Raw genomic sequence first — 115,343 nt, 5'->3', positions numbered from 1 at the left:
TCGCCGCCTTCGTCGTCGTCGGCCTGCTCGCCGTCTTCGGCGTGCTGCCCGGCTCGGACAACCCGGGCGCCGGGTTCGCGCACCTCACCGACACCGGGGGCTTCTTCCCGATGGGCGCGGGCGCGGTCCTCACCGGTGTGCTGATGGTCGTCTTCTCCTTCATGGGCAGCGAGATCGTCACCCTCGCCGCCGGCGAGTCCGAGGACCCGCAGCGGGCCGTCACCAAGGCCACCAACAGCGTGATCTGGCGCATCGGCGTCTTCTACCTGGGTTCGATCTTCGTCGTCCTGACGCTGCTGCCGTGGAACGACCCGTCGATCGTCGAGAAGGGCTCGTACGTCGCCGCCCTCGACTCCATCGGCATCCCGCACGCCGGCCAGGTCATGAACGTGATCGTCCTGACCGCCGTCCTGTCCTGCCTGAACTCGGGTCTCTACACCGCCTCCCGCATGGCCTTCTCGCTCGGTCAGCGCGGCGACGCGCCGAAGGCGTTCGCCAAGGTCAACAAGCGGGGCGTGCCGACGGCCGCGATCCTCGGCTCGGTCGTCTTCGGCTTCGTCGCGGTCTTCTTCAACTACAAGTGGCCGGACACCGTCTTCGCCTTCCTCCTGAACTCGTCCGGCGCGGTCGCGCTCTTCGTCTGGCTGGTCATCTGCGTGACCCAGCTGAAGATGCGCGGGATCATCCTGCGCGAGTCGCCCGAGAAGCTCGTCGTGAGGATGTGGCTCTTCCCGTACCTGACCTGGGCGACGATCGCCATGATCACCTTCGTCCTCGGCTACATGCTGTACGAGGGCGGGAGCGCCCGTGAGCAGGTCGTGCTCTCGCTGCTCGTGGCCGCGCTGGTCATCGCGATCGCACTGGTCCGGCAGAAGACGTCGAAGGCGGCCGACCGCCCGTAGGCGTCCGTGGGTGTACGCGAGAGGGCCCGCCGCTCCGGAAGGAGCGGCGGGCCCTCTCGCGTACGGGCGGGGGCTCAGCCCTTGCGGCCGACGAGCTTCCAGGCGGCCGGGAGGAGACCCATGGCGAGCGCGGCCTTGAGGGCGTCGCCGACGAGGAACGGGGTGAGGCCGGCGGCGACGGCCTGGCCGAAGCTCATGCCGGTGGCGAGCGCCAGGTAGGGCACGCCGACGGCGTAGATGATCGCGGAGCCGAGCGCCATCGCGCCGGCCGTGCGGAGCACCGAGCGGTCGGCGCCGCGGCGGGCGAGGGCGCCGACGACGGTCGAGGCGAGGAGCATGCCGAGGATGTAGCCGAAGGAGGGCATCCCGTACCCGGAGGTGCCCTGGGCGAACCACGGCATGCCGGCCATGCCGGCGACCGCGTAGAGCGCGAAGGAGAGGAAGCCGCGGCGGGCGCCGAGGGCCGTGCCGACGAGCAGGGCGGCGAAGGTCTGGCCGGAGACGGGGACCGGGGAGCCGGGGACCGGGACGGAGATCTGCGCGGCGAGGCCGGTGAGGGCGGCGCCGCCGACGACCAGGGCGATGTCGCGGGCGCGGCTCGCCGGGATCAGGTCGGCGAGGACGGTGCCGGCACGGAGGGTGCGGGCGGGGGCGACTGCGGTGCTCATCGGTACTCCGCGAGGGTGAGGGTGGGTGGGACAGGTTGACGGTATGCCAGGGGTGAACGACCGATCACCGTCTGCCGCCGACAAAGCCGGAGCCGAGGGGTTCATGGACTTCCGACAAAGGACGGAATTCATGCCGCGCGCCACGTGACCCTTGTCACTGGGAACTCGCCACGAGACGTCCTTTTTGCGCCGGAAGCGGGCCACCAGAGAGACTGTGGAGTCTCCATAAACCGCCAGAGAGCACGAGCCCCCCACATGCACGACTCCCCCTCCGAACCGGAGCCCCTCTCCGGACCGGAGCCCCTTTCCCACGGACTGAAGCAGCGTCACCTGACGATGCTGGGGCTCGGCGGGGTGATCGGTGCCGGGCTCTTCGTCGGCTCGGGCGCCGGCATCGCCGTCGCCGGACCCGGCATCGTCGTCTCCTATCTGATCGCCGGCGCGCTCGCGATGCTGGTCATGCGGATGCTGGGCGAGATGTCGGCGGCGATGCCCGCCTCCGGCGCGTTCTCGGTCCACGCCGAGCGCGCGCTCGGCCGCTGGGCGGGGTTCTCGGTCGGCTGGCTCTACTGGTTCCTTCTCGTCGTCGTCCTCGCCGTGGAGGCGACGGGCGCGGCCCGGATCGCGAACGGCTGGGCGCCGGGGGTTCCGCAGTGGGGCTGGGTGCTGATCTTCATGGTGGTCTTCACCCTCGCCAACCTGGCGGCGGTGAAGAACTTCGGCGAGTTCGAGTTCTGGTTCGCCGCGCTGAAGGTCGGGGCGATCGTCCTCTTCCTGGTGCTCGGCACCCTCGCCGTCGTCGGCTGGCTGCCCGACACCGACCCGGTGGGGCTGGCCAACCTGACCGGCCGGGGCGGCTTCCTGCCGAACGGCTGGGAGGGGGTCGTGTCCGGCGTCCTCGCCGTCGTCTTCGCCTTCGGCGGCCTGGAGGTCGTCACCATCGCGGCGGCCGAGTCCGCCGACCCGGCGCGGAACGTGGCACGCGCGGTGCGCAGCGCGGTCTGGCGGATCCTCCTCTTCTACGTGGGCTCGATGCTGGTCATCGTGACGCTGCTGCCGTGGACGTCGATCGAGCCGGGCGAGTCCCCGTACGTCGCCGTGCTCGACGCGATCGGGGTGCCGGCGGCCGGCCAGATCATGAACGTGGTCGTCTTCGTGGCGCTGCTCTCGGCGCTCAACGCGAACCTGTACGGCTCGTCCCGCATGGTCTTCTCGCTCGCCGAGCGCGGGGAGGCGCCGAAGGGGCTGCTCAGGGTCTCCGGCGGCGGCGTGCCGCGCCGGGCCGTGCTCGCCTCGGTGGCCTTCGGCTTCGTCTCCGTCCTCCTCAACCTGAAGTGGCCGGAGTCCGTCTTCCTCTACATGCTCAACGCGGTCGGCGCGGTGCTGCTCTTCGTCTGGGCCCTGATCGCGGTCTCGGAGCTGCGGCTGCGGCGGCGGATCGAGCGGGAGGCGCCCGAGACGCTGACGCTGCGGATGTGGGGCTTCCCGTGGCTGACCTGGGTGGCGCTCGCCGCGATGGCGGCGGTGTTCCTGCTGATGCTGTTCGACGACGGGGCGCGGCCGCAGCTGCTGTGGTCGTCGGCGGCGACCGGGGCCGTCCTCCTGGTGGCGTGGGTGCGGGAGCTGCGCGCGAAGAGCACGAAGCGGTCATGACTCTTCACATTGTGTGAAGGTCGTGACCGTATAGCGGACGCGTGTTCCCTCTGAGCGGTGCGTCCGCTCAGACTGTGGGCTCTCCCCGTCTCACCTAGTGAACAGAGCCCGCCCATGTCCCGGACCACCGCGCCCGCGTCGGCCGACCGCGAGGACGGCGCGAACGCACCCGCGGAAGGCCTCTCGCACGGCCTCAAGCAGCGTCACCTCTCGATGATCGCCCTCGGCGGCGTCATCGGCGCCGGACTCTTCGTCGGCTCCGGCGCCGGCATCGCCGCCGCCGGACCCTCGATCGTGATCGCCTACGCCCTCTCCGGCGTCCTCGTCATGCTCGTGATGCGCATGCTCGGCGAGATGTCGGCGGCGAACCCCGCCTCCGGCTCCTTCTCGGTCCACGCCGAGCGCGCCTTCGGCTCCTGGGCCGGGTTCACCTCGGGCTGGGCCTTCTGGTTCCTGCTCTGCGTCGCCGTCGGCCTGGAGGGCATCGGCGCGGCGAACATCATGACCGGCTGGTTCCCCGGCAGCCCCGAATGGGCCTGGGTCGCGCTCTTCATGGTGCTCTTCACCGTCACCAACCTGGCGGCCGTGAAGAACTTCGGCGAGTTCGAGTTCTGGTTCGCCGCGCTCAAGGTCGGCGCGATCGTCCTCTTCCTCGGCATCGGCGTGCTCGCCATCGCCGGTGTCCTGCCCGGCACGGACGCCCCCGGCACCGCCAACCTCACCGGTGACGGCGGCTTCTTCCCGCACGGCTCCGAGGGGCTGATCGTCGGCCTGCTCGCCTCCGTCTTCGCGTACGGCGGCCTGGAGACGGTCACCATCGCGGCGGCCGAGTCGGAGCACCCGGTCCAGGGCGTCGCCAAGGCCGTCCGCACGGCGATGTGGCGCATCGCCCTCTTCTACGTCGGCTCGATGGCGGTCGTCGTCACCCTCGTCCCGTGGGACGACGAGGCGATCGTCGAGAAGGGCCCGTACGTCGCCACCCTGGACCACCTCGGCATCCCGGCCGCCGGGCAGATCATGAACGTGGTCGTGCTCGCCGCCCTGCTCTCGGCGATGAACGCCAACATCTACGGCGCCTCCCGCATGGCCGGTTCGCTCGTCTCCCGCGGCCAGGGGCCGAAGGCGCTCGGCCGGCTCTCCGGCGGGGTCCCGCGTCCGGCCGTCCTCGTCTCCTCCGTCTTCGGCTTCGGCTGCGTGCTGCTGAGCTACTGGTCTCCCGAGAAGGCCTTCGTCTGGCTGCTCAACACCATCGGCGCGATCATCCTGGTCGTCTGGTTCTTCATCGCCGCCTCCCAGCTGGTGCTGCGCCGTCGCACCGAGCGCGAGGCGCCCGGGACGCTGGTCGTGCGGATGTGGGCCTTCCCGGTCCTGACCTGGGTGGCGCTCGCGGGCATGGCCGCGATCTTCGTCCTGATGGCCCGCGAGGAGGGCACGCGGGTGCAGCTGTACTTCACGGGCGGCCTGACGCTGCTGCTCGCGGCGGTCGGCTACTACCGGCAGAAGGCGACGGCGGGCGGCCGTACCAACGGCTGATCCCCTCCACCCCGCCCCGAACCCCCGGACCGTTCTCGGTCCGGGGGTTTCTTGATCACATATTCACGCAACTACTGCTAGCCTGCACTTGCGAACTACTTGCAATAAGACGTCGAAGGGGTGGGCAGGGCAATGGCGGTCTACACACTTCCGGAGCTGCCGTACGACTACGCGGCACTGGAACCGGTGATCAACCCGGAGATCATCGAGCTGCACCACGACAAGCACCACGCCGCGTACGTGAAGGGCGCGAACGACACCCTGGAGCAGCTGGAGGAGGCGCGCGACAAGGACCAGTGGGGGGCGATCAACGGCCTGGAGAAGAACCTCGCGTTCCACCTCTCCGGCCACATCCTGCACTCCATCTACTGGAACAACATGAACAGCCCGAAGGACGGCGGCGGCGGCGAGCCGCTGGCCGCCGACGGCGTCGGCGAGCTGGCCGACGCGATCGCCGAGTCCTTCGGCTCCTTCGCGAAGTTCAAGGCCCAGCTGACCAAGGCCTCCGCGACCACCCAGGGCTCCGGCTGGGGCGTCCTCGCGTACGAGCCGGTCAGCGGCCGGCTCGTCGTCGAGCAGGTCTACGACCACCAGGGCAACGTCGGCGTGGGCTCCGTGCCGGTCCTGGTCTTCGACGCCTGGGAGCACGCCTTCTACCTCCAGTACAAGAACCAGAAGGTCGACTTCATCGAGGCGATGTGGGCGGTCGTCAACTGGCAGGACGTGAGCAAGCGGTACGCGGCGGCCAAGGCGTCCGTACCGCTGATCTCCTTCTGAGGCACCCCCTCCCGCACTCCTGCTCGTGATCGTCTTCTCACCCTTCACGCGCGGGCGGAAAAGAGGACGGCCCCCGCGATGACGTGAATCGCGGGGGCCGTCTGCCGTGCGGCCTACTCGAAGCTCGGGGCCGCCGTGCGGGTGCGCTTGATCTCGTAGAAGCCGGGCGTCGACGCCACGAGCAGCGTGCCGTCCCACAGCCGGGCCGCCGCGTCGCCGCGCGGGGTCGGGGTGACGACCGGGCCGAAGAAGGCGACCTCGTCGCCGTCCGGGCCGGGCACCGCGATGACCGGCGTGCCGACGTCCTGGCCGACCTTGTCGATGCCCTCCGCGTGGGAGGCGCGCAGCTCGGTGTCGTAGGTGTCCTTGTCGGCGTAGTCGATCAGGTCCTCGGGCAGGCCGGCGTCCTTGAGGGCGCCGATGATCGCCTCGCGGCCGACCTCCTCGCCGTTGTTGTGGAAGCGGTTGCCAAGCGCCGTGTAGAGCTTGCCGACGACCTCGTCGCCGTGCAGCTGCTGGGCGGCCGTGACGACGCGGACCGGGCCCCAGGCCTTGGTCTCCAGGAGCTCGCGGTACTGCTCGGGGAGCTCGTCGATCTTGTTCTCGTTGAGCACGGCCAGGCTCATGACCTTCCACCGGACGTCGACCGGGCGCACCTGCTCGACCTCCAGCATCCAGCGGGAGGTCATCCAGGCCCACGGGCACAGCGGGTCGAAGTAGAAGTCTGCGGTGGTCCTGGTCTCGGACATGTCACTCCTCGGAAGGGGGCGGGTGTGCGCTTCGCACACCAACACCACCCCCGGTCGGCGGCATTCCCGTGTGCCGGGTTGTCAGCAACACATGGGAGGATCGGTGCTGTTTCGAACGTGCCACGAAGGAGTGACCGTGCCTGGTGAGAATCTGTCCCGCGACGAGGCCCGGGAGCGGGCCGAGCTGCTGTCCGTCGACGGGTACGAGGTCGAGCTCGACCTCCGCTCGGCCGTCGGCGACTCGACGGAGGCGGTGCGCACCTTCCGTTCGGTGACGACGATCCGCTTCCGCCGTACCGGCTCGGGCGACGCGACCTTCGTCGACCTGATCGCGCCCTCGGTGAGCGCGGTGACGCTCAACGGCCGCGCGCTCGACCCGGCGGTCGTCTTCGACGGGGCGCGGATCGCGATCGACGGCCTCGCCGACGAGAACGTCCTCGTGGTGGACGCGCAGTGCGCCTACAGCCGTACCGGCGAGGGCATGCACCGCTTCGTGGACCCGGAGGACGGCGAGGTCTACCTCTACACGCAGTACGAGCCGGCCGACGCCCGCCGGGTCTACGCCAACTTCGAGCAGCCCGACCTCAAGGCCCCGTACCGCTTCGCGGTGACCGCGCCCGAGGCGTGGACGGTCTGGTCGAACGGCGAGGGCGAGCGCGGCGCGGACGGCGTCTGGCGGTTCGCGGAGACGGCGCCGATCTCCACGTACATCACGTGCGTGGTCGCGGGCCCGTACCACTACGTGACCGACAGCTACCGTCGCGGCGAGCTGACCATCCCGCTCGGCGCGATGTGCCGCAAGTCGCTGGCGAAGTACTTCGACGCGGACGACATCTTCCTGATCACCAAGCAGGGCTTCGACTTCTTCCACGACAACTTCGACTACCCGTACCCCTTCGGGAAGTACGACCAGGCCTTCGTCCCCGAGTACAACCTCGGCGCGATGGAGAACCCGGGCATGGTGACCTTCCGCGAGGAGTACATCTACCGGGGCAAGGTCACCCAGGCGGCGTACGAGAGCCGGGCCAACGTCATCTTCCACGAGATGGCGCACATGTGGTTCGGCGACCTGGTCACCATGGTGTGGTGGGACGACCTGTGGCTGAAGGAGTCCTTCGCGGACTTCATGGGCTCCTTCGGCATCGCGGAGGCGACCCGCTTCACCAACAGCTGGGTCACCTTCGCCAACAACCGCAAGGCCTGGGCGTACCGCGCCGACCAGCTGCCGTCCACGCACCCGATCACGGCCGACATCCGTGACCTGGAGGACGCCAAGCTCAACTTCGACGGCATCACGTACGCCAAGGGCGCCTCGGTGCTGAAGCAGCTCGTGGCGTACGCGGGGCGGGACGCGTTCCTGGAGGGCGCGCGCCGCTACTTCAAGCGCCACGCGTACGGGAACACGCGCCTGAACGACCTCCTCACGATCCTGGAGGAGACGTCGAACCGCGACATGAAGGCCTGGGCGAAGTCCTGGCTCCAGACCTCAGGCGTCAACACGCTGGCCCCGGCCGTCACCTACGACGCGGAGGGCCGGATCACCGAGCTCGCCGTCGTCCAGGAGGGCGCCGAGCTGCGTCCGCACCGGGCGGCCGTCGGCCTCTACCGGCTCTCGACGGACGGCGAGCTCGTCCGGTACGCGCGCGTGGAGACCGACATCGTCGGCGCCCGGACGGTCGTCGAGGGGCTCGCCGGCGAGGAGAAGCCCGACCTGGTCCTCGTCAACGACGACGACCTCACGTACTGCAAGGTCCGCTTCGACGAGAACTCCCTCGCGACCCTGCGCGGGCACCTCGGCGACATCACGGACCCGCTGGCCCGCGCCCTGTGCTGGTCGGCGCTGTGGAACCTGACCCGCGACGGGCTCATGCCCGCCCGGGACTTCGTGGCCGTCGCGCTCGCCTTCGCGGGCCGCGAGACCGACATCGGCGTCCTCCAGATGGTGCACGCCTGGACGAAGTCCGCCGTCACGCTCTACGCGGCCCCCGAGTGGCGCGAGGAGGGCGGGCGGCTGCTCGCCGAGGGCGGCCTGCGCGAGCTGCGGCTCGCGGAGCCGGGCAGCGAGCACCAGCTGACCTGGGCGCGGTTCTTCGCCGCCGCGGCCTCCTCCGACGCGGACTTCCAGCTGCTCGAAGGACTCCTCGACGGTACGGCGAAGGTCGACGGCCTCGACGTCGACCAGGAGCTGCGCTGGGCGCTGCTCTCCCCGCTGGCCTCGCACGGCCGGGCGGACGAGGGCCGGATCGGCGAGGAGCTCGCCCGCGACGACACCGCGACGGGCAAGCGCCACCAGGTGCGGCTGCTCGCCTCGCGGCCCTCGGCCGAGGTCAAGGCGCAGGCCTGGGCGCAGGTCGTCGAGTCGGACGCGCTGTCGAACGCGCTGGTGGAGGCCGTCATCGCCGGCTTCGTGCAGCCCTCGCAGCGCGAGCTGATCGCGCCGTACACGGAGCGGTACTTCGCGGCGATCGAGCGGCTGTGGGACGAGCGGTCGATCCAGATCGGCATCGACGTCGTGCGGGGCCTGTACCCGGGCCTCCAGGACAACGAGGAGACGCTCGCGGCGACGGACGCCTGGCTGGCGGAGCACGCGGACGCGGCTCCGGCGCTGCGGCGCCTGGTCCTGGAGTCGCGGGACGACCTGGCGCGGGTGCTGCGCGGGCAGGCGTGTGACCGCCTGGCGGGCTGATCTCCCGGTCACCGGCGGGGGTCGTGCGCTGCGGCGCGCGGCCCCCGCCGGGCTTTGCGGAGAGCTTCACGGAAGTGCGGGCCGCCGGACCACCCTCATCGGCACTCGAACGCGCGTACTTTAGGACGGGGTTGTCCCGGAATGTCGACGGGCGTGTAACAGGGGTTAGGGCCGCCTCCGGCTGCGGAAGACCCCCGGCATGAACCACAACACCCCCATCACCCCCCGCCCCCTCCCCCTCGCCTCCCGCACCGGGCGACCCCAACGGATCGCTTCCACCGACCAGTTGAGGGCGCAGGGCATCCCCGCCGGCGAGGTCGCCGCGCGCTGCCGCCCCGGCGGCTGGCAGCAGCTCCTGCCCGGCGTCTTCCTCCTCCAGCCCGGCCCGCCCACCAGCGAGGACCGGCTCGGCGCCGCCCTCCTGTACGCCCGCAGGTCCGGCAGCCTCCCCGTCCAGGGCCCCGACGCGATGATCACCGGACTCGCCGCCCTGACCCTGCACCGCTTCGCCTCCGCGCCGCCGCTGACCGCCCTCGACCGGATCGACGTCCTCGTCCCGCGCACCCGGCGGCTCCGTTCGACGGGCTGGGTGCGGGTGGTGCGCGCGCCCGAGAGCCCGGAGCCCGTGGAGCTCACGGGACTGCCGGTCGCCCCCGTCGCCCGCGCCGTCGCCGACGCCGTCTCGGGCCTCACGGACGCGGAGACCGTACGCCGCCTGCTCACCGAGGCGGTCCGCGGCGGGCACTGCGAACCGGCGGCGGTCGTCCGGGAGTTGAGCCGGGCACGGCTGCTCACCCGGCCCCACGTGGTGGACGCGGTGGACACGCTGCTCGTGGAGGGCCGCGCACTCTCCGAGGAGCGGCTGTACGAGATGGTGCGCGAGTTCGGGCTTCCGGACCCGCTGTGGAACGTGGACCTGCGCCTGCCGGGCGGCCCGCACCTGGGCGGCGTGGACGCCTACTGGCCGGACCAGGCGGTCGCCGTCGAACTGGACACCCGGGCGCCCCGGGAGGACGACGACGCGCTGTGGTCGGAGTACACCCGCAAGCGGGAGCACCTGGAGCGGCTCGGCATCACGGTCGTCCACCTGACCCCGCGCAAGCTGCGCGAGGCCCTCGACCAGCAGGCCACGGTGGTCCGTACGGCCCTGATGGCGGCGCCGGACCGGATGCCGTCGGCGTACGTCGTCGTCCTGCCGCGGTGATCCGGGCGGATCGGGACGGAGGTCAGCCGCAGAACTCGGCCTCCAGGACGGCCTGGCTGTCGCCCGTCCAGTCCGCGTTGAGGTTCAGGGCGAGGGAGTGGCGGCCGTCCTTGGTGGTCACGGCCTCGGAGACGGAGCCGTGAATGCCGCCGCCGTGACCCCAGACCTCCGTGCCGCAGCTCAGCTCCTGCTTCATGAGCCCGAGCCCGTACCCCAGGCCGGGGCGTTCGTCGGAGAGCGGGATCGTGTCGGTCATCTCCTTCAGCTCGGCCCCGGGGAGGAGCCGGCCCGAGAGCAGGGCGCGGTAGAAGGTCTGGAGGTCGCGGGAGTCCGAGATCATCTCGCCGGCCGCGTCGGCGATGGTCGGGCTCAGCCGGCTGACGTCGTGGACGGGGGCGGCCGGGTCGTCGGCGGTGAGCTTGGAGTAGGCCGGGGAGCTCGGCTTCGGCATGGAGACGTCGGTGCCGGGGACGCTGGTGGCGCGGAGCTTCAACGGCTTGATGACGCGGTTCTCGACCGCCTTGCCGTACGGGCGGCCGGTCACCGCCTCGATCACCATGCCGGCCAGCACGTAGTTGGTGTTGGAGTAGTTCCAGCCCGCGCCGGGGGCGAAGTCGGGGGCGTGGGTCATCGCGATGCCGACGAGCTGCCGGGGGGTCCAGCGGTCGTAGCGGTGCTCCAGGAAGCCCGGACCGAACACCTTCTCCTGGAAGGCGGGGTCGGAGGTGACGCTGTAGACGCCGCTGGTGTGGTTGAGCAGCTGGCGGACGGTGATCTTCCGGCCGTCGTGGCCGTTGCCCCGGACGACGCCGGGGAGCCACTTCTCGACCGGGTCGTCGAGGTCGAGGCGGCCCTCGGCCTGGAGCTGGAGGAGGACGGTCGCGACGAAGGTCTTGGTGATGGAACCGACGCGGTAGCGGTCGTTCCCCTTGCGCGCGCCCGCCGTGCCGGTCCAGCGGTCGTTCCCCTCACGGGCCTGGGCGACGACACCGGGGACTCCGGCGTCGACCGCCGCCTGGAGGGCGCGCTGGGTGGCGGCGTGGTCCCGCCCGGTCGCGTCGACGGGCGCGGCGACGGCGGGTGCGGCGAGCGCGGTGGCGGTGAGGCCGGCCACGATCGCGGCGGCGACGAGCGTGCGGGTGGTGCGTGCGGCTGACATGCGGACTCCCCTGAAACGCCGCCGTGCGGTGTGCGCGGCGGTCGCAGGGGAGGACCACGGGGCCGGCGGGACGGTTGAGCCGGGTTACGGGGGTTGGGCGTCTTTCAGCCGTTTGGCGGAACCGTCAGCTGCCGGACGGTTCGGTGAGCGCGGAGCGGCCCACCGCGGGCCGGTTGCGCCAGAGGTCGAGGCCGATGTCGACGAGCGAGACGCGGGGCAGGTCGGGGACGCTGTCGAGGGGGTGCCAGGCGGCGAGGTCGGTGGAGCCGCCGGTCTCGGGGCGGAGGGTGCCGCCGGTGACACGGGCCTCGTAGATGATCCGCAGGCCCTGCCAGTCGCCGGGCGCGCGGAGCCCGCGCAACCAGCCCCGCCGGATGGAGTCGATGCCGAGGAGGGCGGTGGGCTCGGTGACGTACCCGGTCTCCTCCTCGACCTCGCGGACGACGGTGTCGACGGGCTCCTCGCCGTGGTCCATGCCGCCCCCGGGCAGCGTCCACCGCTTGTTGCCGTCGCTCGGTACCCAACGGGCGAGGAGGATCTCGCCCTCACGGACGCACACGGCGTAGGACGCCACCCGCAACTCCGTTCTCATGCGTCGAGGTTAGGTCCGGACGGCGGGTAACTCACCCCCCTTGGAGAGGTTTCGTCCCCTGTGGCGCATCGAGAACACTGGCGGGTTTACGCCGCGACGCCAAACCGATACGGGGTAACTCTCCACAAAGACGTGTCACTTACGAAAGGCTGAGCGGTCATCCGGCACCTATTACCGGACTCTTTCCTTTCACCCACAGGGATATAAATGACCGCCCCCGAAACTCGGAGCTCCATACCCGGAGGCTCGACGGCAGGGCACAGGCGCGCGGCGCGCATCGCCGCCGCCGCCGGGCTCGTCGCCGCGCTCGTCGCCACCGGTGCCGCTCCCGTGCTCGCCACCGAGGCCCCGGCCACCACTCCTCCGGTCAAGACCGCGGACCCGGCCGACAAGCTCGGTCCGACCGACGCCCAGCGGCTGACCGAGGCCGAGACGAGCGGCGCGCCGACCGTCACCGTCCTCGTCGCCACCGCCCCCGGCGCGACCGAGCAGGTCGCCGGTCAGCTCGACGCGGTTCCCGGCGCCTCCGTCGGCAAGCAGCAGGACGCGCTCGGCTACGTCCGCGCGACCCTGCCGACCGCCAAGGCCGAGGCCGCCATCGCGGCCGCCGTGAAGCTCTCCTCCGTCCAGGCGATCGACCTCCAGGCCGAGATCGCCCTGGACGACCCGACCCCGGCCGCCGACACGGCGACCGGTGCCGTCGAGGGCACGACCGTCACCTCGACGTACCCGGCCCCGAGCGCGAAGACCCCGGCGAAGAACCCGTACAACCCGTCGCACGAGACGGGCGCGGTCGAGTTCGTCGAGGACCACCCGAAGGCCGACGGCCGCGGCGTGACCATCGGCATCCTGGACTCCGGCGTCGACCTGGGACACCCGGCCCTGCAGAAGACGACGACGGGCGAGCGGAAGATCGTCGACTGGGTGACGGCAACGGACCCGATCACCGAGAGCGACGCCACCTGGCGCCTGCAGAACGCCCCGGTCGCGGGCCCGGTCTTCACCGGCGCCTCGCAGAGCTGGAAGGCCCCCGAGGGCTCCTACCAGTTCAGCCGCTTCGACGAGTCCATCACCAAGGGCGGCGACCCGGCCGGTGACGTCAACCGCGACGGCGACACGGCCGACATCTTCGGCCTGCTGTACGACCCGGCCGCCGGGACCGTCCGCGTGGACATCGACCAGGACAACGACTTCACGGACAACGAGCCGATGAAGCCGTACAAGGACGGGTTCCAGATCGGCTACTTCGGTACCGACAACCCGGCCACCGAGGTCGTCGAGAAGACCCCGTTCGTCGTGGAGATCCGCAAGAACGTCCCCATGGACCCGTACGGCGGTCCCTGGATCGGCCAGAAGCGCGACTTCGTCAACGTCGGCCTGGTCGAGTCCTCGCACGGCACCCACGTCGCCGGCATCACCGCCGCCAACAGCCTCTTCGGCGGCCGGATGAACGGCGCGGCCCCCGGCGCGAAGATCGTCTCCTCGCGCGCGTGCACCTGGACCGGCGGCTGCACCAACACCGCCCTCACCGAGGGCATGACGGACCTCGTCGTCAACCGCGGCGTCGACATCGTCAACATGTCGATCGGCGGCCTGCCGCAGCAGAACGACGGCGACAACGTCCGCGCCCGCCTCTACACCCGCCTGATCGACACCTACGGCGTCCAGCTGGTCATCTCGGCCGGCAACTCGGGCCCCGGCATCAACACGATCGGCGACCCCGGTCTGGCCGACAAGGTCCTCTCGGTCGGCGCCGCCGTCTCCAAGTCGACCTGGGCAGCCAACTACGGCTCGGCCGTCGAGAAGCCGTACGCGATGTTCCCGTTCTCCTCGCGCGGCCCGCGTGAGGACGGCGGCCTCACGCCGACGATCACCGCCCCCGGCTCGTCCGTGAACACCATCCCGACCTGGCAGGCCGGCGCGGGCGTCGCCGAGTCCGGCTACGCGCTGCCCGCCGGTTACGGCATGCTCAACGGCACCTCGATGTCCTCGCCGCAGGCGGCGGGCGCGAGCGCGCTGCTGCTGTCGGCCGCGAAGCAGAAGGGCATCGCCCTCTCCCCGCTGACCCTGCGGACCGCGCTGACCTCCACCGCGAAGCGCATCCCCGGCGTCGCCGCCCACGAGCAGGGCGCGGGCCGCATCGACATCGTCGAGGCCTGGGAGTCGATCAAGGACGGCGCGACCGCCCACGACTACAAGGTCCAGGCGCCGGTCGACACCGCGATCTTCCCGGCCCCGCACACCGGCACCGGTGTGTACGACCGCGAGGGCGGCCTCAAGGTCGGCCAGAAGAAGGTCTACGACGTCACCATCACGCGCACGAGCGGCCCCGCGGGCCCGGTCGAGCACGAGCTGGAGCTGAAGAACAACGACGGCACGTTCCGTCTCCTCGGCGACGACGAGATCGACCTGCCGCTGAACACGCCGGTCACGGTCAAGCTCCAGGCCCGTCCCACCACGGCCGGCGCCCACAGCGTCATCCTGGAGGCCGACGACGAGGAGACCGAGGGCGTCGACAAGCAGGTCCTCAACACCGTCGTCGTCGCGAGCGACCTGGTCGCCCCCGGCTACGGCTTCTCCGCCTCCGGCTCGGTGCAGCGCAACAGCACCAAGTCGTACTTCGTCACCGTCCCCGAGGGCGCCAAGACCCTGGAGGTCGCCATCGGCGGCCTGAAGGCGAAGAGCCAGACCCGCTTCATCGCGATCCACCCGTACGGCGTGCCGGTCGACCCGACCGCCACCACGGGCTGCTACCCGCACTACAACCCGGCGAACACCTGCCGCCCGGACCTGCGGTCCTACGCGAACCCGACGCCCGGCGTCTGGGAGATCGAGGTCGAGGCCCGCCGTACGTCGCCCGACCTGGACAACCCGTACACCCTGGGTGTCACCGCGCTCGGCGCCGACTTCGACCCGGCCGTGCAGAACCTCGCCGAGGCGAAGATCGGCACCCCCGCCCCGGTCCAGTGGACGGTCACCAACCGCTTCGCCGGCATCGAGGGCAAGCTGAAGGGCGGCCCGCTCGGCTCGCAGAAGACCGAGACGCCGACCATCCAGCACCACGAGACGCAGACGAAGACCGTCACCATCGGTGAGGGCGTCGACCGCCTCGACATCGCCATCGGCAACACCTCCGACAAGGCCGCCGACCTCGACCTCACGGTCTCGCTGAACGGCAAGCAGGTCGGCCAGTCGGCGGACGGCGACTCGGAGGAGTCCGTCACCCTCGTGAAGCCGGCGGCCGGTACGTACACGGTCACCATCGACGGCTACGCGGTCCACGCCGAGGGCGGCACCACGTACGACTACAAGGACCGGTACGTCTCCGCCTCGCTCGGCACCGTCCAGGTCGCCGACACGGCGGCGGTCCCGCTGGCCCACGGCGCCACGGCCCCGTTCTCGGCCCAGGTCGTCGTCGCCGGCGCGGCCCCCGAGGGACGCCAGTTCTTCGGTGAGGTCCAGCTGGTCAACGCGCGCGGCACCGTCGCGGGCACCGGCAGCGTCCTGATCGGCGCGGTCACCCCGTAACACCGTACGAACGAGGGGGCGGGCACCGGAACCGGTGCCCGCCCTTCGGCGTCCCCGGCGGTCGGGCGCCTCCCGGTTCCCCGGTGTGACGTGTCCGGCACCCGTCCCGAACCCTGGACAATGGATTGGACAAGGCGCCCGGGCACGCACGCATCATGGCGGCAGCACCCTGCACACACGTACGGAGGAGTCCCCGTGAAGGTCGGAATCGTCGGAGCCACCGGTCAGGTCGGCACAGTCATGCGGAAGATCCTGGCCGAGCGCAACTTCCCCGTGGACGAGCTGCGGCTCTTCGCGTCCGCCCGCTCCGCCGGCACCGTCGTCGACGGGGTCACGGTCGAGGACGCCTCCACCGCCGACTACACCGGCCTCGACATCGTGCTCTTCTCCGCCGGTGGCGCCACCTCCAAGGCCCTCGCCGAGAAGGTCGCCTCCCAGGGCGCCGTCGTGATCGACAACTCCTCCGCCTGGCGCCGCGACCCCGAGGTCCCGCTCGTCGTGTCCGAGGTCAACCCGCACGCGATCAAGGACCGCCCCAAGGGCATCATCGCCAACCCGAACTGCACCACCATGGCCGCCATGCCGGTCCTGAAGCCGCTCCACCAGGAGGCCGGCCTGACCGCGCTGGTCGCCACCACCTACCAGGCGGTCTCCGGCTCGGGCGTGGCCGGTGTCGCCGAGCTGCGCACCCAGGCCTGTGCCGTCGCCGAGAACGCCGACCAGCTCGCCTTCGACGGCGAGGCCGTCGAGTTCCCCGAGCCCGCCGTCTACAAGCGCCCGATCGCGTTCAACGTGGTCCCGCTGGCCGGCTCGATCGTCGAGGACGGCTCCTTCGAGACCGACGAGGAGCAGAAGCTCCGCAACGAGTCCCGCAAGATCCTGGAGATCCCCGAGCTCAAGGTCTCCGGCACCTGCGTGCGCGTCCCGGTCTTCTCCGGCCACTCGCTCCAGGTCAACGCCCGCTTCGACCGCCCGATCAGCGTCGAGCGCGCCTACGAGCTCCTCAAGGACGCCGAGGGCGTGGTCCTCTCCGAGATCCCGACGCCGCTCCAGGCCGCCGGCAAGGACGCCTCGTACGTGGGCCGCATCCGCGTCGACGAGACCGTCGAGAACGGCCTCGCGCTGTTCCTCTCCAACGACAACCTGCGCAAGGGCGCGGCGCTGAACGCCGTGCAGATCGCGGAGCTGGTCGCGGCCGAGCTCGAGGGCTGATCCACCGGAGTTCTCCGAAGGGGCGGCACCCGCACGGGTGCCGCCCCTTCGCCGTGGAAATGTACGGTGCGCCTCCGCCTCACCCCGTGGAAAGATGGGCCAAACGTCACGAAACCTAGGAGTTGACCGGGTGCCTGGTACGAACCTGACCCGTGAAGAGGCCCAGCAGAGGGCGGCCCTGCTGAGCGTGGACGCGTACGAGGTCGAACTGGACCTCACCGGTGCGCAGGAGGGCGGCACCTACCGGTCCGTCACCACCGTCCGCTTCGATTCCGCCGAGGAGGGCGCCGAGACCTTCATCGACCTCGTCGCCCCCGCCGTCCACGAGGCCGTCCTCAACGGCAAGTCGCTGGACGTCGCGGCCGTCTTCCGGGACTCCCGGATCGCCCTTCCCCGCCTGAGGGCCGGGCGCAACGAGCTCCGTGTCGTCGCCGACTGCGCGTACACGAACACCGGTGAGGGCCTGCACCGCTTCGTCGACCCGGTCGACGACCAGGCCTACCTGTACACCCAGTTCGAGGTGCCGGACGCGCGGCGGGTCTTTGCCTCGTTCGAGCAGCCCGACCTGAAGGCGACCTTCCAGTTCACCGTGAAGGCGCCGACGGGCTGGACGGTGATCTCCAACTCGCCGACCCCGGAGACGCCCAAGGACGACGTGTGGGTCTTCGAGCCGACCCCGCGCATCTCCACGTACATCACGGCGCTCATCGTCGGCCCGTACCACGCGGTCCACTCCTCGTACGAGAAGGACGGCAGGACCGTTCCGCTCGGCATCTACTGCCGTCCGTCGCTGGCCGAGTTCCTCGACGCGGACCACATCTTCGACGTGACCCGCCAGGGCTTCGACTGGTTCCAGGAGAAGTTCGCGTACGACTACCCGTTCGCCAAGTACGACCAGCTCTTCGTGCCGGAGTTCAACGCGGGCGCGATGGAGAACGCGGGCGCGGTCACCATCCGCGACCAGTACGTCTTCCGCTCGAAGGTGACGGACGCGGCGTACGAGATGCGTGCCGAGACGATCCTGCACGAGCTCGCCCACATGTGGTTCGGCGACCTCGTCACCATGGAGTGGTGGAACGACCTCTGGCTGAACGAGTCGTTCGCGACCTTCACCTCGGTCGCCTGCCAGGCCTCGGTGCCGGGCACCCGCTGGCCGAACGCCTGGACGACCTTCGCCAACCGCGAGAAGACCTGGGCCTACCGCCAGGACCAGCTTCCGTCGACGCACCCGATCATGGCGGACATCACCGACCTGGAGGACGTGCTCGTCAACTTCGACGGGATCACGTACGCCAAGGGCGCCTCCGTCCTCAAGCAGCTCGTCGCCTACGTCGGCGAGGACGAGTTCTTCAAGGGCGTGCAGGCGTACTTCCAGGCGCACGCCTTCGGGAACACACGCCTGTCCGACCTGCTCGGCGCGCTGGAGGAGACCTCCGGGCGCGACCTGAAGACCTGGTCGAAAGCGTGGCTGGAGACGGCCGGCATCAACATCCTCCGCCCGGAGATCGAGACCGACGAGAACGGCTCCATCACCTCCTTCGCCGTCCGCCAGGAGGCCCCCGCGCTGCCCGCCGGCGCCAAGGGCGAGGCCGTCCTGCGTCCGCACCGGATCGCGATCGGCTTCTACGACCTCGACGCGGCCGGCAAGCTGGTCCGCACCGAGCGCCTGGAGCTCGACATCGAGGCGGCCGAGCTGACCGCCGTGCCGCAGCTGGCCGGCAAGGCCCGCCCGGCGGTCGTCCTGCTCAACGACGACGACCTGTCGTACGCCAAGGTCCGCCTCGACGAGGTGTCCCTGACCAACGTCACCGCGCACCTCGGCGACTTCGCCGAGTCCCTGCCGCGCGCGCTGTGCTGGGCCTCCGCCTGGGACATGACCCGTGACGGCGAGCTGGCCACCCGCGACTACCTGGAGCTCGTGATCTCCGGTGTCGCCAAGGAGTCCGACATCGGCGTCGTCCAGTCGCTCCAGGGCCAGGTCAAGGCCGCCCTGGAGCAGTACGCGGCGCCGGAGTGGCGGGCCGAGGGCCTGGCGCGCTGGGGCACCTTCGCGCAGGAGCAGCTGCGGGCCGCCGAGGCCGGCAGCGACCACCAGCTCGCGTGGGCGCGCGCCTTCGCGGCGACCGCCCGCACGGAGGCGGAGCTCGACGTCCTCGCGGGGCTGCTCGACGGCTCCGAGGTCATCGAGGGCCTGGCCGTCGACGCCGAGCTGCGCTGGGCGTTCGTCCAGCGGCTCGCGACCACCGGCCGCTTCGACGAGGCGGAGATCGCCGCCGAGCTGGAGCGCGACCGCACGGCGGCGGGCGAGCGCCACGCGGCGACCGCCCGCGCGGCCCGTCCGACGGAGGCCGCGAAGGCCGAGGCGTGGGCTTCGGTCGTCGAGGACGACTCACTGGCCAACGCGGTGACCGAGGCCGTCATCGGCGGCTTCGTCCAGTACGACCAGCGCGAGCTGCTCGCCCCGTACGCGGCGAAGTACTTCGCGGCGATCAAGGGCGTCTCGGAGACCCGCAGCCACGAGATCGTCCAGCAGATCGTGGTCGGGCTCTACCCGTCGCTCCAGATCTCGCAGGAGACCCTCGACGCGACCGACGCGTGGATCGCCGAGCACCAGCCGGTCCCGGCGCTGCGCCGTCTGGTCACGGAGTGCCGTGCGGGCGTCGAGCGCGCCCTGAAGGCGCGCGCGGCCGACGCGGCGGCCGCCGCGTAGCGGTCGGCTGTACGAGGACGGGGCGCCCTCCCCCCGGAGGGCGCCCCGTCGTCGTACCCCAGGAGGGCGCCCCGTCCTCGTCCCCCAGGAGGGCGCCCCCGTCCTCGTACCCCCGCTCGCGCCGAGCCGGTCGGCGCGGTGCGTCAGCCGGTCAGCGCCGCGTACCGGGCGCGCAGGCCGGCCGCGCCCTCCTTGGTGAACGAGCCGTGGAGCCGCATGCGGGCCACGCCGCCGTCGGGGAAGGCGTCGAGGCGGACGTGGGTGACGACGGCCTGGGCGTCGAGGCGGAAGCGGTGGAGGGTGTCGGGCTGGAGGCGGGTGCGCGGGATGATCTCGAACCACTCGCCCGTGTCGCCGTTGCGGCCCTGGAGGGCGATCCACCCCGCCGAGTTCCCCTTGAGGTAGGCGGTGTCGATCTCGACCGCGCGGACCGCGCCCTGGGCGGGGAGCCGGAAGCGGACCCAGTCGTTCGTGTCGCGTACCCGGCGGCGGCGGTTCTCCCAGCCGTCGTCCATCTTGCGGGAGGTGCCGGGCAGGATGATCTGCGTCGGCGAGGAGTAGAAGCGGTCCGAGGCGTCCTCGTACGACCCGCCGTTGAGTACGGAGATCAGGTCGACGGTTCCGAGGAGCTCCAGCCACTCGGGGTCGGGCACGACCTCGCCGTGGACGCGGAGGCGGGCGACGCCGCCGTCCGGGTGCTGGCAGAGGCGCAGATGGGTGAAGCGCCGCTCGACGTCGATCGCGAAGCCGTTGGCGGCGTGGCCGCGCACGGGGGTGGGCGGGACGAGCTCCTCCCACTTCGCGTCGAGGAGTTCGGCGGGGCTGGGCGAGCCCTCGACGGCGGTGGCCTGGACGCTGATCTTCTGCGGGTAGTTGCCGCGGAAGTGGGCGGTGTCGACGACGATGCCGCGGATGACGCCGGGGGCGCCGAGGCGGACGATCGCCCAGTCGTGGTCGTCGGGGGCGGGGAAGACGTGGTCGGCGTCGGCGCCTCGGCGGCGGCGGGTCTCCCAGCCGTCCATGATCTTGCCCTTGTGGCCGAAGCGCTCGGGGTCGAAGACGGCGCGCTCGCGGACGAGGAGGTTCTCGCGCTCGGCGAAGAACTCGTCGTTGGCGGCGATGACTCCGGCGCCGAGGCGGCGGTCGGCGAGGTCGACGAGCTCGGTGAAGGGGAAGTCGCCGGCGCGGTAGTCGGCGTACGGGTCCCCGCCGGAGTAGGGGGCGGCGTCGTTGGCGTGCGGGTCCTGGTCTTCGAAGGTCGTCGTCATGTCCTCCACTCTGCGGGGGACGGACCCATGCGGTCCATCGAATGTTTTCGACGATGTCGTTCAGTTTTGCTGAACAGTTTCACGCGCTGCGGCGGCCTGCCGGAGCGCGGCGAGCACCCGGGCCACGGCGGGCCCCTCCTCCGCCCCGCTCCGGACGGCCGCGACGACGTGGCGGCGCGGCTGGTCGGCGGAGAGGACGCGCATGACGACGCCGGACCCGGCACCGGTCCCGCGGTCGGCGGAGGCCATCCGCGGGACGAGCGCGATGCCCATCCCGGCCTCGACCATGGCGAGGATCGCGGACCAGCCCGAGGCGCTGTGGGCCTGCTCGGGGACGAACCCGGCGGCCTCGCAGGCGGCGGTGGTGATCTCGGACCAGGGGCCGGAGCCGCCGAAGATCCAGGGTTCGGCGGCGAGGTCGGCGAGCCGCAGGCCCGGCGCGTCGGCGAGGGGGTGGCCGACCGGCAGGGCGACGTCGAGCGGGTCGGCGAGCAGGGGCGTGCGGCTGAACTTGGGGTCGCGCGCGGAGGGCGCGTGGGCGGCGAGCGAGAGGGCGAGGTCGACCTCGCCGGCGGCCAGGAGCTCGTACGCCTCCGCCGCCTCGGCCTCGCGGACCCGCAGGTCGAGCCCCGGGTGGGCGGTGCGCAGCCGGCGCACGGCGGGGACGACGAGGGCGGGCACGGCGGTCGGGAAGGCGGCGAGGCGGATCCGGCCCGCCTCGCCGCGGAGGTAGCCGTCGAGTTCGGCGTCGGCGCGCTCCAGCTGGGCGAAGACCGCCTCGGCGTGCCGCAGCACGAGGTGGGCGGCGTCGGTGAGCCGGACGCGGCGGCCCTGGGCCTCCAGAAGCCGCACCCCCAGTTGCCTAGAGAGGTTGGTGAGCTGCTGGGAGACGGCCGAGGGGGTCATGCACAGGGCCTCCGCGGTCGCGGTGACGGTGCCGCGATCACGGAGGCTGCGGAGGATCTGGAGCTTCTTGATGTCCCACTCGGTCATGGGGCGCAATCTACCGGCGGGCGGTGGCGAGGTGCTTCGGGCCGGACGACGGTTCCGTGGAGGTCCTTTCAGTGGTGCTGAACGGTTCGGCCTTCACGGGGGCGGAGTTCGCGGTGGCGGAGCCCGCGAGGGCGGGCGTCGCGAGGGCCGGCTTGCGCGGTCCCAGCTGGCCGACGAGCGTCGCGCCGAAGGCGATCGCCATGCCGGTGACCTGCACCGGGCCGAGCGCCTGCCCGAGGACCGCCCAGCCGACGACGGCGGCGGTGATCGGCGAGAGCGGGCCGAGGAGGGTGACCGAGGAGGCGCTGAGGCGCTCGATGCCGCGGAACCAGAGGAAGTACGAGACCGCGGTGTTGCCGAAGGCGAGGTACGCGTAACCGGCCAGGTGGGTGCCGGTGAGGGCGGGCGGGGCGCCCTCGACGAGGAAGGCGATCGGGAGGATGACAAGACCGCCGGCGGTGAGCTGCCAGCCGGTGAGCGCGAGGGCGCCGACGCCCTCGGGGCGGCCCCAGCGCTTGGTGAGGACGACGCCGGCCGACATGGAGAGCGCGGAGAGCAGTCCGGCGACGACCCCGACGAGGTCGAGCGCGGCTCCGGCCCTGAGGACGACGAGGCTGACGCCGAAGGCGGCGGCGACGGCGGTGAGCAGGGACTTCACGGTGGGCCTCTCGCCGAGGAAGAGGGCGGCGAGGCCGACGACGAAGAGCGGGCCGACGGAGCCGACGACGGCGGCGACGCCGCCGGGGAGCCGGTAGGCGGCGAGGAAGAGCAGCGGGAAGAAGGCGCCGATGTTGAGCGCGCCGAGCACGACCGACTTCCACCACCAGGCCCCTCGCGGGAGCTTGCGGGTGAGTGCGAGGAGCAGGAGTCCGGCGGGCAGGGCCCGCATGAGGCCGGTGAAGAGGGGCCGGTCGGGCGGCAGGAACTCGGTGGTGACGAAGTAGGTGGTGCCCCAGGAGACGGGGGCGAGGGCGGTGAGGGCGACGACGGCGGCCTTGCGGGACATGGTGGTTCCCCCTGACGCGGAGTTCCGGTTCCGGTGGCTGCGGGTCACCGGATCGGCTTGGCGGTAATTAACTTAGCACTAAGCTACTTACTTGCAAGTGGCTTTCTTGCCATCGAGGCGCGGGGAGGGGAACACTGCCCCCATGACCACGCAGAACCCGAACCCCGGTCCCGCGCACGACGCCGTCGACGCCATCGCGGACCAGTGGGCGGCCGTCCGCCCCGACCTGGACACCGTCCCGATGGCCGTCTTCGGGCGGATCTACCGGCTCGCCAACGCCATGCGCGGCAAGGTGGACAAGGCGTACGCGCCCTACGGCATGGCGCTCGGGGAGTTCGACGTGCTAGCGACGCTGCGCCGGTCCGGAGAGCCGTACACGCTCTCGCCGCGCGAGCTGACCGCCACGCTGATGATCACCACCGGCGGCATGACCGGCCGGCTGGACAAGCTGGAGAAGGCCGGGCTGCTCACCCGCAGCCCCGACCCGAACGACCGGCGCGGGCTGCGCGTGACCCTCAGCGAGCACGGCAGGGAGCTGGTGGACCGGGCCGTCGAGGCCGGGCTGGCGCAGCAGCGGGCGGCCCTGGAGGCGGCCCTCACGGAGGCGGAGGCGGAGCAGCTGACGGGACTGCTCCGGAAGCTGCTCGCGACGACGGCCTGAGCCGCGTCGGGCCCGGAGGCGCGGGCGAGCGCCTCCGCGCGCACGGCCGTACGCACGCGAGGGCGCCGCGCGGTACCTCGTACCGTGCGGCGCCCTCGACGGGAATCGTCAGAAGAGGCGGTTACGCCTTCTTGGACTTGTCGAGCACCATCACCAGGCCCGCGATGACCAGGAACAGCACCAGCGGGGCGACCACGAACAGGCCGAGGGTCTCGACGACCTCCAGCTTGGGGGCCGGGTCGTCACCGTCGTCGCGGGTGAGCGCGAGCGCGGGGGACGACATGAGCAGCATCATCAGCGTCGTACCGGCCGCGAGAGCACCGGCGCGCAGGGCGTTCTTCTTGTCCACCGCTCCAAAGTAGCGAACACCTAAACGAGCCGCGCGCCCGGGGGTGCCGTACGGGCGTGCAGCTCCCGCAGGAGCGCGTGGGCGCGGGGCGAGGCGGCGATCCGCTCCAGGGTGAGCGGCTGCCCGTCGGGGCCCGCGATCGGCAGCCGCCAGTTGGGGTACTGGTCCCAGGTGCCCGGCAGGTTCTGCGGTCTGCGGTCCCCCACCGTGTCCGGCAGCCACACCCCCACCATGCGCGCGGGGGTGGCGAGCAGGAACCGGTGGACGGCCTTGATCTCGGCCTCCTCGGCCCCCGGCGACCCCGGCACGCCCGGGGCTCCCGGCGTCCCCGGGCCCTCCGGGAGCAGCCCCAGCCGCTCGAAGAGGCCCAGCCACTCGGCGGTGTCGGCCGCGTCCGCCGCGCGCTCGCGCTCCAGGTCGCCGTCGAGCAGTCCGAGCCGGTGCCGCAGGACGACGTGCTCGCCGGAGAGCCGGGCTGCCGTGGACGGCAGGTCGTGGGTGGTGGCGGTGGCCAGGCACTCCGCACGCCAGGCGTCCGCCGGCACCGGGCGCCCGCCGCCCGCCCAGTCCCGCTCGAACCAGAGCACGGAGGTCCCGAACACCCCCCGGGAGGCGAGCTCCTCCCGCACGCCGGGCTCGACCGTGCCGAGGTCCTCGCCGATGACGAGGGCCCCCGCGCGGTGCGCCTCCAGGGCGAGGACGGCGAGCATCGCCTCGGCGTCGTACCGGACGTAGGTCCCCTCGGTCGGCTCCTGGCCCTCCGGCACCCACCAGAGCCGGAACAACCCCATCACGTGGTCGATGCGCAACGCGCCCGCGTGGCGCAGGATCTCGCGCAGGAGACCGCGGTACGGGGCGTAGCCCGAGGCGGCCAGGGCGTCGGGCCGCCAGGGCGGAAGGCCCCAGTCCTGGCCGCGGGCGTTGAACGCGTCGGGCGGGGCGCCGACCGACATGCCCGCCGCGAGGGCGTCCTGCTGGGCCCAGGCGTCCGAACCCTCCGGGTGGACGCCGACCGCCAGGTCGTGGACGATCCCGACCGCCATCCCGGCCTCCCGGGCCGCCTCGGCGGCCTCGGCGAGCTGGCGGTCGGTCAGCCAGGCCAGCCGGCAGTGGAAGTCGACGCGGGCGGCGAGCTCTGCGTCGGAGCGCACGACCGCCTCCGCCGAGCGCGGCGCGCGCAGCTTCTCGGGCCAGCTCCGCCAGTGGGGCCCGTGGCGCTCGGCGAGGGCCTGGTAGGTGGCGTGGTCCTCCAGGGCGCGGCCCCGCTCGGCGAGGAAGGCGTGGTAGTCGGCGCGGCGCCCGGGGCCGAGCTCCACTCCCCCGACGACGAGTTCGAGGGCGCGCCGCTTGAGCTCCCAGACGGCGTCCCGGTCGATCAGGACGCCCTTCGCGAGGACCTGTTCGCGCAGTTCGGCGGCGTCGGCGAGGATCCGGTCGAGCTCCTCGCGCGGGCCGGAACCCGCGCCCCCGCCCTCGCGCACGTACGCGTACTCGGGGATGGCCTCGATCCGCAGGTGGACCGGGTCGGGGAAGCGGCGCGAGGAGGGGCGGTACGGGGACGGGTCGCTCGGGGCGCCCGGCACGCCCGCGTGGAGCGGGTTCACCTGGACGAACCCGGCGCCGTGCGTGCGCCCCGCCCAGGCGGCGAGCTCGCGCAGGTCGCCGAGGTCGCCCATGCCCCAGGAACGGGTGGAGAGCAGCGAGTAGAGCTGGACGAGCAGGCCGTACGTGCGGCGGTCGGGGCCCGGCACGCGCGCGGGGCTCACGACGAGGGCTGCGGTGGCGGAGCGCCCGTCGGGGGCCTGCGCCTCGACCGTGTGGACGCCGAGGGGCAGCCGCCCCCAGTCACTCCCGGCCTCGCCGGTGAGGGTCTCGCCCTCCTCGGTGGTGACGCGGAGCCGGGTGCCGGGCGGGAGGCCGGCCGGGGGCCGCGCCGGGCCCTCCCCGGCCCGTACGACGAGGGTGGGCGGCAACAGGCGCTCGCGCTCGGCCCGTTCCGCCGCGTCGAGGGCGGCGGCGACCGCCTCGGGGGTCGTCGCGTCGACGCCCAGGGCGCCGAGGACGGCCACCACGGCGGTCTCCGGCACGACGACGGTGACGCCCGCGCTGGGGCTGTACTCGGTGGCGACGCCGTGACGGGCGGCGAGACGGGCCAGGGTCACTTCACACTCCGGTGGGTCTTCGTCCGGTCATGCTCCGGTGGGTTCGCTGGTCAGCGGGGCCGCCTCGGTCAGGGGCGGTTCGCTGATGAGCGGGGCCGCGTCGGGCAGCGGCGGCTCGCTGGTCAGGGGCGCGTCGGCACGGGCCGGCTGACGGGGTATCGGTATCCGTCCGGGGTGCGGGGCGGGGGTCGCGGTCACGGGGGTCTCCCGGTTTCCTGGAGCGAGAACTGACGGCGCCTTAGCCCTACCCACCGCACCTCGCTTTCCTACCGGCGGAGCGTGGCGAAGTGACGTCATCTCCGCGACGGCGCGCCGGGCAAAGGCGACAGATCGACCACCCGCATTGACACCTCCACGGGACGGGTGGTGGGGTCGTGACCCACTCGTGACCAACCCGCCGAAGGGAGTCCCCGTGCACCTCGGGCGCAGGAAGCGGACGGCGACGGCGGTCGCCGCGGCCGTGATCGGCGGGCTCCTCGGCGGCGCGGCCCCGGGCGCGGTGCACGCGTCGCCGGTCCCGCCCTCGGCCGACGCGCCGACGGCGGCCGCCGGCCCGAAGGCCGGCCCGGAGGCCACTGCGGGGACCGCCACGGGGACGGCTGCGGCAGCCGATCCGAGCGCCTCGACTTCCCCGGCCGGCGCTTCAGGGGCCGGTGCTTCAGGGGCCGGTGCTTCCGCGGCCGGTGCTTCCGCGGCCGCTGCTTCTCCGGCCGGTGCTTCTCCGGCCGCCACGCGCGCGGTGGCCGACGGATCGCGACGGGCCGCGTCCGCTCCCCCGCCGGCCGTCCGGCCGCTCCCGCAGTCACTGGCCGGACGCGGCCCCTCCGTACTCCTCGGGGACGAGGTCACGCTGGTCACGGACGAGGACACCGACCCGTACGCCCTCGACGCGCTCCGCGCGCTGCTCACGGCCGCCGGGGTGCGGACCGTCCACGAGGGGCTTCCCGGCGCGGGTCCCGTGATCCGGGCGGCCGGGCCGCGCGGCGAGGCCGCCGAGGAGGCGCTGACGGCCCTCGCGGTGCCCGAGCGGACCGATCTCCCCCGCGGCGGCTACCGGCTCGCGACAGGCCGCTTCCAGGGCCGTGACACGGTCGCCCTGGACGGCGTCGGCGAGGACGGCCTCTTCCACGCGGTCCAGACCCTGCGTCAGCTCGTCGGCGACGGCCGCGAGGTCCCCGGGGTCGTCGTCCGCGACTGGCCCGGCACGGCCGAGCGCGGCCTCGTGGAGGGCTTCTACGGCAGCCCCTGGACCGGCGAGCAGCGCCTCGCGCAGATCGACTTCCTGGGCCGCACCAAGCAGAACCGCTACCTGTACGCGCCCGGCGACGACCCGTACCGGCAGGCGCAGTGGCGCGACCCGTACCCGGCCGCGCAGCGGGCGGAGTTCCGGGCGCTCGCCGAGCGGGCCGCGGCCAACCACGTGACGCTCGGCTGGGCCGTGGCGCCCGCCCAGTCCATGTGCCTGGCCTCGGGCAAGGACGTGACCGCGCTGACCCGGAAGCTGGACGCGATGTGGGAGCTCGGCGTGCGCGCCTTCCAGCTCCAGTTCCAGGACGCCTCGTACGACGAGTGGCACTGCGACAAGGACGCCGACGCCTTCGGGAGCGGCCCCGAGGCCGCGGCCACCGCCCACGCGCGCGTGACGAACGCCGTCTCCCGGTGGCTGGCCGCGGCGCACCCGGACGCCGAGCCGCTGACGGTGCTGCCGACGGAGTACTACCAGGACGGCGCGACCGACTACCGCGCGAAGCTCGCCGAGGCGCTCGACTCGGACGTGCGGGTGGCCTGGACGGGCGTCGGGGCCGTCCCCCGCACGATCACCGGCGGCGAACTGGCCGGGGCGCGCGAGGCCCTGGGCCACCGCCCGCTGGTCACCATGGACAACTACCCCGTCAACGACTACGCGCAGGACCGGCTCTTCCTCGGCCCGTCCACCGGCCGGGACCCCGCGGTGGCCGCCGGGTCCGCCGCCTTCCTCGCCCACGCCATGGAGCAGCCGGCCGCCTCCCGCGTGCCGCTCTTCACCGCGGCCGACTACGCCTGGAACCCCAAGGGCTACCGCCCCCAGGAGTCCTGGCGGGCGGCCGTCGACGACCTCGCGGGTCCCGACCCCGCCGCCCGCGAGGCGCTGTGGGCGCTCGCGGCGAACGACGCCTCCTCGATCCTCGACCCGAAGGGCGAGTCGGCCTACCTGAAGCCGCTCATGGCCGCCTTCTGGTCCTCCCGCACGACCGCCGGCGAGGCGGTACGGGAGAAGGACGCGCGGAAGGAGCCGGTACGGGAGAAGGCGGCGCGCGAGCTGCGTGCGGCGTTCACGGCGATGCGCGAGGCCCCCGGGCGGCTCGCGGGGACCGCGGGCGGCACGCTCGACGACGAGACGGGTCCCTGGCTCGACCAGCTCTCCCGGTACGGGCTCGCGGGCGAGACGGCGGTCGACATGCTGCTCGCCCAGGCGCGCGGCGACGGCGCGGCGGCCTGGCAGGCGCAACTGCGCCTGGAAGACCTCAGGGAGGCCCTGGCGGCGAGTCCGGTGACGGTCGGCGCGGGGGTCCTGGACCCGTTCCTCACGCGCGCGGTGACCGAGTCGGCGGCCTGGACCGGCGCCGACAGGACCCCGCCGGGCCGCGCGGACCGCGCCCCCGACGCGTACACCGTCCGCCTCGACCGGCCACGGTCGGTGGAGGCCCTGACGGTGATGGCCGAGCCGGACGGCGACCCGGCGGGCGGGAACACGGGGGACGCGCGCGTGGAGGCGTACGTCCCCGGGGAGGGGTGGCGGTCGCTCGGCCCCCTGTCGGCCTCCGGCTGGACGCAGAAGACCGCCCCGAAGGGCCTGCGCGCGGACGCGCTGCGGGTCGTGTGGAGCGGCGACGGGCCCGCCCCCGAGGTGCGCTCGCTGGTGCCGTGGTTCGCGGACGGGCCGCGGGCCGGGGTCGGCCTGTCCCGGTCGGAGACGGACGCCGAGATCGGCGGCGCCGCCCAGCGGGTGGACGTCGAGCTGACGGGTCTGCGGGCGGGCGAGGTGCGCGGGCCGCTGACGGCGAAGCCCCCGAAGGGGATCGCGGTCCGGCTTCCCGGGCAGGCCGTCGTCGAGCGCGGCGCGCGGACGACGGTCCCCCTGGAGGTGTCGGTGGGCACGGCCGTGCCCGCGGGCTCGTACCGCGTTCCGGTCTCCTTCGCGGGCGAGGAGCGGGTCCTGACCGTGCGGGCGTTCCCCCGGACCTCGGGCCCCGACCTCGCGCGCGGGGCGACGGCCTCCTCCTCGGGCGACGAGACGCCGGACTTCCCCGCCGCTTCGGCCGTGGACGGGGACGCGACGACCCGGTGGTCCTCGCCCGCGGAGGACGGGGCGTGGTGGCAGGTGGAGCTGGCCGAGCCCGCGCGGATAGGCCGGGTGGTGCTGCACTGGCAGGACGCGTACGCCTCCCGCTACCGCATCCAGGTCTCGGCCGACGGCCGCGTCTGGCGCACGGCGGCGACCGTCGCGGACGGGCGGGGCGGGCGCGAGACGGTCCGCATGGACGCGGCGGACACGCGCTTCCTGCGGGTGCAGGGCGAGGCGCGGGCGACGCGGTACGGCTACTCCCTCTGGTCGGTGGAGACCTACGCGGTGGCGCCGGTGGAGCCCCCGCCGGGGAAGAGCACGCCCGGGAAGGGCACACCGAAGAACGACGCGAAGGACACACCGGAGTCGCGCGTGCCGGAGGAGAACGCGCCGGAGCGGGACGGGGCGGAGCGGGACGGGGCGGAGACGCCGGGCACCCCGTGAGAGACGGGTGCCCGGCTACGCGAAAGGCCCGGCTCAACCCGTCGTCAGCGCCCCCACAGGGGCGTCCGCGACGGAGTCGATCCGGGCCATCACGTCCTCGGCACCGTACGGCTGGAGGTAGGGCAGCCAGCGGGGGTCCCGGTGTCCGGTCCCGATGATCCGCCAGGCCAGGCCGGTCGGCGGGGCCGGTTGGTGGCGCAGCCGCCAGCCGATCTCGCGCAGGTGCCGGTCCGCCTTGACGTGGTTGCAGCGGCGGCAGGCCGCCACCACGTTGTCCCAGGCGTGCGTGCCCCCGCGGCTGCGCGGCACGACGTGGTCGACGCTGGTGGCGACGGCCCCGCAGTAGGCGCAGCGCCCGCCGTCACGGGCGAAGAGGGCTCTGCGGGTCAAGGGAACGGGCCCCCGGTAGGGGACCCGCACGAAGCGCTTCAGTCGCACCACGCTGGGCGCGGGGACGACTTGGGTCTCGCTGTGCAGGAAGGCGCCGGATTCCTCGATGCAGAGAGCCTTGTTCTCCAGGACGAGGACGAGTGCGCGGCGGAGCGGTACGACGCCGAGCGGCTCGTACGACGCGTTGAGGACCAGGACATGCGGCACGGATGCCTCCAATGGCGCCGGCGGCGCGTGGCTCGCGCCGGGACGAACTGCTCTCAGTTTCTCCTCATGCCCGGTCGACGCGCCACCACGTTCCGCGATCGGAGTGAGGGGTCACGGGGTGTTCTCGACCACATCGGCATCTCCATCTCTCCCTCTACTTGCCCAGGTGGGACCGGTCTCTCCCTCGAACACCGCAACGGAAGCGCGGCCGACGGACATCCGACGCCCCGTTAGTGTGGATGGCCTGCGTACGCGATGCCTGGAGGTTTCCCCGTGTCCTGGACCGCCCTGGCGGCTGCCACCGATCCCGAACAAATCCCGGTGACCCTGGACGAGGCCGCGGAGCAGGCCGGCAACGCGGCGAGCTGGGTGGAGCAGAACTGGTCCACCTGGCTGAACACCGGCCTGCGCATTCTGCTGATCATCGTCGTGGCGCTCGTGCTGCGCTGGGCCGTGCGCCGGGCCCTGACCAAGCTGATCGACCGGATGAACCGCTCGGCGCAGGCGGTGGAGGGGACGGCCCTCGGCGGTCTCCTGGTCAACGCCGAGCGGCGGCGGCAGCGCTCCGAGGCCATCGGCTCGGTGCTCAGGTCGGTGACGTCCTTCCTGATCCTGGGCACGGCCGGGCTGATGATCCTCGGCGCGTTCAAGATCGACCTGGCGCCGCTGCTCGCCTCGGCCGGTGTGGCCGGTGTCGCGATCGGCTTCGGCGCCCGGAACCTCGTCACGGACTTCCTGTCCGGCGTCTTCATGATCCTGGAGGACCAGTACGGCGTCGGAGACTCGGTCGACGCGGGGGTGGCCTCCGGCGAGGTCGTCGAGGTGGGGCTGCGCGTGACGAAGCTCCGGGGCGTCGACGGCGAGATCTGGTACGTCCGCAACGGCGAGATCAAGCGCATAGGGAACCTGAGCCAGGGCTGGGCGACGGCCGCCGTCGACGTGACCGTCCGTCCGACGGAGGACCTGGAGCGGGTGCGGTCGGTGATCGCCGAGGTGGCCGAGGCCATGGCGAAGGAAGAGCCGTGGAACGAGCGCCTGTGGGGCCCGGTCGAGATCCTCGGCCTGAACGAGGTGCTGCTCGACTCGATGACCGTCCGGGTCTCCGCGAAGACCATGCCGGGCAAGGCGCTGGGAGTGGAGCGCGAACTGCGCTGGCGGATCAAGCTCGGCCTGGACGCGGCCGGCATCCGGATCGTGGGCGGGCTCCCGGCGCAGGCCGAGGAGCCCCCGGCGGACCCGACGGCGGGCATGGCGGCGCCGTCGGCCTTCGCCTCGGCGACCTCGCCGCAGTCCGCGGCGGCGACGCCGCTGCCGAGGACGGACATGTCGAAGTAGCGGCCGGCCGGTCGGCCGTCCCGACGCCCCCGACGCCCCCGACGTTCCTCGTCGGGGGCGTCCGGCGTTCCCGGGGTCCTGACCCTGCCCGGGGCTTGACCCTGCGCGCAAACTGATAGGAAACTTTCCTTACAGTCTTGGAAGGCAGGTGCGCCCCATGTCCGTCCCCGGCACCCCGCGCGTGCTGCGGGCGATGAACGACCGCGCGGCCCTCGATCTCCTCCTCGCCCACGGTCCGCTCTCACGGACCAGCGTCGGCGAGCTCACCGGCCTCTCCAAGCCGACCGCCTCCCAGCTCCTCGCCCGACTCGAAGCCGCCGGGCTCGTCGTCGCGAGCGGCACCTCGACGGGCGGGCCGGGGCCCGGCGCCCGGTTGTACGAGGTGAACGGACGGGCCGCGTACGCCGCCGGGCTCGACGTGAACCAGCACCGCGTCCTCGCCGCCGTCGCCGACGTCACGGGCACGGTCGTCGGCGAGTACGAGCTCCGCGGCTCACCGCCCGGTGCCGACCCGGTCCGGCAGGTGACCGAGGCCCTCGACGGCGCCGCGCGGACCGCCGGGATCGCCCTCGGGGACGTACGCCACCTGGTGATCGCCACCCCCGGCGCCTTCGACCCGGCGACCGGCCTGCTGCGGTACGCCGCCCACCTGCCCGGCTGGCACTCCCCCACCCTCCGGGAGGAGCTCGCCGCCGCGCTGCCGATGCCCTTCGCGTACGAGAACGACGTCAACCTCGCCGCCGTCGCGGAGCAGCGCGCGGGGGCCGCGCGGGGTCACGAGGACTTCGCACTGCTGTGGAACGAGGAGGGCATCGGCGCCGCGCTCGTCCTCGGCGGCCGGCTGCACAGGGGATTCACCGGCGGCGCCGGCGAGGTCGGCTTCCTGCCCGTCCCCGGCACTCCCCTGACCCGCCGGGTCACCGAGGCCAACTCCGGCGGCTACCAGGAACTGGCGGGCGCCCACGCGGTACCGGCGCTCGCGCGGGCGGCGGGCGTCGCCGTTCCCTCCGTGACCGGGACGCCTGCGGTGCCTGCCGACACGAGCGGCGTGGTCCGGGTGCCCGCCGTGGACGTGGCGACCGGGCTGCTGAGCGCGGCGGCCGAGCACCACGAGGGCGACGCCCGGTACGCCGAGCTGCTCGACCGGTACGCCGAGCGGGTCGCGACCGGGCTCGCCTCGCTCGTCGCCGTGCTCGACCCCGAGCTGATCGTCCTCGCCGGGGACGTCCTCCTCGCCGGCGGCGAGCCGCTCCGCACGCGCGTGCGTGCCGAACTCGCCGACCTCGCGGCCTCCACGCCGGAGCTCGTGCTCTCCGCCGTACCCCGGCGGCCCGTCCTGCGGGGCGCTCTCGAAAGCGCCCTCACCCGTACTCGCGACGAGGTCTTCGACACCTCGCGCCGAACCTGAGAGAAGGGCTGGCACTCGTCATGAAGCTCGCTGTCGTCGGGGGCGGATCCACCTACACCCCCGAGCTGATCGACGGGTTCGCGCGGCTGCGCGACACCCTCCCCGTCACCGAACTCGTCCTCGTCGACCCGGCCGCCGAGCGGCTCGACCTCGTCGGCGGGCTCGCCCGGCGGATCTTCGCCAAGCAGGGCCACGACGGGCGGATCGTCACCACGAGCGACCTGGACGCCGGGGTGGAGGGCGCCGACGCCGTGCTCCTCCAGCTCCGCGTCGGCGGGCAGGCGGCCAGGAACCAGGACGAGACCTGGCCCCTGGAGTGCGGCTGCGTCGGCCAGGAGACCACCGGCGCGGGCGGTCTCGCCAAGGCGCTCCGCACGGTCCCCGTCGTCCTGGACATCGCCGAGCGGGTCCGCCGTGCCAACCCGGACGCCTGGATCATCGACTTCACCAACCCCGTCGGCATCGTCACGCGCGCGCTGCTGCGGGCCGGGCACAAGGCCGTCGGCCTGTGCAACGTGGCCATCGGCTTCCAGCGGAAGTTCGCGAGGCTCCTCGACGTGGCCCCCGCCGAGGTCCACCTCGACCACGTCGGGCTCAACCACCTGACCTGGGAGACGGGCGTACGGCTCGGCGGGCCCGGGGGCGAGGACGTGCTGCCGCGCCTGCTCGCGGAGCACGGCGACACCATCGCCACCGACCTCCACCTGCCGCGCCTGGTCATGGACCGCTTCGGCGTCGTCCCCTCGTACTACCTGCGGTACTTCTACGCGCACGACGAGGTGGTGCGCGAGCTCGGCAGCAAGCCCTCGCGGGCCGCCGAGGTCGCGGCGATGGAGCGGGAGCTCCTGGAGATGTACGGGGACCCGGCGCTCGACGAGAAGCCCGCGCTGCTCGGCAGGCGGGGCGGCGCCTTCTACTCGGAGGCGGCGGTGGACCTGGCGGCCTCGCTCCTCGGCGGCGGGGGTTCTCCGTACCAGGTGGTGAACACGTACAACAACGGCACGCTGCCGTTCCTGCCGGACGACGCCGTCATCGAGACGCAGGCGGAGGTGGGCCCCGACGGCGCGGTGCCGCTGCCGGTGGCGCCGGTCGACCCGCTGTACGCGGGGCTGATCGCGAACGTCACGGCGTACGAGATCCTGGCGCTCGACGCGGCGCTGCGCGGGGGCCGGGACCGGGTGTTCAAGGCGCTCCTCGCGCACCCGCTGGTCGGACAGTACGCGTACGCCGAGGGGCTCACGGACCGGCTGATCGCGCACAACCGGGAGCACCTGGCGTGGGCGTGAACGCCGGCCCGGCCGGGGCGCTGCTCGCGATCGACGCGGGGAACAGCAAGACCGATGTCGTGGTGCTGTCCCCGGACGGGGCCGTCCTCGGGTCGGCGCGGGGCGGCGGGTTCCAGCCGCAGGTGGTGGGGGTGGAAGCGGCGGTCGACCGGCTGGCGGAGATCGCCGGGCGGGCGTGGGAGGCGGCCGGCGGGTCCGGGGAACCCGGCCTCTCCCATGTCACGGCCTGTCTCGCCAACGCCGATCTGCCGGTGGAGGAGGAGGGGTTGCGCCTCGCGATCGATGCGCGGGGCTGGGCCCCCTCCGTACGGGTGCACAACGACACCTTCGCGCTGCTGCGGGCCGGGCTCGACGAGCCGCGCGGGGTCGCGGTGGTGTGCGGGGCCGGGATCAACTGCGCCGGGATGGCCCCCGACGGGCGGACCGCGCGGTTCGCGGCGCTGGGGAAGCTCTCCGGGGACTGGGGCGGGGGCGGCGGGCTCTCCGAGGAGGCGCTCTGGCACGCGGCGCGGGCCGAGGACGGGCGCGGCGGGCCGACGGAGCTCGCGCGGGCGCTGCCCGCGCACTTCGGCCTGGGGACGATGGCCGAGCTGATCGAGGCGCTGCACCTGGGCCGGATCGCGCACGAGCGGCGGTACGAGCTGGCGCCGGTGCTGTTCCGGGTGGCGGCGGCGGACGACCCGGTCGCGCTCGGGCTCGTGCACCGGCTCGCGGAGGAGGTCGTCGCGCTGTCGACGGTGGCGCTCGGGCGGCTCGAACTGCTCGGCGAGGAGGCGCCGGTGGTGCTCGGCGGCAGCGTACTCGCCGCCCGGCACCCGCAGTTGGAGGGGCGAATCGTCGAACTCCTCGGCGTCCGGGCGCCGAGGGCGACGATCCGGTTCGTCACGGCCCCACCGGTCCTGGGGGCGGGGCTGCTCGCCCTGGACGAGGCGGGCGCCCCGGCGGAGGCGGGGGCGCGGCTGCGGGAGGCGTACGCGGGCTGAAGGGGTCCTGCGGGGGGGCGAAGGGTGCGGGGGGGGGGCGAGGGGCGTACGCGGGGCGAGGGGCCTGCGGGGGCGAGGGGCCTGCGGGGGGGCGAGGGGCCTGCGGGGGGGGCGAGGGGTCCCTCTCGCCATGTTCACCTGTTCGAGCGACCCCCGGTCAGGAACCGGCGTCGGCCGGGGGACGTATTCATGGTGAGGGGGATCGCCCGCGGATGTGCCGGGGGCATGAGGCACGATAGGGACAAGATCGCGTCATTTTCGGTGTGCGGACGGGCCCGTGGCGGCCATACTGCTCGCCGGACGGACCGACGTCAGCGACCCAGGGGGAGGTCACGTGACACACCCGCCGAGCGCGTCCGCCGCACCGGCGGCGCCGCAGGCCACGGCGCCCGCGCCGGCCCACCCGGGCCAGGTGCCGGCGCAGCCGTCCGCCGCGCCCGCCGCTGGTCCACCCGCGGGGGGCGGGGCCTGGGCCGTGGGCCGGGAGCGGCTCAAGGAGACCGCGACGACGGAGCCGGGCCGGCTCCGGATCCTCGGTGCCGTCCTGGCGCTGCTGGTCGTCGCGTTCGGGGCCGTCACCGCCTTCGAGGTGTCCGGGCGCGAGTCCGCCGCAGACGACGTGGTGAGCCGCAGCCAGCCGCTGAGCGCCGACGCCGCCGCGGTCTACCGCTCGCTGGCGGACGCGGACACGACGGCCGCGAGCGGCTTCCTCGCGGGCGCCCTGGAGCCCGAGGAGTCCCGCGAGCGGTATCGGAAGGACATCGCGACCGCGGCCCGCCTGCTGGTCAAGGCCGCGGCCAACACCGACGGTTCGAGCGAGTCGGCCCGCGAGATCGCCACGCTCAACGAGCAGCTGCCGCGCTACACGGGCCTCATAGAGCGCGCCCGGGCCGCCAACCGGCAGGGGCTGCCGCTCGGCGGCGCCTACCTGCGGTACGCGAGCCAGACGATGACCACCGAGCTGCTGCCGGCCGCCGAGCGGCTGTACGCGGCGGAGACCGCGCGCCTCCACCAGGACGACGACTCCGCCCGTTCCTGGCCGTTCCCGTCGATCGCGCTGGGGGTGCTCGTCCTCGGGGTGCTCGCGTGGGCGCAGCGCCGCGACTACGCCCGGACGCACCGGGTGTTCAACAAGGGGCTGCTCGCGGCCACGGCCGCGTCGCTCGCGGTCCTGGTCTGGCTGCTCGCCTCGCACAGCCTCGCGCGTGCGGAGCTGAACACGGCGCGGGAGGACGGACAGGACTCGCTCCAGGTCCTCAACCAGGCCAGGATCAGCTCGCTCACTGCGCGCGCCAACGAGAACCTCACCCTGGTCGCCCGGGGCGCGGTCCTCACCGAGGACGGCAAGAACGACAAGTACGAGGCCGAGTACACCGCGAGCATGAAGGCCCTGACGTCGGCGCTCGCGACGGCGCGGGAGCACGCCGACGACGACGCCGGGCGCGGCCCGGTGGACGAGGCGGCCTCGCGGACGGGCGAGTGGCAGAAGCGCCACAAGGCGGCCCGCGCCGAGGACGAGTCGGGCAACTTCGAGGGCGCGCTGGGCCGGGTCATCGGCTCGAAGGAGTCGACCGGCCAGTCCTTCGACCAGGTCGACGCGGCGCTCGAAAGGGCGCTGGCGCACGAGCAGACCGAGTTCACCCGGTCCGCGGAGGACGCGCGGGGTGCGCTGACGGCGCTGCCGCTGGGGGCGGCGGCGCTCGGGATCCTGGGCGCGGCGGGAGCCGTGCTCGGCGTCAACCGCAGACTGTCGGAGTACCGGTGAAGGGGGGCGGGATGCCGGAGACCACGGAGCGCACGGAACACACCGAGAGCGCCGTGAACGCGAGCAGGGCGGAGCTCACCGGGCGCACGGAGCGCACGGACCCGCTGGTCCGGCGGGCCGCGCGGCGGCTGCGGGGCTGGGGCGGGGTCGCCGCGATGGCCGTGGCCTGCGGGGTCACCGCCTCGCTCGTCCTGCTGCCCCTCGGCCCGGACGGGAACGGCGCCGGGACCGGACCGGCCGGCGTCGGCGGACGGGTCCAGGTCGGGACCGACGCGAAGGCCGACACCTGCGAGAACCCGGAGGCGTCCCTCCAGCCCTCGTCGGCTGACGGGCCCTCGATCGCGGCGATCAAGGCACGGGGCAAGCTGGTCGTCGGCGTCGACCAGTCCAGCTACCGCTGGGGTTACCGGAACCCGGAGAAGGGCACGCTCGAAGGCTTCGACATCGACCTGGCCCGGGCCATCGCGCAGGACATCCTGGGCGACTCCGATGCCGTGATCTTCCGTACGATCCCGACGAACCAGCGGATCGCCGCCCTGAACAGCGGCAAGGTCGACCTCGTCGTGCGCACGATGACGATCAACTGCAAGCGGATCCAGCAGGTCGCCTTCTCCACGGCCTACTTCCAGGCCGGGCAGCAGGTCCTGGCGCCGAAGCTGTCCGAGTCGATCACGGGGTACGACTCCTCGCTGAGCGGCAAGCGGGTCTGCACGGCCGAGGGTTCCACGGCGTACGAGGCGCTGGAGGCGAACTCGTTCGGCGCGGTCTTCAAGGACGAGGGCGACGGCACCAAGGCGGACAAGGACCTGCTGACCGTGCCCAACCAGCTGGACTGCCTGGTCAGACTCCAGCTCGGCGAGGTCGACGCGGTCGTCACGGACAACGCGCTCGCGGCCGGCCAGGCGGCGCAGGACCCGGCGGTCGAGCTCAAGGGCAGGCCGTTCACCACGGAGTACTACGGTGTGGCCGCCAAGCTCGGCAACGACGACCTCGTCCGCCGGGTCAACAAGGTCCTGGTGGACTACCGGAAGGGCCCCTGGCAGGACGCGTACAAGCACTGGCTCCAGGCGGACCTGCCCGGGATATCCGGGCCGCCGGCTCCCCTCTACAAGTGAGCAGTCCCTGTACACGCGGCGGAAGAGGTGATCGATGGGCGTCACGGGACCTCCTGATCCGGTGATGGACCGGGACGAGGTGGACCGTGCGCTGGGGCGGCTCGACGCCGAGCACAAGGCGGTCGAGGACTCGCTCCTCGCGCTCCAGGACCACGCGGGCCGCCGGCTGCTCGAAGGAGCCGCGTTGACCGGTGTCACCCGGGACCGCTGGGCGACGGCCGAGCGGACCATCACCCTGCTCTGGACCTGCTTCGACGTCTACACGGACGCGCTCCGCGAGGCCCGCGAGGTGCGGGCGCGGCGCCGCTGGCCCGGCCGGGACGAGCTCGTGGAGCTCACCGAGCGGCTGCGCGGCGAGAGCGTCGTGGTCGCGGGCGGCGCGGGTGAACAGGGGCTGCTCTCCGAGCGGTTCTCCCTGGACGGTCTGGTGCGGCGGATGAACGAGCTGTACGCGTCCTCGCTCGACGTGGTCGTCACCGCCGACGCCGTCTGGTCGGCGCTGCCGGCCCGGATAGACCTGCTCGCGGCCGAGCTCGGCCGGACGCGGACGCTGGCGCACGCGGTCGGCGTGCGGCCCGGGGAGCATCCGGCCGGGGACGAGCTGGAGGAGATCTCGGCCGAGCTGGCCGCGCTGCGCTCCCAGGTGGTGAGCGACCCGCTCGCCTTCTGGCAGCCGGCGGTGGGCAGTTCGGCGCCCGGCGGGGGCCGTCCCGACACCGCGCGGTACGACCGTGCGGCCCTGGCCCTGGAGGACATCCGGCGGGAGATCGAGGCGGTCCTGGCGGTCCGGCAGGACTCCGAGGACCGGCTGCTGCGGGTCCGCGACGTGCTGGTCAGGGCGGACCGGACGCTCGCCGAGGCGCGGTCCGCACGCGGCGAGGTCCTGGCGAAGATCGCCGCGTCCGAGGTGCCGGTGGTGAGCGGTCCGCCGACCGCGCTGCACGAGCGGCTGGCCGCCGCCGCCGAGTACCGCAGGCACGCGCGCTGGCACCGGCTCTCCCCGCTCCTGGACTCCCTGGAGCAGGAGGCGGACGACGAGTTGGCTCGGGCCAGGGAGTCGCTGACGGCGGTCACGGCGCCGCTGGCGGTCCGGGCCGAGCTGCGCGGCCGGCTCGACGCGTACAAGGCGAAGGTCGCGCGGCTGGGGGCGGCGGAGGACCCGCTGCTCATCGAGCGCTACGACACGGCGCGCCGGATGCTGTGGAGCGCGCCCTGCGACCTGCGGGCCGCCGAGCAGGCCGTGCTGCGCTACCAGCGGGCCGCGGCGGACGTACTGTCCGGCCCGAGAGATGCCGGAGGACGACAGTGGTGAGCGGGGAGACGGGCGTGGGGAGCTGTCAGCGGCCTTCGTGCGAGGGATCGTACGAGGACATGGGAGGCGGCGAGCTGTACTGCGACACCTGCGGGCTCGCCCCGGTCGTCGCACCCGGCGGGCTGATCGGCTCGACGCGCACCGGCGTGGCCGTGCCCGGGAAGAACACGGGGACGGACTCCGGCCAGGTGTCCGGGTTCGGGTCCGGTGTCGGGTCCGGCGTCGGCACCGGCGGGCGGGATTCGAGTTCCGCGCGGAGCTCCTCGCGGGCCTCGTCGCGTGCTTCGTCGCGCTCCTCGTCGTCCCGGCGTTCGGTCTCGGGGCGGCTCTCGCGTTCGCTCTCCGGGCGCACCGGGGCGCGTTCGGTGTCGGTGCGCAGCTCGGGCGCGTCGTCCGGGCAGTCGGCGCGCAACCGGCTGGGCGCGGGCCTGGTGACGATTCCGGAGGTTCCCCGTCCGGATCCGCGCGGCGCGGTGATGAAGAACCCCGAGGTTCCCGAGCGGAAGCGTTTCTGCTCCCGCTCCGACTGCGGCGCGCCGGTGGGCCGTTCGCGCGGCGACCGGCCGGGGCGCACGGAGGGCTTCTGCACCTCGTGCGGACACCCGTACTCCTTCGTGCCGAAGCTGCGCGGCGGGGACATCGTCCACGGCCAGTACGAGGTCGCGGGCTGCCTCGCGCACGGCGGTCTCGGCTGGGTCTACCTCGCCGTCGACCGGGCCGTCTCCGACCGGTGGGTGGTGCTGAAGGGCCTGCTCGACACCGGCGACCAGGACGCGATGGCCGCGGCCATCTCCGAGCGCCGCTTCCTCGCGGAGATCGAGCACTCGAACATCGTCCGGATCTACAACTTCGTCGAGCACCTCGACCAGCGCACCGGCTCCATGGACGGCTACATCGTCATGGAGTACGTCGGCGGCAAGTCGCTCAAGGAGATCGCCAACGAGCGGCGCACCCCCGACGGGCGGCGCGACCCGCTGCCGGTCGAGCAGGCCTGCGCGTACGGGATCGAGGCCCTGGAGGCGCTCGGCCACCTGCACAGCAGGAACCTGCTGTACTGCGACTTCAAGGTCGACAACGCCATACAGACCGAGGACCAGCTGAAGCTCATCGACATGGGCGCGGTCCGGCGGATGGACGACGAGGAGTCGGCCATCTACGGCACCGTCGGCTACCAGGCGCCCGAGGTGGCCGAGGTCGGCCCGTCGGTCGCCAGCGACCTGTACACGGTGGCGCGCACGCTCGCCGTGATGACCTTCGACTTCCAGGGCTACACGAACGTCTTCGTGGACTCGCTGCCCGAGCCGGAGCACATCGAGGTCCTGCGGACGTACGAGTCGTTCTACCGCTTCCTCGTCCGCGCCACCGACCCGGACCCGGCACGGCGGTTCGCCTCCGCGCAGGAGATGGCGGAGCAGCTGACGGGCGTGCTGCGCGAGGTCGTGGCGCTCCAGTCGGGGCGGCCGCGGCCCGCGCTGTCGACGCTCTTCGGCACCGAGGTCCGGGTGACGGACACCGCGCTCTTCGCCGAGCTGACCGAGGACGTCTCGCTGCTCGGCGCCCGGAAGGACCGGCGGAAGGGCCGGGGCGCGCTCCCGTCGGCGGCCCTGCCTCCGCAGGGACTCGGCCACGGCCTCGGGTGGCTGCTCGCACCGCTCGACGTCCCCGCCACCGCGCTCGCGCTTCCCGTGCCGCGCGTCGACGCGGCCGACCCCAACGCCGGTTTCCTCGCCGGTCTCCTGGCCGCCGCGCCCTCCGAGCTGCTCGGGGCGCTCGCCGCCGCGCCCGCGCCCTCGGCCGAGCTCCGACTCGCCACCCTGCGGGCCCACCTGGAGCTGGGCGACCTGCCCACCGCCGTGACGACGCTCGCCTCGCTGGAGGAGCGGGACCCGGACGACTGGCGGGTGGTCTGGTACCGGGGCGTCGCCTCGCTGGTGACCGGGGACCACGAGCAGGCGGCCCTGGCCTTCGACGCGGTCTACGACGCCTTCCCCGGCGAGCCCGCGCCGAAGCTGGCGCTCGGCGTCTGCGCCGAGGTCCTCGGCCAGCTGGACAACGCGGCGGAGTACTACCGCCTGGTGTGGGCGACCGACCCGGGCTTCGTCAGCGCGGCCTTCGGGCTCGCCCGGGTGCAGCTCGCGACGGGTGACCGCGCCGGGGCCGTACGGACCCTGGAGTCCGTGCCGGAGGCCTCGATCCACTACACGGCGGCGCGGGTCGCGTCCGTGCGCGCGCGGCTGCGGCGGCGCCCCGCGAGCGAACCGCTCGGCGCCGAACTGACCGCCGCCGCCGCGCAGGTGTCCGCGCTCCAGGGCTTCGGCCTCGACGCGGTCCGGCGGGAGCAGCTGTCGACGGAGGTGCTCGGGACGGCGCTCGACTGGGTACTCTCCGGTAGTCCCGGCGCGGCACCGGGCGGCGGTGCGCTGCTGCTCGGGAGCAGACTGGACGAGCGCGGACTGCGCTTCGGCCTCGAACGCTCGTACCGGGTGCTCGCCCGGCTCGCGCAGCGGGGCGAGGAGAGGATCGAACTGGTGGAGCGGGCCAACCGCTTCCGTCCCCGGACGTGGGTGTGAGGATGTCCCAAGACCCCAGGAACCACCCGCGGCCGACGCCGTCGCACGGTCTCGCCACCTGCCCCGGCTGCGCGGAGCCGGTGGACTCGGGTGACCGTTTCTGCGGGGCGTGCGGCCACGACCTGTCGGCCGTCCCGGCGGAGGCCGGCCCCGACCGCCCGACCGTGCCGATCGCCACGCCCGTGGTCTGGCCGGACGCCCCCGCCAGGGAGCCCGGTTCGCTGTCGACGGCGACCCAGCACCCCGGCGACCTGCCGGGCACCGACTCGGGCGGCCGCGACCTGCCGACGACGGCGGTCCGCACGGACCGAGGCCGCACGGCCGGCGCGCCCGCCGCCGGCGCGCCCGCCTCTGGTACGGCCTCCGGTGGTGCGGCCTCCGGTGACTTCGAGCTGGCCGCGCCCGATCCCCGTACGGCCGTACGAGCGGAACCGGCACAGGCGCAGGCACAGGTCCAGCCGCAGGCACCGGCGACGCCCACGGCGTCCGCCCTCGCCGCCCCGACCGCCCCCGGAAGTACCGTGTGCGTCGCCTGCCGGGCCGGGCGGGTCGACACCGACGGCTACTGCGAGAACTGCGGACACGCCCAGCCCCGCGAGCGGGACCACATGGAGCGGGAGCTCGACGCGGTCGCCGCCGTGAGCGACCGGGGCCTGCGCCACCACCGCAACGAGGACGCGTTCGCCGTCTCGACGACCACGCTCCCCGACGGCTCCCCCGCCGCCCTCGCCATCGTCTGCGACGGCGTCTCCTCGGCGACCCGCCCCGACGAGGCCTCCGCCGCCGCCGCGCGGGCGGCCGGTGACACGCTGCTCGCCGCGCTGCCCCGGGGCATCCACCCGCAGCAGGCGATGCACGAGGCGATCGTCGCCGCGTCCGAGGCCGTCAACGCCCTTGCCGAGGAGCCCGGTCGGGACGGCGCCGAGCACGACCCGCACCGCAACTCCCCGGCCTGCACCATCGTCGGCTCGGTCGTCGCCGACGGCCTGCTCGTCGTCGGCTGGATCGGCGACAGCCGCGTGTACTGGGTCCCCGACGACCGCTCCGCCCGCCCCGCCCGGCTCACCGAGGACGACTCGTGGGCGGCCCAGATGGTCGCCGCGGGGCTGATGAACGAGGCGGAGGCGTACGCGGACGAGCGCGCCCACGCGATCACCGGCTGGCTCGGCGCGGACGCGTACGAACTCGACCCGCACACCGCCTCGTTCAAGCCCGACCGCTCCGGCGTCGTCGTGGTCTGCACCGACGGCCTCTGGAACTACGCCGAGAGCGCAGAGGACATGGCCGGGGTCCTCCCGCCCGACGCGGCGGACCGACCGCTGCACGGCGCGCAGGCCCTCGTCGGCCACGCCCTGGACGGCGGAGGCCACGACAACGTCACGGTCGCGCTGCTCCCGTTCACCTTCACCCCCGAAGGGGCAGGCTCCGCCTGAGAGCGGTCGCCGGTCACCCTTCCCCTCCCCGTTTGTCCCTGCCGCACTGCCGTCCGAGGAGCCGAAACAGATGGCGAACTTCTCCAAGCCGACCGTGCCGCGGTTCTCCGTGGACGTCTACCAGAACGAGTTCCTGCCCGAGGGCGGCCGGGACGTCAGCGCGATCGTCACGGTCACCTCGACCGGCGGCGGCACCGGCGGCGGCTTCGTGGACGGAGCGGGCGGCCCGGGGGGCGCGGGCGGTTCCGCCGGTGTCGTGCTCATGGTCGACTGCTCCGGTTCGATGGACTACCCCGCCACCAAGATGCGCGGCGCCCGCGAGGCGACCGCCGCCGCCATCGACACCCTCCGCGACGGCACCCGCTTCGCCGTCGTCGCCGGCACGCACGTCGCCCGCGAGGTCTACCCCGGCAACGGCCGCCTCGCCGTGGCCGACGAGCAGACCCGGGCCCAGGCCAAGGGGGCGCTGCGGGGGCTGAGCGCGGGCGGCGGCACGGCGATCGGCACCTGGCTGCGGCTCGCCGACCGGCTGCTCTCCTCCGCGGACCTCGCCATCCGGCACGGCGTCCTGCTCACCGACGGGCGCAACGAGCACGAGACCCCGGAGGAGCTGCGGGCCGCGCTCGACGCCTGCGCCGGACGGTTCACCTGCGACGCGCGCGGCGTGGGCACCGACTGGGAGGTCAAGGAGGTCACCGGGATCGCCTCGGCGCTCCTCGGCACCGCCGACATCGTCGCCGACCCGTCCGGGCTCGCCGCCGACTTCACGGCGATGATGGAGCGCACGATGGGCAAGGGCGTGGCGGACGTCATGCTGCGCCTGTGGACGCCGGTCGGGGTCGAGATCGGTTTCGTGAAGCAGGTGGCGCCGACGGTCGAGGACCTGACGGACCGGCGCACGGAGGCCGGGCCGCGCGCCGGTGACTACCCGACGGGTTCGTGGGGCGACGAGTCCCGCGACTACCACGTGAGCGTGCGCGTCCCGCAGGCCTCGGTGGGGCAGGAGATGCTCGCCGCCCGGGTATCCCTCCTCGCTCCCGACCCGGCGGGCGGCGACCCCCGGCCGCTGTCCCAAGGGCTGGTACGGGCCGTGTGGACGGACGACCTCGCGATGTCGACCTCGATCAACCCGCAGGTCGCGCACTACACGGGGCAGGCGGAGCTCGCGGACGTCATCCAGCAGGGCCTGGACGCCCGCAAATCGGGCGACCGGGACGGCGCGACGGCCAAACTGGGCCGCGCGGTGCAGCTCGCGGCGGCCTCCGGCAACGCGGATACGGCGAAACTGCTTTCGAAGGTGGTCGACGTCGTCGACGCGGCGACAGGTACTGTGCGTTTGAAGGCGAAGGTCGCGGAAGCGGACGAGATGACACTCGAAACCCGCTCCACCAAGACCGTTCGCGTCAAGAGGTAGCCCGGCCCGCCGGGCCGGACGACGACGAGAGGGGGAAGCACCGACATGCCGACCTGCCCGAACGGACACCAGTCGGTCTCCGACGACTGGTGCGAGGTCTGCGGCCATCGCATGGCCGGGGCGGGCGCGCCTGCGGGTGCCGTGCCGCCGCCTCCCCCGCCGCCGCCCGCGTACGGATACCCGGGTCCCGGCCCCGGTGGCCCCGGTGGCCCCGGTGGCCCCGGTGGCCCCGGTGGCCCCGGTGGCGGCTTCGGGCCCGGTGGGGACCCGAACGCGACCGCCCAGGCGGAGCTCTGCCCGCAGTGCCGTACGCCGCGCGAGCACATGGCGCCGTTCTGCGAGGAGTGCCGCTGGAACTTCCTCACGAACACGGCGACCTCGTACACGCCGCTGGCCCCGCCGCCGCAGCACTCCGGCCCGCCGCCGGGTCTGAACCTGCCGCCCGGCTTCCAGTCCCCGCCGCCGCCCCCCGCGCCCCCGGCGCAGCAGCCCGACCCCTTCGGCTACCAGGGCTCGCGGCCCTCGCAGGTGAACCGTCCGGCCGAGCCCCTGGGCGCCGAGCCGACGCACCACCAGGCCCCGCCGCAGCGTCCGCCGATGCAGCAGCCGCCGGCCCCGCCCGTACAGCAGCCGCCGATGCAGCAGCCCCCGCAGCCGCCGTCGCAGCAGCAGCCGACGGCTCCGCCCGCGTTCCTCCAGGCGCCGCCGCAGGCCGCCCCGGTCCAGGCCCCGCCGCCGCCCGCGCCGCCGCGGCCCGAGCCGCGCGCGGACGACGACTGGGTGCTGTCGCCGCCCTCGCAGCCGCAGCCCCCGCAGCCGCCCGCGCACCAGGCGCCGCCGCAGGCTCCGCACCCGGCGGCACACCAGGCCCCGCACCAGGCACCGCCCGCGCAGCAGCACCAGCCGCCGCACCAGGGCGCGCCCGTGCAGCAGCCGCCTCAGCAGCAGTTCCAGCCGCCGCAGCCGCCGGCGGGCTGGACCGCAGTGATCGCTCCCGACCGCGAGTACTTCATGGCGATGATGCACCGCAGCGGGCCCGAGGCCTCGGGCCTCAACCTGCCCGCGTACTCGCCGGCGAAGCACCTGCCGCTCCAGGGCACCCAGGTCTCCATCGGCCGTCGCCGGCACTCCACCGGGGAGTCCCCCGACATCGACCTGTCGGTGCCGCCGGAGGACCCGGGCGTCTCGCACCAGCACGCCGTGCTCGTGCGGCAGCCGGACGGTTCGTGGGCGGTGGTGGACCAGAACTCCACCAACGGCACCACCATCAACGGCGGCGAGGAGCCGATCCAGCCGTACGTCCCGGTCCAGCTCCAGGAGGGCGACCGGGTGCACGTCGGCGCGTGGACGACGATCACGATCCGCCGCGGCTGACGGTTCTCAGGCGGGCAGGGGCCAGGCGTGCGGACCTCCGGGGTCGTCGAGCCAGGCCCACTGCCGGTCGCCGCTGACCGTGACCCCGAAGCGCTCCCGCTCCGGTCTGCCCTCGCGCAGCCAGAGCGAGAGCGCTTCGCGCCTGTCCAGGGTCCCGTCGACGAGCCCGCTCAGGAAGGCGAAGCGCTCGTCCCCGCCCGGGCCGTGGCGCGGGAGGCGGGCGGCGGCGCCCCGCAGCGCCACGAAGTACGCCGGGGTGTCGAGGAACCGGCCCCTCCGCGTGGGTCCCGTCGCGGACGGCGAGCAGCAGCAGCCCGGGGGCGAGCGGTCGGGCAGGCGGTACGGGCGGTACGGGCGGTACGGGCGGTACGGGCGGTCCTAAGCCTCCGGTCCTCGGCCGGGTCATCTGAGACGATGGAACGGTGAACGAGATTCCCGGGGAAACGGTGCAGGAGCGGACCTTCTACGAGCAGGTCGGCGGCGAGGAGACGTTTCGCCGCCTGGTCCGGCGCTTCTACGAGGGCGTCGCGGAGGACCCGCTGCTGCGTCCGATGTACCCCGAGGAGGACCTCGGTCCGGCGGAGGAGCGCTTCGCCCTCTTCCTCATGCAGTACTGGGGCGGCCCCCACACGTACAGCGACCACCGCGGCCACCCGCGGTTGCGGATGCGCCACGCGCCCTTCGTCGTCGACCAGGCCGCGCACGACGCCTGGCTGGGTCACATGCGCGTCGCCCTGGACGAGCTCGCGCTCGCGCCGGAGCACGAGGCGGAGCTGTGGCGGTACCTGACGTACGCGGCGGCCTCGATGGTGAACACCGCCGGCTGACGCTCGGGGTTTTCTCTCCGGATCACCCCTGGAGCGACACATTCCGGAGCTGCGACGCCAAATAACGGTCACGATCCCATCAAGGTCGGTCCGCAAGCGGTTTCCAGCGACGGGTGCCCTCTGAAAGCATCCAAGGAACTTTCGGGGTTCCAGGGGGATGGGTGACGGGGTTCGTATTCCTGCGCGTCAGGGCGCACCGGCTGCTGCTCGCCGCCGCACTGCTCGCCGTCCTGCTGACGACGACCGTGCTGGCCACGCTCGCCGCCTTCTCGACGTCCATCGGGGACGCGGCGCTCCAGGCCGTGCTCCAGGGCCGTTCCTCCGCCGCCGCCTCGCTCGTCGTGACCGGACAGGTCGACGCCGCGAAGCGGACGAGCGCCGACGAGGCCGTGCGCGAGGCGGCGGGCAGGACCTTCGACGGGCTGCCCGTGACCGTCCGGCGCGTGGAGCGCTCGGGGCCGTACGCGCTGCCGCGGAGCCTCCAGCCGCCCGCGGCCCGCAAGGGCGACCCCGACCTGACGCACTTCGCCGCGTTCGACCGCGACCGCCTCTCCCTCGTCAAGGGCGCCTGGCCCTCGGCGGCGCGGCCCGGCGGCGTGGTCGAGTCCGCGATCCCCGAGGAAGCCGCCCGGCGCCTGAAGATCGGGCCCGGGACCGTCCTCACCCTCGACGACCGGCTCGCCGACGGGGAGGTACGGACCCGGATCACCGGCGTCTACCGGCCCCGCGACACCCGTGACCCGTACTGGCAGCTCGACCCGGCCGGCGGACGCGGCATCCGGACCGTCGCCTTCACCACGTACGGCCCGCTCCTCGTCGACCCGGCCGTCCCCGCCGCGATGGCGCTGAGCACCGGCACCACCGCGTGGCTCGCCGACCCCGACTTCCGCGGCGTCACGACCGACCGGATGGACGCCCTGCGCGCCTCGTCCACGGAGGTGCCGCGGGCGCTCGCCGAGAACACCGCCGCCTTCGGGACGACGATCAGCGCCTCGACCGCCCTCCCGACCGTGCTCGACGAGACCGGGCGGGCGCTGGTCGTCTCCCGTTCCACCGTCCTCATCGTCGCCGTGCAGCTGGTGCTGCTCGCCGCGTACGCGCTGCTGCTCGTCGCCCGGCTGCTCAGCACCGAGCGCTCCGGCGAGACGGCGCTGCTGCGGGCCCGCGGCGGCTCGCGCCGCCGGATCGCCTGGCTGGCCGCCACCGAGGCGCTGCTCCTCGCGCTGCCGGCCGCGCTCGCCGCCCCGCTCCTGACGGGGCCGCTGACCCGGCTCTTCGCCGAGCGGTCCGCGCTCTCCTCCCTCGGCGTACGGCTCGACACGAGCCCCTCGCTCCAGGTGTGGCTGGTCGCCGCGGGCGTGGCGCTGTGCTGCGCCGCCGCCGTCGTGGCCCCGGCGCTCGCCGCCGGAGACGGGTCCGTCGTCTCGCTGCGCAAGGGCCGGTCGGGAACGCTGCCCGCGCCCGTGCGCGCCGGGGCCGACATCGGTCTCCTCGTCATCGCGGGCGTCGCGTTCTGGCAGCTCCAGCGGCCGTCCGCCACCGGCGCCGCGCTCGGCGGGGACTCCGTCGACCCGGTGCTCGTCGCCGCGCCCGCCCTGGCCCTGCTCGCCGGGACCGTCCTGACGCTGCGCCTGCTGCCGCCCGCCGCCAAGCTGGCCGAGCGGCGCGCCTCGCGCGGGCGCGGCCTGTCCGCGGCCCTCGCGGGCTGGCAGTTCAGCCGCAGGCCGCTGCGCGGCGCGGGCCCCGTCCTCCTCCTCGTCCTCGCCGTGGCGATGGGCATGCTGACCATCGCGCAGAGCACCTCCTGGGAACGCTCGCAGCGCGACCAGGCCGACTTCCGGGCCGGCGCGGACGTCCGCGTCCTGGCCGCCGGGCCGGGCGAGCCGACGCAGACCGAACGCCTCGCCTCCGTGCCGGGCGTCACGGCCGTGGCCCCGGTGCACCGCGCCTCGCTCGACGTCGGCGGCAAGAACGCGACGGTCCTCGCCGTCGACACCCGCGAGGCCAGGGCCGGCCTGCTGATCCGTCCCGACCTGGCCGGGGCGCCGACCGCGGCCGAGGTCCTCGCCCCGCTGACGCCCCAGGCCGTCACCCGCCCCGGGCTCCCGCTGCCCGCCGGCACCCGGGCCCTCCACATCGACCTGCGCACCGACGCTCCGGCCCGCACCCCGGACGCCCGGGTGACGGCCCTCCTGGAGGACCCGGACGGCATCCCGTACCGGCGCGTCCTCGGCGCCCTTCCGTCCGACCGGCGCGGCCACCGGCTGACGCTCGACCTCGGCGACCTGACCGCCGAGACCGGAACCTCCGGCGGTACGGGCTCCGCGGGCGGCTCCGGCGGGCTGCTCACGCTCACCGGCCTGGAGGTCATCGGCTCGGTCGACGACGGCACCACCCGTCAGCACACCCTGCGCGTCGAGCGGTTCACCACCGTCTCCGGGGACGGCACCACGCGCGTCGACGCCCCCGGGGACGTCCTCGCCCTCTGGTCCCGCGCCGCCGACCAGACCCTGAACGGGGAGGAGCAGGTGCCCGTCACCACGATCGGCGGCCCCGGCTCCGCGGGGCCCGGCGGCACCCCGGCCCCGTACTCCGTCTCCTACGAGGTCGTCGGCAGGCTCGCGGGCGACCAGCTCTGGGGCCCCGAGGAGTACACGGTGAACCTCGTCGCGCCCGGGCCGAAGGCGCCCGCCACGCTGCCCGCCGTCGTCACCGAGTCCTACCTCGCCGCGACCGGGGCCAAGGTCGGGGACAAGCTGGAGATCAGCCTCGGCGGCAAGTCCGTCGGTATCACCGTCGCGCGCGTGGTCAGGGAACTGCCGACCACCGGTCCCGGTGCGCGGGCCGCCGCCGCGACCGTCACCGTCCCCGAGACCGGCGGCGCGGTCCTCGTCGACCTCACCTCCGCCAACCGGTTCCTGGCGGCCGACGAGACCGCGAGCGTGCCCGCCACCGAGTGGTGGCTGACCGTCGCGCCCGGCAGGTCCGACGAGGTCGCCGCCGCCCTGCGGGCCCGTCCGAGCGCCGACCCCGCGCAGGTCGTCGTCCGCGACGAGACCGCCGCGGAGCTGCTCGGCGACCCGCTCGGCGCGGGTCCCAACGCCGCCCTGATGGCGGTCGCGGCGGCCGCCGCGGCGCTCGCCGCCGTCGGCTTCGCCGTCGGCTCGGCGGGCGCGATGCGGGAACGTTCCGCCGAGTTCGGCGTGCTGCGCGCGCTCGGCACCCCGCAGCGCCGCCTCGCCCGGCTGATCGCCGCCGAGCAGGGCGTCCTCATCGCCGTCGGCCTGCTCGTCGGCGTCGGCATCGGCGCCGTCCTGGCCCGGGCCGTCGTCCCGCTCGTCGTCCTCACCGGCCAGGCCGCCAGGCCCGTACCGCCGGTTCTCGTGGAGCTGCCGCTCGGCCAGGTGGCGCTGCTGCTCGCCGGGGTCGCTGCCCTGCCGCTCGCGATCGTCGCGACGATCGCGCTGCGCCGGACCGACCCGGTCGTGACCCTCCGCCACCAGGGGGAGCACTGATGACCGCCGAGCGCCGACCCGAACTCCCCAGGGAGAGCACCGACATGCCCCGGACCCCGTCCGCCACCCCGCCCGAGAAGCAGGCCCGTGCCGTCGCCCCCTGGGTGCGGACCCGGCTGCGGACCGCGCCCTGGGCCGCCGTCTCCCTGGCGCTCCTCGTCCTCGTCACCTCCTACCTCGCCGCCGCGCTCCCACGGGTCGTCGACGCGTACGAGACGGAGGGCCTGCGCCACGAGATCGCGACCGCCCCGCCGCACAGGACCGTCCTCGACCTGACGGTCCCGCTGCGCATCAACGAGCCGCGCTCGAACCTCACCCCCGCAGTCCTCGGCACGAAGCGCGACCGGCTGCGCGCCCTCTTCCCCGAGCCGCTGCGGACCGACCCCGAGCAGACCGTCCACGGCATCCGCACGGTCACCCGCGTCCAGGGCCTCGACCGGTGGCTGCCCCGGCCCGACGGCATCAGCCCCGAGTTCGTCCTCTCCTCGCCGTCCGACCTGACCGCCCACGCGACCGTCCGCCAGGGCCGCCTGCCCGCCGGAACGGCCGACGCCCCGGAGGCGGCGGTCACCGCCGCGACCGCGAAGTCCCTGAACATCAGGCCCGGTTCCGTCGTCCACGTGCCCGGCAAGTTCAGCTCCGAGCCGCTCGCCGTGACCGTCACCGGGATCGTCGAGCCGCGCGGCCCCGAGTCCGCCTACTGGGCGGTCGAGCCGCTCCTGCGGACCCCCGCGCTCGCCCCGCTCGTCGGCGACGAGGTGAAGTACTACTGGCAGGCGGCGCTGCTCCTCTCCCCCGTCTCCGCACCGATCCTTCCCGCGACCACCGGCGAACCCGAGCTGTTCTGGCGCTTCATGCCGACCTCGGACCACCTCACCGCACGCGACGTCGACCGGCTCGCCACCGCCCTCGACAGCGTCGGCACCGGGGCCGACCTGGCCGACATGCGCCAGGTCATGGGGATCAACGGCGCCGCCGCCACCGAACTCGACGCCCTCGTCGGCGACTTCCGCTCGATGCGCCAGGCGATCGACCCCGTCGTGGCCGTCGCCGTCTTCGGCATCGGCGCCGTCGCCGCCGTCGTCCTCGCCATGACCGGCGGCCTCTTCGCCGCCCGCCGCGACAGCGAACTCTCCCTGCTGCGCTCGCGCGGCGCCTCGCTCACCGGCATCGGCCTGCGGCTCCTCGGCGAGACCTCGGCGGTGACGATCCCGGCCGCGGCCCTCGGCCTCCTCCTGGCCGTCGTGACCGTACGGCCCCCGGAGGCCGCGGGCGGCGGCCCGGGCTCCGGCCTCCCCCTCACCTCCTCCGTCCTCGCCGCCGCCTGCGTCGCGCTCCTCGCCATGCTCGTGCTGCCGCTCCGCGCGGTCGTCCTGCACCGCCGCCCCCGCCTCCACGGAGGACGCGACGACCTCCTCGACGCCCGCCCGTCCCGCCGCCGCACCGTCGCCGAACTCACCCTGCTCGTCCTCGCCGTGGGCGCCGTCGCCTCGCTGCGACTGCGCGGAGGATCCGCCGCTCCGGACGGCTCCGGGTCGGGCCCCGGCCAGGGCGGGGCCGGCTCCGGGGCGGCCGGGGGCGGGGGCTCGGCGGACCTGCTCCTGAGCGCCGCGCCGGTCCTCGTCGGGATGATCGCCGCGCTCGTCCTCGTACGCCTCTACCCCCTGCCCCTGCGGTGGCTCGCCCGGCCCGCGCGGCGGCTGCGCGGGGCCGTGGGACCGCTGGCGCTCGCCAGGGCCGGACGCTCCTCGTCCACCGGCGCGCTCCCGCTGCTCGCGCTCGTCCTCGCGCTGGCCACCGCCGCGTTCGGCGGCTCCGTCCTCGGCGGCGTCGCCGAGGCCCGCGACCGGGCCGCGCTGCTCGCGACCGGCGCGGACGCCCGGATCGAGGGCTCCGTCGAGTTCACCCCGGTCCCCGAGGGGCTCACCGAGGCCGTACGCGGCACGGCGGGCGTCCGGGACGTCGCCGCCGTGCAGATCGAGTACGGCGTCTCCCTCCCCTCCCACCAGGGCACCACCGCCCCGGCGATGAGCACCCCCCTCGTCGGCGTCGAACCCGACTCCTACACGCGCCTCGCCGCACGCACCGGCTTCGGCCCGTTCCCCGCCGCGCTCCTCGCCTCCACCGGCCGGGGCGGTGAGGACGCCGTCGCCGACACCGCGCGCGTCCTGCCCGCCGTCGCCTCCCCGTCCGTCGCCGACCGGCTCGGCACCGAACCCCTGGAGATCATCTCCGCGGCCGGTGTCTTCCGCGTCAAGGTCGTCGCCGTCCGGTCCACCACCCCGGCCCTCACCGGCGCCGACTTCCTCCTCGTCAACATCGCCGACCTCACCCACCCGCAGCCCACCGCGCTCCTCGTCACCGGCACCGCCGCCAAGGGCCCCGCCCTGCGCGCCGCCGTCACCGGCAAGGCCGTCAAGCCCGACGACTTCGCCGTCACCCTGCGCGGAGAACTCCGCTCCACCTACGTGGACTCGCCGCTCCAGAGCGGCGCCGAGCGGATCTACGCGGCGGCCATCGGCGCGGGCGCCGGATTCGCCGCCGTCGCCGTCCTGCTCTCCCTCATGCAGAGCGCGCCGGAACGCACCAAGCTCCTCGCACGACTGCGGACCATGGGCCTCACCCGCAAGCAGGGCCGTCGCCTCCTCGGCCTCGAAGCCCTCCCGCAGGCGGTCCTCGCCGCCCTCGGCGGCATGCTCGCCGGCTGGGCGACCGTCCCGCTGCTCGCCCCCGGCATCGACCTCTTCCGGCTGGCCCTCGCGACGACCCCGGGCCTCTCGGCGCTCGACAGCGCCCCACTGCGGGCGGACCCCTGGTCGCTGGCCCTGCCCGCACTCGGCGTCGTCCTCCTCACGGGGGCGGCGGCGCTCGGGCAGGCGTGGTGGGCCGTACGCAGGGGCTCGATCCAGGAACTCAGGGCAGGAGACGCACGATGACGCAGACCGACAGCACGGTTTCGGGGACCACCCTGGAGGAGCTCGAGCGGCGGGCGAACGCGCACCGCGACCGGCCCTCGTACGGCCACGACGCCCTCATCGCCTGCGACCGGCTCGTCCGGATCTTCACCACCGACGGGGTCGAGGTGCAGGCGCTCCAGGGCCTCGACCTCCTCGTGAAGGAGGGCGAGTTGATGGCCCTCGTCGGCGCCTCCGGCTCCGGCAAGTCGACCCTGATGAACATCCTCGCCGGCCTCGACGTCCCCACCGCGGGCGCCGCCCGCGTCGCCGGTTCCGACCTGCTCGCCATGGACGGCAAGGCCCGTCTCCGCTACCGCCGCGAGGTCGTCGGCTTCGTCTGGCAGCAGACCGCCCGCAACCTCCTGCCCTACCTGACGGCAGCTCAGAACGTGGCCCTGCCGATGCAGTTGCGGGGACGGACCAAGCGCAAGACCGAGCGCGCCGAGGAGCTCCTCGCCATGCTCGGCATCGCCGAGGTCCGCGACCGGCGGCCCCACCAGCTCTCCGGCGGGCAGCAGCAGCGGGTGGCCATCGCCGTCGCCCTCGCCAACAACCCGGCCGTCCTCCTCGCCGACGAGCCGACCGGCGAACTCGACTCGGCCACCGGCGAGCAGGTCTTCGCGGCCTTCCGCCGCGCCAACGAGGAGCTCGGCACGACCATCGTCATCGTCACCCACGACCAGGCCGTCGCCTCCGAGGTCCGCCGCACGGTCGCCATCCGCGACGGCCGCACCTCCTCGGAGGTCCTGCGCCGCACGGAGGTCGACGAGCAGGGCCAGGAGTCCCTGGTGGCACGGGAGTACGCGATGCTCGACCGCGCGGGGCGGCTCCAGCTCCCGGCGGAGTACACCAAGACGCTCGGGATGGAGCACCGCGTGGCGCTCGAACTGGAGCAGGACCACATCGGGGTGTGGCCGGACGACGTGGAGCACTGACGGCGTCCAGCGCTGAGAGCGGGGAGCACTGACGGCCTCGAAGGCTCGTCCTCGCCGTGGCTGCCGGGCCTCCTCGCGGTCCTGGCGCCGGCGGCACCGACGGCGGGCGCGCGCCACGTCGCCCTGCGCGAGAGCCGCCCGGCGCCGGGGCGCGGGCGGGTCGGGGCCGGGTCAGCGGGGCGCGACGCCCAGCGAGAGCGGGACGGTGCGGAGGGCCACGGAGCCGTACGGGGTACGAAGCCGGAGCCACGGCCCGGAGGCGAGGAGCGCGACGGGGGCCTCGCCCGGCGGCAGGAAGCCGAGCGACTGCGCGGCGTGGACGGCCCGCAGCGGAAGGCCGGTGGTGCCGAGGGTCCTGGTCCAGATCGCGCGCCCGATGGCGTCGCGCTCGGCCCTCGTGCGCCGCTCCTCGGGCAACTCCGCGTCGCGCGCCCGGAATTCGGCGACGGCGGCGGCGACGGCGCCCCGCATGTCGGCGACGCCGGGGAGCCCGGCGACGGGTGCCCAGCCGGAGCGGGGCGGGAGGACGCCGGTCCACGGCGGGCCGGTGACGGCGCCGGGGACGACGGCCTTGCCGCCGGACTCCTCGATCCCGTCGAGGAGTTCACCGGCGGAGACGGTGACGTCCAGGTCGACGGGGTCGGCGAGCCGGGCCGTGCGGATCGCGAGGACCTCGAAGGACGGCGGGCGGCCGAAGACGGCCAGGGCCCCGCCGCCCGCCTGGAGGCGGACGGCGGCCGCCCGGTCGTAGTGGACCAGGCGGGTCAGGAAGGCGGCGAGGGCCGCCGCCTCCCTGGGGTCGGCGAAGTGGAGCGGCGCGAGCACGGTCATGCGGCGGAGTTCATCCCGTCGTCCACGTACTCCTCCAGGAAGTGGCGCTCCTCGGCGGTGATCCGCCGGGGGCGCTGCGTCTCCAGGTCGAAGGGCACGACGACCGTGGACGCGCGGACGTACACGACGTCGGCGTCCTTGATCTCGTAGGCGATCGTCAGGGACGCCGCGCCTATCTTCGTCACCCACGACTCGATGGTCACCGGCTCGTGCCGGTGGACCAGCGGCCGCTTGTAGTCGATCTCGTGCCGGGCCACGACGGACCCGCCGGAGAACGAGGGAGAACCGTCCCCCGGCGCGAGCCGGAACATGAAGTCGATCCGCGCCTCTTCCAGGTACCGCAGGAAGACGACGTTGTTGACGTGCCCGAAGGCGTCCATGTCCGACCAGCGCAGGGGACAGCTGTAGATGTGTCTGGCCACCGACCTCAGCCTCGGGTCAGCTTCTTGTAGGTGGCACGGTGCGGACGGGCGGCGTCCGGACCGAGGCGCTCGATCTTGTTCTTCTCGTACGACTCGAAGTTGCCCTCGAACCAGAACCACTTCGAGTCGCCCTCGTACGCCAGGATGTGCGTGGCGACCCGGTCGAGGAACCAGCGGTCGTGGGAGATGACCACGGCCGCACCCGGGAACTCCAGGAGCGCGTTCTCGAGCGAGGACAGGGTCTCGACGTCGAGGTCGTTGGTCGGCTCGTCGAGGAGCAGCAGGTTGCCGCCCTGCTTGAGGGTGAGCGCGAGGTTGAGGCGGTTGCGCTCACCGCCGGAGAGCACGCCGGCCGGCTTCTGCTGGTCCGGGCCCTTGAAGCCGAACGCGGAGACGTAGGCGCGGGAGGGCATCTCGACGTGGCCGACGTTGATGTAGTCGAGCTCGTCGGAGACGACGGCCCACAGCGTCTTCTTCGGGTCGATGTTGGCGCGGCTCTGGTCGACGTACGAGATCTTGACGGTCTCGCCGACCTTGACGCTGCCGGAGTCCGGGGTCTCCAGACCCTGGAGCATCTTGAAGAGCGTGGTCTTGCCGGCGCCGTTCGGGCCGATGACGCCGACGATGCCGTTACGGGGCAGGGTGAAGCTCAGGTCGTCGATGAGGACCTTGTCGCCGAAGGCCTTCGAGAGGTTCTCGACCTCGACGACGATGGAGCCCAGGCGCGGGCCCGGCGGGATCTGGATCTCCTCGAAGTCCAGCTTCCGCATCTTGTCGGCCTCGGCCGCCATCTCCTCGTAGCGGGCGAGACGGGCCTTCGACTTGGCCTGGCGGCCCTTGGCGTTGGACCGGACCCACTCGAGCTCTTCCTTGAGCCGCTTGGCGCGCTTGGCGTCCTTCTGGCCCTCGACCTTGAGTCGCTCGGACTTCTTGGTCAGGTAGGTGGAGTAGTTGCCCTCGTACGGGTGGGCGCGACCGCGGTCGAGCTCGAGGATCCACTCGGCGACGTTGTCGAGGAAGTACCGGTCGTGGGTGATGGCCACGACGGTGCCCTTGTACTGCGCGAGGTGCTGCTCCAGCCAGTTCACCGACTCGGCGTCGAGGTGGTTGGTGGGCTCGTCGAGGAGCAGCAGGTCGGGGGCCTCGAGGAGGAGCTTGCAGAGCGCGACGCGGCGCTTCTCGCCACCGGAGAGGTTGGTGACGGGCCAGTCGCCGGGCGGGCAGCCCAGGGCGTCCATGGCCTGCTCCAGCTGCGTGTCGAGGTCCCAGGCGTTGGCGTGGTCCAGGTCCTCCTGGAGCTTGCCCATCTCGTCCAGGAGCGCGTCGGAGTAGTCCGTCGCCATGAGCTCCGCGACCTCGTTGAAGCGCTTCAGCTTCTCCATGGTCTCGGCGGCGCCCATCTGGACGTTCTCGAGGACGGTCTTGGTCTCGTCGAGCTTCGGCTCCTGCATGAGGATGCCGACGGAGAACCCGGGCGACAGGAACGCGTCACCGTTGGACGGCTGCTCCAGGCCGGCCATGATCTTCAGAACGGTGGACTTACCGGCACCGTTCGGGCCGACCACACCGATCTTCGCGCCCGGCAGGAAGCTCAGCGTCACGTCATCGAGGATGACCTTGTCGCCGTGCGCCTTGCGCGCCTTGCGCATCGTGTAGATGTACTCAGCCAAGAGAAACCGTCCGGCAAAGAGTGAGTGGGCAGATACACCCCATCTTGCCTGACCGCCACCCTCAGGCGGAAACCGGCGGGGGCGGAGCCGGGGTGCGTTCCGGGGCGCGCCGGAGGTGTTCCGGGGGCGCGACCGGCCTGTTTTCGCGGTGGAACGGAGCCCGGACGTGCGACGACCCCGGACGCGGGAGCGGTCCGGGGTCGTGCCGGGGTCGTGCGTGAGCCGCCGGGGGCTCACGGAGTGACGCGGATCACGCACTCCGTGTGCCCCGGGGCCCGGGTCGGCCTACTGGCCGGCGGCCTTCTTCTTGCGGAGGAAGAACACCGCGCCGCCGCCGACGAGGACGAGCGCGACGGCGATGCCGGCGATCATCGGGGTGGCGTTGGAGCTACCGGTCTCGGCGAGGTCGCCGCCGCCGGTGGTGCCGGTCGTGCCCGTGGTGCCGGTCGTCCCGGTGGTGCCGGTGGAGCCGCCCGCGGTGCCCGCCTCGGTGCTGGTGGAGGCCGACGGGGTGGGCTCGGTGGTCGCCGGGGTGGAGGCCGAGGTGGACGGGGTCACCGACGGGGTGGCCGTGGAGGGCTCCGTGGAGGGGGTCTGCGAGGGCTGCGGGCCGGGGGGAGCCGTCTGGCAGTCCAGGACGCCCTCGAAGGTCTCCTCGAAGCCGTTCGGGCCGGTGATCGTGAACTTGTACGCCTCGTCCTCGGCGACGGGGACCGCGATGGTCTTCGTCTCGCCCGGGGCGACCGTGTGCGAGGTGCCCTTCAGGTCGAAGGACCAGGGCTCGGTGCCCTCGTTGGTCGCGATGACCTCGAGGCCGCCCTTGGCGCAGTCCTTCGCGACCGTGACGGCCGGGACGGCGCCGGACTTCGCCCAGCTGGCGACGGCCTTGGCGTTGACGGTCGACTCGCTGGAGCCGGCCAGGATCAGGGTCTGCGACGCGCCCTCGGTGGAGACGAACGCGCGGCCCAGCGGGACCTCGGTGGTGGCCTCGGCGGTCAGGTCGGCGCTGCCGTCGGCGGCGTCGGCGGGCACGTCGAGGAAGAGCTCGGTCTTGCCGGCCTTGACCTGGCTGACGGGCTTGCCGTCCTTGTCGACGAGGGTGACGCCCGCCGGGGAGCCGGCGGCGAGGGCGACGTCGGCGGTCTCGGCGTTGGTGTCGACGACGACCGGGCCGATCTTCTCGCCGGGCCGGCCCGCGACGGACGCCGGGGACAGGCTCAGAGAGGCCTTGGGCTCGGCGAGGTTGGCCGCCTTCGCCAGGAGGTACTCCTTGAGCTTCTGGGCGTCCGGGTCCTTCGGCGTCACGGACTTGACGTCGTCGGAGAGGGTCCAGATCGCGGCCTGCGTGCCGGCCGCGGCCTCCTTCTTGTCGAGCTCGACGCCTCCGAGCTTCGCGCCGAGGGCCTCGGCGGAGAGCTTCGGGTAGCCGTTCTCAAGGATCCAGAGGATCTTGCCGGCGTCGTTGTTGTCGTGGAGGGAGGACTCGCTCCAGCCGACTTCCTTGTAGGAGAAGTCGTGGTGCGCCGGCGTGTGGAGGTCGATGCAGTAGGTGAAGAGGGTGCCCCCGCCGTCGACCTCCATCTTGAACAGGCCGCCGCTGACGGTCCAGTCGGTGCCGTCGTTCTCGACGATCTCGACGGCGCCGGCGTCCTCCGTCAGCGAGCCGAGCTTCGCCGTGACGCCACCGCTGCCCGTGGCGTCACCTGCGGCGAGCGCCGGTCCCGCGGTCGCTATGGAGCCGACCGCGACGAGCCCGGAGACCAGCGTCGCGGCGGCCAGACGGGCGGATACACCACGCCCACGAACTGAAAACATTGATTCCCCTCCGGGCGAATCACTCCGCGAACGTGGTCGGTTCGCGTGGGGGGAGGACTCGCCTGCGCACTCAGCAGGACTCGATGGGCTCAGATGCCTCACGAGTACCCGGGAATCCTAGGGACGTGGAACCCCCAGGTGTCCGGTCCTGCGGTCAGATAACCATTCCGTCTCGAAATCGTTATGCGCCCCGCGTGTTGGTCGACAAATCCCCACAACACATGGTCAGGGAACGGTTACGAGCTGCGTCGTCGCGGTCATCCACGGGTCCGCTTCGCGCCCACGACCGCCCGTCAGTTCGTCCGTCGCGACCGCCGGTTGGGGCTCGGACCTGCTCGTCCGCCGGAAGGCCGCCGTCCCGCGCGTCAGATCGTGCCCGACGGCCACCGCGGCCACGTCGACGAAGGTCTTGCGCTGCCCGTCGCGCTCGTCCTCGCGCACCCGCAAACGCCCGTGCACCACGAGCGGTTCGCCGACCGTCACCGAGGCCGCCAGATTCGCGCCGAGCGTCCGCCAGGCCGACACCGTGTAGAAGCTCGTGCTCCCGTCGGTCCAGAGCGCGCGCTCGCGGTCCCAGCGGCGCGAGGTCACCGCGAAGCGGAACCTCGCCACCCCGCCGGCCGCCGTCTCGCGGTACTCCACCGCCGTCGCCACGTTGCCGACGAGCGTCACGGTCGTCTCGTTCATGATTCCGCCCCCACCTGTGCCGTTGATCCTGGTCGGCACCATGGTGGGGGCGGGGGAAGAATCTCGCCGCGGCCTGTGGACAGACCGGCGATTGTGGACAACTCCCACACTCGGAAGCGTGGTTTACGCCGCGGAAGGGCGGTGTGCTCCGCCTCGCGCGGCGCGGCGGCCTACCGCACGGCGTATCGCACGGCCTCGCACGGCGCGGCGGCCTACCGCACGGCGTATCGCACGGCCTCGCGCGGCCTATCGCGCGGCCTATCGCGCGGCGGCTGCCACGCAGCGTCCTATCGCGCACCCGCCCTCGTCGCGCCCATCCGCGTCGCGCCCGAGCGGCTCCCGCCGACCACCCGCGCCGAGGGCCGGACCCCGGTCATCGTCCCGGTCCCCCTCCCGCTCACCGTCGCGTACTGCTCGCGGACCTCCCGGTAGCGCATCAGCTCGGCCGCCACCGGGTCGAGGACCCGGGCCCGGCCGCAGGCCGCGGCCGCCTCCCGCAGGGCGCGCTCGGCCTCCTGCCCGTACCGCCGCGCCGGCCCCTTCACCGCGCCCTCGCAGGCCCATTCGACCAGCGGCCCGCCGATGATGCCGCCGACCATCACGAGCACCGGCGGCAGCAGCCCCGGCTGGACGACGCCGACGATCTGGCCGACCAGCCACAGGGCGCCGAAGACCTGGAGGAGCGTCATGACGGCCTGGAGCAGGACCGCCGCGGGCCACCAGGCCGGCCGTGGCGGGCGCGCGGCCGGGTCGCCCAAGCCGACCGTCAGCTCGTCGAGCGCCTCGGGAAGCCCGTCGGCCCCGCGCGCGGCGGCCTCGCGGACCGCCTGCGCCCAGGGGGCGGGCAGCCCGCGCGAGGCCTCGTCGGCGACGATCCGTACCGCCTGCTCGACGCGCTGGCGTGCCGTCAGCTCGTCCTCGACCGGGGACTCCGGACGGGGGTCGGTGGAGCCGTGCGCGCGCAGTCGCCCGTACCAGCGGTAGAGCCGCAGCCACGGCGTCCCGCAGGCGCGGATGGCGCCGCGCCGCCAGACCCGCTCGGCGGCCTCGCCCGCCGCCTGGGCGCCGACGGCGACGGCGAGCCGGTCCGCGAAGTCCTCCCGGGCGCGCTCGTCGAGGCCGGGGCGGCCGTCGGCGACGTACGAGGAGCGCAGCCGGCCGGCGGCGGCGTCGATGTCGGCGGCGATCCGCCGCTCGGGCGCGGTCCTCTCCTGGACGAAACGGCCGACCAGTTCACGCAGTTCGGGTACGCCGTCGCCGGTCAGCGCGGAGACGGCGAGGACGGTGGCGCCGGGCTCGCCGTGCTCGCCGAGCGCGACGCCGTCCTCGTCGAGGAGGCGGCGGAGGTCGTCGAGGACGAGGTCGGCGGCCTCGGTGCCGAGCCGGTCGATCTGGTTGAGGACGACGAAGGTGACCTCGGCGTGCCCGGCTAGCGGGCGGAGGTAGCGCTCGTGGAGTGCGGCGTCGGCGTACTTCTCGGGGTCGACGACCCAGATGACGGCGTCGACCAGGCCGAGGACCCGGTCGACCTGGTCGCGGTGGGCGGTGACGGCCGAGTCGTGGTCGGGCAGGTCGATGAGGACGAGGCCCTGGAGTTCGGCGTCGGCCGCGCCGCCCGCGAGGGGGCGGCGGCGCAGCCGGCCGGGGACGGCGAGCCGGTCGAGGAGTCCGGCGGCGCCCTCGGACCAGCTGAGCGCGATGGGCGCGGAGGTGGTGGGGCGGCGCAGGCCGGTCTCGGAGACGGGGACGCCGGCGAGGGCGTTGAAGAGCGTGGACTTGCCGCTGCCGGTGGCGCCGGCGATGGCGATCACGGTGTGCCGGGAGGAGAGCCGCTGACGGGCGGCGGCCTCGTCGAGGACGCGCCCGGCCTCGGCGAGGGCGTCGCCCTCCACGCGCGCGCGTGACAGGCCGACGAGCTCGTGGAGTGCGTCGAGGCGGGTACGGAGGGGGCCGCCGTAGCTCCCGCCGAGAGGCGGCAGGGCGTCCTCCTCGGGCGTCGGGTCCGCGGGCGGCTCCTCCTTGAGGGCGACCCGCTCGCCGGCGCGGCGCGCGATCAGCCCGTCGTCCCAGCGCCCACGGCCACCGCGGCCGCCACCGCCACCACCGACGTCGTCCCGAGCGTCACCGTCGTCCACCACGTCACTTCTCCTTCTGCAGTACGGAGAGCGCGGCGATGAGCTCCGCCTGCGGCTCGGGGGTCACGTCAAGCCCGTCGAGGGGCGCGAGGCGCCGGTCGCGCTCGGCGTGCAGGACGCGGTCGACGTACGAGAGGACGAGCTCGCCGCCCCTGTCGCGCAGGCGCAGGGCGGCCTGGGCGCCGAGGAGTTCGGCGAGCCGGTCGCCGGCGGCCCGCGCGCGCCGCCCGCCGAGGAGGGAGGCGCCGAGCAGCGCGGCGACGGTGTCGGCCTCGGGGACGCCGGTGCGGGATGCGCGGGCGGCACGGGAGCCCCGGACGCGCTTCTTGACGGCGACGCCCCCGCCGGAAGTCCCGGTGGGCGCGCCACCGGCCGCGCGGCCGTCGGGGCGCTCCACCCCGCGGGCCTCCCCCACCTCCTCCTCGGCGATCTCCTCCAGGACCCGCCGCCAGCGCCGTACCTCGACGCCGATCCGCTCCCCGGCGTCCCGCTCGCCCCCGGCCCGCACGGGCCCCAGGGCGGCGGAGGCCGGGTCGCGGTGCCAGGTGTCCCGTACGCGCTCCTCGGCGGCGGCCACCGCGCAGTGGAGGAGGGCGGCGAAGGACTCGGCGAGGGCGTCGAGGAGCTCGTCGGCGGTGGAGTCACGGGGGTAGGCGCGCCAGCGGGTGCGGGCGTCGCCGGCGAGGACGGCGCCGCGGGTGAGCTGCTGGCGTACCCGCGTGCCCTGCTCGCGGTAGGCGGCCTCGACGACGCCGCCGAGGCGGACGGCGGAGGCGTACTGGGCGGCGACGGCCCCGGCGAGCTCGGGGAGGCGGGTGTCGAGGGAGTCGATGACGCCGGAGGCGGTCCGGTCGAGGGCCTGCTGACGGGCGGCCGGGTCCTCGGCGCAGTGGGCGAGCCAGGCGCGGAGCGGGGCGACGGCGGACTCGGGGAGCAGGCCGCTGCCGCCGCCGGCGGACTCGGGGAGCTCGGGGATGGTGAAGCGGGGCACGTCGCCGAGCCCCGCCTTGTCGAGCAGCGCCTCGTACTGCCGCGACACCTCCCCGATGACCTGGTGCGGGACGCGGTCGAGGACGGTGACGAGGGTGGCGTCGTACTCCTTGGCGGTACGGAGCAGGTGCCAGGGCACGGCGTCGGCGTACCGGGACGCGGTGGTGACCATCACCCAGATGTCGGCGGCGCAGATCAACTCGGCGGCGAGGAGGCGGTTCTCGACGACGAGGGAGTCGATGTCGGGCGCGTCGAGCAGGGCGATGCCGCGGGGCAGGGAGGCTGCGGTCTCGACCCGCAGCGCGTTCTCCTCCGGCGGGTCCTCGACGGGGTTCTCCTCGTCGGCCTGGGGCAGCCAGACGCGGGTGAGCTGCGGGAGGACGCGCATGCCGGCGAACCAGTGGTGGTCCTCGGGATGGCAGACGAGGACCGGGGTGCGGGTGGTCGGCCTGAGCACCCCGGCCTCGCTGATGCGCCGCCCGACAAGGGAGTTGACGAGCGTGGACTTCCCGGCGCCGGTGGAGCCGCCGACGACGGCGAGGAGCGGCGCGTCGGGATCCTTCAGACGGGGCACCAAGTAGTCGTCGAGCTGTGCGAGGAGCTCGGCTCTGGTCTGGCGGGCGCGTGAGGCGCCGGGAAGGGGCAGTGGGAGACGCACGGCAGCGACACGGTCGCGCAGGGCGGAGAGTGCGTCGATCAGCTGAGGCCGTTCGTCCAAGGTCACCACATGCGAAGAATGCCCAATTTATGAGTGTTTTTGAAGCGTATAAGCGCCCTGCGCGCCGAGAGAAAGGACGGGCGACCGACCACGGAGGCATAACGAGTGCACAACACCCGCCCCCAGTGGCGTGAAAAGCGCTGCGCGAATCGCACCTGCCTGCGATTATCGTTCCGCTTCACCGAACCTCCACATCGTGCCACGCAGGTGAAGCAACCGGGCCAAGGCGATCGGAGCCCTATCCTTGTCCCGGCAGGCCCCACCCCACCCACCAGGGCCTCCAGGCCCCAGGGCCACCATCCGGCCCCCGTAGCTCAGTGGATAGAGCAGGTGCCTTCTAAGCACTTGGCCGCAGGTTCGAGTCCTGCCGGGGGCGCACCACGAGAGACCCTCCTTCGGGAGGGTCTTTTCGCTGGTCGTGGCTGTTCGTGGCTGGTTTCGAACGGGCGGGCCGGGGCTGCGGAGGACAGACCCGCGTGACTCGATCTGTCCGGCCGATACCGATCAGAAGCGGCTCCCGGCGGCCGATCGGCCCGAGAACGGCCCGAAGTTTCGGGACGATCTCTCGGCTGGACCAAGGGGATGAATCGCCATTCTGGTTGAAGCCGGGATCCTGCCCGGATCATCCTTACCGTCATGTCTCTCGCTGCCGCGCTCGACGTGTCACACCTGCCCGACTACGCGTACGACTGGGCTCTGGTCGACGTCGAGACATCCGGCCTGGTCGCCCGGCGTGACCGGATCCTCTCGATCGCGGTGCTGACCTTCGGGCCGGACGGGGCCCAGACCGGCGAGTACTCCACCCTCCTGAACCCGGGCTGCGACCCCGGCCCCGTGCACATCCACGGTCTGACCGCGGAACGACTGAGCGGCGCCCCGGCCTTCGAGCAAGTAGCCGGACGGATCGGGGCGCTCCTGCAGGACCGCGTCATGGTGGCTCACAACGCACAGTTCGACTACGACTTCCTGGCCCATGAGTTCGCCCGCGCCCGGCTCTGGCTCCCGGTCGCCCAGCGCCTGTGCACCCTGGCCCTGAACCGGCGTGTGGAACCGCCCGCCGCCGACCTCAGCCTGGCGTCCCTGGCCGCCCACTACGGCGTGCCGCAGGCCAAAGCTCATGACGCGCTGGACGACGCGCGCGTCCTCGCGGGAATCTTCCGCTCCTCCCTCTCCGAAGCCGCACGGCTGGACGTCCCGCTACCGCTCGTGCCCTGCCCTCCCCGACAGGACCCGCAGTTCGCGCCGAAACCGCCGAAGCCCCCGTGCGCCTACCGGAACCCGGGCCGCCTGACACCCGGCGGTCCGCTCGTCCAGGGCATGAAGATCGCCATCACGGGCGAGACAGGGACCTCCCGGGCCGAGCTGGTGGCCCGAGCCGTCGCCGCCGGCCTGAACATCATGTCGTCGGTCAGCCGTCACACCAGCGCTCTCGTCACCAACGACGCGGCCTCCGGCTCGGCGAAGACACGGCGCGCAATCGCCGAAGGCGTCACGGTCATCGACGAGCACGCGTTCCTCAGGCTGCTGGGAGAGGTGCGTTCCGGAACACCGCACGAGAATCAGACTCCGAATAAGTCCTCGGAAGCGGCGGCCCCAGCGACACCGCCCACTACGCCGACGCCGTCCCCCACCGCTACCGCAGCCGTCGCTGACGTGCCGGTGCCCAGGCGACCCGAGCCCAAGCGTTCCGCCAAGCCGTTCGGCCGTCGGCGGGTCCTGGTTCTGGGCGGCACCCACGAGGAGGCGTCCACCGCGCGGGCCAGGGTCGTCGAGCTGGGCGGGGCCGCCGCGATCAACCTCTCGGCGAGCGTCACCGACGTCGTCCTCTTCCCCGGAGGCGAACTCGACCGTCGCATGACCCGCGTCACCGCCTTGGGGCTCCCGGTCCATGCGCACGAATGGCTCGGAGCCCCCGCCTCCGAGTCGGCCGACGTCCCCGCCCAGGACGTAGTGATGACCGGCGTTCTGCCGCGCGGCGGAGTCATCGATCTCCCCACGCTCCCCGCCGCCGGTCAGTGGCATGTGGGCGCCTCCTGGGCACAGCAGGCGAACTGCGAGGTCGATGTCGTCGCCTTCGTCCTCGACGAGGACGAGCAGGTCGCCAGCGACGGGGACTTCGTCTTCTACGGCGCACCGGAAAGCCCCGACGGAGCTACCCGTCTCCTCTGCGACGGCCCGACCGAGCAGACCATCACCGTCGACCTCGCGGCGCTGCCGCCCGCCGCCCAAAGGATCGCGATCGCCGCCGCCATCGACGGCGCCGCCACCTTCGGGGACATCGGAGCGGTCCAGATGACCCTCGCACCGGGCATCGACGCTCCGGCCACGACCCAGGTCACTCTGGACGCCGCCACCAGCGAACGCACCCTGCTCCTCGCCGAGATCTACCGTCGGGGCCCACGGTGGCGCTTCCGCGCCGTCGGCCAGGGCTACGACCACGGTCTGGAGACCCTCGTACGTGGATACGGCGTCGACGTGGAGTAGACCCCGGGTGTGATGATCCGCCGCATGGCTATCTGGCTCGACAGCACCGACTTCGCCCGCTACGCGCTCATCCCAGAAGAACTCCTTCCGACATGGGAAGGGACCGAGGCGGACGACGTGATCGACGGGTACGTCTCGGCCCTGCGGCTGGCCGGACACGACATCCTGACGCTCGGCGCCGAACCCCTGGCTGTCACCTGGCTCGCTGAGCCCCTCACGTTCGCGCGCTGGTGCTACGCCGACGACGACACGGGCCTGCTGTCCGCCGTCCACGCCGCCGGATCTGCCGACGGCTGGGAGGACGTCCTCACCCTCGAACTCGGAGGACGATACGTCCTGGCCGACGCCGCCTACGAGGCCGGCAGGATCCTCGAATCCCTGCAGGATGCACAGCAGCCGCCGGAGGCGCTCCGCGTCGAACTGCCACCGGGCCGCTATCGCGTTCAGTCGCTGATCGTCGATCCCGACCCCGAGACGCAGTTCATGCTGGAACGGCTGCTGCCCGAATAGTCGGTCGGTCGACGGACCTCCCTCGGGTGGAATGCGGTCACGCGCTACGCCGATCTCGGCCCCTACGCCTACGGCCGCGTGCCGATGGGCGCCGGGCGTGACGCCGTAGACCCTGGCCCCGCCGCCGTCCGGCCGGTGGGCTCTCCGACCGACGGCCCGGCGGGCGGTCAGCGCACCGGGTGCGGCAGCCTCACTCGTACCAGGGTCGTCTCCACGCCGCTGTCGACCAGGCGGCCGGCCGTGTCGAAGGCCGCGGGGCCGTCCGTCATGCCGAAGTCGTTGTCGTTGAGGAGGACGAGCGTCGAGGAGCCTTCGAGGGCGATGCCCTCGATCTTGCCGGGGACGCCCGGGACCGTGTTCAGGTCGACGACGAGGTCCTTGGCGAGGACCGGGACCTCGGCCGAGGCCGTGTCGTCGAGCTGCTCCAGGGTCGGGGCGGCGGGGGTGTCCCAGGTGGTGCCGAGGATGTCGGTGCCGCGCCGCAGGTTCACCTCGTACACGCGGGCGGACTTGTCGGTGCGCTCCTGCACGAGGAGGCGCTCGCCGCCGAGCGCGACGAGGGCGGAGATCTTGAGCTCGGAGGTCTTGGTCTGGCCGGGCTCGACGACGCCGACCGGGTCGAAGCGGTACGCGTACTCGCCGGTGACACGGTCCTCGCGGGGCGAGAAGCGCAGCAGGCGGGTGGTGCGGGAGTTCTCCCCGGACGCCTTGTCGGGGTTGAGCAGCGGGCTCTGGAGCGCCATCACCAGGTCGCCGTTCGGAAGCTGGGCGAGGCCCTCGAAGCCGCGGTTGATCTTGCGGCTGAGGTAGATCGACGGGAGGGACTCGATCACCGGGTAGTCGGCGCCGGTGAGGCCGAGGCCCTTCGGCACGTGCCGGGCGAGGACGCGGCCCCGCGCGGAGACGTGCACGAGCGAGGGCCCGTACTCGTCGACGAGCCAGAAGCTGCCGTCGCGGTCCCGCACGAGGCCCTCGGTGTCGAGGCCGTTGGCGTCGTACGCGAGCGGGGTCGAGGCGTCGTACGTGTACGGGGCCTCGTCGCGGCCCGGCTGGTTCGGGAGGCCGGTGACCGGGGCGCCGGAGGCCGTGGTGAGCGGGATGGCCTCCAGGATCCGGATGTCGTCGCCGACGACGCGGATCTTCACGATGGCCGGGTCGAAGCCGGGCACCGGGAACGTGCGGCGCTTGTCCTTGCCGACGGCTATCTGGCCGTTGGGGCCGCGGTCGGTGACGGTCCAGTACTCGCCGGGCCGCCCGGCCGGGAACAGGTCGCTGCCGATGCCGCCGAGGTCGACGTTCCGGTCGTCGGCGACGCTGCCGGGCAGCAGTCCGTTGCTGAAGGCGGCGAGCGGGACGTCGGGCAGCGTCGCGGTGGAGACGACCCGGCCGGCGGACCCGTGGTGGTGCGGCGCCGGAGTGGCGTCGGCCGTGCCGACGACCACCGAGAGCGCGAGCGCGGCGGACAGCGGAAGGCCCACGAGGGCGGGGCGGCGCAGGCGCGTGAGGCGCGGATTCATCTGAACTCCCTGGAGAACACGGAAAGTCGCCGGTGAGGACGGCCGGAGACCGCCGGTGAGGGCGGCACGGGGCGCCGGTGCGGGCGGCCCGAGGTGCCGTGCGGGCGGCCTCATGGCCCAGATGGTCCAGTCCTCCGCGCAACGCGGGGCGACGCGTTCACGACATCGGGGCGAGCCCTGGGTGAACGCGAGGCCCCGCGACCCCGGCCATGATCCGCCGGCCAGGCCCTAGTAGCGGTCGAGGATGAGCTGCGTCTTGAGGATGTCGCCGTGGTGCAGCCAGCCGTTGGCCTCCGCGACCGCGACGGCGTCCGCGTGGAGGTCGGCCGCGTCGGCGTACGAGTCCGTCTTGAAGGACAGCTCGACGACGTACTCCGTGCCGGTCCCGCCCGCGCCGACGACCGGCAGCACCTCGACGCTGGCGTCGTCGGAGGGACCCCAGGCGCCGCCGTACACCGAGGAGGTGACGGGTCCGTGGGCGCGGGAGGCCTGGAGGGTGGTCTTGCCCCAGTCCGCGCTGCCCCAGTCCTCCAGCTTGCCGGGGATGTCGTTGACGAGCCAGGTGCGGCCGGTCGTGCTCGTGGGCATCGCCGTGCCCGAGTAGCCGCTCGCGCTGCGGGACTTCTCGTTGGAGAAGCTGAGGGTCTGCTTGGCGTAGCCCCAGTCGACCTCGGCCTTGTAGTTGGTGTCGGTGCTGTCGAAGCCGGCCGCGTTCGCCGCCGTGAGCGCCGCGCCGATGTCGCCGTTGGTGACGGGGAACCGCTTCTTGTACGTCTCCTCGAACGACGAGCCGCTCTTGTGGCGGAGCCGGACGCTCCAGCCCTGGGCGTCGAGCGCGAGCGCGTCGGTGTCGTAGTAGCTGTACGAGCGGACCTTGGCGGAGCCGGTGATCCCGAACGCCGACCGGACCGCCGCGCTCGGCGCGTGGTTCGCGTCGAGGGCCGCCGTCGTGAGGTTGATCTTCACCTCGTACGTCGGTACGGCGTTGGAGGCGGCGTACGCCGGCGCGGTCGGGGCGAGCAGGGCTGCGGCGACGGCGAGCGCGACGGCCGAACCCGCGGCTGCCGGGCGGACGGCGCCGGTACGGGCGAGGGCGCGGGGAAGGGTGCGGCGAAGGGTGGTCATGCGGCGATGCTCACGAGCGCGGGTGAGAAGCACGTGAGGCGCGCGTGACGGGCCGAGGTGGCCTCGGTGAACCGGTGGCGACGCGAGGCCCCCGCGGAGTGCTGCGGAACCCGCCTACCTCAGCAGGAGGTTGCCCCCCACGTCCGACGGGACCGCCTCGCGCACCGGCGTGCTGTCCGGGCCCGGGACACGCTCGCCCGGTACGGGGACGCGCTCGGTCCTGTGGAGCAGGACGGTGCCGTCCTGGCTCCAGAACTCCGTGTAGCCGTGGGCGAGGAGCAGCCCGGCCCGCCGCCGCTGCTCGTCGACCGAGGCGAAGGGGAAGGTCCGGTCGTCCAGCCGCAGGAGCACCCAGTCGGCGCCGCGGGGCGTGCCGTCGGCGATGACCACGTGCGTACGGGCCGTCAGGCGGGGCGCGATCGTGTTGTCGGCCTCCACCGTGGCCCCGTCCGGGATCATCGCCGCCGCGGTGGCGAGCGGGCGTTTGTCGGGGCTTGGACGCCAGAAGTCCGGGCGTACGAGACAGGAGAGGCCGAGCGTGACGGCCGCGGCGGAGGAGAGCACGAGGGCGGCGGCAGCCCAGTGCCGGACGCCCCACCACCTCCGGTGCATCCGGCGAATCCGGTGCGTCCGGTGCATCCGGTGAATCCGGTGAATCCGGTGAATCCGGTGAATCCGGTGGCGACCCTGGATGCGGCCGAGCGTCTCCAGCGTCGCCGTGACGAGCACGGGCCACAGGAAGGCGTCGTAGTGGTTGATGACCGGCCAGTGGTTGGGGTTGTCGGAGAGGAGCCGTTCCGCGAGCAGCGGTACGGCGAGCAGGAAGGTCGCCGACGCCACCGGCAGGAAGGCGAGGCTGCCCAGGATCCAGGCCGCCATGGCGACCTTCACGGCGGGCGTGACCGCGGTCGTGACCAGGACCCAGGGGGCGGTGAGGACGTGGGCGAGCGCGGCTCCCGGGTCGGCGCCGAGGCTCCCGTACGACCAGTAGTAGCCCTCGGGTCCGCCCATCGCGGGGATGAACCAGCAGACGGCGAGGGCCGTGACGAGCGGCCCGGCGAGTGCGAGGACCGCGCCCGCGGCGCGCCCGGCGCGGTCGCCCGCGCGGTGCGCGCGGACCGCGAGGACCAGGCCGAAGGCGCCGACGACCAGGCCCATGTCCTCCTTGGCCGTGCAGAGCGCGAGCGCCCAGAGGGCGGCGGCCGCGTACCGGCGGGCGAGGCCGCGCTCCAGCATGAGAAGGGTGAACGGGACCGCGAACGCCACCTCGTGGAAGCCGTTGTACGAGGAGGTGAGCAGCGGCCAGCCGAGGGCGTACACGAGTCCGCCGAGGTCGGCGGCCCGGTCGGCGGCGCGCGCCGGGGCGCCCGCGAAGGCGTGGCGGGCGATGCGGCGGACGACGGGCACCCCGGCGGCGAACAGGGCGGCCTGGGAGAGGAGGAGGACCCTCGGGTCGTCCCAGATCCAGTACAGCGGCGCGAGGAGCGCGAGCGCCGGGGTGAAGTGGTCGCCGAGCAGGGAGAAGCCGGGCGGGAACTCGTGGTGGACGTTCTTGATCGGCGACCGGGGCAACTCGCCGTGCGCGTAGGACCGCACGGCCTGGTCGAAGATGCCGAGGTCGAAGCCGGTGAGCCGGAGGGCCGTCCATGACTGGAGGCCGAGGCCGAGGCAGACGAGGAAGCAGAGGAGGGTGAGCACGAGGGTGCGGGTGGGCGTGCGGGTACGGGTGCGGGTGCGACTGCGGGCGGTGCCGGTTCGCGCGGCCTCCCGCCCCTCGCGTTCCCCGAGCGCGGTGGCGGCGGTCGGCGCGGGGAGCGGGGTCTGCGTCGCGGTCGGGTGCATGGTCCCGCACCGTACGTGGTCCGTACCTGGCCCGTCGTACGCCTCGGCGGAGACAATCAAGTCCATGACGATCATCACCGAGCGCGTTCTCAACCGTTCCACCCTCGCCCGTCAGTTGCTCCTGGAGCGGGCACCGGTCGACGTCGAGGAGGCGCTGCGGCGGGTGGTCGCGCTCCAGGCGCAGCAGCCGGGTTCGCCGTACGTCGCCCTGTGGAACCGGGTCGCGGGCTTCGACGCGGGGAAGCTCGACGCCGCCGTGGAGGGCTACCGCGCCGTGCGGTCCACGCTGATGCGTCTCACGCTGCACCTGGTGCACGCCGAGGACTACCGGGCGTTCCGCGCGGGGATGGAGCCGACGCTGCGCGGCTCGCGCCTCGGCGACCACCGGTTCAGGGCGGCGGGGTTCACACCGGCCGACGCCGACGCGCTGCTTCCCGGGCTCCTCGCGTACGCCGGGAGCCCGAGGTCGGGCGCCGAGATGCTCGCGCGGATCGAGGAGGAGCGGGGCGGGCCGGTGGAGTCGGTGGCCTGGCGGATGATCCGGCAGTACGCGCCGCTGTGGCACGCGCCGCAGGGACCCCCGTGGCAGTTCGGCACGCCGCAGTCCTTCGTCACCGCGCGGCCCTTCGCCACGGCTGAGTCCTCCGGCGAGCCGCCGGCCTCCCGCGAGCTGCCGCCTTCCGGCGCGGCGGAGGCGGAGGCCCTGCCGGACCCCACCGATCCGGACGCCCTGCCGGACCACACCGATCCGGACACGGTGGCCGCCGGGCTCGCCGCGCTCGTCCTGCGCTATCTGGAGGGCTTCGGTCCGGCGTCGGTGGCGGACATGGCGCAGTTCTCGATGACGCAACGGGGCCGGGTGCGCAAGGCCTTGGCGGCGCTCGGCGGCCTGGTCACCGAGGTCGGGGGGCCCGGGGGGACGGTGCTGTACGACACCGCGGGCGCGGCCCCGCTGCCCGACGCGGACACGCCCGCGCCGCCCCGGCTGATGGCGATGTGGGACAGCGTCCTCCTGGCCTACGCCGACCGGGGGCGGGTGATCCCGCCCGCATACCGGAAGGCGGTGATCCGGGTGAACGGGGACGTGCTGCCGACGCTTCTCGTCGACGGGTACGTGGCCGGGGTCTGGCGCCCGGTCGAGGGCGGGATCGAGGTGTCGGCGTTCCACCCGCTGCCGGCGGCCGTCCGGGAGGAGCTCGGCGCGGAGGCGGAGGCGATGGGGAGCTTCCTCGCCGGACGGGACCCGCTGGTCTACCGGCGGTACGACCACTGGTGGGCGAAGGGTCTGCCGATCGTCGAGTCGACGGTGGTCCCGACGCCCTGAGCCGCGTCAGCGCGCGAGCGCGACCCCGAGCCACACGGCTCCGAGTCCCGCTGCCAGGCTCCCCGCCACGTTCAGCGCCGCCTGCCGCCCGGCCCCTTCCTCGTACAGCTTCAGCGTCTCGAAGGAGAAGGTGGAGTACGTGGTGAGGGCGCCGCACAGGCCGGTGGCGAGGAGCAGGTGGAGCCGCTCCGACGAGACGCCGGTGAGCAGGCCGAGGAGGAAGGAGCCGACGACGTTCACGACGAAGGTGCCCCAGGGCAGGGCCAGTCCGAGACGGGCCTTGGCGAACCGGTCGGTGAGGTGGCGCAGGGGCGCACCGACGGCGGCGCCGGCCACGACGATCAGCCAGTTCACGCGGGCGTCACCCTGACCCGTACGGCCGCGCGGGTCGCGGAGACACCGGCCCACACGGCGGCGAGGGCGGCGACGAGGGTCCCCGCCAGATAGAGGAGGCCGCGGGTGGTGTCGCCCGCGGCGAGAAGGCCCTGGGTGTCGAGGGCGTACGTCGAGAAGGTGGTGAACCCGCCGCAGAACCCGGTGCCGAGGAACGGCCGGAGCAGCGGGTGGGGGTCGGCACGCAGGCGGTTCTCGGTCAGGAGCACCATGAGGACGCCGAGCAGGGCGCAGCCCGCCGCGTTCACCGTGAGGGTGGTCCAGGGGAAGGCGTGGGCCGGGGTCGGCCAGACGAGCGAGGCGCCGTAGCGGGCCGCCGCGCCGAGGCCGCCGCCCGCGGCGACGACCCCGACGACCGGCAGCTCTCCGCGCCGTCCCAGTCCCGTGCCCATACCGCCAGGTTACGCGGCACGGGGTGCGCGGGAGATCGAAGCGGGCCGCGCGGGGCGGGTCCCCGGCCTGGGGCATTAACCGGGCACCGCTCCGCGCGGCCTCGCTCTGCGATGGTCCGGCCACGGTGTGCGACGGGTCAAAGTGCGGTCCGTGAGTCTGTCAGATCCCTTCCACCTGGCCGGTGTTGCCCCCTTGCGCCTCCCCTGGCAAGCCCTTCCGCCGGCGTGTCGGCACCCCGCCGAAACGGTGCCGAGACCCCTCCCGACACTCCGTGCCACCCCCGCGGCGCCTCCGTGACCCCCCTGTGCGCCCCCTCGGGCAGGGGTTCCGCCATCCCGAAAAGGGGTTCTGACCTGCGGTAACAGTGGGGGAGGTGGTCCGGCCACCATTCGGCGGCCGATTCGGGTGCCGGGTACACCTCGTCGCGGGGTGGTCGCGCGGGTGACCGTGGTGAGGCAGCGGGAGGGGAGCTGCGCAACCTTCGGGCAGGAGTGTCGTGAGTACATCCGTCGCAACCCAGCGCAGAGTCGTCACCGGGTCCACCGGTTCCGCCGGTGCCGCCGGGCCCACCGGGTCCGGCGCGGCCGGCGCGGCCGGCGGGTCCACCGGGTCCCTGGGCGCCGCCAGAGTCGTGGCCCAGGCGGTCCCGAGGGGCACCGCCGCCAGGTCCGGTGCGCACGTCGTGGGACACGAGGTCTACGCCGACCTGTGCGGGGCGCTCTTCTCCGGGTTCCCGCGCCGCGACCAGCGTCTGAAGGCCGAGCAGTACCTGTACGGCCTGCTCACCGCGCAGGGGCGCAAGTCGGTCCGCAACATCGCCGCCCAGATCGGCGGGCCCGCGGCCGAGCAGAGCCTGCACCACTTCGTCTCCAGCTCCACCTGGGACTGGCAGCCCATGCGGGCCGCGCTCGCGCAGCACCTGGAGCGGACCAGCCGCCCGCAGGCGTGGGTGGTCCGGCCGATGCCGATCCCGAAGGCCGGGGAGCACTCGGTGGGGGTGGACCGGCGTTTCGACCTGGAGCGCGGTCAGGTCTTCCACGGCCAGCAGGCGTTCGGGGTGTGGTTCGCGAGCGACGAGCTGAGCGTGCCGGTGAACTGGCGGCTGTTCCTGCCGGACCCGTGGGTCAACGACCGCACGCGGCGCGACCGCGCGGAGGTCCCGCAGGAGGTCGGCGAGGAGACCCTGGAGGAGTGCGCGATCACCGCCGCGCTCGACACCGCCCGCTGGCCCGACATCACCCGCAGGCCGCTGGTCCTGGACATCCGCGGGGGCGCGGGGCGTTCGGCGCTCACCCGGCTCGCCGCGGCCGGGGTGCCGGTGGTGGCCCGGATCGGGGCGGGGTCCCGGCTGGCCATCGCGGACCGCTCGCTGCCGGGCTTCGGCGCCGGTCCGCTGCCCGCGCACCAGATCCTGGAGTCGCTCAAGGGGCTGCGCCGGCCGGTGAGCTGGGTCGACACGGTGGGTGGTGTGCAGACCTCGCGGACCTCGCTGGCCACGGCGGTGCGGGTGGCGCTGCCGACGCCGGGCGGGGAGCGGATGCGTCCGCTGGTGCTGCTGGGCGAGTGGGACGACCCGCGGCGCGGTCCGGCCCGGGTGTGGGTCAGCGACCTGACGAACCTGCCGGCCGGGTCGCTGCTGCGGCTGACGAAGCTGACGCGCCGGGTGGAGCGGGACTTCGCCGAGGTCGGCGAGGGCGCGGGCCTGCGGGACTTCGTGGGCCGCTCGTACCGCGGCTGGCACCGGCACATCACGCTCGCCTCGGCCGCGCACGCGGCGACGGTCCTCTCGGCGGAGTACGACGACACGTCGTCGTACGCGCCCGGGTACGGCTCGCGCCGCTCGGCCAGCTGAGGACGGACGCGGACCCCGCACCCCGCACCCCCCACCGCGCCACGGTCCGGCCGCCGCACGGCACCGCCCGCACTGCACGAACCGCCCGCACCGCACGAACCGCCCGCACCGCGCCTTCACCGCACCGGATCCGCCGCCGACACGGACCCGCTACGGAACCGGCGTGACCTGCACCGGCCCGACCTGGCGTGGTCCGACCTGGCCCGACGCGGCCCGGCTCGGCTCGGCTCGCGACCGCTCCTACGGCGTCGCGGGGCGGGTCGGGTCGTTCGTCGTGCGGCCCCGGGTGAGGACCTCGCGGGTGCGCTGGAGGCGCAGCGCGAGCTGGACCTCCAGGACCTGGCCCGGCTTCTGCCACTCGGGGCCGAGGAGCTCGCCGATCCGCTCCAGGCGCCGGGAGACGGTGTTCGGGTGGACGTGCAGCGCCTCGGCCGCGTTGGTGGGGCTGCCGCCGGAGGCGAAGTACGCCTCCAGGGTGCGCGTGAGATCGGTGAACCGCTCGGCGTCGTAGTCGAGGACGGGCCCGATCGCCCCCTCGACGAAGCCCTCCACGTCGTGGTCCTCGGAGAGCAGCAGCCCGAGGAAGCCGAGGTCCTGGACGGAGGCCGCGGTCCCGGTGCCGCCGAGGGCGCTCATCGCGTCGAGGCAGCGGCCCGCCTCCTGGTGCAGCCGGCCGACGCCGTCCGCGCTCTGCGCGGGTCCGGCCCCGGCGACCGAGACGGGGTGGCCGAGCAGCGGGGAGAGCTCCGCTGCGACCGCCTTGGCGGCGGCGGAGGCGTCGATGCCCGGCAGCAGCAGCACGATGGAGCCGCCCTGCACGGTCTTCAGGCCGGACTGGCGGTACGCGTACGAGGACGCCCAGACGACCGCCCGGCCCTGCTCGCCGCCCTCCGGCCGCGCGAGCACGAGGACGTGCGGTTTGCGCAGGTCGACGCCGAGGCGGCGGGCCCGCTGCGCCATCTGCTGGGGGGCGTGCGGCGGGTCGGCGATGAGGTCGTCGAGGAGTTCGTCCCGCACGGGGCCCTCGGCGACGGCGGTGGAGCGGCGCATGAGGAGGAGGAAGGCTACGGCCTGGGCCGCGAGTTCGAGGAGCCGCTCGTCCTCCCCGGTGAGGTAGCTCGCGGGGCGGATGACGAGGCAGCCGAGGTCCTCTGAGCCCGCGATGACCGGTGCCACCCAGGTGTCGGCGTCGGCGAGGACCGGACGGCGGCGGGCCTGCGCGTCGAGGGAGGCCTTGACGACGGCCTCCTCGTCGAGGTCGGGGATGACCCCGCCGGCGAGGGTGCGGCCGCCGGGGTCGCGGACGAGGACGGTCGCGTCGAGGGCGTCACCGGCGGCCTTGGCCACGTTGCCCAGGTCCCCGCCGGCGAGGACGAGGTTCATGATCCGGCTGTGGGCCTCGCTGACGTGCCGCATCCGGGTGAGGCTGGTCCGTACGCGTGAACTGTCCCGCTCCAGCTCGGAGACCTCGGCGCGGGTGCGGTCGAGGAGACCGGCCTTCTCCACGGCGAGGGCGGCGAGGTCGGCGAGCGCGGCGAGGAGGCCGACCTCCTCGGGGGTGTGGTCGCGGACCCGCCGGTCGGCGCCGTACAGCTCCCCGATCACGGTCTCGCCGCTGCGCAGGGGCGCGGCCATGACGGCGTGCAGCCCCTCGGCCCTGAGGGCGGCCTCGGCCACCTCGTCGAAGGCCGGGGCGTGGACGCCGGCGTCGAGGGAGCCGGACGGGGCGAAGCGCTCGTCGGCCAGGTAGTCGGCGGTCCAGACGGGCTCGCCGTGGAGCTGGACGGCGCCACCGACCCCGTACCCCTCGCTGATCTCCAGGCCGGCGACGAGCCGGGGTCCGACCGTCCGGAAGGGGTCGCTGTCGAGTCCGGCGAGCGCGCCGTCGGTGGTGTGGACGACGGAGCCGCCGTCCGGGACCCGCAGGGTCACGAACGCCAGGTCGAGGCCGAGGAGCCGGCGGGCGCGGCGGGCGATGACGCGGAGCAGGCTGCCGAGGTCGTACGAGAAGGTGAGGTCGCGCGCGGTGTCGGCGAGCGCGGCGAGTCCGTCCTCGCGGCGGGCGGCGTCCTCGTGTCCCGAGCGGATCCCGTCGGCGAGCTTCACGGCTCGCTCCAGCCGGTCGAGTCCCTCGCCGGAGAGGCCGGCCGCGCGGGCCTCGTCGAGGTACGCCTCGTACTGGGCGGCGGGGGCCTGCCGAGCGAGCAGTTCGAGGACGGTGAGCAGCGCGTCGGCACCACCGGCGGCGTCCGCGCCGTGCGAGGTCATTGGTCCCCACCCCCGTAGGAGAACGAAATCGGGCAGGTCGGAGGATTTCGGTCCTGCTCGCCGACGCTAACCGGGCCCCGGGAGCACGTCAATTCACGACCCTGCCGCGGGTCCGGCGCCGGACCCGCGGCAGGTCCAACGGCATCGGCGCCCACTTCGTTCCCGACGCGCTGTCAGGTGACCGGTCGGGAGGTCGCTCAGACGGCGGAGCCGACCGGCGCGGCGGGGGCCGGGGCGGTGGGGGAAGCGGTGGGTTCGGTCGCGGCGGAGATCGCGGCGGAGGCCGCGGCGGCCGGGTTGTACTGGACGGGGACGTGGACGCCGGAGAGGCCGGCGAGCCCCGGGACGCCCGTGCGCCCGGGGAGCCGGGTGGCGGAGCCGAGGACGGAGCGGACGGCGGTGCCCCGCATGCTCAGGACGGAACGCCGGAGCCGGCACAGCCGCGCCGAGGGTTCCATGGCGCTCTCCGCCGCGAGGGCGGTGCGCAGCCGCTCGAAGGCGGCGAGGGCCTCGTCGAGGTGGCCGCAGCGCAGCAGCGCCACCATGTAGTGGGCGCACAGCGGCTCGTTGGTGCGGTAGCGGGCGACGAGCCCGGAGAGCTCGGTGAGGAGTTCGGCGTGCCGGCCGAGGCCGAGCTGCGCCTCGACCCACTGGTCGAGGACGCTGAGGCGGGACGTCTCCAGGCGCTCGATCTCGCGGCGGAGCCCGGGACCCGCGGCGACGCCCGCGTAGGGCTCGCCGCGCCAGAGGGCGAGGGCCTCGCCGAGCCGGAGGGCGGCACGCGGGAAGTCTCCCGCTTCCATGGCCCGGTAGCCGGCGCCGGCGGCGCGCTCGAACTGCCAGACGTCGTTGGCGCCGCCGCCGGTGTCGAGGCGGTAGCCGCCGGGCTGGTGGACGAGGATCGCGTCGGCGGTGCGGCGGTCCACCCACACGGGCTGCGGCTCGGCGGGGTGGGACCCGGCGGAGCGGGAACCCGTGGTGCGGGACTCGTGGGCCCGGGACTCGGCGGTGCGGGACTCGGCGGTGCGGGACTCGGCGGATCCTCGCGCCGGGTGGGGCCGCGTGTGGTCGGCCATCCCCTGCTCGGCCGCCGCGCGGTGGGCCTCCTCGCGCTCGGCGTCGCGCAGGGCGCTCGCGATGAGCGAGCGCAACTCGGCGATGTGGTACTGCAGTTCGGCACGGGCCGCGCGCGGGGCGCCGGAGGGCCAGAGCTCCTCGGTGAGGACCGTCACGGGGACGAGCTGGTCGGCGTTGGCGGCGAGCAGGGCGAGCAGTTGCCGCGGAGCGGCTGCCGTCGGGGTGATCGACACGCCGTTCTCCCGTACCGAGAACCCCCCCAGGATCCGGACGTCCACCCTTACCCCCTCAGTGCCTGTGCGGTGTCTGCGCGCGGGATGACACTTGTTGATTAGAAAAGACCCCCGTAGGCATGTCAATAAGAAACCGCGTGGTACGGAATACGTCACGGCGATATGTGACCAGTTCACCCTTTTTGACGTTAATTTTTCGGGTCACGATTTCGCCATTGGCTCAGACCATGCTCCGTCGAAGGGCGGTTTCTGGACTGGGAGGTTTGCTTTTGGGTGCCGCTCGACACGTCGACCGGCGCCGCGAAACGCGATTTCACGCCAAAAACCAACGGCCCGGTCTGTTATCCCGGCACTCCGCCCCTCTTCACGCCACGGCACCCGCCGTGACCAGGCCGAACGCACCGACCACCAGAGCCGTACGCATCCGGTGGAAGCCGTTCCAGCGCTTCTCGAACGCGGAACGGGCCGCGCCGTCCCCCGTGGACGCGCCCTCCGACGCGGCGAGCGCCACGTTCAGCGGGACGTTGCCCGCGACCGTCACCGCGTGGTTGAGGGCGGCGCAGACGAGCCCCGCGAGCAGCAGCCACTTCTGCGCGTCCGAGCGGCCGTCGGCCGGCACCAGGAAGGCGGCGGCAGGGAAGGCCACCATCCCGAAGAAGACGAGCAGGAACACGCGCCGCGGCACGCACTCGTTGATCCGGCGCATCGCCGCCACGAACTCCGCGTCCGTCAGCCGGGCGAGCGCGGGCATGATCCCGGTCTGGAAGATCAGCATGAACCCGGCGTAGAGCCCGGTGCTGACGACGGCGAGGGCGAGCAACAGGGTGGCCATGCCACCATTCTGGACCGCTGCCCGCCCTCCGTGTCAGCTGTACGGGTCTCCGGACCTCAACTCGCCCTCACCGGAACCACTTTCTCCACTTCCCGCGACCGGCCCGCGCAGCCGGTCGGCCTGCCGGATGGCCTCGGCGAGCTCCCGCACGACCGCCGACCCGGAACGCCCGGCGATGCCGTCCGCGTGTCCGGCGAGCGCCGCGAGCCCGGGGTCGCCCGGCAGGTCCCCGCCGCGCAGCGAGTTCGCGAAGTAGGCGGCTACGGCGGTCAGTTGGAGGCTGTCGTGGCCCCCGTCCCAGATGCCCGAGGAGAGCGCCGAGGTGTCGACCGTGCCGGAACGCTCGCGCGGCGCACGGGAGGACGGGTCGAGCCAGCGGACCGTGGCGGTCGCCACCCGGCCCGTCGCGCCCGGCCGGGTCCTCACCGCGTAGAGCGCGGTGACGGTGCGCCCCGCGCCGACCTCGCCGCCGTCCACCCGGTCGTTCCTGAAGTCCTCGTCGGCGACCTCCCGGTTCTCGTACCCGATCAGCCGGAACTTCTCGACGGTCCCCCGGTCGAAGGCGACCTGCGCCTTCGCGTCGCGTGCGCGCAGCTCGACGTGGGCCGGCAGCTGGTCGACGAAGACCTTGCGGGCCTGCTCGGAGGTGGAGACGTACGCGGTGTGGCCGTCGCCCTTGTCGGCGAGCCGCTCCATGAACGCGTCGCCGTAATCGCTGCCGACGCCGACCCCGAAGAGCGTGATCCCGTACGCCTTCCGCTTCTCCTCGATCCGGCCGAGGATCCCGTCCGCGTCGGTGTCGCCGGTGTTGGCGAGGGCGTCGGAGAGCAGCACGACCCGGTTGGTGGCACCCTCGCGGCGGCCCGCGACGGCGACGTCGTAACCGGTGCGGACCCCGGCCTCGACATTGGTCGACGCGGTCGTCGTCAAGCCGTCGACGACCTCGCGGATACGGCTCCGGGCCTCGCCGACCCGGGTCATGGGGAGCAGGGTCGTCGCCACGTCGCTGAAGCTCACGAGCGCGAACGAGTCGTCGTCCCGCAGCTCTTCCGCGAGCATGCGCAGGGACTCCTTGACGAGGTCGAGCCGGCCCGGCTCGTTCATCGAGCCGGAGACGTCGACGACGAAGGTGAGCGCGGCGGGCGGGCGCGGACCCTTGCGGTCGGCCGGGCGGGTGGCGAGGCCGACGCGGACGAGCGACCAGCCGTCGGCGCCGGTGCGGGCGCCGTCGAGGCTGACGGAGAAGCCGTCGTCCGCGGGGCGCGGGTAGTCGGGGCGGAAGCTGTTGACGAACTCCTCGGGGCGCACGGAGGACGGGTCGGGCAGGCTGCCCCCGGCGAGGGTGCGGCGGGCGTAGCCGTAGGAGGCGGTGTCGACGTCGAGCGCGAAGGTGGAGAGGTAGTCGGGGGCGGGCGGGCGGTCGCGCTGCTCGCCCTCCTCGGGCGCGGGGGTTCCGGTGCTCCCGGCTCCTCCGTTGCTCCCGCTGTTCCCCGTGCTCCCGCTGTTCCCCGTGCTCCCGCTGTTCCCCGTGCTCCCGCTGTTCCCCGTGTTTCCGGTGTTCCCGGAGCCTCCGGTGTTCCCGCTGTCCGGGGCGGCGGGGGCCGTGGCCCCTCCCTTCGGCGCGCCGTGGTCGGCACCGGAGTCGTACTCCTGCCCGCCCCCGGCGCATCCCCCGACGGCGAGACCCGCGGCGAGCACTCCGGCGATCAGTCGTGTGCGTCTCATCTCATGTCCCCCTCGTGGACGGTCACTTGTGAATGTGACGAAGGAGAGGCGCTCCGGGAGCCGTCGAAGGGGTTGCGGATGGATCTCGATGCGGCAACGGCGACACGCGGGAAACGGGTGGCATGGATTCGCCATCCTCCTCAACAGGGGTTGTCACCGTGTGCAGTCACGTGCGTACATGGAGTGGACATCGATCGGCGGGGGTGGTCAGCGGTGCCAGAGAGCGCGAGCGCGGGCTCCGTGATGCTCGCCCGTTCGGCGATGAACCGGGCCGCGACCGAGGGACAGCGGCCCGCGGGGCGCCCGGTCCGGGGCGCGCGGCGCATCAGCGCGGCGCTCGCCGGGCTGGCCGCTTCCACCCGGCACGAGCTGCTGACCTTCGACGATCCCGTCGCCTCGGCGGACCGCGCGATCCCCGGGCCCTTCCTGGAGCTCGCGGGCGCCTGCATGCGGGCGGCGGCGGAGCGGGCCGGCGAGGTCCGGCGGATCGTGCCGCGGCACGCGCTGCCGAGCCTGGAGGGCGGGCTGCGGGTGCCGGGGCGGGCCCGGCTCGCGGAGGCGATCCCGTTCAAGATGATCCTGGTCGACCGGACGGTGGCGGCCGTCCCGCTCGACCTGGAGCTGCTCTACAACGGGCTGCTGCTGATCCGGGACCCGGTGGTCGTGCAGGCCCTGGTCCGGGCCCACCACGCCTGTTGGGCCTCGGCCCAGGAGGTGTCGTACGCGCCTCCGCCACCGCCCCCGCCCCGGGACCTCCCGCCGCAGCTGCGGCCCGTCCTCGACGCCCTCCTCTCCGGGGTCACGGACGAGACGGCGGCGGCCCGGCTCGGGATGTCGGCGCGGACGTACAGCCGGCGGGTCGGCGAGCTGATGGCCGCCCTCGGCACGACGAGCCGCTTCCGCGCGGGCGCGGAAGCGGCTCGGAGGGGGTGGGCGTGAGGAGACTGCGGAGCGGCGCTACGACACGACGTCCTTGCGGGCGAAGCCCCGGAAGGCGAGGGCGAAGAGGACGAGGGCGTACGTGACGGAGATCGCCGCCCCCTTCGCCATGCCGCCCCACTCCAGCTGCGGCTGGAGCGCGTCGATCCAGGCGAACTGCCAGTGCGCCGGGAGGAAGTCGCGCCAGTCGCCGAGGGCCGTGACGGCGTCGAGGACGTTGCCGACGATCGTCAGGCCGACGGCGCCGCCGACCGCGCCGAGCGGGGCGTCGGTGCGGGTGGAGAGCCAGAAGGCGAGCCCGGCGGTGACGAGCTGGGAGACGAAGACGAAGGCGACGGCGATGCCCAGGCGCAGCACGGCGTCCCCGGCGGGCACCGAGCCGCCCGTCGGCAGCTGGAGCGGCCCCCAGCCGTAGGCGACCGTGCCGACGGCGAGGGCGACGAGCGGGAGGAGGAGCATCGCGGCGGCGCTGTAGCCGAGCGCCACCGTCAGCTTGGAGGCGAGGAGCCGGGCGCGGGGCACGGGTGCCGCCAGGAGGTAGCGCAGCGAGGACCAGCTCGCCTCGGAGGCGACGGTGTCCCCGCAGAACAGCGCCACGGGAATGACGAGGAGGAAACCGGCCGAGACGAAGAGACAGGTCGCGGCGAAGTTGGCGCCGGAGGCCGTCGCCGTGTCCATCAGGGTGATGCGGCCGTTGCGGTCGCCGTCGCCGGAGCCGCCGATCGCGAAGGCCGCCAGCAGGACGAAGGGCAGGGCGACGAGGATGCCGCCCATGATCAGGGTGCGGCGGCGCTTCCACTGGCGCAGGGCCTCGACGCGCAGCGGGAGGGTGTGTCCGGCCCGGTAGCCGGGGGCGGACTCCGCCGTGCTCGCGGGGGCGTTGGCGGTGCTCATGCGGCTCCTCCTCCGATCAGGGTCAGGAAGGCGTCTTCCAGTCGGCGGTGCGGTCCGACGCCGGTCAGCGGGACGTCGAGGCGGACGAGTTCGCCGATGAGGGAGGTCGCGTCGGCGCCGTCGAGGCGGACGAGGAGCCCGCCGTCGGTGGCGGCGGCCGAGCCGACGCCCGGAAGGGCGGCGATCGCCTCGACTGCCTTCTCGACGGTCGCCTCGTCGGTGCCGGCGGCGAGGGAGACGAGCAGGGTGGAGCCGGAGCCGGTGATCTCGGCGACCGGTCCGGCCTGCACGAGCTGTCCCCGGTCCATGACGACGAGGTGGGTGCAGGACTGCTCGACCTCCGCGAGGAGGTGGCTGGAGACGATGACGGTCCGGCCCTCGGCCGCGTACCGGATCATGACCTCGCGCATCTCGCGGATCTGCGGCGGGTCGAGGCCGTTGGTCGGCTCGTCGAGGATCAGCAGGTCCGGCAGGCCCAGCATGGCCTGGGCGATGGCGAGGCGCTGCCGCATGCCCTGCGAGTAGGTGCGGACGGCCCGTTCGAGGGCGCCGCCGAGGTTCGCGATCCGCAGGGCCTCGTCGACGTGGGCGTCCTCGGCGGGACGGCCCGTGGCCTTCCAGTACAGCTCCAGGTTCTCCCGGCCGGAGAGGTGCGGCAGGAACCCGGCCCCCTCGACGAAGGCGCCGACCCGGGAGAGGACGGGGGCGCCGGGGCGGATCGCCTGGCCGAAGACGCGGATCTCTCCCTCGTCGGGGGTGATCAGCCCCATCAGCATCCGCAGGGTGGTCGTCTTGCCCGCGCCGTTCGGGCCGAGGAGTCCGAGGACCTGGCCCTGTTCGACGCGGAAGGACAGCTCGCGGACGCTGTACCGGTCCCCGCCCGCGTACTTCTTCGACAGGCCGGTGATCTGGAGCGGTACGGAGGCAAGGTCGGGGTCCGGGGCGGGCGCGGCGGTCCGGCGGCGTGCCGTGAGCAGCAGGGCCGCGGCGGCGGCGAGGCCGAGGAGCGGCAGGCCCCAGACCCACCAGGGCAGCCCGGCGGCCTGGGTGGTGACGCCCGGAGCGGTCGGGACGGTGAGCGGGCCCGTGACGGCGACGGTGTACGCGGCGGGGGCGGCCGGGGAGGCGTAGCCGAGGTCGGTGGCGGCGAGGACGAGCCGCAGCCGGTGTCCCGCCTCGATCTCGTGGTCGATCGCGGGCAGGGTCAGGGTGACCTCGCGGCCCTTCGCGGCGCCCTCGACGCGGAGGGGGGTGACGAGCTGGGCGGGCAGCACCTGCTGACGGCCGTCGGGCCCGACGTCGTACACCTTGGCGAAGAGGACGGCGGAGCCGTCGGCGGCGCCGGAGGTGACCCTGACGCGGACGGTCGGCGTGCCGGTGATCCGCAGCGCCTCGGTCTGCGGCTTCGCGTCGAAGCGCGCGTGCTGGCCGGGGAAGTCGAGGGAGAGGCCGACGCCGAGGGAGGAGAGTCCGGTGATGCCGCCGCCGAGACCGGGGACGGACGAGATGGCGGGCGGGGAGGCGCCGGCCGGGTTGGCGAAGGGCTGCGGCGGCCCGGCGAGGGCGATCCGCCGGGTCCCGTCGGTGAGACCCGGGTAGCGGTCGTCGGTCGCGGCCCGCAGGGTGGCCTGGCCGTCGGTGGAGTCGACGCCGCCGGTGCGGCTGACGCGGAAGGCGGGGCCGGTGTCCGCGGAGGTGTCGCGCTTCAGCCAGCGGTCGAACCAGGTGGTGATCCGCCGGTCGACCCGCTCGGTCTCGGGGTCGCCGCCGTCGTGGCCGCCGGCGATCCAGTCGACGGCGACGGGCGCGCCGTTGGCGCTGATCGTCCGGGCCATGGCGTCGGACTGGGCGAGGGTGAAGAGGGAGTCGGACTGGCCCTGGACGAGGAGCGCGGGCACCTTGATCCGGTCGCCGACGGCCGAGGGGCTGCGGGCTTCGAGGAGGGAGCGGGCGGCGGCGTCGGGCTTTCCGGAGACGGCGACGCGCTGGTAGAGGGCGCAGAGTTCGGGGGTGAAGCGGCCGCAGGGGTCGCCGGCCTTCGCGCCGGGGACCGGCTGGTTGCCGGCGGAGAAGAAGATCCCGGCCCAGAGCTTCTTGAAGACGTCGTTCGGGAAGAGGGCGTCGGCGAGGTTCCAGTAGGTGATCCGGGGCGCGACGGCGTCGACCCGCGGGTCGTGGCCGGCGGCGAGCAGCGAGATCGCGCCGCCGTAGGAGGCTCCGGTGACGCCGACGCGCGGGTCGCCGGCCTTGTCGAGGAGCACCTCGGGGCGGGCGGCGAGCCAGTCGACCAGCTTCCGGACGTCCTTCACCTCGGCGTCGGGGTCGTTGAGGCCGATCTGCCCGGTGGAGGCGCCGAAGCCGCGCGCGGACCAGGTGAGGACGGCGTACCCGTCGCGGGCGAGCTGTTCGGCCTGGGCGCGGACGTCGTCCTTGGAGCCGCCGAAGCCGTGCCCGAGGAGGACGGCGGGCCGCCGTCCCTCGCCGTCGCCGGTGAAGTACGAGGTGTCGAGCCGGGCTCCGTCGACGTCGATCGTCCGGTCGGCGCGGTGCGCGGGCGGCGGTTCGTCCGACGCGACGGCGGTCCAGGTGCCGGCGCCGACGAGGACGGCGAGGGCGCCGGTGACCGCGGCCCACCGGGGAATTCTCAGTCGCATGCGGTCGAGCCTAGGCGGCCGGTCCTTGAGTCTCGCCTGCCCGTGGGGGGAGTCGCGGCCCCTCCTGGAGGCGTACGGGCGTGCCCGCCCTACCGCGGGTGCGGTACGGGCACGCCAACGGCCCCCGGTGCGCGGCCGTACGCACTCCGGGGGCCGTTCCGCCTCACGCGCGGGGGCGTGGGGCGTCCTGTCGTTCCGCTCGTGTCCGTCGTGCTGTCGGCGTCGGACGGGGCGTCACGGCAGGCGCGTCGGTGATCGACGTACCTGTCGGTGGTCGACGTACGCGTCAGTGGTTGCGCGGGAAGCCCAGGTCCACACCGGACGGGCCGTCGGACGGGTCCGACCAGCGGGTGGTGACGACCTTGCCGCGGGTGTAGAAGTGCACGCCGTCGTTGCCGTAGATGTGGTGGTCGCCGAAGAGCGAGTCCTTCCAGCCACCGAAGGAGTGGTAGCCGACCGGGACGGGGATCGGCACGTTGACGCCGACCATGCCGGCCTGGACCTCCATCTGGAAGCGGCGCGCGGCGCCGCCGTCACGGGTGAAGATCGCGGTGCCGTTGCCGAACTTCGACGCGTTGATGAGGGCGAGGCCCTCCTCGTAGGTGTCGGCGCGCAGGACGCAGAGCACCGGGCCGAAGATCTCGTCCTGGTAGGCCTTGGCCGTGGTGGGCACGTGGTCCAGGAGGGAGAGGCCGATCCAGTGGCCGTTCTCGTGGCCCTCGACCGTGTAGCCGGTGCCGTCGAGGACGACCTCGCAGCCCTCGGCCGCGGCGCCGGTGACGTAGGACGCCACCTTGTCGCGGTGGACGGCCGTGATGAGCGGGCCCATCTCGGAGGTCGGGTCGGTGCCGGGGCCGATCTTGATCTTCTCGGCGCGCTCGCGGATCTTCTCGACGAGCTCGTCGCCGATGGCGCCGACGGCCACGACCGCGGAGATCGCCATGCAGCGCTCGCCGGCGGAGCCGTACGCCGCGGAGACGGCCGCGTCGGCGGCGGCGTCGAGGTCGGCGTCCGGGAGGACCAGCATGTGGTTCTTCGCGCCGCCGAGCGCCTGGACGCGCTTGCCGTTGGCGGAGGCCGTGGTGTGGATGTGGCGGGCGATCGGGGTCGAGCCCACGAAGGAGATCGCGGCGACGTCCGGGTGCTCCAGGAGGCGGTCCACGGAGACCTTGTCACCGTTGAGGACGTTGAAGACGCCGTCCGGGAGGCCCGCCTCGGCGAGCAGCTCGGCGAGCTTGATGGCCGTCGACGGGTCCTTCTCGCTCGGCTTGAGGACGAAGGTGTTGCCGGTCGCGATGGCGATCGGGAACATCCACATCGGCACCATGGCCGGGAAGTTGAAGGGCGTGATGCCGGCGACGACGCCGACGGGCTGGCGGATCGAGGCCACGTCCACGCGGTTCGAGACCTGGGTGGAGAGCTCGCCCTTGAGCTGGACGGTGATGCCGCAGGCCAGGTCGACGATCTCCAGGCCGCGGGCGACCTCGCCGAGGGCGTCGGAGTGGACCTTGCCGTGCTCGGCGACGATCAGCTCGGCGATGGCGTCGCGGTTGGCGTCGAGCAGCGCGCGGAACTTGAAGAGGATCGTGGTGCGCTGGGCGAGCGAGGAGGTGCCCCAGGTCGCGAAGGCGTCCTTCGCGGACTGGACGGCGGCGTCGACCTCCTCGACGGAGGCGAGCGCGACCTGCGTGGTGACGGCGCCGGTGGCCGGGTCGGTGACCGGGCCCCAGTTGCCCGACGTGCCCTCGACGGTCTTGCCACCGATCCAGTGGTGGACGGTCTTCGTCATGACGAGTTACTCCTTCAGAGATGGCGGCGTCGGGCGGTGACGTGCCGGTCGTACTCCTCGCGGGCCTTGACCGCCGACGGGCGGGTCGAGGTCTCGGCCACGGGCACATCCCACCATGCCTGGGCCGGGGGCGGGCCCGACACTCTGTCTGTCGTTTCGGTCTCGACGTAGACACATGTGGGAACCGTTGCGCTCCGCGCGTCCGCGAGGGCTTCTCGCAGGTCACGGACGGTGCGGGGGCGTAGCACTCGCATACCGAGGGAGGCGGCGTTGGCGCCGAGGTCGACGGGGAGCGGGGGGCCGGTGAACGTGCCGTCGTCGGCGCGGTGGCGGTAGTCGGTGCCGTACCGCTCGGCGCCGACCGCCTCCGAGAGGCCGCCGATGGAGGCGTACCCGTGGTTCTGGAGGACGACCAGCCGGAGGGGGAGCCGCTCCTGGACGGCGGTGACGATTTCGGTGGGGTTCATGAGGTACGTACCGTCGCCGACGAGGGCCCAGACGGGCCGGTCGGGGGCGGCGAGGAGGACGCCGAGGGCGGCGGGGATCTCGTAGCCCATGCAGGAGTAGCCGTACTCGACGTGGTACTGGTCGGTGGAGCGGGTCCGCCAGAGCTTGTGCAGGTCGCCGGGGAGCGAGCCGGCGGCGTTGACCAGGATGTCGCCGCCGTCGACCAGGGTGTCGAGTACGCCGAGGACCTGGGCCTGGGTGGGGCGGGCGTCCTCGTCGGGGACGGCGTAGGCCGCGTCGATCCGTCGCTGCCAGTCGGCCTTGGACTCCGCCCACTCCCCCGCGTCTCTCCGGTGGTCGTCGCCGAGGGCCTCGGCGAGCGCCGTGAGGCCCTCGCGGGCGTCGGCGACGAGGGGCAGGGCGGCGAGCTTGTGGGCGTCGAAGCCGGCGATGTTGAGGTTGACGAAGGTGGCGTCCGGCGGGAAGAGGGTGCCGGAGGCGGTGGTGAAGTCGGTGTGGCGGGTGCCGACGCCGAGGATCAGGTCGGCGTTCGCGGCCAGGTCGTTGGCGGTGGCGCTGCCGGTGTGCCCGACGCCGCCGGTCTCGCAGGGGTGGTCGTAGGGCAGGACGCCCTTGCCGGCCTGGGTGGTGGCGACGGGGATGCGGCTCCGCTCGGCGAAGGCGCGGAGCGCGTCCTCGGCGCCGCTGAAGCGGACGCCTCCGCCGGCGACGAGCAGCGGGCGCCGCGCGGCCCCGATCGCCTCGGCGGCGGCGGCGAGTTCGGCGGTGTCGGGGCGGGGGCGGCGGACGCGCCAGACGCGGTCGGCGAAGAACTCCTCCGGCCAGTCGTACGCCTCCGCCTGGACGTCCTGGGGCAGCGCGAGGGTGACGGCGCCGGTCTCGACGGGGTCGGTGAGGACGCGCAGGGCGGCGAGCGCGGCCGGGATCAGCGCCTCGGGGCGGGTGACGCGGTCGAAGTAGCGGGAGACGGGGCGCAGGCAGTCGTTGACCGAGACCTCGCCCGCGTACGGCACTTCGAGCTGCTGGAGGACCGGGTCGGCGGGGCGGGTGGCGAAGGTGTCGCCGGGGAGGAGGAGGACGGGCAGGTGGTTGACGGTGGCGAGGGCGGCGCCGGTGACGAGGTTGGTGGCGCCGGGGCCGATGGAGGTGGTGACGGCGTGGGCGGAGAGCCGGTTCCTCTGGCGGGCGTAGCCGACGGCGGCGTGGACCATGGCCTGCTCGTTGCGGCCCTGGTGGAAGGGCATGCCCCGCTCCTCGACGAGCGCCTGGCCGATCCCGGCGACGTTGCCGTGGCCGAAGATGCCCCAGGTGGCGGCGATCAGGCGGTGCCGCTCCCCGTCGCGCTCGGTGTGCTGTGCGGCGAGGAAGCGGACGAGGGCCTGGGCGACGGTGAGCCGGACGGTCATGCGTATCCCTCCGTGTGGTCGGGGTGGAAGGAGATCTTCCACTCGCGCTCGGCGCCGGGGCCCGCCATGACGTTGAGGTAGTAGAGGTCGTGGCCGGGCTGGGCGATCGAGGGGCCGTGCCAGCCGTCGGGCACGAGGACGGTATCGCCGTCGCGGATCTCGGCGAGGAGCTCGGCGCCGCCGGGCCGGGAGGGCGAGATCCGCTGGTAGGCGAGGCCGCGCGGGCCGGCGATCTCGTAGTAGTAGATCTCCTCCAGGACGGACTCGGCGCCGGGGCGGTGCTCGTCGTGCTTGTGGGGCGGGTAGGAAGACCAGTTGCCGCCGGGGGTGACGACCTCGACGGCGATGAGCCGGTCGCAGGCGAAGGCGTCGGCCGAGGCGAAGTTCCGGACCTGGCGGGCGCGGTTGCCGCTGCCCCTGGCCTCGACGGGAACCTCCGGCGCGGAGCCGTAGCGGGCGGGGAGTGGTCGCTCGCACCTCGCTCCTGCCAAAGCGAAGCGGCCCCCCGCGCCGGAGGAGATCCGGACGTGCGTGTCGCGCGGTGCATAGGCGAAATCCGTCGCTCCGTCGAACACGCTCTCGCGGCCCAGGAGTTCGATGACATCGCCGTCGACGCGCACGCTACAGGCACCGGCGAGGGGAAGCACGACCCATTCGGAATCCCCGCTCGCGAAGGAGTGGCTCTCCCCCGGCGCGAGGACGAGGACGCGGAGGGCGGAGTACTCCCATCCGGCCGACACGGGGTCGACACGGACGGCGTAGGGGCCGTCGGCGGCGGCACCGGCGGGGAGGTGGAGGGAGGGAGGCGTGCGTCGCATGGGGGTTCCCTACCCCTTCTCGGGGGTCTCTCTCCCGGGAATCGTTCCCGTTCCCGTCGCGAGCGCCTCGGCGATCTCCTCCGCGTACGGCATGGCCGACGAGCAGGCGAGGCGGCCGGCGACGATCGCGCCGGCGGCGTTGGCGTGGCGCAGGGTCCGCTCCAGGTCCCAGCCGGAGAGCAGGCCGTGGACGAGCGCCCCGCCGAAGGCGTCGCCGGCGCCGAGCCCGTTGACGACGTCGACCGGCAGCGGCGGCACCTCGGCGGCCGTTCCGTCGGCGGCGAGGGCGAGGACGCCCTTGGGGCCCTGCTTGACGACGGCGAGGCGGACCCCGCCCCGGTCGATGAGGGCGCGGGCGGCGGCGGCCGGCTCGCGCTCCCCCGTCGCGATCTCGCACTCCTCGGCGTTGCCGACGGCGACGGTCGCGTGCCGCATGGCCTCGGCGTAGTACGGGCGGGCCTCCTCCGGGTCCGGCCAGAAGGCGGGACGCCAGTCGAGGTCGAGGACGGTGAGCCCGCGGCCCGCGCGGGCGCGCAGGGCCTCCAGGGTCGCGGCGCGGCTGGGCTCGGCGCACAGCCCGGTGCCGGTCGCCCAGAAGACGCGGGCGGCGCGGATCGCGTCGAGGTCGAGCTCCTCGGGGCGGATCTCCAGGTCGGGGGCCTTGGGGCGGCGGTAGAACCAGAGCGGGAAGTCGTCGGGCGGGAAGAGCGCGCAGAAGGTGACGGGGGTCGGGTGCTCGGCGATCTCGGTGACCCAGTGGTCGTCCACGCCGAACTCCCGGAGGTCGCGGCGGAGGGCCGCGCCGAAGGGGTCGGCCCCGGTGCGGGAGACGAGCGCGGTGCGGCGGCCGAGGCGGGCGGCGGCGACGGCGACGTTGGCCGGGGAGCCGCCGAGGAATCTGCGGAAGGTCTCGACGCGGTCGAGCCCGACCCCGCTCTGGAGCGGGTACAGGTCCACGCCGAGGCGCCCCATGGTGATCAGGTCGTACGGCTCCGCTGCCACTCCCACACGCCACCTCTCGCCGGGCTCCGGGACCTGGGCCCCGGGTCCAGGTCTAATCGGCGCCCCGGAGGCGTGTCAACGACATGTCCGGACATATGGTCGGCGGATCGGGGACGGACCGCCCGCTTGACGCCCCTCTCGGAAGCCGGTCAAGGTGGCAGGCATGACGAAGCCGTCGCGTCCCTCCCGTATCCGGATCGGCTCCGCTCCCGACTCCTGGGGGGTCTGGTTCCCCGACGATCCGCGGCAGGTGCCGTGGCAGCGCTTCCTCGACGAGGTGTCCGGCGCCGGCTACGAGTGGATCGAGCTGGGACCGTACGGCTATCTGCCGACCGATCCGGCCGTCCTCGCGGAGGAGACCGCCCGGCGCGGGCTGCGGGTGTCGGCGGGGACGGTCTTCACCGGGCTCCACCACGGCCCGGCCGTCTGGGACCGCACCTGGGCGCACGTCGCCGAGAACGCGGCCCTCGCCCAGGCCGTGGGCGCCGCGCATCTCGTCGTCATCCCGGCCTTCTGGCGGGACGACCGGACGGGCGAGGTCCTGGAGGACCGGACGCTGACCGCGGCGCAGTGGCGCGACCTGACCGGCCTGACGGAGCGACTGGGCCGCGAGGTGCGGGAGCGGTACGGGCTGACGCTCGTCGTCCACCCGCACGCCGACACCCACATCGACGGCGAGGAGAGCGTGACCCGCTTCCTCGACGCGACCGACCCGGAGGCCGTCTCGCTCTGCCTGGACACCGGGCACTACGCGTACGCCGGCGGGGACAGCGTCAAGCTGATCGAGACCTACGGCGAGCGCATCGGCTACCTCCACCTCAAGCAGGTCGACCCGGAGGTCCTGGCACGGGTGGTGGCCGAGGAGGTGCCGTTCGGCCCGGCGGTGGCGCGGGGCGTGATGTGCGAGCCGCCGTCGGGGGTGCCGGACCTGGAGCCGGTGCTCGCCGCGGCGGGGGCGCTGGACGTGGACCTCTTCGCGATCGTCGAGCAGGACATGTACCCCTGCGAGCCGGACGTCCCGTACCCGATCGCGCTGCGCACCCGGCGCTTCCTTCGCTCCTGCGGCGTGTGACCGGCGCATACCTCCCTGACCTGGGTCGACGCACGCGGACACACCGCCTTGGGCCGTTCGCCGCGTGCGTCACTTCCGTCACGCCCGTCGCCTCCCCGTCACACCTGTCTCCATTACGCGGGTTTTCCGTCACAGGCGCTCGACAGCCGCTCCCCTCCTGTCGGGGCGGGCCGTTGGACGGGCACAGGCTCAGTGATCACCAACGCCCGCCCGCAGCGCCCCCGAACGGCACCCCCTGCCGCCGCTGCGCGGTGCGCAGGGAGGTACCAGGCATGACGGACAGAAGCCTCTGGTCGTACAAGGACATCGCCGCGCACATCCGTGTGCAGCCCGACACCGTCCGCTCCTACCGGAAGCACGGACTGCTGCCGCCGCCCGACCGGGTCGAGTCGGGCAAGCCCTACTGGTACGCGGACACGATCCGCGCCTGGGTCGCGAGCCGCCCCGGCAACCGGGCCCGCCGCGACTGACCCCCGCGCGGGCCCCGAGCACGACCTGCCCGAGCGCGCGGGCCCCGCGGCGCCGGCCTCCGGGAACACCCGGGGCCGGCGCCGCCGCCTATCTGCCGGCCACGGCCGCTTCCCGGCCCTCCGGAGCCGGCGCCCCCGGCCCGTCGGACTCGCTGAGCCCGAACCGGTCGTGGAAGCGGCGCAGCGGCCCCGGGGCCCACCAGGTGAAGCGTCCGGTCAGCTTCATGACGGCGGGGACGAGCAGGCTGCGGACCACCATCGCGTCCATGAGGACGGCGAGGGCGACGCCGAGGCCGAGCATTTTGGTGTTGGTGACCCGTGAGGTCCCGATGGCGACCATGACGACGGCGAGGATCACGGCGGCGGCGGTGATGAGCCCGCCGGTGCGGCGCAGGCCGAAGCGGACGGCGTGCTCGTGGTCGCCCGTGAGGTCGTACTCCTCCTTGATGCGGGAGAGCAGGAAGACCCCGTAGTCCATGGAGAGGCCGAAGGCCACGCAGAACATGAGGACGGGCAGGGTCGTCTCGATGTCGCCGGTCGGGGTGAAGCCGAGGAGCCCGGCGAGGTGGCCCTCCTGGAAGACCCAGACGACCGCGCCGAACATGGCGGTCAGGCTGAGGGCGTTGAGGACGACCGCCTGGACGGGGATGACGAGGCTGCCGGTGAGCAGGAAGACCAGGAGCAGCGTGGCGAGGACGACGATCGCCGCCGCCCAGGGCAGCCGCTCGGCGAGGGCGTCCTTGGAGTCGACGAGGACGGCGGCCTGTCCGGTGACGGCGGTGTCGAAGGGGGCCTCCACGGAGCGCAGTTCGCCCACGACACGCTGGGCGTCGGCGCCGACGGCCTCGCCCTCGGGCACGACGGTGAAGTACGCCCGGCCGGCTCCGGCCCCGGCGGTGACGGGCCCGTCGGCCCGGCCGACGCCGTCGAGGCCGGCGATCCGCTCGCGGTACTCCGCGTACTGCGCGGGGGTGGCCCGCCCCTCGGCGAGGACGGTGATCGTGCCGCCGGGGTTGCCGGGGAAGCCGTCCCGCAGCTGGTCCTGGACGATCCGGGAGGTGGCGGTGGCGGGGAGCTGGCGGTCGTCGGCGGTGCCGAACTTCACGCCGAGGAAGGGCAGTCCGAGCAGGACGAGTCCGGCGGTGGTGAGGACGGCGAAGACGGGCGCCCTGCGCATGACGAGGTCGGCGGCCCGCGCCCAGCCCGCCCCGCCCGCCCCATCGCCGGAAGCGCCGGAAGCCTGCGGATCGTCGGAGGCACTGGAAGCACTGGGGGCGCTGGAGGCGCTGGAGGCGCGCCCGCGCCGGATCATGCGCCGCAGGTCGAGCGCGTTGACCCGGTCGCCGAGGAGCACGAGCGCCGCAGGGAGGAGGGTGAGGGCGGCGACCGCGGCGAGGACGACGACGGCGATGCCCGCGTAGGCGAAGGAGCGCAGGAAGTACTGCGGGAAGACGAGCATCGCGGAGAGCGAGACGGCGACGGTGAGGGCGGAGAAGAGCACGGTCCGCCCGGCGGTCCGCAGGGTGGTGCGGACGGCGGTGTGGGTGTCGGCCCCGGCGGCGAGCTCCTCGCGGTAGCGGCGGACGACGAACAGGGCGTAGTCGATGGCGAGGCCGAGGCCGAGCGCGGTCGTCAGGTTCTGCGCGAAGACGGAGACGTCGGTGAACTCCGTGATCCCGCGCAGGACGGCGTTGGTGCCGAGGATGGCGACGATGCCGACGCCGAGCGGGAGGAGGGCGGCGACGGCGCTGCCGAAGACCATGACGAGCAGGACGAGGGTGACGGGCAGGGCGATGAGCTCGGCCCGCAGCAGGTCCTCCTGGATGACCGTCTGCATCTCGTGGCGGACGGCGAGGCCGCCGCCGATCGTGACCTCGACGGGTCCGTGCGTGCCCCGGTACTCGGGGGCGATCCGGTCCAGGATCGCGGCGGCGTCCTTCTCCTCGCCGGCGATCCTGGCGGCGATGACGGCCCGGCGGCCGTCCTCGGAGCGGAGCGCGGGCGAGCCGGTCGACCAGTAGGAGCCGACGCCGTCGACGCCCGGTTCGGCGTCGAGCCGCTCGGCGAGCCGCCGCGCCTCGGCGGCGACGGCGGGCCGGTCCACGCCGGCGGTCCCGGTGTCGACGAGCAGGAGCAGGTTCGGCTGGGAGCCGGGGAACTGCTTCCCCAGCGCCTCCGTCGCGTACGTGGATTCGGCGGCGGGGTCCTCCCAGCCGCCGCTGCCCATCCGGTCGGCGACCCCGCCGCCGGCGAGGACGGCGAGCGCGGTGATCACCAGGGCGACGAGGAGCGTGAGGCGCGGCCGCGCGGTGACGAACCGCGTCCAGCCGCCGCCACGGCCGCCCGTGGGGGCGCGGCCCCCGCCGGAAGGTGATTTCTTGACTTCGGCCATGACGCGGTGTCCCCTTCACCTGACCCCTGTGCGCGCTTCCCGGCAGGTCACATGGGTCGCCCATTGCCATAGACTGGCAAACACGAGTGATCACTCGCGTTTCTCAAGAATGCGAGCGACCTCTCGTGTTTGTCAACCGCGTTGAGGAGAGCTGGGGACAACGTCATGCCCGAAAAGGCGGAGAAGGCCCTGAAGCCCGAGGAACCGAAGCAGCCGCGTCGCCAGGCGCGCGGCGAGCGCCGCATCGCGCAGCTGCTCCAGGCCGCCGCGAACGTCTTCTGCGCGAACGGGTACACGGCCGCCAGCACCAACGCCATCGCCCGCGAGGCCCACGTCTCGCCGGGCACGCTCTACCAGTACTTCCCGAACAAGGAAGCCATCGCGATAGAGCTCGGCGAGCGCCTCATGCACGAGATGCGCGAGGCCCACGGCCAGGCGTTCACCCCGCGGAACCTCGAACTGCCGCTGCCCGAGCTCCTCGACGTCGTCGTCGACCCGATGATCGAGTTCAACTGCGAGAACCCGGTCTTCCTCGCCCTCATGCACGGCTCCGAGATCCCGGGCCGGATCGCCGAGGAGCACGACGCCCTGCACGCCTCCCTGCTGACGCGGGTGCAGGAGGTCATCGCCCACTACGCCCCCGCCACCCCCGCCGACGAGCGCGCCCGCGTCGCCGACATGACGTTCGCGATCTTCAAGGGCGGCCTCGGCCTGATCCTCGCCGCCCCCCAGGGCCCCGAGCGCGACGCCACGGTCACGGAGCTGAAGAACGCCCTGCTCCGCTACCTGTCCCCGCTGACCGCCGCCCCCGTCACCGCCCCTCGGACCCGCTGACCGCCGCCCCCGTCACCACACCTCGGACCCGCTGACCGCCGCCCCCGTCACCACACCTCGGACCCGCTGACCGCCGGCCGGGTCACCACGCCTCCGACCCGCCGACCGCCTCCTTCGGCAGCTCCTCCCCCGCCCGTGCCCGCGCCTTCATGGCGAGCAGCGGGAAGACGAGCACGGAGACCATGCCGGCCCCGACGAGCGCGGCCGCGTCGCCCGCCGACAGCTCGTGGTCGTCCACGCCGATGGTCGTGATCGCGACGACGAGCGGCAGCGCCGTGGAGCCGTACAGGACGAGCGCGCCCCGGTCGCGCCGGTCGAGGTCGCGCGGGGCGAGGAACCAGATCGGCCCGCCGCGCACCACGAGGAAGAGCAGCAGGAAGACCGGGAGCAGGATCAGGGCCCTGCCGCCGTCGAGGAGCGACTGCAGGTCGAACTCGATCCCGGTGACGACGAAGAAGACGGGCACGAGGAAGCCGAAGCCGACCGCCTCGATCTTGCCCAGGATCTCGGGGCCCGACTCCGGGGCCGCCCCGGTGAGCACGAGCCGGGTGATGAGACCGGCCGCGAACGCGCCGAGCAGGACGTCGAGGCCGAGCGCCGTCGACGCGCCGAGCATGAGGGCGAGCAGCAGGAAGACGAAGCGGATGGCGAACTGCCCGCTGCTGTGGAGGGTCTTGGCGATGACGTTCGAGAACCACGGCGGGCGCGGGCGCAGCGCCCAGTAGACGGCGCCCGCCGTGAGCGCCGCGAAGACCGCGAGGAGCACGGTGGATTCGGCGGCGGCGCGCCCGCTGAGCAGCAGCGCCATCGCGATGATCGGCCCGAACTCGCCGACCGCGCCGAAGGCCATGACGACGGAGCCGAACCGTCCGTGGAGCTGGCCGGAGTCGCGGAGCACGGGCAGGACGGTGCCGAGCGCGGTGCTGGTGAGCGCGACGCCGATGAAGACGCCCTTGGCCCATCCGCCGCCGAGCAGTATCCCCGTGCCGAGTCCGAGGACGAGGGCGGCGACCCACGCCCAGACCGCCCGCTTGAGGGTGTCGCCGCGGACCTTGCCGAACTCGATCTCGTACCCGGCGAGGAAGATCAGCATGGTGAGGCCGAGTTCGGAGAGGGCGTCGATCAGTTCGTCCGAATGCGCCCAGCCGAGGACGTCGGGGCCGATGAGGATGCCGAGCAGGATCTCGAAGATGACGAGGGGCACGGGGATGCGGCGGCCGACTCCGTAGGCCAGCAGCGGCGCCAGGACGGCGATCGCCATGATCAGAACGAGCGTGCTCCCCGAATGCGACATAACGGGTATTTACCATAAGCTCCAGTCAGATGCCCTGTCGGCGGAGGGACTTGGAGGTCTTCTTCCCGTGCACGAGTACCCGCCCAGCACCCACACGCCCCCGCCCCCGGCCGCCCCGCCGGTCCCGCAGCCCCGCCCCGGCCTGTGGAAGCGCTGCCTCTGGGGCGGTCTCGCCCTCTGGGTCCTGACGGCGGTCGTCACGTACGCCACCGAGAACACCACCCTGCTCCCGACGCTCATCCTGCTCGGCAGCTTCCTCGTCCCGGCCGTCTTCGTCCTGTGGGCGTACGAGCGGCACGGCCAGGACTTCGGCGTGCCGGTGATCCTGGGCTGCTTCCTCACCGGCGGCATCCTCGGCGTGCTCGGCGCCTCGGTCATGGAGTACTACCTGCTCCACCCCTCCCTCTGGATCTTCCTGGGGGTCGGCCTCATCGAGGAGGCCGTGAAGCTCGTCGCCCTGATGTTCGTCGTGCGCCGCTACCCGGGCCTGCGCGGGGTACGCGCCGGCATCGTCCTCGGCGGCACGGTCGGCTTCGGCTTCGCCGCGTTCGAGAGCGCGGGGTACGCCTTCAACGCCGCCGTCACCATGGACGGCATCGACCTCCGCTCGCTCCTGGAGACCGAGATCCTGCGCGGCGTCCTCGCCCCCTTCGGCCACGGCCTGTGGACGGCCATCGCCGGCGGCGTCCTCTTCGCCTTCCGCCGCCCCGACGGCCGCTTCCGCTTCACGGGGGCCGTCATCGGCACGTACCTCGGGGTCGCGGTGCTGCACGCGCTCTGGGACTCGATGCACGGCATCGCGCTCTGGCTGGTGCTGCGGATGACGACCACGGACCTCGACCGCTCGCTCTTCGCGCAGGGCTACCTCCCGCAGCCCACCGAGCAGCAGGAGCACCTCTTCACCCTCTTCTCGGTGGGCGGGCTCGCCCTGGTGACCCTGGTAGGACTGGTGTGGTTGCGGTCCCTCGCGCGACACGACCGGGATCCGCACGCGGCCCAGCCTCGCATTCATACCCCCTAGGGGTATACTCTGGAGCCGTAAGCCCCGAACCCCCGAAGGAGAGCGCCATGACCGCCGAGACGCAGACCGAACTCACCACCGTCTACCAGGTCAAGGGCATGACCTGCGGCCACTGCGAAGGCGCCGTCTCCTCCGAGATCTCCGAGCTCCCCGGCGTCTCCTCGGTCACCGCCGTCGCCAAGACCGGCGAGGTCACCGTCGTCTCCGCCGCACCGCTCGACGTGGAGGCCGTGCGCGCCGCCGTCGACGAGGCCGGTTACGAGCTGGTCTGACGCCCGCCGCACGTGTCGGCAGGACCTGTCCGCAGGGTCGTACGGTTGTCCCGTACGGCCCTGCTCTCGTTTGGGAACCACTCATGAGCCTCACGACCACCGAGCTGACGATCGGCGGGATGACCTGCGCCTCCTGCGCCGCCCGCATCGAGAAGAAGCTCAACCGGATGGACGGCGTGACGGCCACCGTCAACTACGCCACCGAGAAGGCGCACGTCGAGCACGCGCCCGAGGTCGGCGTCGACGCGCTGATCGCCACCGTGGTGAAGACCGGCTACACCGCCGAGGAACCGGCGCCGCCCGAGCCGGAGGCCCCCGACGCGCGGGACGGGGCCGCCGACCCCGAGCTCGCCCCGCTCCGGCAGCGGCTCCTCGTCTCCGCGCTGCTCTCGGCGCCGGTGGTCCTGCTCGCGATGGTCCCCTCCCTCCAGTTCGACAACTGGCAGTGGCTCTCGCTCACCCTCGCCTCGCCCGTCGTCGTCTGGGGCGGCCTGCCCTTCCACCGGGCCGCCTGGACCAACCTCCGGCACGGCGCCGCCACCATGGACACCCTGGTCTCGGTCGGCACCCTCGCCGCCTACGGCTGGTCCCTGTGGGCCCTCTTCCTCGGCGACGCCGGCATGCCCGGCATGCGCCACGGCTTCGACCTCACCGCCGACCGCGCCCACGCCTCCTCCTCGATCTACCTGGAGGTCGCCGCCGGCGTCGTCACCTTCATCCTCCTCGGCCGCTACCTGGAGGCCCGCGCCAAGCGGAAGGCGGGCACCGCGCTGCGGGCCCTGATGGAGCTCGGCGCCAAGGACGTGGCGGTCCTCAGGGACGGCACGGAGGTACGGGTACCGGTCACCGCCCTCCGTACCGGCGACCTCTTCGTCGTACGGCCCGGGGAGAAGATCGCCACCGACGGCACCGTCACCGAGGGCGCGTCCGCCGTCGACGCCTCGCTCCTCACCGGCGAATCGGTTCCCCTGGACGTCACCCCGGGCACCGCCGTCACCGGCGGCTGCGTCAACGTCTCCGGCCGCCTCGTCGTCGAGGCCACCCGGGTCGGCGCCGACACCCGGCTCGCGCACATGGCGCGGCTCGTCGAGGACGCCCAGAACGGCAAGGCCGACGTGCAGCGGCTCGCCGACCGCGTCTCCGCCGTCTTCGTCCCGGTCGTCCTCCTCGTCGCCCTCGGCACCCTCGTGACCTGGCTGCTCGTGACCGACGACGTCACGGCCGCGTTCACCGCCGCCGTCGCCGTCCTCATCATCGCCTGCCCCTGCGCCCTCGGCCTGGCCACCCCGACCGCCCTCATGGTCGGCACCGGCCGCGGCGCCCAGCTCGGCATCCTCATCAAGGGACCCGAGGTCCTGGAGACCACCCGCAAGGTCGACACGATCGTCCTCGACAAGACCGGCACCGTCACCACCGGCCGCATGACGCTGACCGGCGTCCACGCCCTCGGCTCCACCGACGAGACCGAGCTCCTGCGGCTCGCGGGCGCCCTGGAGCACTCCTCCGAGCACCCGGTCGCCCGCGCGGTCGCGGCCGACGCCGCCGCGCGGTGCGGCGAACTCCCCATACCGAAGACCTTCGAGAACGTCCCCGGCCTCGGCGTGCGCGGCTCCGTCGAGGGCCGTCTCGTCCTCGTCGGGCGCCCCGCCCTCCTCGCGGCGGAAGGCGTCGCCGTGGAGTCGCCGGGCACGGCGGAGCCCGGCGCCGTCCACGTCGCCTGGGACGGGGTCGCCCGGGGCACCCTGACCGTCGCCGACACCGTCAAGGAGACCAGCGCCGAGGCCGTCGCCCGGCTGCGCGGCCTCGGCCTGCGGCCCGTCCTGCTCACCGGCGACCACCGGGCCGTCGCGGAGGCGGTCGCGGCCGAGGTCGGCATCGACGAGGTCGTCGCCGAGGTCCTGCCGGAGGAGAAGGCCGAGGTCGTCCGACGGCTCCAGGCCGAGGGCCGGACGGTCGCGATGGTCGGCGACGGCGTCAACGACGCCGCCGCGCTCGCCACGGCCGACCTGGGGCTCGCGATGGGGACGGGCACGGACGCGGCGATCGAGGCGAGCGACCTGACCCTGGTCCGGGGCGACCTGCGGGTCGCGGCGGACGCGATCCGGCTCGCGCGGCGCACCCTCGCGACGATCAGGGGCAACCTCGCGTGGGCCTTCGGCTACAACGTCGCCGCGCTGCCGCTCGCCGCGGCGGGGCTCCTCAACCCGATGATCGCCGGACTGGCCATGGCCTTTTCGTCCGTCTTCGTCGTCTCCAACAGCCTGCGGCTGCGCCGGTTCGCGTGAATTCACTTACGTGTGACGCACAGGACCTTCACAAGGAGACCTAGATCACAGATATTGGGGGGTAACCATCTGGGCTGCTCGTGAGTCTAAGTGGGCGATGCCGAGAACGTCTTGGGGGACGTTCGTGGAATGTCTTGGGGGATGTTCCTAGGCAAGCGTTGGCGCTGGGGTGCGTACCGGGGAGCTTGAGCGGCCCTCCCGTACGTACCCCGGCAGGCCGCGCCCAGGCGCCCGGCCCGGATCCCGTGGGGGGAATCCGCACCGGGATATGGGAAGCGCCCCGCTCGTCGACCCGTGGGGGGATCGACAGGCGGGGCGCTTCTCTTTTTCAGGGCTCGGTTCGCCTCCGGGGCGCCGGATCCGCGCCCCTTCGGCTCACTCGCCGGCGTGAGTGCTCAGCGCTCGTCGGCCGGGACGAAGTCGCGGAGGACCTCGCCGGTGTAGATCTGGCGCGGGCGGCCGATGCGGGAGCCGGGCTCCTTGATCATCTCGTGCCACTGGGCGATCCAGCCGGGAAGGCGGCCGAGCGCGAAGAGCACGGTGAACATCTCGGTCGGGAAGCCCATCGCGCGGTAGATGAGGCCCGTGTAGAAGTCCACGTTCGGGTAGAGGTTGCGCGAGACGAAGTACTCGTCGGAGAGCGCGTGCTCCTCCAGCTTGAGCGCGATGTCCAGGAGCGCGTCGTCCTTGCCGAGCGCCGAGAGGACGTCGTGCGCCGCCGCCTTGATGATCTTGGCGCGCGGGTCGAAGGACTTGTACACCCGGTGGCCGAAGCCCATCAGGCGGACGCCGTCCTCCTTGTTCTTCACCTTGCGGATGAAGGAGTCGACGTCGCCGCCCTTGGCCTGGATGCCCTCGAGCATCTCCAGGACCGACTGGTTGGCGCCACCGTGCAGGGGGCCCCACAGGGCCGAGATGCCGGCGGAGATCGAGGCGAACATGTTCGCCTGCGAGGAGCCGACCAGGCGCACGGTGGACGTCGAACAGTTCTGCTCGTGGTCCGCGTGCAGGATCAGCAGCTTGTCCAGCGCCGAGACGACGACCGGGTCGAGCTCGTACTCCTGGGCGGGGACCGAGAAGGTCATGCGCAGGAAGTTCTCGACGTACCCGAGGTCGTTGCGCGGGTAGACGAAGGGGTGGCCGATCGACTTCTTGTACGCGTACGCCGCGATCGTCGGCAGCTTGGCGAGCAGCCGGATCGTGGACAGGTGACGCTGCTTCTCGTCGAACGGGTTGTGGCTGTCCTGGTAGAAGGTGGACAGCGCGGAGACCACCGAGGACAGCATGGCCATCGGGTGGGCGTCCCGCGGGAAGCCGCGGAAGAAGTTCTTGACGTCCTCGTGGACCAGCGTGTGCTGCGTGATCTCGTTCTGGAAGGTCGACAGCTCGTCGGCCTTCGGGAGCTCGCCGTTGATCAGCAGGTAGGCCACCTCAAGGAAGGTGGAGCTCTCGGCGAGCTGCTCGATGGGGTAGCCGCGGTACCGCAGAATCCCCTGCTCACCGTCGAGGTAGGTGATCGCGGATTTGTAGGCGGCGGTGTTGCCGTATCCGCTGTCCAGGGTGACCAGTCCGGTCTGGGCTCGGAGTTTCCCGATGTCGAAGCCCTTGTCGCCGACGGTGCTCTCGACCACCGGGTAGGTGTATTCACCGTCCGCGTACCGCAGTACTACAGAGTTGTCGCTCACGTCATCCCTCACCGACGTAGTGCCTCTTCTTCGAGGTGCCCTGACTGTCTCTACCATCCCCCATTTGGCTCAGGAGAGTGCACTCGGGGTCGACCATTGGGCCAATCGGCGGCACTCAGTGCCGCCAACCTTCATATCCTGCCCCCTTCGCCCCGGTTCCGGTACCCCTCCGTGATCTTTCACACGACGGCGCCCCCTGTGAGCCGGTGGGACAGTGCGGTAAAGCGCCTCCCGGCCGAGACCGTGCGGACGGCCTGGGCGATGGCGCGGCGGGAGCCGACCAGGACGACGAGCTTCTTGGCGCGGGTCACCGCCGTGTAGAGCAGGTTGCGCTGGAGCATCATCCACGCGCTCATCGTGACCGGGATCACGACGGCGGGATACTCGCTGCCCTGCGAACGGTGGATGGTGACCGCGTACGCGTGGGCGAGTTCGTCCAGCTCGTCGAAGTCGTACGGCACCTCCTCGTCCTCGTCCGTGACGACCGTGAGGCGCTGTTCGACGGGGTCGAGGGCGGTGACGACGCCGACCGTGCCGTTGAAGACGCCGTTGGCGCCCTTGTCGTAGTTGTTCCGGATCTGGGTGACCTTGTCCCCGACGCGGAAGACCCGGCCGCCGAACCTCTTCTCGGGGAGGTCCGGGCGGGCCGGGGTGATGACCTGCTGGAGCAGCCCGTTGAGGGAGCCCGCTCCGGCCGGGCCGCGGTGCATCGGGGCGAGAACCTGGACATCCCGGCGCGGGTCGAGGCCGAACTTGGCCGGAATCCGCCGGGCCGCGACGTCCACGGCGACCCGGGCGGCGTCCTCCGTCTCCTCCTCGACGAAGAGGAAGAAGTCCGGCAGGCCCTGGGTGAGGGGCGGGGTGCCGGCGTTGATCCGGTGGGCGTTGGTCACCACGCCGGACTGCTGCGCCTGGCGGAAGATCCGGGTCAGCCGCACCGACGGCACGGGGCTGCCCGGGGCGAGCAGATCGCCGAGGACCTCGCCCGCACCGACCGACGGCAGCTGGTCGACGTCCCCGACGAGGAGCAGGTGGGCACCGGGTGCCACGGCCTTGACCAGCTTGTTCGCGAGGAGCAGGTCGAGCATGGAGGCCTCGTCGACCACGACCAGATCGGCGTCGAGCGGCCGGTCCCGGTCGTAGGCCGCGTCGCCGCCCGGCTTGAGCTCCAGGAGCCGGTGGACCGTCGAGGCCTCGGCGCCGGTCAGCTCGGCGAGGCGCTTGGCGGCCCGGCCGGTGGGCGCGGCGAGGAGCACCTTCGCCTTCTTGGCACGGGCCAGCTCCACGATCGAGCGGACCGTGAAGGACTTGCCGCAGCCGGGGCCGCCGGTCAGGACCGCGACCTTGCGGGTCAGGGCGAGCCGGACCGCCTCCTCCTGCTCGGGCGCGAGCGTCGCCCCCGTCCGGTCGGCGAGCCAGGCGAGGGCCTTGTCCCAGGCGACGTCGCGGAAGCCCGGCATGCGGTCCTCCCCGGCGCGCAGGAGGCGGCCGAGCTGCCCGGCGAGCGAGAGCTCGGCCCGGTGGAACGGGACGAGGTAGACGGCGGTGAGCGGCACGCCCTCGGGGCCGGGCACCTGCTCCCGTACGACCCCCTCGGGGTCCTCCGCGAGCTCGGCGAGGCATTCGATGACGAGGCCCGTGTCCACCTGGAGCAGCTTCACGGCGTCCGCGATGAGCCTCTCCTCGGGGAGGAAGCAGTGCCCCTGGTCGGTGGACTGCGACAGCGCGTACTGGAGACCGGCCTTCACCCGGTCCGGGCTGTCGTGCGGGATGCCGACGGACTGGGCGATCTTGTCGGCGGTGAGGAAGCCGATGCCCCAGACGTCGGCGGCGAGGCGGTAGGGCTGGTTGCGGACGACGGAGATGGAGGCGTCCCCGTACTTCTTGTAGATCCGCACGGCGATGGAGGTGGAGACGCCGACGCCCTGGAGGAAGACCATCACCTCCTTGATCGCCTTCTGCTCCTCCCAGGCGTCCATGATCTTCTTCGTCCGCTTGGGGCCGAGTCCGGGAACCTCGATCAGCCGGCCCGGCGCCTCTTCGAGGACGTCGAGGGTGTCGAGCCCGAAGTGCTGGGTGATCCGGTCGGCGAAGACCGGGCCGATGCCCTTGACCAGTCCGGACCCCAGATAGCGGCGGATGCCCTGGATCGTGGCCGGCAGCAGCGTCGTGTAGTTGTCGACGCTGAACTGCTTGCCGTACTGCGGATGGGACCCCCAGCGGCCCTCCATCCGCAGCGACTCCCCCGGCTGGGCGCCGAGCAGCGCGCCGACGACGGTGAGCAGGTCCCCGGCGCCGCGCCCGGTGTCGACGCGCGCGACCGTGTACCCGCTCTCCTCGTTGGCGTACGTGATCCTCTCCAGGACCCCTTCGACGACCGCCGTGCGCGCCGGACCGTGCCCTTCACCGGGCTGGGAGTTGGACATGGACCGACCGTAGCGAAGGGGACGGACAGTGCGGGGCGGGCCTGTGGACAACCTCGCGTTCAGGATGCCGGGAAACGGGAGGAACCGTAGCGTTTCCGGCATGACTGACTCCTCATTCCAGGACGACGTGCTGAACGAGCTCGGCGACGACCGGCTCCAGGAGATCGCCGGACTGCTCGGCACCGACGCGGACGGGGCGCGCCGGCTCGTGGAGGGGTCGGTTCACGAGCTCTCCGGCGAGCTGCGGCAGGCGGCGGCCGAGCCCGGCAGCGCGGACGAGGTGCGGGCCGCGGTCGACGAGGTGGCCTCGGCCGAGCCGCCCCTCCAGGGTGTCGCCGCGCTCGGCGGCCTCGCGGCGGGCGGCCTGATGGCCGGCGTCCTCGCGAAGCTCGCCAAACCGGCCGCGAACGCGGTCGCCAAGCGCACGGGCCTGCCCCCGGCGACGGTGAACCGCGCCGTCGACATCCTCGTGCCCGTCGTCATCGCGGCCCTGACCAAGAGGGCCGCCGCGAAGAAGGGCGGCGGGGGCGGTCTGGGGGACCTGCTGGGCGGGGGCGGCGGGGCGAAGAAGTAGGGCCGGCAAAGAAGTAGGGCCGGGCCGCGAAGTAGGGCCGGGCCGCGAAGCACGACGGGCCGCCCGGGCCGCGAAGCACGACGGGCCGCCCGGCCCCGCACGGCCGGGCGGCTCCTCGTGCTCCTCGGGGCCCCTCCGCACAAGGGGCCGCCGAGGCGTTCGTCAGACCGCGAGGAAGCGGTCCAGGGTCTCCTCCAGGACCTCCACGCCGTCCCTGGCCCACAGGGCGTCGTTGAAGAGTTCGACCTCCACCGGACCCTCGTAACCGGCCTCATCGAGCATGGCGGACCAGGCTCGGAGATCGATCGAGCCCGTGCCGAGCTGGCCCCGGCCGTTGAGGACGCCCTCCGGGAGGGGGGTCGTCCAGTCGGCGAGCTGGAAGGAGTGGACGCGGCCCGCCACGCCCGCGCGTGCGACCGCCGCCGGGGCCCGGTCGTCCCACCACAGGTGGTACGTGTCGACCGTGACGCCGACCTGGTCGGCGGGGAAGCGTTCCGCGATCTCCAGGGCCTGGTCGAGGGTCGACACCGCGCAGCGGTCGGAGGCGTACATCGGGTGGAGGGGTTCGATCGCCAGGCGGACGCCCCGGTCGCCCGCGTACGGGGCCAGTTCGGCGATCGCCTCCGTGATGCGGGCCCGCGCCGACGGGAGGTCGGGGCAGGTGGCCGTCAGGCCGCCGGAGACCAGGACGAGGGTGTCGGTGCCGAGCGTCACCGCCTCGTCGATCGCCGCCCGGTTCTCCTCCTCCCAGCCGTCCGACGTGAAGAAGCCGCCCCGGCAGAGGGTGGTGACGGCGAGGCCCGCCTCCCGTACGAGCGCGGCGGCGGCCTCGACCCCGTACGCCCGGACCGGTTCGCGCCACAGGCCCACGCCCGGGACGCCGAGCCGGACGCACTCCGCGACCAGGTCGGGGAGGGCGAGCTGCTTCACCGTCATCTGGTTGATGCTGAAACGGTCGAGGTTCACTGGTCGACTCCGTGGAGCGAGAGCAGGGTGCGCATGCGGGCCTCGGCCAGCGCCGGGTCCGGGAACAGGCCCAGGCCGTCCGCCCGTTCGTACGCCGTCGCCAGGTGCGGCAGCGAGCGGGCGGACTGGAGGCCGCCGACCATCGTGAAGTGCGTCTGGTGGCCCGCGAGCCAGGCGAGGAGGACCACGCCCGTCTTGTAGAAGCGGGTCGGCGGCTGGAAGAGGTGGCGGGAGAGGGCGACGGTGGGGTCGAGGAGTTTGCGGAAGCCCTCCGTGTCGCCCGTGTCGAGGGTGCGGACCGCCTCCGCCGCGAGCGGCGCCAGGGGGTCGAAGATCCCGAGCAGGGCGTGGCTGAAGCCCTGTTCGTCGCCCGCGATCAGCTCCGGGTAGTGGAAGTCGTCGCCCGTGTAGCAGCGGACGCCCTCCGGGAGGCGGCGGCGGAGCTCGACCTCGCGCCGGGCGTCCAGGAGGGAGATCTTGATGCCGTCGACCTTGTCGGGGTGGGCCGCGATGACGTCGAGGAAGGTCTCCGTCGCCGCGTCCAGGTCCGCCGAGCCCCAGTAGCCGTCGAGCGCCGGGTCGAACATCGGGCCCAGCCAGTGCAGGATGACCGGCTCGCCCGCCTGGCGGAGCAGGTGCCCGTACAGGTCGAGGTAGTCCTCCGGGCCGACCGCCTCGGCGGCGAGCGCGCGGGAGGCCATGAGGATGGCCCGCGCGCCGGACTCCTCGACGACGGCGAGCTGTTCCTCGTACGCGGCGCGGATCTCGGGGAGGGTGGCGGAGCCGGTGAGCTGGTCGGTGCCGACGCCGCAGGCGATCAGGCCGCCGACGGCCTTCGCCTCGGCGCCCGAGCGGCGGATCAGCTCCGCCGCGCCCGCCCAGTCGAGGCCCATCCCGCGCTGCGCGGTGTCCATCGCCTCCGCGACGCCGAGGCCGTGGGACCAGAGGTGGCGGCGGAAGGCGAGGGTGGCGTCCCAGTCGACGGCGGCGGGCGAGTCCGGGCTCGTGTCGGCGTACGGGTCGGCGACGACGTGCGCGGCGGAGAAGACCGTACGGGAGGTCAGCGGGCCGGTCGCGGCGAGCGCGAGCGGCTCCGTACGCGGGGTGTACGCGCGCGTGGAGCCGTCCGGGAGCGGCAGGCGCAGCGTCACAGGGCCACCTCCGGGACGTCGAGGCGGCGGCCCTCGGCGGCGGACCGCAGGCCGAGCTCGGCGAGCTGGACGCCCCGCGCGCCGGCGAGGAGGTCCCAGTGGTACGGCTCGTCGAGCGCGACGTGCCGCAGGAAGAGCTCCCACTGCGCCTTGAAGCCGTTGTCGAACTCGGCGTTGTCGGGGACCTCCTGCCACTGGTCGCGGAAGGACTCGGTGACGGGGATGTCGGGGTTCCAGACGGGCTTGGGGGTGGCCGAGCGGTGCTGGACGCGGCAGCCGCGCAGGCCGGCGACGGCGGAGCCGTGGGTGCCGTCGACCTGGAACTCGACGAGCTCGTCGCGGTTGACGCGGACGGTCCAGGAGGAGTTGATCTGGGCGATCGCGCCGCCCTCCAGCTGGAAGATGCCGTAGGCGGCGTCGTCGGCGGTGGCGGCGTACGGCTTGCCCTGCTCGTCCCAGCGCTGCGGAACGTGCGTGGCGACGTGTGCGGAGACGCTCGTGACGCGGCCGAAGAGCTCGTGGAGCACGTACTCCCAGTGCGGGAACATGTCGACGACGATGCCGCCGCCGTCCTCGGCGCGGTAGTTCCAGCTGGGGCGCTGGGCGTCCTGCCAGTCGCCCTCGAAGACCCAGTAGCCGAACTCGCCCCGGATCGACAGGATCTCGCCGAAGAAGCCGCCGTCGATGAGGCGCTTGAGCTTGAGCAGGCCCGGGAGGAACAGCTTGTCCTGGACGACGCCGTGCTTGACGCCCTTGTCGGCGGCGCGGCGGGCCAGGTCGAGGGCGCCGGCGAGGTCGGCGGCGGTGGGCTTCTCGGTGTAGAGGTGCTTTCCGGCGTCGATGGCCTTGGTGAGGGCGTCGACGCGGGCTGAGGTGACCTGGGCGTCGAAGTAGACGTCGATCGTGTCGTCGGCGAGGACGGCGTCGAGGTCGGTGGACCACTCGGTGAGGCCGTGGCGCTCGGCGAGGGCGCGCAGGGCGTGCTCGCGGCGGCCGACGAGGACGGGCTCGGGCCAGAGGGTCTCGCCGTTGCCGAGGTCGAGGCCGCCCTGCTCGCGCAGGGCGAGGATCGAGCGGACGAGGTGCTGGCGGTAGCCCATGCGTCCGGTGACGCCGTTCATGGCGATGCGGACCGTCCTGCGTGTCACGGAGGGTTCCTCTCCTCGGGGTGCCGCGCTCTCGGCGGAAGTCGACGGAAGCCGACAGGACCCGACAGAAGTCGAAAGAAAGCGCTTTCTATGGAGGATGACGCTAGCCTGCCGACATCGCCGTCGACAAGGCCCTGGAGGTACGCACGCGATGACCGTCACCCTGGCCGACGTGGCCGCACGCGCTCAGGTCTCCCCCGCGACCGTCTCCCGCGTCCTGAACGGCAACTACCCGGTCGCCGCCTCCACCCGCGAGCGGGTCCTCCGCGCCGTCGACGAGCTCGACTACGTCCTCAACGGGCCCGCGAGCTCGCTCGCCGCCGCGACGTCCGACCTGGTCGGCGTGCTGGTCAACGACATCGCCGACCCCTTCTTCGGGATCATGGCGAGCGCGGCGCAGAGCGCGATCGGGGAGAGCGCGTCGGGGCGCGGCGGGGGCGAGAAGCTCGCCGTCGTCTGCAACACGGGCGGCTCCCCCGCGCGCGAGCTCACCTACCTCACGCTGCTCCAGCGTCAGCGGGCCGCGGCCGTGATCCTCATGGGCGGCTCCCTGGAGGACCCGGAGCACCTGGCGGCGACGGCGGCCAAGCTCGCCAAGCTCGCGGAGGCGGGGACGCGGGTCGTCCTGTGCGGGCGGCCGCCCGCACCGGGCGACGCGCACGCGGCGGCGCTCGTCTTCGACAACCGCGCGGGCGCGCGGCGCCTGACCGAGCACCTGCTCGGACTCGGGCACCGGCGGATCGGTTACGCGGCCGGGCCCGCCGACCGCACGACGACCCGACACCGCCTGGAGGGCCACCGCGAGGCGCTCGCGGCGGCGGGCGTCACCGAGGGGCCGACGGTCCACGGCCCGTACGACCGCCGCGCCGGCTACGAGGCGACGGTCGAGCTCCTCGCCCGGGACCCGGAGGTGACGGCCGTCGTCGCCGCGAACGACACGGTCGCCCTCGGCGTCAGCGCGGCGCTCCGCGAGCGCGGCCTGTCCGTACCGGGGGACGTCTCGGTGGCGGGCTTCGACGACCTCCCGTTCTCGGTGGACGCGGTGCCGGCCCTGACGACCGTCCACCTGCCGCTGCACGAGGCGGGGATCCGCGCGGGCCGCCTGGCCATGGGCGCGGAGCAGCCTCCGGCGGGCGGCCTGGAGACGGTGGCGGCGGAACTGGTGGTACGGGGGTCCACGGCGGGGCCGCGGGGGTAGGAGCCGGCGAGTACCCGGCCCTCCCCTCGATGGGCGCGAGGTCGTCGTGAGGACGGACGGCTTCCCGCGCTGCGGGGACTGAGCGCGTCACGCCCTTCGTCCGGGTTTCACCCGATTAGCCTGGCCGCATGTGCACACGTGTCATGTGGCGGGCCGCCGGGCAGCCGGTGGTCGTCGGTCGCAATATGGACTGGAAGCAGAGCCTCGGGACCAACCTGTGGGTGCTGCCGCGAGGGGTCGAGCGGGTCGGGGTCGACGGGGAGAACCCCCTGCGGTGGACCGCCGCGTACGGGAGCGTCGTCGCCACCGCGTACGACGCCGCCACGACCGACGGGGTCAACGAGCGCGGACTCGGGGCGCACCTGCTGTGGCTGGCCGAGTCGGAGTTCGGCGAGCGGGACACCGGGCTGCCCGCGCTGAGCGTCTCGATGTGGACCCAGTACGTCCTGGACCGGTTCGCGACCGTCGCCGAGGCCGTCGCCTCGATGGAAGCGGAACCCTTCCAGGTGCGGCCGCAGGGCGACGAGCGCTCCGGGACGTGGAGCACCGTCCACCTCGCGATCGAGGACGCGGGCGGGGACTCGGCGATCGTCGAGTTCCTCGACGGGAAGCCGCGTATCCACCATGACCCGGCCTACGCCGTCATGACCAACTCCCCGCCCTTCGACGAGCAGTTGGAGCACCTGAAGCGGTACGAGGGGTTCGGCGGCGAGCTGCCGCTGCCCGGGACGACCCAGGCCGCCGACCGCTTCGTCCGCGCCTCCTACTACCTCGACCGGCTGCCGCCCGCCGAGACCCCGGCGCACGCCTACGCGGCGCTGCTCAGCGTCATGCGGAACGCCGCCCAGCCCTTCGGCACGCCCGATCCGGCCCGGCCGAACATCTCGGCCACCATCTGGCGCACCCTCGCGGACCTGACGAACGGGGTGTACGGCTTCGAGTCCTCGTACTCCCCCGACATCGTCTGGACCCGGCTCGACGCGGTCGACTTCGACCGGGCGGCCCGGCTCGACCTCTCCGCGGAGGGGCTGGTCGGCGACGTCAGCGGCCGCTACGAGGCGGCCGAGCCGTTCGCCTTCGAGTCCGCTTAGGGCGTGTGCCGGGCGCCGCCGGGCAGGCGCCACTGTCGACACACCCCCTAGGGCCCGTCCGGCGGATCAGGGCCGGACAGGGCCGGTGTCCGCCCGGCCGGCGTCCGCGTAGGCCCCCAGGCCCGTCGCCGCGAGGACCGCGTCCACGGTCTGCTCGACGGTCTGCTCCGCGTTGTCGATCCAGACGGCCTGGTCCGAGAGTTCGGCGCGCATGGCCTCGTCGAGGAACGCCCAGTTCGTCGTGAGCTTCTTGTGGCGGGCGTTGTTCCGCTCCCACGCCTTGTCCGGACCAGGGGCCAGGATGACGACGTGGAGCGGGACCGCCTTCAGGTGGGCGCGGTAGAAGTCCAGGTGGGAGCGGCGGACGACGACGTCGTCGAAGACCGGCAGGAAGCCCGCCGTCGCGAAGCTGTCCGCGAGGAGGCAGCCGTTGCGGGCGCGCAGCAGGATCTGCCGGTCCGCCTCCGGGTCGCCGTCCGGGTTCGGCCAGTGGCAGCCCTGGACGATCAGCTCCTGGAGGTGGTCGATCTCGATGTGCGCGGCCCGCGTGAACCGGGCGGAGAGCGCCGCCGCGACGGTGGACTTGCCGCTTCCCGGGATTCCGGCCAGCAGGAGGGCGCCGGGGGCGGGTTCGGCACTGTCGACGACGATGTTCTCGAAGGTCATACGGGGTGGATCCTCTTGCCGTGACGGTTACGGACGATCATGCGCGGGCGCCACCGTAACCCGGGGCACGTCCGCCGTCGACCGGTTAACCGCCCTGCCCGGGAGGGACGTCAGCGCCACTCCCCCGACGAGGAGCGCGGCGGCGCACCACCGGAGCGGGCTCACGCCCTCGCCCAGGAAGAGCGCCGCCGAGGACATCCCGAAGACGGGGACGAGGAGGGAGAAGGGGGCGACGGAGGAGGCGGGGTGGCGGCGGAGGAGCCATCCCCAGGCGCCGAAGCCGAAGACGGTCGTGATCCAGGCGACGTAGACGATGACGCCGACGCCCGTCCAGTCGAGTCCGCGCAGGGCGGCGAGGTCGCGGTCCGGGCCCTCCAGGAGGAGGGAGAGGGCGAGGAGCGGGAGGACGGGGACGACGCTGACCCAGACCATGAAGTTGAGCGCGTCGGGCGGGGCGGCCTTGCGGGTGAGGACGTTGGAGACGCCCCAGCAGGCCGCCGCCGCGATCACGAGGGCGAAGCCGGCGAGCGGTCCCGAGCCGCCCTCGTCGACGGCGGCGACCCCGATGCCGGCGAGGGCGACGGCCATGCCGGCGAGCTTGCGGGGGCCGGGGCGTTCGCCGAGGGCGACGACGGCGAAGAGGGCGGTGAAGACGGCCTGGACCTGGAGGACGAGGGAGGAGAGTCCGGCCGGGGCGCCGAGGTCCATGCCGGTGAAGAGCAGTCCGAACTTCGCGACGCCGAGGACGAGTCCGACGCCGACGATCCACTTCCACGCCACCGTGGGGCGGCCGACGAGGAAGACGGCCGGCAGGGCGGCGGCGAGGAAGCGGAGGGCGGAGAAGAGCAGCGGCGGGAAGTGGTCGAGGCCGATCTCGATGACGACGAAGTTCACTCCCCAGACCGCGGCGACGAGCGCGGCGAGGGCGATGTGGGACGGGCGCATGGCATCGAGCATGACCGCCGGTGACCGTGTAGCACCAGCACGGGTTCCTTCATGATGGGATGAAGCAACGCTTCATCGAAGAGGAGCTTCCGTGCTCGATCTCGGCCGCCTCCGCGCCCTCCACGCCGTCGCCGTCCACGGCAGCGTCGGCGCCGCCGCCACCGCCCTCGGCTACACCCCGTCCGCCGTCTCCCAGCAGATCGCGAAGCTGGAACGGGAGACCCGGACGACGCTGGTCGAGCGCAGCGGACGCGGCGTCCGGCTCACCGACGAGGCCCATCAACTTGCTTCCACAGCACAGGAGTTGCTCGCACTGGTCGAGCAGGCCGAGGTGCGGCTGGAGGAACGGCGCGGGCGCCCCGCCGGGCGGCTCGCGATCGGCTGCTTCGCGAGCGCGGCACGCGGACTCATGCCCCGGGCGCTCGCCGAGCTCGCCCGCCTCCACCCCGACCTCGACGCCCGCCTCTCCGAGGTCGATCCGCACCTCTCGGTCGACCTGGTCGCGCGGGGCGTGATCGACGTGGCCGTGGCGCACGACTGGGACATCGCCCCGCTGCCGACCCCGCCGGGCGTCGAGCGGGCCGTCATCGGCGACGACCGGTGCGACATCCTCGTCCACCGCGACCACCCCCTCGCCGCACGGGAGTCGGTGCGCCGGGAGGAGCTGGCGGCCGAGCGGTGGATCTCGCAGCCGCCGGGGACGGTCTGCCACGACTGGCTCACGCGCACGCTGCGGGCGACGGGCTTCGAGCCGCTGATCACCCACCAGGCGGAGGAGAACCACACCCAGGTCGCGCTGGTCGCGGCCGGTCTCGGCATCGCGCTCGTCCCGCGCCTGGGGCGGGGCGCGCTGCCGCCGGAGGTGACGCCGGTGCGGCTCGACCCGGTGCCGACGCGGCGGTTGCACGCCATGTGGCGGACGGGTGCGGCGCGGCGGCCGGCGATCCGGGAGACGGTCCGTACGCTCCAGGAGCTCTGGCCCGCGATCGCCTCCGCCACGTAGGGAGTGCGCGGGCGATTCCTGCGCACATCCTTGACCTGGCAGTTATTTTCCGGATATCCGTGACCCCTTGGAAGTTTCCTTCAGCCCCACCTCACCCACTCGCACGGCCGGAAGGAGCACCATGCAACGACGCACCCTTCTCACGGTGACCGCAGCCGCAGCCGCCGCGGCGGTCACCGGGGCAGTCGCCCCCTCGGCCCGCGCCGACCAGGACCGCCCGCAGGACGACCGGCTCCGGCGGATCATCGACGGGATGTCCCTGGAGGAGAAGGTCGGCCAACTGTTCGTCATGCGGGTGTACGGGCATTCCGCGACGGCACCCGACCAGGCCGACATCGACGCCAACCTCAGGGAGATCGGCGTCCGCACCGCCGCCGAGCTCGTCGAGCGGTACCGCGTCGGCGGGATCATCTACTTCGCCTGGGCCCACAACACCCGCGACCCGCACCAGATCGCCGAGCTCTCCAACGGCATCCAGCGCGCCGCGCTCGCCCAGCCGACGCCCCTGCCGGTGCTCATCTCCACGGACCAGGAGCACGGCATCGTCTGCCGCGTCGGCGAGCCCGCGACGCTGCTTCCCGGCGCGATGGCCCTCGGCGCGGGAGGTGCGCACGCGGACGCCCGCAACGCCGCCCGGATCGCGGGCACCGAGCTCGCCGCCGTCGGCATCCGGCAGAACTACGCCCCCGTCGCCGACGTCAACGTCAACCCGGCCAACCCGGTCATCGGCGTCCGCTCCTTCGGCTCCGACCCGAAGGCCGTCGCCGGACTCGTCGCCGCCCAGGTCAAGGGGTACCAGCGGGCCGGGGTCGCGGCCACGTCCAAGCACTTCCCCGGCCACGGCGACACCGCCGTCGACAGCCACTACGGCCTGCCGACCATCACCCACACCCGCGAGCAGTGGGCCGCGCTCGACGCCCCGCCGTTCGTCTCGGCGATCGCGGCCGGCATCGACTCGATCATGACCGCGCACATCGTCGTCCCCGCGCTCGACCCCAGCGAGGACCCGGCCACCCTCTCCCGGCCCATCCTCACCGGCATCCTGCGGGAACAGCTGGGCTACGACGGAGTGGTGGTCACCGACGCGCTCGGCATGGAGGGCGTGCGCACCAAGTACGGCGACGCGCGCGTCCCCGTCCTCGCGCTCAAGGCCGGCGTGGACCAGCTGCTCAACCCGCCCAGCATCGACGTCGCCTGGAACGCGGTCCTCCGGGCCGTCAAGGACGGCGAGCTCACCGAGGAGCGGCTCGACGCCTCGGTCCTGCGCGTCCTGCGCCTCAAGGCGAAGCTCGGGCTCTTCCGGCAGCCGTACGTGAACCCGGCCGGCGTCGACCGCGCGGTCGGCACCCCGGCCCACCTCGCCGAGGCCGACCGGATCGCCGAGCGCACGACCACGCTGCTCCTCAACGAGGGCGGCTTCCTGCCGGTCTCCCCCGCCTCCCACGGCTCCGTCCTCGTCGTCGGCGCCGACCCGGCCTCGCCGTCCGGCACCACCGGGCCGCCCACCACCACCCTCGCGGGCGCCCTCACCGAGCTCGGCTTCTCCGCCACCGCGCTCTCCACGGGCATCACGCCGACCGCCGCGAGGATCGACGAGGCGGTCGCGGCGTCGGCGGGGAAGGACCTCGTC

Annotated in this window: 84 protein-coding genes, 1 tRNA gene and 1 pseudogene (2 of these 86 running past the window's edge); 43 read left to right on the top strand and 43 right to left on the bottom strand. The window is 73.4% G+C overall.

The window, feature by feature from the left end; translation table 11 throughout:
* A protein-coding gene (locus AB0G79_RS07060) for an amino acid permease (RefSeq protein WP_360801371.1) crosses the window boundary here: on the top strand, window positions 1-902 show its 3' portion. It extends 535 nt beyond the left edge of the window; the window shows 902 of its 1,437 coding nt (coding positions 536-1,437); its start codon lies beyond the left edge, outside the window; the stop codon is at window positions 900-902.
* A gap of 74 nt (window positions 903-976) precedes the next feature.
* Here AB0G79_RS07060 and AB0G79_RS07055 read toward each other — a convergent pair whose 3' ends face one another.
* A complete protein-coding gene (locus AB0G79_RS07055) occupies window positions 977-1,570 on the bottom strand; it encodes a biotin transporter BioY (protein WP_360801368.1) in 594 nt (197 codons plus the stop codon).
* Window positions 1,571-1,825: 255 nt separating this feature from the next.
* Here AB0G79_RS07055 and AB0G79_RS07050 point away from each other — a divergent pair, with 255 nt between their 5' ends.
* The 3 genes from AB0G79_RS07050 to AB0G79_RS07040 all read left to right on the top strand — a co-directional run bounded on the left by AB0G79_RS07050 (window position 1,826) and on the right by AB0G79_RS07040 (window position 5,533).
* Window positions 1,826-3,223: an amino acid permease gene (locus AB0G79_RS07050; RefSeq protein WP_360801365.1), complete on the top strand. Its 1,398-nt coding sequence runs from the start codon at window positions 1,826-1,828 to the stop codon at window positions 3,221-3,223.
* A 114-nt stretch (window positions 3,224-3,337) separates the two neighbouring features.
* Entirely contained in the window at window positions 3,338-4,756 is a 1,419-nt protein-coding gene (locus tag AB0G79_RS07045) for an amino acid permease (protein WP_360801362.1), read from the top strand.
* Window positions 4,757-4,888: 132 nt separating this feature from the next.
* Window positions 4,889-5,533, top strand: a complete 645-nt coding sequence (locus AB0G79_RS07040) for a superoxide dismutase (RefSeq protein ID WP_360801359.1) — start codon at window positions 4,889-4,891, stop codon at window positions 5,531-5,533.
* 113 nt (window positions 5,534-5,646) lie between these two features.
* Here AB0G79_RS07040 and AB0G79_RS07035 read toward each other — a convergent pair whose 3' ends face one another.
* Window positions 5,647-6,282, bottom strand: coding sequence for a DsbA family protein (locus AB0G79_RS07035; RefSeq protein ID WP_360801356.1), 636 nt, complete (start codon window positions 6,280-6,282; stop codon window positions 5,647-5,649).
* Window positions 6,283-6,418: 136 nt separating this feature from the next.
* Between AB0G79_RS07035 and pepN (AB0G79_RS07030) the strand changes: the two genes are divergently transcribed.
* Window positions 6,419-8,968: an aminopeptidase N gene (pepN, locus tag AB0G79_RS07030; RefSeq protein ID WP_360801353.1), complete on the top strand. Its 2,550-nt coding sequence runs from the start codon at window positions 6,419-6,421 to the stop codon at window positions 8,966-8,968.
* Between the two features lie 199 nt (window positions 8,969-9,167).
* Window positions 9,168-10,172, top strand: a complete 1,005-nt coding sequence (locus AB0G79_RS07025) for a hypothetical protein (RefSeq protein ID WP_360801350.1) — start codon at window positions 9,168-9,170, stop codon at window positions 10,170-10,172.
* A gap of 22 nt (window positions 10,173-10,194) precedes the next feature.
* Here AB0G79_RS07025 and AB0G79_RS07020 read toward each other — a convergent pair whose 3' ends face one another.
* Together AB0G79_RS07020 and AB0G79_RS07015 are read right to left on the bottom strand one after the other, a co-directional pair.
* On the bottom strand, window positions 10,195-11,331 hold the full coding sequence (locus AB0G79_RS07020) for a serine hydrolase domain-containing protein (protein WP_360801347.1): 1,137 nt from the start codon (window positions 11,329-11,331) through the stop codon (window positions 10,195-10,197).
* 124 nt (window positions 11,332-11,455) lie between these two features.
* A complete protein-coding gene (locus AB0G79_RS07015) occupies window positions 11,456-11,923 on the bottom strand; it encodes an NUDIX hydrolase (RefSeq protein WP_360801344.1) in 468 nt (155 codons plus the stop codon).
* A 207-nt stretch (window positions 11,924-12,130) separates the two neighbouring features.
* Between AB0G79_RS07015 and AB0G79_RS07010 the strand changes: the two genes are divergently transcribed.
* The 3 genes from AB0G79_RS07010 (at window position 12,131) to pepN (AB0G79_RS07000) (ending at window position 19,373) form a co-directional block, all read left to right on the top strand.
* Window positions 12,131-15,451 (top strand): S8 family serine peptidase, encoded by a 3,321-nt coding sequence (locus AB0G79_RS07010; RefSeq protein ID WP_360801341.1) that lies wholly within the window; start codon window positions 12,131-12,133, stop codon window positions 15,449-15,451.
* Between the two features lie 195 nt (window positions 15,452-15,646).
* Window positions 15,647-16,663, top strand: a complete 1,017-nt coding sequence (locus AB0G79_RS07005) for an aspartate-semialdehyde dehydrogenase (RefSeq protein WP_360801338.1) — start codon at window positions 15,647-15,649, stop codon at window positions 16,661-16,663.
* Between the two features lie 130 nt (window positions 16,664-16,793).
* The gene (pepN, locus tag AB0G79_RS07000) at window positions 16,794-19,373 is read left to right on the top strand and encodes an aminopeptidase N (protein WP_360801334.1); all 2,580 of its coding nucleotides are present in this window, start codon (window positions 16,794-16,796) and stop codon (window positions 19,371-19,373) included.
* Window positions 19,374-19,516: 143 nt separating this feature from the next.
* Here the strand turns inward: pepN (AB0G79_RS07000) and alc are convergent, their stop codons facing one another.
* The 3 genes from alc to AB0G79_RS06985 are packed head-to-tail and all read right to left on the bottom strand — an operon-like array spanning window position 19,517 to window position 22,640.
* Window positions 19,517-20,641: an allantoicase gene (alc, locus tag AB0G79_RS06995; RefSeq protein WP_360801331.1), complete on the bottom strand. Its 1,125-nt coding sequence runs from the start codon at window positions 20,639-20,641 to the stop codon at window positions 19,517-19,519.
* A 60-nt stretch (window positions 20,642-20,701) separates the two neighbouring features.
* Window positions 20,702-21,634, bottom strand: coding sequence for a LysR family transcriptional regulator (locus tag AB0G79_RS06990; RefSeq protein ID WP_360801328.1), 933 nt, complete (start codon window positions 21,632-21,634; stop codon window positions 20,702-20,704).
* Between the two features lie 10 nt (window positions 21,635-21,644).
* Entirely contained in the window at window positions 21,645-22,640 is a 996-nt protein-coding gene (locus AB0G79_RS06985; protein WP_360801325.1) for an EamA family transporter, read from the bottom strand.
* Window positions 22,641-22,782: 142 nt separating this feature from the next.
* Here AB0G79_RS06985 and AB0G79_RS06980 point away from each other — a divergent pair, with 142 nt between their 5' ends.
* Window positions 22,783-23,301 carry a MarR family transcriptional regulator gene (locus tag AB0G79_RS06980; protein ID WP_360801322.1) on the top strand — a complete coding sequence of 173 codons (519 nt, stop codon included), beginning with the start codon at window positions 22,783-22,785 and terminating at the stop codon, window positions 23,299-23,301.
* A gap of 121 nt (window positions 23,302-23,422) precedes the next feature.
* Here AB0G79_RS06980 and AB0G79_RS06975 read toward each other — a convergent pair whose 3' ends face one another.
* Genes AB0G79_RS06975 through AB0G79_RS06965 form a run of 3 tightly spaced genes read right to left on the bottom strand, consistent with a single transcriptional unit; the run spans window position 23,423 to window position 26,010 of the window.
* Complete coding sequence (locus AB0G79_RS06975) at window positions 23,423-23,650, bottom strand: hypothetical protein (protein WP_360801319.1); 228 nt, start codon at window positions 23,648-23,650, stop codon at window positions 23,423-23,425.
* Window positions 23,651-23,670: 20 nt separating this feature from the next.
* Window positions 23,671-25,812: a 4-alpha-glucanotransferase gene (gene malQ / locus AB0G79_RS06970; protein WP_360801316.1), complete on the bottom strand. Its 2,142-nt coding sequence runs from the start codon at window positions 25,810-25,812 to the stop codon at window positions 23,671-23,673.
* A gap of 27 nt (window positions 25,813-25,839) precedes the next feature.
* Window positions 25,840-26,010, bottom strand: coding sequence for a hypothetical protein (locus AB0G79_RS06965; RefSeq protein WP_360801313.1), 171 nt, complete (start codon window positions 26,008-26,010; stop codon window positions 25,840-25,842).
* Window positions 26,011-26,224: 214 nt separating this feature from the next.
* Between AB0G79_RS06965 and AB0G79_RS06960 the strand changes: the two genes are divergently transcribed.
* A complete protein-coding gene (locus tag AB0G79_RS06960; protein ID WP_360801310.1) occupies window positions 26,225-29,581 on the top strand; it encodes a beta-N-acetylglucosaminidase domain-containing protein in 3,357 nt (1,118 codons plus the stop codon).
* Between the two features lie 33 nt (window positions 29,582-29,614).
* Here the strand turns inward: AB0G79_RS06960 and AB0G79_RS06955 are convergent, their stop codons facing one another.
* A complete protein-coding gene (locus AB0G79_RS06955; RefSeq protein WP_360801307.1) occupies window positions 29,615-30,178 on the bottom strand; it encodes an HNH endonuclease in 564 nt (187 codons plus the stop codon).
* A 273-nt stretch (window positions 30,179-30,451) separates the two neighbouring features.
* On the opposite strand from AB0G79_RS06955, the gene AB0G79_RS06950 reads away from it, so the two are divergent.
* The 11 genes from AB0G79_RS06950 to AB0G79_RS06900 all read left to right on the top strand — a co-directional run bounded on the left by AB0G79_RS06950 (window position 30,452) and on the right by AB0G79_RS06900 (window position 46,173).
* Window positions 30,452-31,513, top strand: a complete 1,062-nt coding sequence (locus AB0G79_RS06950; protein ID WP_360801304.1) for a mechanosensitive ion channel family protein — start codon at window positions 30,452-30,454, stop codon at window positions 31,511-31,513.
* A gap of 157 nt (window positions 31,514-31,670) precedes the next feature.
* The gene (locus AB0G79_RS06945) at window positions 31,671-32,921 is read left to right on the top strand and encodes an ROK family transcriptional regulator (protein WP_360801301.1); all 1,251 of its coding nucleotides are present in this window, start codon (window positions 31,671-31,673) and stop codon (window positions 32,919-32,921) included.
* A 20-nt stretch (window positions 32,922-32,941) separates the two neighbouring features.
* Entirely contained in the window at window positions 32,942-34,207 is a 1,266-nt protein-coding gene (locus AB0G79_RS06940) for a 6-phospho-beta-glucosidase (RefSeq protein ID WP_360801298.1), read from the top strand.
* A complete protein-coding gene (locus tag AB0G79_RS06935; protein WP_360801295.1) occupies window positions 34,198-35,190 on the top strand; it encodes a BadF/BadG/BcrA/BcrD ATPase family protein in 993 nt (330 codons plus the stop codon). Before AB0G79_RS06940 ends, AB0G79_RS06935 begins: the two co-directional genes overlap by 10 nt.
* Window positions 35,191-35,524: 334 nt before the next feature.
* A complete protein-coding gene (locus AB0G79_RS06930) occupies window positions 35,525-36,955 on the top strand; it encodes a hypothetical protein (RefSeq protein ID WP_360801292.1) in 1,431 nt (476 codons plus the stop codon).
* A gap of 11 nt (window positions 36,956-36,966) precedes the next feature.
* Entirely contained in the window at window positions 36,967-38,070 is a 1,104-nt protein-coding gene (locus tag AB0G79_RS06925; protein WP_360801289.1) for a glutamate ABC transporter substrate-binding protein, read from the top strand.
* A 34-nt stretch (window positions 38,071-38,104) separates the two neighbouring features.
* A complete protein-coding gene (locus AB0G79_RS06920) occupies window positions 38,105-39,382 on the top strand; it encodes a hypothetical protein (RefSeq protein ID WP_360801287.1) in 1,278 nt (425 codons plus the stop codon).
* A 59-nt stretch (window positions 39,383-39,441) separates the two neighbouring features.
* Window positions 39,442-41,952 carry a tetratricopeptide repeat protein gene (locus AB0G79_RS06915; RefSeq protein WP_360801284.1) on the top strand — a complete coding sequence of 837 codons (2,511 nt, stop codon included), beginning with the start codon at window positions 39,442-39,444 and terminating at the stop codon, window positions 41,950-41,952.
* 2 nt (window positions 41,953-41,954) lie between these two features.
* Complete coding sequence (locus tag AB0G79_RS06910) at window positions 41,955-43,385, top strand: PP2C family serine/threonine-protein phosphatase (protein WP_360801281.1); 1,431 nt, start codon at window positions 41,955-41,957, stop codon at window positions 43,383-43,385.
* A gap of 70 nt (window positions 43,386-43,455) precedes the next feature.
* Window positions 43,456-44,799: a VWA domain-containing protein gene (locus AB0G79_RS06905; protein WP_360801278.1), complete on the top strand. Its 1,344-nt coding sequence runs from the start codon at window positions 43,456-43,458 to the stop codon at window positions 44,797-44,799.
* Between the two features lie 45 nt (window positions 44,800-44,844).
* Window positions 44,845-46,173, top strand: coding sequence for an FHA domain-containing protein (locus AB0G79_RS06900; RefSeq protein ID WP_360801275.1), 1,329 nt, complete (start codon window positions 44,845-44,847; stop codon window positions 46,171-46,173).
* A 6-nt stretch (window positions 46,174-46,179) separates the two neighbouring features.
* On the opposite strand, the pseudogene AB0G79_RS06895 reads toward AB0G79_RS06900, so the two are convergent.
* A pseudogene (locus tag AB0G79_RS06895) lies at window positions 46,180-46,501 on the bottom strand (methyltransferase); the annotation flags it as partial.
* 94 nt (window positions 46,502-46,595) lie between these two features.
* Here AB0G79_RS06895 and AB0G79_RS06890 point away from each other — a divergent pair.
* The 4 genes from AB0G79_RS06890 (at window position 46,596) to AB0G79_RS06875 (ending at window position 54,407) form a co-directional block, all read left to right on the top strand.
* Window positions 46,596-47,000 carry a globin gene (locus AB0G79_RS06890; protein WP_360801272.1) on the top strand — a complete coding sequence of 135 codons (405 nt, stop codon included), beginning with the start codon at window positions 46,596-46,598 and terminating at the stop codon, window positions 46,998-47,000.
* A gap of 161 nt (window positions 47,001-47,161) precedes the next feature.
* Window positions 47,162-50,515: an ABC transporter permease gene (locus AB0G79_RS06885; protein WP_360801269.1), complete on the top strand. Its 3,354-nt coding sequence runs from the start codon at window positions 47,162-47,164 to the stop codon at window positions 50,513-50,515.
* A 44-nt stretch (window positions 50,516-50,559) separates the two neighbouring features.
* The gene (locus AB0G79_RS06880; protein ID WP_360801849.1) at window positions 50,560-53,451 is read left to right on the top strand and encodes an FtsX-like permease family protein; all 2,892 of its coding nucleotides are present in this window, start codon (window positions 50,560-50,562) and stop codon (window positions 53,449-53,451) included.
* Complete coding sequence (locus AB0G79_RS06875; protein ID WP_360801266.1) at window positions 53,448-54,407, top strand: ABC transporter ATP-binding protein; 960 nt, start codon at window positions 53,448-53,450, stop codon at window positions 54,405-54,407. The genes AB0G79_RS06880 and AB0G79_RS06875 overlap by 4 nt, the downstream gene beginning before the upstream one ends.
* Window positions 54,408-54,578: 171 nt before the next feature.
* Here AB0G79_RS06875 and AB0G79_RS06870 read toward each other — a convergent pair whose 3' ends face one another.
* The 7 genes from AB0G79_RS06870 to AB0G79_RS06840 all read right to left on the bottom strand — a co-directional run bounded on the left by AB0G79_RS06870 (window position 54,579) and on the right by AB0G79_RS06840 (window position 63,675).
* The gene (locus tag AB0G79_RS06870) at window positions 54,579-55,238 is read right to left on the bottom strand and encodes a hypothetical protein (RefSeq protein ID WP_360801264.1); all 660 of its coding nucleotides are present in this window, start codon (window positions 55,236-55,238) and stop codon (window positions 54,579-54,581) included.
* On the bottom strand, window positions 55,235-55,660 hold the full coding sequence (locus tag AB0G79_RS06865; RefSeq protein ID WP_360801261.1) for a thioesterase family protein: 426 nt from the start codon (window positions 55,658-55,660) through the stop codon (window positions 55,235-55,237). The genes AB0G79_RS06870 and AB0G79_RS06865 overlap by 4 nt, the downstream gene beginning before the upstream one ends.
* Window positions 55,661-55,665: 5 nt before the next feature.
* Window positions 55,666-57,330: an energy-dependent translational throttle protein EttA gene (ettA, locus tag AB0G79_RS06860; protein ID WP_360801258.1), complete on the bottom strand. Its 1,665-nt coding sequence runs from the start codon at window positions 57,328-57,330 to the stop codon at window positions 55,666-55,668.
* Between the two features lie 285 nt (window positions 57,331-57,615).
* Window positions 57,616-59,145 (bottom strand): LAETG motif-containing sortase-dependent surface protein, encoded by a 1,530-nt coding sequence (locus AB0G79_RS06855; protein WP_360801255.1) that lies wholly within the window; start codon window positions 59,143-59,145, stop codon window positions 57,616-57,618.
* Window positions 59,146-59,370: 225 nt separating this feature from the next.
* Complete coding sequence (locus AB0G79_RS06850) at window positions 59,371-59,832, bottom strand: single-stranded DNA-binding protein (protein ID WP_360801252.1); 462 nt, start codon at window positions 59,830-59,832, stop codon at window positions 59,371-59,373.
* Between the two features lie 287 nt (window positions 59,833-60,119).
* Window positions 60,120-61,967: a GTPase gene (locus AB0G79_RS06845; RefSeq protein ID WP_360801846.1), complete on the bottom strand. Its 1,848-nt coding sequence runs from the start codon at window positions 61,965-61,967 to the stop codon at window positions 60,120-60,122.
* A gap of 4 nt (window positions 61,968-61,971) precedes the next feature.
* Complete coding sequence (locus AB0G79_RS06840; protein WP_360801249.1) at window positions 61,972-63,675, bottom strand: dynamin family protein; 1,704 nt, start codon at window positions 63,673-63,675, stop codon at window positions 61,972-61,974.
* 303 nt (window positions 63,676-63,978) lie between these two features.
* Between AB0G79_RS06840 and AB0G79_RS06835 the strand changes: the two genes are divergently transcribed.
* The 3 genes from AB0G79_RS06835 (at window position 63,979) to AB0G79_RS06825 (ending at window position 66,669) form a co-directional block, all read left to right on the top strand.
* Window positions 63,979-64,051: transfer RNA gene (locus AB0G79_RS06835), tRNA-Arg, on the top strand.
* Window positions 64,052-64,311: 260 nt separating this feature from the next.
* A complete protein-coding gene (locus AB0G79_RS06830; RefSeq protein WP_360801246.1) occupies window positions 64,312-66,159 on the top strand; it encodes a TerD family protein in 1,848 nt (615 codons plus the stop codon).
* A 24-nt stretch (window positions 66,160-66,183) separates the two neighbouring features.
* On the top strand, window positions 66,184-66,669 hold the full coding sequence (locus AB0G79_RS06825) for an Imm21 family immunity protein (protein ID WP_360801243.1): 486 nt from the start codon (window positions 66,184-66,186) through the stop codon (window positions 66,667-66,669).
* Window positions 66,670-66,836: 167 nt separating this feature from the next.
* On the opposite strand, the gene AB0G79_RS06820 is transcribed toward AB0G79_RS06825, so the two are convergent.
* The 3 genes from AB0G79_RS06820 to AB0G79_RS06810 form a co-directional block, all read right to left on the bottom strand.
* The gene (locus tag AB0G79_RS06820) at window positions 66,837-68,186 is read right to left on the bottom strand and encodes an esterase-like activity of phytase family protein (protein WP_360801240.1); all 1,350 of its coding nucleotides are present in this window, start codon (window positions 68,184-68,186) and stop codon (window positions 66,837-66,839) included.
* A 228-nt stretch (window positions 68,187-68,414) separates the two neighbouring features.
* Window positions 68,415-69,311 carry a hypothetical protein gene (locus tag AB0G79_RS06815; protein ID WP_360801237.1) on the bottom strand — a complete coding sequence of 299 codons (897 nt, stop codon included), beginning with the start codon at window positions 69,309-69,311 and terminating at the stop codon, window positions 68,415-68,417.
* Window positions 69,312-69,425: 114 nt separating this feature from the next.
* Window positions 69,426-71,153, bottom strand: a complete 1,728-nt coding sequence (locus tag AB0G79_RS06810; protein WP_360801234.1) for a DUF2079 domain-containing protein — start codon at window positions 71,151-71,153, stop codon at window positions 69,426-69,428.
* Window positions 71,154-71,217: 64 nt separating this feature from the next.
* Between AB0G79_RS06810 and AB0G79_RS06805 the strand changes: the two genes are divergently transcribed.
* A complete protein-coding gene (locus tag AB0G79_RS06805; protein ID WP_360801231.1) occupies window positions 71,218-72,477 on the top strand; it encodes a winged helix DNA-binding domain-containing protein in 1,260 nt (419 codons plus the stop codon).
* Window positions 72,478-72,483: 6 nt separating this feature from the next.
* Here AB0G79_RS06805 and crcB (AB0G79_RS06800) read toward each other — a convergent pair whose 3' ends face one another.
* Window positions 72,484-72,831 (bottom strand): fluoride efflux transporter CrcB, encoded by a 348-nt coding sequence (gene crcB, locus AB0G79_RS06800; protein WP_360801228.1) that lies wholly within the window; start codon window positions 72,829-72,831, stop codon window positions 72,484-72,486.
* A complete protein-coding gene (gene crcB, locus AB0G79_RS06795; protein WP_360801225.1) occupies window positions 72,828-73,262 on the bottom strand; it encodes a fluoride efflux transporter CrcB in 435 nt (144 codons plus the stop codon). The genes crcB (AB0G79_RS06800) and crcB (AB0G79_RS06795) overlap by 4 nt, the downstream gene beginning before the upstream one ends.
* Window positions 73,263-73,759: 497 nt before the next feature.
* Here crcB (AB0G79_RS06795) and AB0G79_RS06790 point away from each other — a divergent pair, with 497 nt between their 5' ends.
* Window positions 73,760-75,115, top strand: a complete 1,356-nt coding sequence (locus AB0G79_RS06790; protein ID WP_360801222.1) for a transposase — start codon at window positions 73,760-73,762, stop codon at window positions 75,113-75,115.
* A gap of 240 nt (window positions 75,116-75,355) precedes the next feature.
* On the opposite strand, the gene AB0G79_RS06785 is transcribed toward AB0G79_RS06790, so the two are convergent.
* The 4 genes from AB0G79_RS06785 to AB0G79_RS06770 all read right to left on the bottom strand — a co-directional run bounded on the left by AB0G79_RS06785 (window position 75,356) and on the right by AB0G79_RS06770 (window position 81,250).
* Entirely contained in the window at window positions 75,356-77,383 is a 2,028-nt protein-coding gene (locus AB0G79_RS06785) for a helix-turn-helix domain-containing protein (protein ID WP_360801219.1), read from the bottom strand.
* 197 nt (window positions 77,384-77,580) lie between these two features.
* Entirely contained in the window at window positions 77,581-78,693 is a 1,113-nt protein-coding gene (locus tag AB0G79_RS06780; protein WP_360801216.1) for an AfsR/SARP family transcriptional regulator, read from the bottom strand.
* Between the two features lie 364 nt (window positions 78,694-79,057).
* A complete protein-coding gene (locus tag AB0G79_RS06775) occupies window positions 79,058-79,525 on the bottom strand; it encodes an anthrone oxygenase family protein (protein ID WP_360801213.1) in 468 nt (155 codons plus the stop codon).
* A gap of 33 nt (window positions 79,526-79,558) precedes the next feature.
* Window positions 79,559-81,250, bottom strand: coding sequence for a von Willebrand factor type A domain-containing protein (locus AB0G79_RS06770; protein WP_360801210.1), 1,692 nt, complete (start codon window positions 81,248-81,250; stop codon window positions 79,559-79,561).
* Window positions 81,251-81,463: 213 nt separating this feature from the next.
* Between AB0G79_RS06770 and AB0G79_RS06765 the strand changes: the two genes are divergently transcribed.
* A complete protein-coding gene (locus AB0G79_RS06765; protein WP_360801207.1) occupies window positions 81,464-82,189 on the top strand; it encodes a DNA-binding response regulator in 726 nt (241 codons plus the stop codon).
* 18 nt (window positions 82,190-82,207) lie between these two features.
* On the opposite strand, the gene AB0G79_RS06760 is transcribed toward AB0G79_RS06765, so the two are convergent.
* The 6 genes from AB0G79_RS06760 to iolC form a co-directional block, all read right to left on the bottom strand.
* A complete protein-coding gene (locus tag AB0G79_RS06760; protein WP_360801204.1) occupies window positions 82,208-83,083 on the bottom strand; it encodes an ABC transporter permease in 876 nt (291 codons plus the stop codon).
* The gene (locus AB0G79_RS06755) at window positions 83,080-85,737 is read right to left on the bottom strand and encodes an alpha/beta fold hydrolase (RefSeq protein WP_360801201.1); all 2,658 of its coding nucleotides are present in this window, start codon (window positions 85,735-85,737) and stop codon (window positions 83,080-83,082) included. Before AB0G79_RS06755 ends, AB0G79_RS06760 begins: the two co-directional genes overlap by 4 nt.
* 286 nt (window positions 85,738-86,023) lie before the next feature.
* Complete coding sequence (locus tag AB0G79_RS06750) at window positions 86,024-87,526, bottom strand: CoA-acylating methylmalonate-semialdehyde dehydrogenase (protein WP_360801198.1); 1,503 nt, start codon at window positions 87,524-87,526, stop codon at window positions 86,024-86,026.
* A gap of 14 nt (window positions 87,527-87,540) precedes the next feature.
* Window positions 87,541-89,400 carry a 3D-(3,5/4)-trihydroxycyclohexane-1,2-dione acylhydrolase (decyclizing) gene (iolD, locus tag AB0G79_RS06745; protein ID WP_360801196.1) on the bottom strand — a complete coding sequence of 620 codons (1,860 nt, stop codon included), beginning with the start codon at window positions 89,398-89,400 and terminating at the stop codon, window positions 87,541-87,543.
* Window positions 89,397-90,218: a 5-deoxy-glucuronate isomerase gene (iolB, locus tag AB0G79_RS06740; protein ID WP_360801193.1), complete on the bottom strand. Its 822-nt coding sequence runs from the start codon at window positions 90,216-90,218 to the stop codon at window positions 89,397-89,399. The genes iolD and iolB overlap by 4 nt, the downstream gene beginning before the upstream one ends.
* 9 nt (window positions 90,219-90,227) lie before the next feature.
* Window positions 90,228-91,190, bottom strand: a complete 963-nt coding sequence (gene iolC / locus AB0G79_RS06735) for a 5-dehydro-2-deoxygluconokinase (protein WP_360801843.1) — start codon at window positions 91,188-91,190, stop codon at window positions 90,228-90,230.
* A 193-nt stretch (window positions 91,191-91,383) separates the two neighbouring features.
* Here iolC and AB0G79_RS06730 point away from each other — a divergent pair, with 193 nt between their 5' ends.
* On the top strand, window positions 91,384-92,292 hold the full coding sequence (locus AB0G79_RS06730) for a sugar phosphate isomerase/epimerase (protein ID WP_360801190.1): 909 nt from the start codon (window positions 91,384-91,386) through the stop codon (window positions 92,290-92,292).
* A 272-nt stretch (window positions 92,293-92,564) separates the two neighbouring features.
* Window positions 92,565-92,762: a MerR family transcriptional regulator gene (locus AB0G79_RS06725; protein ID WP_360801188.1), complete on the top strand. Its 198-nt coding sequence runs from the start codon at window positions 92,565-92,567 to the stop codon at window positions 92,760-92,762.
* 88 nt (window positions 92,763-92,850) lie between these two features.
* Here the strand turns inward: AB0G79_RS06725 and AB0G79_RS06720 are convergent, their stop codons facing one another.
* Complete coding sequence (locus AB0G79_RS06720) at window positions 92,851-95,154, bottom strand: MMPL family transporter (RefSeq protein ID WP_360801185.1); 2,304 nt, start codon at window positions 95,152-95,154, stop codon at window positions 92,851-92,853.
* 165 nt (window positions 95,155-95,319) lie between these two features.
* On the opposite strand from AB0G79_RS06720, the gene AB0G79_RS06715 reads away from it, so the two are divergent.
* Window positions 95,320-95,988: a TetR/AcrR family transcriptional regulator gene (locus AB0G79_RS06715; protein ID WP_360801182.1), complete on the top strand. Its 669-nt coding sequence runs from the start codon at window positions 95,320-95,322 to the stop codon at window positions 95,986-95,988.
* Window positions 95,989-96,070: 82 nt separating this feature from the next.
* On the opposite strand, the gene AB0G79_RS06710 is transcribed toward AB0G79_RS06715, so the two are convergent.
* Window positions 96,071-97,282, bottom strand: coding sequence for a cation:proton antiporter (locus tag AB0G79_RS06710; RefSeq protein ID WP_360801179.1), 1,212 nt, complete (start codon window positions 97,280-97,282; stop codon window positions 96,071-96,073).
* Between the two features lie 67 nt (window positions 97,283-97,349).
* Between AB0G79_RS06710 and AB0G79_RS06705 the strand changes: the two genes are divergently transcribed.
* From AB0G79_RS06705 to AB0G79_RS06695, 3 genes are all read left to right on the top strand, one after another.
* The gene (locus AB0G79_RS06705) at window positions 97,350-98,303 is read left to right on the top strand and encodes a PrsW family intramembrane metalloprotease (protein WP_360801176.1); all 954 of its coding nucleotides are present in this window, start codon (window positions 97,350-97,352) and stop codon (window positions 98,301-98,303) included.
* A gap of 47 nt (window positions 98,304-98,350) precedes the next feature.
* Entirely contained in the window at window positions 98,351-98,575 is a 225-nt protein-coding gene (locus tag AB0G79_RS06700; protein WP_360801173.1) for a cation transporter, read from the top strand.
* Between the two features lie 83 nt (window positions 98,576-98,658).
* Window positions 98,659-100,860 carry a heavy metal translocating P-type ATPase gene (locus tag AB0G79_RS06695; RefSeq protein WP_360801170.1) on the top strand — a complete coding sequence of 734 codons (2,202 nt, stop codon included), beginning with the start codon at window positions 98,659-98,661 and terminating at the stop codon, window positions 100,858-100,860.
* 395 nt (window positions 100,861-101,255) lie between these two features.
* Here AB0G79_RS06695 and AB0G79_RS06690 read toward each other — a convergent pair whose 3' ends face one another.
* Window positions 101,256-102,545, bottom strand: coding sequence for a citrate synthase (locus AB0G79_RS06690; protein ID WP_360801167.1), 1,290 nt, complete (start codon window positions 102,543-102,545; stop codon window positions 101,256-101,258).
* Between the two features lie 179 nt (window positions 102,546-102,724).
* Window positions 102,725-104,971, bottom strand: coding sequence for an ATP-dependent RecD-like DNA helicase (locus AB0G79_RS06685; protein WP_360801164.1), 2,247 nt, complete (start codon window positions 104,969-104,971; stop codon window positions 102,725-102,727).
* Between the two features lie 100 nt (window positions 104,972-105,071).
* On the opposite strand from AB0G79_RS06685, the gene AB0G79_RS06680 reads away from it, so the two are divergent.
* Window positions 105,072-105,545, top strand: coding sequence for a DUF937 domain-containing protein (locus tag AB0G79_RS06680; protein WP_360801162.1), 474 nt, complete (start codon window positions 105,072-105,074; stop codon window positions 105,543-105,545).
* A 162-nt stretch (window positions 105,546-105,707) separates the two neighbouring features.
* On the opposite strand, the gene AB0G79_RS06675 is transcribed toward AB0G79_RS06680, so the two are convergent.
* From AB0G79_RS06675 to AB0G79_RS06665, 3 genes are read right to left on the bottom strand one after another with little or no spacing between them, the layout of a single operon-like run.
* Window positions 105,708-106,481: a sugar phosphate isomerase/epimerase family protein gene (locus tag AB0G79_RS06675; RefSeq protein ID WP_360801839.1), complete on the bottom strand. Its 774-nt coding sequence runs from the start codon at window positions 106,479-106,481 to the stop codon at window positions 105,708-105,710.
* 26 nt (window positions 106,482-106,507) lie between these two features.
* Window positions 106,508-107,662, bottom strand: a complete 1,155-nt coding sequence (locus tag AB0G79_RS06670) for a dihydrodipicolinate synthase family protein (RefSeq protein WP_360801159.1) — start codon at window positions 107,660-107,662, stop codon at window positions 106,508-106,510.
* Window positions 107,659-108,810, bottom strand: a complete 1,152-nt coding sequence (locus AB0G79_RS06665; RefSeq protein WP_360801156.1) for a Gfo/Idh/MocA family oxidoreductase — start codon at window positions 108,808-108,810, stop codon at window positions 107,659-107,661. The genes AB0G79_RS06670 and AB0G79_RS06665 overlap by 4 nt, the downstream gene beginning before the upstream one ends.
* A 151-nt stretch (window positions 108,811-108,961) precedes the next feature.
* On the opposite strand from AB0G79_RS06665, the gene AB0G79_RS06660 reads away from it, so the two are divergent.
* Together AB0G79_RS06660 and AB0G79_RS06655 are read left to right on the top strand one after the other, a co-directional pair.
* The gene (locus AB0G79_RS06660) at window positions 108,962-110,008 is read left to right on the top strand and encodes a LacI family DNA-binding transcriptional regulator (protein WP_360801153.1); all 1,047 of its coding nucleotides are present in this window, start codon (window positions 108,962-108,964) and stop codon (window positions 110,006-110,008) included.
* 128 nt (window positions 110,009-110,136) lie between these two features.
* Window positions 110,137-111,099, top strand: a complete 963-nt coding sequence (locus AB0G79_RS06655; RefSeq protein WP_360801150.1) for a linear amide C-N hydrolase — start codon at window positions 110,137-110,139, stop codon at window positions 111,097-111,099.
* 66 nt (window positions 111,100-111,165) lie between these two features.
* Here AB0G79_RS06655 and AB0G79_RS06650 read toward each other — a convergent pair whose 3' ends face one another.
* Both AB0G79_RS06650 and AB0G79_RS06645 read right to left on the bottom strand, forming a co-directional pair.
* A complete protein-coding gene (locus AB0G79_RS06650; protein WP_360801147.1) occupies window positions 111,166-111,765 on the bottom strand; it encodes an AAA family ATPase in 600 nt (199 codons plus the stop codon).
* Between the two features lie 27 nt (window positions 111,766-111,792).
* Window positions 111,793-112,710 carry an EamA family transporter gene (locus AB0G79_RS06645; RefSeq protein ID WP_360801144.1) on the bottom strand — a complete coding sequence of 306 codons (918 nt, stop codon included), beginning with the start codon at window positions 112,708-112,710 and terminating at the stop codon, window positions 111,793-111,795.
* Window positions 112,711-112,801: 91 nt separating this feature from the next.
* Between AB0G79_RS06645 and AB0G79_RS06640 the strand changes: the two genes are divergently transcribed.
* Both AB0G79_RS06640 and AB0G79_RS06635 read left to right on the top strand, forming a co-directional pair.
* On the top strand, window positions 112,802-113,713 hold the full coding sequence (locus AB0G79_RS06640; protein WP_360801141.1) for a LysR substrate-binding domain-containing protein: 912 nt from the start codon (window positions 112,802-112,804) through the stop codon (window positions 113,711-113,713).
* Between the two features lie 121 nt (window positions 113,714-113,834).
* Window positions 113,835-115,343 carry the 5' portion of a glycoside hydrolase family 3 N-terminal domain-containing protein gene (locus AB0G79_RS06635; protein WP_360801138.1) on the top strand. It continues 303 nt past the right edge of the window, so only the first 1,509 of its 1,812 coding nucleotides appear in the window; its start codon is at window positions 113,835-113,837; its stop codon lies beyond the right edge, outside the window.

Source organism: Streptomyces sp. NPDC020807 (assembly GCF_040641575.1).
Lineage (GTDB): Bacteria > Actinomycetota > Actinomycetes > Streptomycetales > Streptomycetaceae > Streptomyces.
The sequence above is the reverse complement of the archived record's forward strand: the minus strand, read 5'-3'. Positions and strand labels throughout refer to the sequence as shown.

Bases quoted from the DNA above. Each gene is read 5' to 3' on its own strand.
- AB0G79_RS07050 (WP_360801365.1), top strand. From the start codon at position 1,826: ATGCACGACTCCCCCTCCGAACCGGAGCCCCTCTCCGGACCGGAGCCC.
- AB0G79_RS06830 (WP_360801246.1), top strand. From the start codon at position 64,312: ATGTCTCTCGCTGCCGCGCTCGACGTGTCACACCTGCCCGACTACGCG.
- AB0G79_RS06875 (WP_360801266.1), top strand. From the start codon at position 53,448: ATGACGCAGACCGACAGCACGGTTTCGGGGACCACCCTGGAGGAGCTC.
- AB0G79_RS07040 (WP_360801359.1), top strand. From the start codon at position 4,889: ATGGCGGTCTACACACTTCCGGAGCTGCCGTACGACTACGCGGCACTG.
- AB0G79_RS06715 (WP_360801182.1), top strand. From the start codon at position 95,320: ATGCCCGAAAAGGCGGAGAAGGCCCTGAAGCCCGAGGAACCGAAGCAG.
- AB0G79_RS06725 (WP_360801188.1), top strand. From the start codon at position 92,565: ATGACGGACAGAAGCCTCTGGTCGTACAAGGACATCGCCGCGCACATC.
- AB0G79_RS06900 (WP_360801275.1), top strand. From the start codon at position 44,845: ATGCCGACCTGCCCGAACGGACACCAGTCGGTCTCCGACGACTGGTGC.
- AB0G79_RS06710 (WP_360801179.1), bottom strand. From the start codon at position 97,282: ATGTCGCATTCGGGGAGCACGCTCGTTCTGATCATGGCGATCGCCGTC.
- AB0G79_RS06755 (WP_360801201.1), bottom strand. From the start codon at position 85,737: ATGCGACTGAGAATTCCCCGGTGGGCCGCGGTCACCGGCGCCCTCGCC.
- AB0G79_RS06945 (WP_360801301.1), top strand. From the start codon at position 31,671: ATGTCCGTCCCCGGCACCCCGCGCGTGCTGCGGGCGATGAACGACCGC.
- AB0G79_RS07015 (WP_360801344.1), bottom strand. From the start codon at position 11,923: ATGAGAACGGAGTTGCGGGTGGCGTCCTACGCCGTGTGCGTCCGTGAG.
- AB0G79_RS07045 (WP_360801362.1), top strand. From the start codon at position 3,338: ATGTCCCGGACCACCGCGCCCGCGTCGGCCGACCGCGAGGACGGCGCG.
- AB0G79_RS06805 (WP_360801231.1), top strand. From the start codon at position 71,218: ATGACGATCATCACCGAGCGCGTTCTCAACCGTTCCACCCTCGCCCGT.
- AB0G79_RS06920 (WP_360801287.1), top strand. From the start codon at position 38,105: ATGGGCGTCACGGGACCTCCTGATCCGGTGATGGACCGGGACGAGGTG.
- AB0G79_RS06825 (WP_360801243.1), top strand. From the start codon at position 66,184: ATGGCTATCTGGCTCGACAGCACCGACTTCGCCCGCTACGCGCTCATC.
- AB0G79_RS07035 (WP_360801356.1), bottom strand. From the start codon at position 6,282: ATGTCCGAGACCAGGACCACCGCAGACTTCTACTTCGACCCGCTGTGC.
- AB0G79_RS06880 (WP_360801849.1), top strand. From the start codon at position 50,560: ATGCCCCGGACCCCGTCCGCCACCCCGCCCGAGAAGCAGGCCCGTGCC.
- AB0G79_RS06815 (WP_360801237.1), bottom strand. From the start codon at position 69,311: ATGACCACCCTTCGCCGCACCCTTCCCCGCGCCCTCGCCCGTACCGGC.
- AB0G79_RS06925 (WP_360801289.1), top strand. From the start codon at position 36,967: ATGCCGGAGACCACGGAGCGCACGGAACACACCGAGAGCGCCGTGAAC.
- AB0G79_RS06905 (WP_360801278.1), top strand. From the start codon at position 43,456: ATGGCGAACTTCTCCAAGCCGACCGTGCCGCGGTTCTCCGTGGACGTC.
- AB0G79_RS06730 (WP_360801190.1), top strand. From the start codon at position 91,384: ATGACGAAGCCGTCGCGTCCCTCCCGTATCCGGATCGGCTCCGCTCCC.
- alc (WP_360801331.1), bottom strand. From the start codon at position 20,641: ATGACGACGACCTTCGAAGACCAGGACCCGCACGCCAACGACGCCGCC.
- AB0G79_RS06645 (WP_360801144.1), bottom strand. From the start codon at position 112,710: ATGCGCCCGTCCCACATCGCCCTCGCCGCGCTCGTCGCCGCGGTCTGG.
- iolD (WP_360801196.1), bottom strand. From the start codon at position 89,400: ATGACCGTCCGGCTCACCGTCGCCCAGGCCCTCGTCCGCTTCCTCGCC.
- AB0G79_RS06855 (WP_360801255.1), bottom strand. From the start codon at position 59,145: ATGTTTTCAGTTCGTGGGCGTGGTGTATCCGCCCGTCTGGCCGCCGCG.
- iolC (WP_360801843.1), bottom strand. From the start codon at position 91,190: ATGGGGCGCCTCGGCGTGGACCTGTACCCGCTCCAGAGCGGGGTCGGG.
- AB0G79_RS06820 (WP_360801240.1), bottom strand. From the start codon at position 68,186: ATGAATCCGCGCCTCACGCGCCTGCGCCGCCCCGCCCTCGTGGGCCTT.
- AB0G79_RS06985 (WP_360801325.1), bottom strand. From the start codon at position 22,640: ATGTCCCGCAAGGCCGCCGTCGTCGCCCTCACCGCCCTCGCCCCCGTC.
- AB0G79_RS06655 (WP_360801150.1), top strand. From the start codon at position 110,137: ATGTGCACACGTGTCATGTGGCGGGCCGCCGGGCAGCCGGTGGTCGTC.
- AB0G79_RS07025 (WP_360801350.1), top strand. From the start codon at position 9,168: ATGAACCACAACACCCCCATCACCCCCCGCCCCCTCCCCCTCGCCTCC.
- AB0G79_RS06680 (WP_360801162.1), top strand. From the start codon at position 105,072: ATGACTGACTCCTCATTCCAGGACGACGTGCTGAACGAGCTCGGCGAC.
- AB0G79_RS06660 (WP_360801153.1), top strand. From the start codon at position 108,962: ATGACCGTCACCCTGGCCGACGTGGCCGCACGCGCTCAGGTCTCCCCC.
- AB0G79_RS06915 (WP_360801284.1), top strand. From the start codon at position 39,442: ATGGGAGGCGGCGAGCTGTACTGCGACACCTGCGGGCTCGCCCCGGTC.
- AB0G79_RS06850 (WP_360801252.1), bottom strand. From the start codon at position 59,832: ATGAACGAGACGACCGTGACGCTCGTCGGCAACGTGGCGACGGCGGTG.
- AB0G79_RS06760 (WP_360801204.1), bottom strand. From the start codon at position 83,083: ATGAGCACCGCCAACGCCCCCGCGAGCACGGCGGAGTCCGCCCCCGGC.
- AB0G79_RS07010 (WP_360801341.1), top strand. From the start codon at position 12,131: ATGACCGCCCCCGAAACTCGGAGCTCCATACCCGGAGGCTCGACGGCA.
- AB0G79_RS06750 (WP_360801198.1), bottom strand. From the start codon at position 87,526: ATGACGAAGACCGTCCACCACTGGATCGGTGGCAAGACCGTCGAGGGC.
- AB0G79_RS06990 (WP_360801328.1), bottom strand. From the start codon at position 21,634: ATGACCGAGTGGGACATCAAGAAGCTCCAGATCCTCCGCAGCCTCCGT.
- AB0G79_RS06720 (WP_360801185.1), bottom strand. From the start codon at position 95,154: ATGGCCGAAGTCAAGAAATCACCTTCCGGCGGGGGCCGCGCCCCCACG.
- AB0G79_RS06650 (WP_360801147.1), bottom strand. From the start codon at position 111,765: ATGACCTTCGAGAACATCGTCGTCGACAGTGCCGAACCCGCCCCCGGC.
- AB0G79_RS06870 (WP_360801264.1), bottom strand. From the start codon at position 55,238: ATGACCGTGCTCGCGCCGCTCCACTTCGCCGACCCCAGGGAGGCGGCG.
- AB0G79_RS06980 (WP_360801322.1), top strand. From the start codon at position 22,783: ATGACCACGCAGAACCCGAACCCCGGTCCCGCGCACGACGCCGTCGAC.
- AB0G79_RS06695 (WP_360801170.1), top strand. From the start codon at position 98,659: ATGAGCCTCACGACCACCGAGCTGACGATCGGCGGGATGACCTGCGCC.
- iolB (WP_360801193.1), bottom strand. From the start codon at position 90,218: ATGCGACGCACGCCTCCCTCCCTCCACCTCCCCGCCGGTGCCGCCGCC.
- AB0G79_RS06685 (WP_360801164.1), bottom strand. From the start codon at position 104,971: ATGTCCAACTCCCAGCCCGGTGAAGGGCACGGTCCGGCGCGCACGGCG.
- AB0G79_RS06775 (WP_360801213.1), bottom strand. From the start codon at position 79,525: ATGGCCACCCTGTTGCTCGCCCTCGCCGTCGTCAGCACCGGGCTCTAC.
- AB0G79_RS06910 (WP_360801281.1), top strand. From the start codon at position 41,955: ATGTCCCAAGACCCCAGGAACCACCCGCGGCCGACGCCGTCGCACGGT.
- AB0G79_RS07055 (WP_360801368.1), bottom strand. From the start codon at position 1,570: ATGAGCACCGCAGTCGCCCCCGCCCGCACCCTCCGTGCCGGCACCGTC.
- AB0G79_RS06770 (WP_360801210.1), bottom strand. From the start codon at position 81,250: ATGAGACGCACACGACTGATCGCCGGAGTGCTCGCCGCGGGTCTCGCC.
- AB0G79_RS06940 (WP_360801298.1), top strand. From the start codon at position 32,942: ATGAAGCTCGCTGTCGTCGGGGGCGGATCCACCTACACCCCCGAGCTG.
- crcB (WP_360801225.1), bottom strand. From the start codon at position 73,262: ATGGGCACGGGACTGGGACGGCGCGGAGAGCTGCCGGTCGTCGGGGTC.
- AB0G79_RS06675 (WP_360801839.1), bottom strand. From the start codon at position 106,481: ATGACGGTGAAGCAGCTCGCCCTCCCCGACCTGGTCGCGGAGTGCGTC.
- AB0G79_RS06810 (WP_360801234.1), bottom strand. From the start codon at position 71,153: ATGCACCCGACCGCGACGCAGACCCCGCTCCCCGCGCCGACCGCCGCC.
- AB0G79_RS06785 (WP_360801219.1), bottom strand. From the start codon at position 77,383: ATGACCTCGCACGGCGCGGACGCCGCCGGTGGTGCCGACGCGCTGCTC.
- AB0G79_RS07020 (WP_360801347.1), bottom strand. From the start codon at position 11,331: ATGTCAGCCGCACGCACCACCCGCACGCTCGTCGCCGCCGCGATCGTG.
- AB0G79_RS06700 (WP_360801173.1), top strand. From the start codon at position 98,351: ATGACCGCCGAGACGCAGACCGAACTCACCACCGTCTACCAGGTCAAG.